The following is a 115,343-nucleotide window of genomic DNA, read 5'->3' on the forward strand; positions in this document are numbered from 1 at the left end:
TTCCGCAGTAGCTCAGTGGTAGAGCTATCGGCTGTTAACCGATCGGTCGTAGGTTCGAGTCCTACCTGCGGAGCCATGGCCCGTTGGTCAAGTGGTTAAGACACCGCCCTTTCACGGCGGTAACACGGGTTCGAATCCCGTACGGGTCATAAAAAAAGAGTCAGCACATTGCTGACTCTTTTTTATTGTGCGTTAATCCTCCTTTATCAACTGATTTTCCTGAAATAAATAAAGGGATTTAGGAAAAGCTATGGTATGTATAAAAAGGAGGAGATAAAAATGACACGAGTGAGAGACTTGATGAGCACTCATATTGTACATTGTACACCGCTAGACAATGTATATGAGGCTGCTGTAAAGATGAAAGAAGAATCGATTGGATTGATTCCGGTTGTTGAAAATGAGCAAGTTGTTGGGCTTGTTACGGACCGAGATTTAGTTGTTCGAGGGATTGCTGAGAAACATCCTGGATCTAATAAAATTACAAATGTAATGACAACAAACATTGTTTCAGTTTCTCCAGATGATTCTATTGAAAAAGCTACAGAGTTAATGGCACAGTATCAAATTAGACGATTACCAGTAGTTGAGGGTGGTCAACTTGTTGGGATGCTAGCGCTAGGTGATTTAGCTATAAGAGAATCTGCAGATGATCAAGCTGGATTTGCTTTAAGTGAAATTTCGGAGCACACGGAATGAAGAGATACTTTAATTAGTGGGATAAGTTACGTATAAAAATCAGATGCATTATTCTAGTATATATGGATTAAACTAATATGTTAGCATGATGTATCTGAGACATTATATAATAAGTATATAGTTAGTAATTTCGACAGTTTTTTTAAATTTGTCATTCTTAATTTTAAATAACAGAAAAAATGATATACTGATAGATATAAGTATTATGAAGAATTTTGAATATAACAATATTCATTGTTAATGATTTAATAATGGAGTATTATTTCCTATGTAGACAAAAGGGAAGGGGAATTATATGAGGGCTGTACAGCGCGATCCAAATTGGAATTTGGTTACAGATACATATATAGAACCAAATAATTTCGCTGAATTATTTTCTTTGCTTGTACCTTGTCATCCAAAAGGTGAAGGGAAAGAACGAACTATATTAGTGTGGAAAGAAAAAGAATTTTATAAAGAAGAAAATTTAGCGGCATTTATCTTGTATGGAATGAATAAAGTAAAGAATTTACCGCAATTTCATAAAGATGAAATTCCAACTTTAGTACGTATTCTTCGCTTATGCCAAGAGATTGGTTGGTATGAAGAAGCAAATACTTTTATGATAACTCAAGGACTTGCTGAGTTTGTTCACACTTCATTGGAATATGAAACGTGGGATCTTTTGACACAAGCGGTTGCTTTAAACTATTTAATTATTAAATATCGTATTGGTGAATTAACTGATGAAGATGTAGAAATTTGGGATAGAGTTAAATTTAATGAGAAATGTATAATGGACTGTAAACATCTATTATCCCATAAAGAAGTATTAGAATTTACATTCTTTTATATGTGTAAGAGAGCTAAATCTCTATCAAAAGAGCAATTAAATAGTGATATGATGAGTCTAGCAATGTATTGTAATACTTTTGTATATGACTTATATACACATGACTTATTACGAAAATATCGTAAGTGTACAGACTTCCTATCATACTATGGACCTAGTCAAGCGGTGTTAGCTTGTCAAAGAGCTGTACTTTCTCAAATTTCAGATCGATTAGACCCACTCAAGACTACTCATGTAGATGATTATCTATATGTAATGAAAGATATGATGGAGCACATGACGATAGGAATAATGGATCGATATGATCATTTCATCGGAAAACTATTATCATATGTGCCATTTTTTGAAATGATTCAAGTTCCACAACATGCGTATTATTGTGAAGAATTATTGTATATTTGTAAGGGCATTGAATATAAAGAAGAAATATTACGCAATTATATATTTATACAATTACATGATTGTTTACCATCATTCTTTAAACTATTTCTTAAAAATAAGCGTTATGCAACGATTCATGATATTCTGTTCTATTGGTGTGATGATGAACAAAGAATGAGCTTAGAGAAAAAATATAATCTTAGTTTTATTTATGAAAAATATGCTTGCGGATAAAGAGCATTTTCTATATAAATTAAAAAGGATCTCAATTGTGAGATCCTTTTTTTATTAGTAAAGCAAGGAGAATGTAATTAAGACGAGAAATAACATTCCATAAAGGAGAAATTGTGCCGTATAGCTTCCTTGTATACCAAAAAAAGTATTTGTTTTTTTATATAAATTCAATATATATTTTAGCGGATTATCTTTGAAAGATTGGTACACAGTGTCTCCTCTTTCTAAGCTTCTTGTTCGTGTTTTTTGTTATTAGGGACATTGATGTATCTAGCTATAAATAATAAAACAGCCATAAAAAATACAGGAAATACGGTAGATAAATAAAAACCATTACTAATAATATTTGCTATTAGGGCACTTAATAGAAAGATGGCATTATATATATGGGCAATTTTTTGTTTTAGTTGTACTTGAAAAGATTCCATCATAATTTCTAAAGCAACAAAAGCAATGATAATAGACAGAAATACAGTATTTGTATTGTAAATGATTAAACAACAGATTAAACCTAAAAAGGCTAAGTATTCAATTAAGAGAGGTATATTGATATTGCGTGGCATACAATTTACCTAACTAAATATGGCAGTGGGTTTACTGCATTTGTTTTTTCAAAATTCCATTCTCCATTGTGTAATTCGAAATGAAGATGTTGCCCGTATGAATGACCTGTGTTTCCCATATGACCTACTAATTGTCCAGCTTGTACTTGATCACCAGCTTGTACAGTGCGATCTTTCATGTGAGCATAGACTGTTGTATATAATTTCCCGTTTATTTGATGGGCGATGAACACAACATTGCCATAGCTAGCTGAATAATATGATTTCACAACTTTACCTGCCGCCGCCGCTTGTATAGAGACGTTACCTGGAGCTGCAATATCTATACCATAATGCATTTGTTCCCAGCGCATATCAAAGGTTGAGCTAATTTTTCCTTGTGTAGGGAATTTGAAAACTGCTGGAATGGAAGTAGGTTGAGCTGTTTGAGATTGTGATTGCGTTTGGTTTTGCACCACATAATGTTTTGCTACGTATCCGTATCCTGTGCCAAAGCGAATTTTATACCAAGTTCCTACAGTTTCTATTACTTGTAATTGTGTACCATTTTGTAATGAACCAAGCAGTGCACTACTTGTACTAGCGTTACTACGTACATTAAGTTTAGGTGTTGCAACTGTGTATTTCGTATTATTTTGAACTGTGATGCCTTTCACTAAAGCCTGTGAACCATTAGAAACGAATGCTTTTTGTACATAACCTGTTTTGCCATTATGTAAAATTTTATACCACTCGCCTTGTTCTTCTTCAATGGTAACGAATTTCCCATTTGGTAATACATCTAAAATTGAAGATTCTAAATTAGGTTCAGAGCGAACGTTTAATGCATTGGCATTAACGATATATTGATTATTAGATTGAAGTTTGTTTTTTAGTAGAATAGAATCTTTTTGTACGTAACCTACTTTATTATTAACAGATACTTTATACCAACCATTAGTTGTTTCAAGTATGTTCACTTTCGTATTAAAGCGAATTGTATCAATTGATGAGCTATTTGCGTTATTTTTTGTATGTAAGGCTACTTGATCGACTTTTACATATCCAGTTTTCACATTAGATAATTGTTCAGCGTTGGCTGTTTGTACATTTGTTTCTCCCATAGAAGGAAGTAAAGAGGCAATTGCGACAGTAGTTGCTGTTAAAGCAGTAGCTTTCATATTCATATAATAGAGACCTCCTCTAGTTGTATAGTTGTAATTTTATTATAGTATAAAGATATAATATAGTGGGTGTATTCACATAAATGTAATATGAAATCAATATAAAAATAAATTTTTTGAGGATAATGATTCCTTTTTATCCAATTAATTAGGATAATAATTTCTAAGATAGAATATAAGTATTATATAGTTTTGTTATTTTGTTGACAATTGAGAAAATTAAAACAGTTGATGATGTCTTATTACGATGTTATACTGACAGTGATAATTTCATAGTTTGCTAGGAGAGCTGGTGTTGCCAGCTGAGAGTAGGCCGTAAGCCTTTGATCCTTTTCATTACCTGATCTAGATTATGCTAGCGTAGGGAAGCAATTCGGACAATAATAATAAGTCCCCGTTTCTTTGCGTATAGAAACGGGGCTTTTTTGTTTGAAAATTTCATATTGAAACCACTAGGGGTGCTTGTTGTGCTGAGAGAGGAATAATCCTTAACCCTTATAACACCTGATCTAGGTAATACTAGCGAAGGGAAGTGGAGCAACGAATAAATTATAATTTTATTTGCTGTAACCACTTCTTATTTAGAAGTGGTTTTTTATTTATATACACATACTGGAAGGGGATAGGGAAATGAAATTTTGCGATAGATTATTAGAAACTGTACAACCAGTTTGGGAGATGAGTCATAATCATCCGTTTGTAGTAGGTATGGGGGATGGAACGTTAGAAAAAGATAAGTTTCAGTATTACATTATTCAAGATTATTTATATTTGTTAGATTATGCAAAGCTATATGCGATTGGTGTTGTAAAAGCAACGAATCCACAAGTAATGGGGAAATTTGCTGAACAAATTGATGGCATATTAAATGGAGAAATGACAATCCATAAACAATATGCAAAAAGACTTGGAATTTCTATAGAGGAGATAGAGTCTGCAAAGCCATCTGCTAAAAATTTAGCTTATACAAATTACATGATGTCTGTATCTCAAAATGGCACACTTGCGGAATTAATAGCAGCACTTCTTCCGTGTATGTGGAGCTACTGGGAAATTGGAAGGCGTTTAAATGATATTCCTGGAGCAAGAGATCATGAGTTCTTTGGTGAGTGGATTCAAGGATATAGTTCTGAAGAATACGGTAACCTTTGTATTTGGTTAATAGATTTATTAAATGAAATGGCAGTTGGAAAGTCTGAAAAAGAGCTAGATCGATTAGAGGAGATTTTCCTATATTCCAGTCGATTTGAATATTTATTCTGGGATATGTCCTACCGTAAGGAGATGTGGGGATTTGAGGAGCAAGAACACACTACAGTTTCATAATGTTTCTTTTCATTATGATGAGAAACCAATCATCAATGAATTAAATGCTTCTATACAAGATAAAGAGTTTGTAAGTATTATCGGACCAAGTGGATGCGGGAAAAGTACTCTATTTCGCCTTATTACAGGTTTAGAAGAAGCAAGTACTGGGCAGATAGAGCTGACAGAAACAAAGAGCCATCCTGTAGGGTATATGCCCCAAAAAGATATGCTCCTGCCGTGGAGAACGATTATTGAGAATGCTGCTCTGCCGCTAGAGTGCCAAGGTGTACAGAAGAAAGAAGCAGAAATAAAGGCAAAGGAACTGCTATATAAATTTGGCTTACAAGGGTATGAGACAAAATATCCGAAAGATTTATCTGGTGGTATGAGGCAACGTGTATCCTTTATTCGAACTTTATTAACAGGCGGGGAGATATTGCTGTTAGATGAACCGTTTAGCGCGCTGGACGCTTTAACGAAGGCATCTTTGCAAGAATGGTTGTTTGAACAATGGAAAGAGTGGAAAAAAACAATTTTATTTATCACTCATGATGTGGAAGAAGCATTGTTTCTTTCTAATCGAATTTTGGTAATAGAGCAGCAACCGATAACTACTTTAATCGAGAGGGTTGTACCGCTTGATTGTAATCGGACAAGAAAAGATTTATATAAGCCTGAAGTGTTAGCGCTTAAAGATGAACTTCTTAGTATGTTACAAAGGCAGGTACTCGTATGATGAACCGGTTGAAGGAGCTATTACCCGCCCTTATACTTTCTAGTATCTTACTTGCCCTTTGGGAAGTAGGTGCAAGAATTGTAGATGAAATGTACATTTTACCGTCACCGTCTGCAATTGTAATGAAGATATGGAAACTAAAAGATATATTATTTACGGTTCATTTGTCAGCAACATTATACGTCGTTTTAATAGGCGTGGCTATTTCTATCGTACTTGGGGTAGGGCTAGCGATGTTAATGAACGCGAGTAATTGGATGGAGAGAGCATTTTATCCATTATTGGTGGCTTCACAAACGATTCCTATTACAGCGCTTGCTCCACTTTTCGTTTTATGGTTTGGATATACGATTTGGAGTAAGGTCGTTGTTACGGTTTTAATTACGTTTTTCCCAATTGCGGTCAATACGTATGATGGACTACGCAGTACGAAAAAAGAATGGGAAGAGCTTTTAGTTACGTACGGGGCAACGAAAAAAGATGTTTTTCTTAAATTAAAGTTACCATCTGCTCTTCCTTATTTTTTCTCAGCTTTAAAAATTGCAGTTCCGCTTAGTGTAATTGGGGCAGCAATTGGTGAATGGCTCGGTGCACAAGCTGGGCTAGGATATTTCAGTAAAAGAATGATGACACAGTTAGACGGAGCAGGTGTATTTGCACCCATTGTATTGTTATCATTATTAGCTATTTTCTTCGTCATACTTATTTCGATATTAGAAAAGAAATTCATTAGTTGGAGGAAGTATTCATGAAATTATTAAAACGCATCTTTGTGTTCACATTATTAGTTGCAATGATTGCTGGATGTTCTAGTAATTCAGCATCAGATAAGAGTAAAAAAGAAAAAGAAATAACGGTCATGCTTGATTGGTACCCAAATGCGGTACATAGCTTTATTTATGCGGCAATTGAAAAAGGCTACTTTAAAGAAGAAGGAGTAAAGGTGAATATTAAATTCCCTTCCAATCCGACTGACCCATTAACTTTAGCAGCTGCAGGGAAAGTAACAGTGGGCCTATATTATCAGCCTGATGTTGTCATGGCAAAAGCAAATGAACAAATTCCAGTGAAATCGATTGGAGCTGTCGTACGTTCACCATTAAATCATGTTGTATCGCTGAAGTCAGCAGGCATTCAATCGCCGAAAGATTTAGAGGGGAAAACAGTTGGATATTCTGGAACACCTTTAAGTGAGATGTATTTAAAAACGATGGTAAAAGAAGCTGGTGGTAATCCAGATACAGTGAAAGTAGTCGATGTTGGCTTTGATTTAGTACCGGCACTAATTACGAAAAAAGTGGATGCGGTAACAGGGGCATACATTAACCATGAAGTACCTGTTATGCGTCATGAAGGTCATGAACCAGCATACTTTAATCCAGCTGATTATGGGGTACCGAATTATCATGAGCTTGTATTTGTAACAGGTGATAAAACGTTGAAAAAAGATAAAGAAGCGTTGCAAGCTTTCTTACGTGGTACGAAAAAAGGTTATGATTTTATGAAGAAAAATCCAGATGAAGCATTAAATATTTTATTAAATCATCAAGAAAAAGAAAACTTCCCACTTGTACCAGAAGTTGAAAAAGAAAGTATGAAAATTTTATTAGAGAAGATGGAAACGAAAGATGAGCCATTCTTATCGGATTCAAAAGAATCATGGGAGAAACAAAATAAATGGCTGAAGGATAAAGGAATGACGAAAGAAATCGTTCCGGCCGATGAATTATTCGAAAACATTTTAAAGTAGGCGAATGAATATGAAAAATGAGCTTCATGTAATCTCAAATGGTCACATGTCATTCGAAGAGTTAGTGAATGTAGCGATGCAAATTGAGAGTGAAATTGATTATTTGCATATTCGTGAGCGTGAGAAAAGTACGAAGGAATTGTATGAAGGTGTGGAAAGCCTTTTGAAGAAAGGCTTTCCGGCATCAAAAATAGTGATAAATGATCGAATTGATATTGCTATTTTATTAAACATTCCGCGCGTACAACTAGGATATCGAAGCGCAAATGTAAGGTCAGTGAAAGAAAAGTTTTCTTATTTGCATGTCGGTTATTCTGTACATTCTTTAGAAGAGGCGATCGAGGCATTTAAGAATGGAGCGGATTCACTCGTCTATGGCCATGTATTTCCGACAGATTGTAAAAAAGGTGTGCCAGCGAGAGGGCTTGAAGAGGTTTCAGACATTGTAAAGTGTTTATCCATACCGATTACAGCAATTGGAGGAATCACCACGGAAAACACCGGGGATGTTCTTACTAACGGTGTCAGTGGTATTGCTGTTATGTCTGGAATTATAAGTAGTAGTAACCCGTATAGCAAAGCGAAATCTTATAAGGAATCAATAAGAAAGTGGGCGGAAAAACATGTGTAAGAAGTATGATGTAGCGATAATTGGCGGTGGTGTAATTGGTAGTTCAGTTGCACATTTTCTAGCAGAAAGAGGACATAAAGTAGCGATTATAGAGAAGCAAAGAATTGCATCTGAAGCCTCGAAAGCAGCCGCTGGTTTACTTGGGGTTCAGGCAGAATGGGATGAATATGACCCACTATTTGAACTTGCTAGAGAAAGCCGTGCTATATTTCCACAACTTGCAGAAGTTTTACGTGAAAAAACAGGCATCGATATTGGGTATGAAGAGAAAGGCATTTACCGTATTGCTCAAAATGAAGAGGAGAAGGAAAGAATTCTTCACATTATGGATTGGCAGCAGAAAACAGGTGAAGATTCTTACTTTCTAACGGGAGATCATTTACGAGAGAAAGAGCCATTTCTTTCTGAGTCAATTATAGGGGCTGTATATTATCCGAAAGATGGTCATGTTATTGCACCGGAGCTTACGAAAGCATTCGCACATTCTGCATCATTTTCGGGTGCTGATATATATGAACAGACAGAAGTGTTTGATATTCGTATTGAAAACAATAAAGTGACTGGGATTGTGACGAGTGAAGGTAATATCACATGCGAGAAAGTTGTTATTGCGGGTGGTTCGTGGAGTACGAAATTACTAGGTCATTTTCACCGCGAATGGGGTACATATCCAGTTAAAGGAGAAGTAGTAGCGGTAAGAAGTAGAAAACCACTTTTAAAGGCACCTATTTTCCAAGAAAGATTTTACATTGCACCAAAGCGAGGCGGACGTTACGTAATTGGAGCAACGATGAAGCCTCATACGTTTAATAAAACTGTGCAACCAGAAAGTATTACTTCTATATTAGAGCGCGCGTATACAATATTGCCAGCTTTAAAAGAAGCAGAGTGGGAAAGCGCATGGGCAGGGTTAAGACCACAATCGAATCACGAAGCCCCTTATATGGGGGAGCATGAAGAAATAAAAGGTTTATATGCTTGTACGGGGCATTATCGAAACGGTATTTTATTAAGTCCTGTTTCTGGTCAGTATATGGCTGATTTAATAGAAGGAAAGCAGGAGAATCACTTGCTTGATTCATTGCTTTCTAAAACAGTTTAGAAAGGGGATGGAAGTTTGAATTTAAAAATTAATGGTAACCAACTTGAAGTGCCAGAGAGTGTAAAAACAGTGGCTGAGCTACTTACACATTTAGAGTTAGATAACAGAATTGTAGTAGTAGAGCGTAATAAAGATATTTTACAAAAAGATGATCATAAAGATACATCTGTTTTTGATGGAGACCAAATTGAGATTGTAACTTTCGTAGGAGGCGGTTGATTATGTTAAACATTGGACCATTTTCATTTCATTCTAGACTTTTATTAGGAACAGGGAAATTCCCTGATTTTGATGTACAGCAAAAGGCAATTGATGTATCTGAGGCTGAGGTTTTAACGTTCGCAGTACGTCGTATGGATATATTTGATGCAAAGCAGCCTAATTTATTAGAGAAACTTGATGTGAAAAAATATAAGTTATTACCGAATACAGCTGGAGCAAAAAATGCTGAAGAAGCTGTTCGTATTGCAAAATTAGCAAAAGCTTCAGGGCTTTGCGACATGATTAAAGTAGAAGTTATTGGTGATGATAGAACCTTATTACCTGATCCAGTAGAAACGTTAAAGGCATCTGAAATGTTACTAGAAGAAGGGTTTATCGTACTTCCGTATACATCTGATGATGTTGTATTAGCACGTAAATTACAAGAACTAGGTGTGCATGCAATTATGCCAGGAGCATCCCCAATCGGTTCAGGGCTTGGTATTGTAAATCCGTTAAATTTAAGCTTCATTATTGAACAAGCGACAGTACCAGTTATCGTTGATGCTGGTATTGGTAGCCCAGCTGATGCAGCATTTGCGATGGAATTAGGAGCGGATGGTGTGTTATTAAATACTGCTGTGTCAGGAGCAAAAGATCCTATTAAAATGGCGCAGGCAATGAAATTAGGTATTGAAGCAGGACGTTTAGGATTTGAGGCAGGTCGTATTGCACGTAAACGTTGTGCAACAGCAAGTAGTCCTTTAGAAGGAATGAGTGTAGTTGAATAATCGATATTCTCGCCAAGAACTATTTTCTCCAATTGGAGAAGACGGGCAACGAAAAATAAGAGAAAAACATGTACTTATTATCGGTGCAGGTGCATTAGGTAGTGCAAATGCAGAGATGTTTGTAAGAGCTGGTGTAGGCGCAGTAACGATTGTTGACCGGGATTATGTCGATTGGAGTAATTTACAAAGGCAGCAATTGTACGCAGAGAGCGATGTGGAAAATAATCTTCCGAAGGCTGTAGCGGCAAAAAAACGCCTAAAAGAGATTAATCGTGAAGTAAGAGTAGAAGCTCTCGTTCAAGACGTAACGGCTGAGGAATTAGAAGAACTCGTTACAAACGTTAATGTAATTATTGATGCAACTGATAATTTCGAAACGCGTTTTATTGTAAATGATATAGCGCAAAAATATTCTATTCCATGGATTTACGGAGCATGTGTAGGGAGTTATGGCCTTTCTTACACAATTCTTCCTAGTAAAACGCCATGTTTATCATGTTTACTACAATCGATTCCGCTTGGCGGAGCGACATGTGATACAGCGGGGATTATATCGCCTGCTGTATCTCTCGTCGTTTCTCATCAAGTAACGGAAGCTCTTAAACTGTTAGTGGAAGATTACGAATCACTTCGAGCTGGACTTGTATCGTTTGATGTATGGAAGAATGAATACTCATGTATGAATGTGCAAAAGCTTCGTAAGCAAAATTGTCCTTCGTGCGGAGAGAATGCATTGTATCCGTATTTAAATAAAGATAATACATCGAAAACAGCAGTGTTATGCGGGAGAAATACAGTTCAAATTAGACCACCTCATAAAAAGGAAATAGATTTTGAACGATATAAAGAGCTGCTGAATGATCGTGTTCATGATTTAAATGTAAATCCATATTTATTATCATTTTCTGTGGAAGAAAAGAGATTAGTTGCTTTTAAAGATGGTCGTGTACTTGTACATGGAACGAAAGATATAAGCGAAGCAAAAACAATTTATCATCGCTATTTTGGATAGAAAAGGATGAGTGGGATGAAAGTAAATAAAGCTTTAACAATTGCAGGATCTGATAGTGGCGGCGGTGCCGGCATTCAAGCTGATTTAAAAACATTCCAAGAGCTTGGTGTGTATGGGATGACGGCTATTACGGCAATTACTGCTCAAAACACGCTTGGCGTTCAAGGGGTATATCCAGTTTCGTTAGAAGGTATTACGGAACAGTTGAATTCAATTGGTACGGATTTAACACCAGATGCTGTGAAACTAGGAATGTTATTTAGCAGTGAAATTATTCAAATTGTAGCAGAACATATTAATAAATTTGGCTGGAATAATATTGTACTAGATCCTGTTATGATTGCTAAGGGCGGTGCATCATTATTACAACAAGAAGCAGTACAAGCATTAAAAGAATATTTATTACCAGTAGCAACGGTTATAACGCCGAATGTTCCCGAAGCAGAAGTGTTAACTGGAATGGAGATTCATAATGTTGAAGATAGTAAGGAAGCTGCGAAAGTACTGCATGAACTAGGTGCGAAATATGTACTTATGAAGGGCGGACATGCAGAATATCAAGGTAATGAAGTAGTTGATTTACTCTTTGATGGTGAGCAGTTTATTGAATTTAGAAGTGAACGGATTCCTTCAAAGCAAACACACGGAAGCGGGTGTACATTTGCTTCAGCGGTTACAGCAGGACTTGCGAAAGGATACTCAATTGAAGAGGCAGTTCAAGAAGCAAAACAATTTATTAGTATAGCAATTGAAGAGCCGCTAAATATTGGGAGTGGTCATGGGCCGACAAATCATTTTGCATATAATTTGAATAAAACGCAAGCATAGATAAGTAAAAAGTCAGTTGTATAGCTGGCTTTTTTTTTGTTTACTTTTTCCAAATATAGGAGTAATATATCAGCCAGAATATATTTTTGTAATACGCTGAGTCCAATTATATGGAGCGGAGGAACCAATTTGTGCAGTGTCACTAGGGGTGAATCTTTCAATTTTGAAAGTAGGGCTACTCTCAAAGTCCGAATCCGACAGCTAACTTCGTAAGCGTCTTGAGAGAGGACGGTGCCATGATGGATACATCACTTCATCGATCTGATTAGTATAGGGGAATATCAATCTATGTTTGAGTTCTTTTATGCTAAGGAGGATGAGGTACATGGAACTAACACTTATTTGTGTTGGAGAAGAAAGTAAGGTAAATAGTTTAATAGATTTAGTAGCATTTCAACATGAGTTAATTATTTTTACAGCAAATGAAGAGATAGCGGCTGAAGTTAGGAATTGTGGATTTGATTGGACGTATAGTTGTAGTAAGCAGCAGGATTTTACTAATATTTGTGAGTGTATTAAAAAGGTGATTTTACTAGGGGATGACCTTCCAATCGTTAGCTTTTTTACAGAACGCATTCGCTTTTCTTTTCAAGCACCTATTACTGTTGTTACAAGGAATAAACGATATCCAGCGAGGCTCTATGAAACAATTGGAGCTACATTTGTCGTGTTTACGAATTGTGATAATATTTCTTTTTTATTTTTTGAATAGGGTGGAGGAAAAGAAGATGAAAGTGTTGTTATTAGGAGATATAGCGAATCGTTGGGCGGTATCAGTAGATCGAGTTCAAGAATTGGTGGTGCTTGATCCTATTTTTCCAAGGCCCTATATTATATTGCCATCGAAAGACGCTTTATATTTAAAAACAGATGTTATTGAATATGAGCAGCTACATGCAGAATTGTCACAAGTTTATATTCGAGGGAGAAATTTACGTGCTTTTTTACGAGGAGAATAAATAGTGAAATAAAAAGAGCGAATGCGAAGTGCAACAAACTATGCACTTTATGTCATTCGCTCTTTTTATTTCGTATTTAAAAGATCATTTCTATGAAAATGAAAGAAAAGACGAGAAAATAGATGAAAGAATATTAATAATACTCAATGTAAGCGTTTAAATAGAATGATATTTTCTTATTTTCAGTAATTTGCCTCTTTACAAGTTAAATATAGAGGAGTATATTTACTCTCATAAATCATTCATAAAATTTCCAAAAAAACCTAAAATCGCTGAGTTCCAGAAATGGAGCGGGGGAACCAATTTTGTGCATCGTCACTTGGGGTGAATCTTTCAGTTTTGAAAGTAGGGCTACTCTTTAGGCCCGAATCCGACAGCTAACCTCGTAAGCGTTTAGAGAGGAGGTTTACTTTGTGTTGTTCATTTCGAACACTAAGTAGAGCTTAGTGTTCTTTTTTTGATAATTAAATGGTAAATTTTTACAAAGGAGAGATTGCTATGTTAGATGTTGTAATGATCGGGATTTTTGTTGTGCTAGTCGCATCAATGGCAAGTCTTGCAAGTTGGTCAGATAAAGTTGTGAAAGAAGGGAAGCAATCATGACGATTGCCTTATCGGTTATTGTTGCAGCAATTACGGTGTACTTAGTGTATGCATTATTAAATCCGGAAAAGTTTTAATTAGGGGGAGTCATTCATTATGATCTGGGTCGCAGTTGTTATTACAATGCTGTTGTTTATTCTTGTGGCAAAGCCAACGGGAATTTATTTAGAGAAAGCCTTTCAAGGTAGTAAAAAGCTAGATAAAGTATTCGGGCCTTTTGAAAAACTTATTTTTAAAATTACGGGTGTAAAAGAATACAATCAAACGTGGAAACAGTACGCACTATCATTAGTTTTATTAAATGGATTTATGATTGTTGTCGTATATTTCATTTTCAGACTACAAGGGGTATTGCCATTAAATCCAGCACACATTGAAGGAATGGAGCCTACGCTCGCTTTTAATACAGCAATTAGTTTTATGGCTGATACAAATTTACAGCATTATAGCGGTGAAAATGGTTTATCTTATTTATCACAATTAATTGGAATTACATTTTTAATGTTTGCAGCACCGGCAACGACGTTAGCACTCGTTATGGCATTTATAAGAGGGCTCGCTGGAAAAGAACTCGGTAACTTTTTCGTTGATTTTACGAGAGCATTAACGAGAGTATTTCTTCCTATCGCATTTATTGCGGCGCTAGTTTTTGTTGCACTTGGTGTACCACAAACGTTAGACAGTGCTGTTACAGCACAAACGATTGATGGGGCAAAGCAAAGTATATTACGTGGGCCTGTTGCATCATTCGTTTCCATTAAGGAACTTGGAAATAACGGCGGTGGATTTTTCGGAGCAAACTCTACGCATCCTTTTGAAAATCCAGGACAAATGAGTAATATTTTGCAAATGATGCTTATGATGTTATTGCCAACAGCACTTCCGTTTACGTACGGACGAATGGTAGGCAATAAAAAACAAGGTCGTATCCTCTTCGTATCACTATTCATGGTGTTTCTACTAGGATTTATAACGATTACGACATCTGAATTACAGGGGAATCCAGCGTTAAATGGATTGGGTATCGAACATGTACAAGGCAGTACAGAAGGAAAAGAAGTACGATTTGGAACGGTATTTTCTTCCCTATACGCAACAGTAACGACAGCTGCCGAAACAGGCGCCGTTAATACGATGCATGATACGTTAACACCAATTGGCGGATTAGTACCACTCGTAAATATGATGTTAAATACAGTATACGGCGGCGTTGGAGCAGGTTTTGTGAACATTATTATGTATGCGATTATCGCAGTCTTTATATCTGGATTGATGGTTGGACGGACACCAGAATTTTTAGGTAAGAAAATTGAAGGGAAGGAAATGAAATTAATTGCGGTAACGATACTATTTCACCCACTACTCATTTTAGGATTTTCAGCACTAGCTCTTTCAACAAGTTTAGGAACGGATGCTATTTCTCATTCTGGTTTCCACGGTTTAACGCAAGTGGTATATGAATACACATCGTCAGCTGCGAATAACGGATCTGGATTTGAAGGATTAGCGGATAATACACCGTTTTGGAATATTACAACTGGTTTAGTTATGTTTTTAGGACGCTATTTCAGTTTAATTACGATGCTAGCTGTTGCAGCTTCATTGAAAGAAAAGACGGTTGTACCAGAAACAGTCGGAACGTTTCGTACGGATAATAGTTTATTTGGCGGCATTTTCATCGGAACAATTGTAATTGTCGGTGCATTAACATTCTTCCCGATGTTAGTACTTGGTCCAATTGCAGAATTTCTTACATTGAAGTAATGGAGGGTAAATGATGAGACCGGTAGTGGTAAAAGAAAAAAGAGTAAATGAGTCACAAATACATGCTGTAGAAGATGAAGTTAGACAAGCGAAAACGATGGATCGTGATATCGTGAAACATGCGATGAAACAATCCTTTGCGAAATTGAATCCGAAAGTCATGATAAAGAATCCGATTATGTTTGTTGTAGAAATTGGATTTATCATTACGTTCATTTTATCTTTTCTTCCAAGTCATTCTAGTAGTGTACCAGGATGGTTTAATATAACAGTTTCTCTCATTCTATTATTTACAGTTTTATTTGCTAACTTTGCAGAAGCGTTAGCGGAAGGGCGGGGGAAAGCGCAAGCCGATTCTTTAAAACAGTCGAAGAAAGATGTGTTTGCAAATGTTGTAAAAGAAAATGGAGACATTGTTCAAGTTTCAGCAACTGATCTGAGAAAAGATGACGTTGTTATTGTAAAACAAGGAGAAATGATTCCAAGTGATGGAGAAGTCATAAAAGGATTAGCGTCAGTTGATGAATCTGCGATTACAGGGGAATCGGCTCCTGTAATAAAAGAAGCGGGCGGTGATTTTTGTTCCGTAACAGGCGGAACGATGGTTGTAAGTGATGAGATTACAATTGTCATTACGAGCAATCCTGGTGAATCATTTATTGATAAAATGATTTCGTTAGTAGAAGGAGCTGCTCGTCAAAAAACGCCCAATGAGATTGCTTTAAATACAGTATTAACGAGCTTAACGCTTATTTTCTTAATCGTCGTTGTGACGTTGCCGATTTTTACAAACTATTTAGGGTTTCAAATTGATACAGCTGTACTTGTAGCGTTGTTAGTTTGTTTAATTCCAACGACAATTGGTGGTTTATTATCAGCAATTGGTATTGCCGGGATGGACCGTGTGACAAAGTTTAATGTGTTAGCGATGTCGGGTAAAGCAGTAGAAGCTGCGGGAGATATTAATACAATCATTTTAGATAAAACAGGTACGATTACTTTCGGGAACCGAATGGCACATACATTGCTTCCTGTAGGGAATGAGACGATTGAGCAAGTAGGAAAATGGGCTGCGATTAGTTCAGTTTTAGATGAAACACCAGAAGGTCGATCAGTTATCGAATATGTAAAAACGAAATCTATATCATATAATCGAGAAATTGCAGAACAAGGTGAATTTGTTCCATTTAAAGCAGAAACGAGAATGAGTGGTGTCGATTTACAGGACGGAACGAAAGTGAGAAAAGGTGCTGTAGGTAGCGTGATTGAATGGGTTAGGTCGCAAGGCGGAACAATTCCGAAAGATGTAAATCAAAAAGCAGATTTCATTTCAAAAGAGGGCGGAACACCACTGGTGGTTGCAGTGGATAATCGTATTTACGGTTTAATTTATTTAAAGGATACAGTAAAACCTGGTATGCGTGAACGTTTTGAACAATTGCGCCAAATGGGGATTAAAACGGTTATGTGTACGGGTGATAACCCATTGACAGCAGCAACGATTGCAAAAGAAGCAGGGGTAGATGAGTTTGTTGCTGAGTGTAAGCCAGAAGATAAAATTGCAGTTATTAAAGCAGAGCAAGATAAAGGGAAACTTGTAGCGATGACAGGTGATGGTACAAATGATGCGCCGGCATTAGCGCAGGCTGACGTTGGATTAGCGATGAATAGTGGGACGACAGCTGCAAAAGAAGCAGCGAATATGATTGATTTAGATTCGAATCCGACAAAAATTATTGAGGTTGTAGGAATCGGTAAGCAATTGTTAATGACGCGTGGTGCGTTAACGACGTTTAGTATTGCGAATGATATTGCAAAATATTTTGCAATCATTCCAGCTATGTTTACACTTGCGATTCCGCAAATGGAAGCATTAAACATTATGAAACTAACATCACCACTGTCGGCGATTTTATCAGCATTAATATTTAACGCTGTTATTATTCCGTTACTTATTCCATTGGCGATGAAAGGTATCGCATATAAACCGATGAGTTCGAATGCACTACTTGGACGTAACCTATTTATTTATGGGCTTGGCGGAGTGGTTGTACCGTTCATTGGAATTAAAGTAATTGATATAATTGTCGGCTTGTTCATATAAGGAAGAGGGGGAAAAAGATGGCGAAGAAACAAAGTATACTATCACCAATCATCCGTATTACTTTTACATTTTTAGTTTTGTGCGGCCTTGTATATCCGCTTATTGTAACTGGTATTGCACAAGCAGTAATGAAGGATAATGCGGATGGAAGTCTAATATATAATGATAAAAATGAAGTGATTGGTTCTACATTAATCGGTCAAAATTTCACAGATCCACGTTATTTTCATGGGCGTGTTTCTAGTATTGAATATAAAGCAGAAGCATCTGGTTCAAATAACTATGCACCGTCTAATCCAGATTTAGAGAAAAGAGTAGAGAAAAGTATTGAAGAGTGGAAGAAACAAAACCGGGCCGTACCAGTTACAGAAGTGCCAATCGATTTAGTGACAAATTCAGGTTCAGGGCTTGATCCTGATATTAGTCCACAGGCAGCTTCCGTACAGGTAGATCGTATCTCGAAATTAACGAAAATTCCGAAAGAAACGCTAGAACAATTGATTAAAGATCAAACGGAAGGTGCGGCACTTGGCTTATTTGGAGAAAATCGCGTGAACGTCTTAAAGTTAAATTTAGAATTACAGAAATTAATGAAATAGTAACAGCGCTACCTCAATCTAACGGATTGAGGTAGTGTTGTTTCGAAAGAAAGGTTGTGAGTGTTTTGTATGCGGATGACTATAAACCAACTTTTCAAAGGCGAACGCCAGAAGAGTATTTAGAATATATTCGTCAGCAAAATCGTGGGAAGTTAAAGCTATATATAGGAGCAGCTCCAGGGGTAGGGAAAAGTTATAAAATGCTATTTGATGCTAGAGAGATGAAAAAGGACGGTACGGATATTGTAATTGGTTTAATTGAAACGCACGGGAGAAAAGAGACGGAAGACGCAATTGCTGATTTAGAAAAAGTTCCTTTAAAAGAAATAGATTATAAAGGGAAAGTATTTTATGAACTCGATGTAGAAGGAATTATAAAACGTGCACCGCAAGTAGTTGTTGTAGATGAACTTGCGCATAGCAATATTCCTGGATCTAAAAATAAGAAACGTTATATGGATGTACAGGAATTGCTAGATGCCGGTATATCCGTATTATCAGCGTTTAACATTCAACATTTAGAAAGTGTTCATGATATTGTAGCTCAAATTACGAATGTCAAAGTGCGAGAACGTATTCCAGATTTTATTTTACAAAAAGCAAATGAAATTCAGCTCGTCGATGCAACGCCGGAAGTATTAAGGAAGAGATTAATAGACGGGAAAATATATAAAGAAGAAAAAATAGAGCAAAGTTTACAAAACTTTTTTACGCTCAATAATTTAGGGGCACTAAGAGAATTATCACTTCGGGAAGTTGCCGATGATATGGACGAGAAAATTAGCCAAACTGTTATAGAACCGATTGGCGTGAAAGAAAAAATTCTTGTTTGTGTACAATACAGTTCAACAGCAGAGAAATTAATAAGACGGGGATGGCGCATGGCTGATCGGCTAAACGCTGAATTGTATGTATTAAATGTAGAAAGAGAAAATATAGATTCTCTTTCAGCAGGGAAAAAGCAAACGATTGAAGAGTGGAAGTCGCTAACGAATCAATTCGATGCAAGTTTTGTATTAGAAGAAGCAAACGGTAGAAAGCCGGCTGATGTTATTATTGAAGTCGCGAAAAGACTACAAGTAACGCAAATTTTACTCGGACAATCGGCAAGAACAAGGTGGGAAGAAATACGAAAAGGTTCTATTGTAAATGAAATTATGAGAGAAACGAAGTATATTGATATTCATATCGTTGCGGATCAAAGAGTTTAGAATAGAGACCATCTATAGGTCTCTATTTTGCTTTTTGTACAGCCTGAAAACGTATCATTTTCAGTGCGCATAAAATAATAAATAGAAATGTAATTGCACCTAGGAAGAAAATCCAAAAGTAAGTTTGATTAAATACAAGAAATCCACCTACAAGTGGCCCTGTGCCCATACCGAGATAGCGGATGAAGTTGTACATACCGATAGCAGTTGCACGGTCTTGCACGAATTCTTCCGTTAATAAAGTAGTGTGAGTTGGCATAGAAAGTCCCATACTAAAACCGTATAAAGATGTAACGATAATGATGAATGGGATATTGATGCTATATGTGAAAGAGAATAAAGTGACACATATAATATTGAAGAAACTAGTGATGAATAAAGCTTGCTTTGTTGTAAGGCGTTTTTGCAAAAGCTTGTAGCAATAACTTCCTAACATAATAGAAAGGGACATTGGTACAAATATAAGGCCAATTGTACTTGCAGTTAAGTGAAATGAATTTGTTAAAATGCTCGGTAAAAAAACGAGGAAGCAAAAGTAAATACAAAATTGAATGAAGCCAATAAGAGTAATAGAAAATCCAGTTTTATTTTTTAAGATAAACCAGCAATTCTTTTTTGCTTGCGGTTGCTTACTTACAGTTGGTTTTGTTTCTGGAAGTAGTGAAATGTTTATGATCAATAAGATGATACCAATTGTAGATAAAAACAGAAATACGGATAAGTGGCCATTTATACTGCCGAGATAACCACCTATGAGAGGGCCAATCGCAGGAGCGAGAGCAAGTAACATTTGATACAGGCTCATCGCTTCTCCGCGTTCTTTTCCTTTGAATAAATCACCGATAATCGTTGCTGCAACTACAGGTATAGCTGCTATTCCTAAAGCTTGAACAGCTCTAAAGAATAGAAATAAGTAAATGTTCGCCGAAAAAGCACATCCGATTGAGCCAATTGTACTAATGATTAAACTAGGGATAAGGACAGATTTCCTTCCTTTTGTATCAATTAAAGGTCCATATATGAGCTGCATAATTGCAAGAACGAATGTGAAAAGGGAAACTGTTAAATTTACAAGATAAAGAGAAGTGTGAAAAGAACCTTGAATCATAGGCAAGATAGGCGTGTAAATATTTTGAGCGAAAGAACCGAGTAAGGCACTCATACAGACAACATATAAAATGAAATGTGGTTTGGATTTGTTCATCGTGTTAACCTCCTTGTAATTTAGTTTCCTAGGAAACTAAATTTATTTTAACATGTTTTTCTCACTTGTAAATATGAAAAAATGATTTTAAAATGGTATATAGTTAAATTGTTTCTTTGGAAACTTAGGGGGCGAAAGGGTTGGATTATACAACGAAACAAATGGAAATACTTTCGGACATTCGTACACTTTTGCATAAAAAAGAAGAACATTTGAAAGGACAAAATGAGAAATTTCTTCGTGAGACAGGTATAAGTGGTATGTCTTTATCTGAGTTACATGTGATTGAGTGTATTGGGAAAAGTGGTCTGATGAATGTAACGGCAATTACGACAGAAATGGGAATGACGAAGGGGGCAATCTCTAAAATTTGTACAAAGTTGTTTCAAAAGCAATTCGTTGAGAAGATGCAAATGTTAGATAATCAAAAAGAAATTTTCTTCCGCTTAACGGAAAGTGGAAATGAAATATATAAAGCTCATGATAAATTGCATAAACAAGCTGAAGAAAAGTGGCTGTTACTTTTAGATGGATATACGAAAGAAGAGCAAGATTTTATTCAAAGGTTTATAAAGGATGTCTCCAAACATTTGGAAATATAATTGGAAGAAAAAACTCCTTTATTTCAAGTCTTTTGAATATAATTTCTAAAAAAACTCATATATAATAGAGAAAGATACTTAACATGGTGAATAATTAAAGAGTCAATATATAAAGAGGAGAGAATAACATGCTTGAAAATACGGGGTTAGTATTAGAAGGCGGCGGTATGCGTGGTGTATATACGGGCGGGATATTAGAATATTTTATGGAACAAGATTTATATTTTCCATATGTAATCGGTGTATCAGCTGGTGCTTGTCATGCAGCGTCGTATCTTTCCAGACAAAAAAATAGAAATAAAACAGTAAATATTGATTATGCATCACACCCGCAATATTTATCGTATAAAAACTTATGGAGAAAACGTCAGTTATTTGATATGGATTTCATTTTTCATGAAATCCCAGAAAAGCATGTGCCGTTTGATTTTGAAACATACTTTAATAGCCCAGAGCGATTCCTTGTAGGAACAACAGATTGTGAAACCGGACAGTCTGTTTATTTTGAAAAAGAAGGAACGAATGATGATGCACTAAATTTATTACAAGCATCTAGTTCATTGCCTTTCATTGCACCTGTAGTAAATTACCGTGGTAAACAGTTATTAGATGGAGGAATCTCTGATCCGATTCCAGTTCGTAAAGCACAGGAAGATGGATTTAAAAAATCAGTCGTTATTTTAACGAGAAATCATGGTTATGCTAAGAAAAAATCAAAGTTTGGATGGGTGGCAGCGAAAGCTTATAAAAAATATCCGAACCTTGTTAATACGATGTTGAATCGTTATGAAGTGTATAATGAAACACTTCACTACATTGAAAAAGAAGAGCAAGCTGGGAACTTATTTGTTATTCGTCCAGAAGTACAGCTTCAAGTAGATCGTATGGAAAAAGATACAGCAAAACTACAAAATTTATATGAACAAGGCTATGAAGATGCAAAGAGACAGTTTGCAGATTTACAGTCGTTTTTACAAAAATAATGATTAGGCTGCGGAGAAGAATTTCTCTGCAGTCTTTTTATATTGCTACTTATACGTTACTTTTTAAAAATGTATGAATGTTTAAGTGTTTAAAGAGTTTGTAAAACATCGAGGTTTCTTATTGAGGAGAATTTATTTGAAGGATATTATGATGATGTAGCGCTACTAAACTATTAAATTTATGAGGTGATTGTTAATGAAAGGAAAAGTTTTTTCAATTACGACTTTAGTATTATTAGCAACATCAATCTCAACAAGTGAATTCTATCCAACTCTAAGCGGTCACAAAAGCGGTAACCTACTATCTTACAGAGCTCAAACTACTACGAATCAAAATGCATCTCGTTGTTCAGTAGCAATTTCTTTTATTAAATCAAATGGAAATAATTCATATATTGAAAGCGCTTCAGACAAATTAGGATCCCATGAATCTGGAAGAGCATTAAACGCAACTGTGAGTAATGGTGCATATAACGCCTTTGGTGCAAAAGGACTATACTCGGAGCATTATGCGAATGAGAATAATGACTATCAAGAAGATACACACAAAGGTACTTTTGATAGTAATGGTAACTTACGATTACAGTGGTAAAAAATATTAAACAGTTGTTTTTATAAATATTTGGATAAGGAGAAGGGGATGTTCAGCATCTCCTTCTTATTTAAAAGGAGCACAGACATGTACCTAGCTTTTAAAAATATAAAAAGTAATAAACTGTTTTTCTTAATTCTTCTTATGTCATTTTTTATTTCTTTTCTTTCTATATCAGTAGCCGCGCTTTTAACAGAGTCTAAACGAAATTTTATAGCTGCCTTTCAAATTGGTTTTCCAGAAAAGAATCAAACGTTAACTGTTCCGATAGCGAATGAAACCGAATTGGAAACGATAATTCCCCTCATACAAGATACTTTTGTGAAAAGTGATATTTACGTAGAAAATTTAAAAGCATTGAATAGTTCAGGGGCAACAAAGATCATAGCTGTGAACTTAAAAGATGATTATTATTGGAAGCCATATATTTCTGAAGGACAATATTTTCATCGTGAAAATGTAAACGATATGGTTGTTGGCGATCAAACGAATGTAGAGGAGTTATATGAATTTGATGATACATATAAAAAAATAGGAACTATATCAAGAAAGGACAGTGACGTCGGTGTAGCAGGCATATACGTTCCACTTCAAAACTTACCCACTATATCTAAAAAAGGTATTATCGCGAGTAAACAATTACAATTAACAGTTGTTAATCCTACATCATCTATTCATAACGAAATAAAAAAGTTTATGGGTAGGAGTAAAGAAGTGCTTTCGGGAGATGTTCAAATACTGAATGAACGAAATCTTCAGGAACTAGATGTGACACATGTAGATCCAGCAAATAAGTATTACTATAAATTCATTCTTGTTGCAATTGTTTCTGGCATTTCTGCGGTTTTATTTTGGATTTATAAAAAAGAAAAAGAGATTTCATTAAAAAAAGCAGTAGGTGCTTCTAATATATCTATTTACTGCGAACTATATATTCAAATTTTGTTTATTTCTCTAGTAGCGATGTTCTTAGTTTTTATTACGTTAGAAATGTTTTCGGGAACAATTCATACTTATTTTCAGACATACTTAGTAAAACCGTTAACACTATATGTATTGATATGCAATGTTGTTTTTATAATTCTTCTTACAATTTGTGTTACTGTAATTCCAATCAAGCACATTATAAATATATATCCCGGAAAACATTTAAGAACGTAGGAGGTCTTCATGTTTTTTATATTTGATTCTATACGGTCTGTGAAAAAACGGTTGTTACCAAGTTTGATTATAGTAATTTCTTTAATTATTGCATTTTCTTCAGCAATAGAATTTGTTAGTAATCTTTCCGGATATCGAAAAATGATGACGATAGCAAATAATTTATCGACTCATAAAAATTTCTATGAACTTTATGCGACGCAAGATATAACATTGTTTAGCGAAGAAAAAGCGAAAAATGATTATCAACATTTCATGCAAGGGTTATCTAATACGATACCAATAACAAATAAAACAAATTATTTGTTCCGTAACTATTCACTTAGTTTAAAAGAAGAAAATGGAACGATAAAGACTCTTATTGTTGATAAAGATATTAATAAGTACTTTCATATACGAATTTCACAAGGAAGATATTTTGAGGAATCGGAATTTCATAAATCAGTATTTGATATTAGACCTGTTATATTAGGTGCTAATTATATAGGTAAGGTATCTATTGGTGATGTTATACCATCTGGAAAAATGAAGCTAAAAGTAATTGGCTTTTTAGAAAAAAATTCACCATTCACATATCCTCGAAGCGGTGAAATATCGGATAATCGTATTACATTATTAGATGACATGGCGATTTTACCAATTGGAACAGAAGAAATAGAGTTCTATAGTGCAGAACTTTTATACAATGGGTTAATTATAGAAACAAATGAGAAGATAAATATAAATGAATTTCAAAAGAAAGTATTAAAGGTAACAGAAGGTAAGGGTTATTCGTATTATGTTACAAATCCGAATAAATTGTTAGAAAATGAAAAACAAGGTATTGATAATATGTCATACCCCTTATTATTAAGCGGTACAGTCTTATTTTTTTCATTTCTATCTATCGTATTAACATCAATGGCAGCACTTTATATGGAGTGTAAAAATATTTCTATTAAATCAGCGTTAGGTGCAAGCACTTTTCAAATATGTCTTCCATTTATTATTGAGTATATGTTGCTATTCGTTTTATCGATATGTTTAGGAATAATGTATTTTCAATGGGAGAATAGCGGAGTAATTGAAATTCAGAAAGGGCTAGAAAATAGTATAGTATCTTTCTTTGGAACGTTAAAAGTCTCTATAGAATCATTGGTTGTTATAGGTGCTTTATCAATTATAATGATCTTCATTATATATGCAATCATTTATTTCACTGTATTAAAAATAAAAAAATATATATGAAAGAGGTGTTATAGATGATTAGGCTTGAAAATGTAGCGAAGTGCTTTGGACATAGTAATTTTAGTGCTTTAAAAGATATTAATCTTACAATAGAACAAGGCGAAATGGTAGCTATTATGGGCCCCTCTGGTTCAGGGAAATCTACTCTTCTTAACATTATTGGCTTAATTGATAGCCCCTCTACTGGAAAGTATTTTTTAGATGGAATGGATACAAGTACATTAAAGGCAAACTATCATAAGTATAGAAATACGGAAGTGGGATTTGTGTTTCAGAACTTTTCGCTATTAGATGATTATACAGTTGTTGAAAATGTAATGCTTCCGCTTGTATATAGAAGAATTTCTCATAAGAAACGTATGCAAATTTCAAAAGAAATGCTGAAAATGGTAGGGATTGAGAGGCATATTAACAAATATCCTTACGAGTTATCAGGTGGAGAACAGCAAAGAACAGCAATAGCAAGGGCTTTAGCACAAGATACTAAAATTATCCTCGCTGATGAACCAACGGGTGCTCTTGATCAAGAAAACGGAAAGAAAATTATGAGCATCTTAAAAGAGATTCATAAACAAGGGAAAACGGTGCTAGTTGTAACACACGATCAAAAGGTAGCTGCATGCTGCCAGAGGACAATACGTTTGCTTGATGGATGTATGGTATAATATGGATAAAAGTATGTGAAGAGGTGATACATATGGAAAATGTATATAAAGGTCTTAGACATACTGGATTTACTATGTTGCTTATTTTTGGTGGTGTATTTTTACTGCGCTGGTTCATTCATGATGAAATGCTACTAGATCAGCTTATTGGGTTGAGTGTAGGGATGGTAATGGTTGTTTCATCCGTTTTGATTCAAAAGTATAGTAAAGAATTACAAGTAAATGAGAAGTGTTAAAAGTAATTCGTATGATTGTTATAAAAGAAAAGTAGAGCATCTAATTTCGATGCTCTACTTTTCTTTTATAAATAAAAAATCCCTCTTTATGAGGGATTTTAATGTGGTAAGAAAATTAATTGATAAGCGAACAAGATTCCGAATACATACACAAGTGGGTGAACAGCACGGAATTTACCTTTTGCCACTTTCATAAGTGGGTATGAAATAAATCCAAGTGCGATACCTGTTGCGATACTTGATGTAAGTGGCATGCTTAAGATTACTAAGAATGCTGGGAATGCTTCATCAAATGCGTCCCAATCGATGTGGCGAACTGATCCCATCATAAGACTACCAACGATAATTAATGATGGGGCAGTAATAGCTGATACACCAGAAACGGCACTTACTAATGGTCCGAAGAATGCTGCTAGTGCGAATAGAACAGCTACTGTAACAGTTGTTAAACCAGTACGACCACCAGCTGCAACACCAGCAGATGATTCAATGTAAGCTGTTGATGGTGTTGTTCCGAACATAGAACCGATTGTTGCTGAGAATGAGTCAGATAGAAGAGCTCGTCCAGCTTTTGGAAGCTTTCCATCTTTCATAAATCCACCTTGTTGAGCAACGCCAAGTAATGTACCTGTTGTATCGAATAATGTAACAAGGAAGAATGAAAATACAACGCCGTATAATCCGTAGTTAATTACATCAGATACAGCAGTAATTGGATTGGAAACGATGATTCCTTCTGGTAATCCAGGCATTGATGTAACGCCGTTTGAGAACGATAATTGTCCTGTGAAGTAAGCGATAATACCAGTTAATAGCATTCCGATAAATAGTGCACCATTTACATTTAAAGACATAAGGACAATTGTAATTCCAAGTCCAGCTAATGCTAGTAGTACTGGAGCAGAGTGAAGATCACCAAGTCCAACTAAGTTTGCTTCATTTTTTGTAACGATACCTGTTAAACGTAAACCGATAAAGGCGATGAAAAGACCGATACCAGCAGTAATTGCATGTTTTAAGTTTTCAGGAATTGCTTCCATTAATTTTGTACGGAAAGATGTGAATGATAACAAAATTAAAATCATACCTGCTACGAATACAGCAGAGAATGCAATTGCGAAAGTCATGCCTTCATGAGCTTTTACAACAGAGTAAGAGAAGTAAGCATTTAATCCCATACCTGGTGCAATTGCGATTGGTAAGTTTGTAAAGATCGCCATAAATAATGTTCCGACAACAGCAGCGATAATTGTTGCTGTAAATGCTTGTTCAAATGGAACTCCTGCATCCCCAAGGATGACAGGGTTTACGACAATGATATATGCCATTGTTAAGAAGGTAATAATACCTGCCATAATTTCAGTTTTAATAGAAGTTTTATGTTTTGAAAGGTTAAACATATAAACATCCTTTCTGTTTACGAATAATTTTCACAACAGTTATATATAATATTCGTTTTTTAACTATTTTGCAATAGTTTTGCATAAAAAGTTTACAACAATTCATATTTTGTGTCTTAAATTCGAATATTAATCGTAAAACGACGTGTGAATTTCAGTTTTTATTGTGCACATATTATAAGGAAAAGGAGTTGAAAGAAGATATGCCGCAGCAAAAAAACTTTGTAACAATGCCAGCGCAACATCAAAATAAACAACCTGGTATTGAATCGTTAATGAACCCTCTACCGCAGTTTGAAGATCCAAACTATAAAGGAAGCGAAAAGTTAAAAGGAAAGAATGTATTAATTACAGGGGGAGATAGTGGAATTGGACGTGCTGTTTCTATCGCTTTTGCGAAAGAGGGAGCGAATATTGCGATTGCGTATTTAGATGAAGATGGAGATGCAAATGAGACGAAGCAACGTGTAGAACAAGAAGGTGTAAAGTGTGTGTTGTTACCAGGTGATTTAAGTGATGAACAGCAGTGTAAAAATATTGTAGAAGAGACCGTCAAGCAACTAGGTAGTGTAAATGTTTTAGTAAATAATGTCGCGCAGCAATATCCGCAGCAAGGGCTAGAATATATTACAGCAGAACAGTTAGAAAAGACTTTTCGTATTAATATTTTTTCTTATTTTCACGTTACGAAAGCAGCACTTTCTCATTTAAATCAAGGGGATGTCATTATAAATACGGCGTCTATTGTTGCGTATGAAGGAAATGAAACTTTAATTGATTACTCGGCAACGAAAGGAGCAATCGTAGCTTTTACAAGGTCACTTTCCCAATCGTTAGTGCAGAAGGGGATTCGTGTAAATGGTGTTGCGCCCGGGCCAATTTGGACACCACTTATTCCATCAAGCTTTGATGAGAAGAAAGTTGCTCAGTTCGGGAGCAATGTTCCGATGCAAAGGCCTGGTCAACCGTATGAATTAGCGCCATCATACGTATACTTAGCGTCTGGCGATTCATCCTATGTTACTGGGCAGATGATACATGTAAATGGAGGCGTTATTGTAAATGGATAGTTTTCATTTATAAGAGCAAAGTATAGTTAATTCCACTTATTATAGTGAGCGCTAGGGGAGAGATATAGATGAAAAAATTATGTTTCGTCATACTATTATTTTTCATCCTACCGGTTAGTACCTTTGCTGATACAGATCATCTAATATTAGTGAATCTTACGACAAACCAATTATCTTTTTTTGAAAATGGAAATTATACAAAAACATTCCCCGTGACAACTGGAAGAGATCGTACCCCTACGCCTGAAGGTAATTTTTGTATTATAACTAAATATAAAAATAAAGAATACCATCGGAAAAAAATAGCTGGTGGTGCACCGAATAATCCTCTTGGTACGCGTTGGTTAGGTTTGGATAAAAAGGAGTACGCGATTCATGGAACAAATCGGGAATGGACGATTGGAAGCCGAGAGTCGAATGGTTGTATTCGCATGCATGACAGGGATATACAATGGTTATATGATAGGGTGCAATTACAGACGAAAGTGATCATTTCTCGCTTTCATACGAGCCCCGAATATGCAGCGAATAAGCTTGGTTACCGCGTTGTGAGCTGGAATGGTCGTAAAGTAGAAGAAGAGCAAATTGGCATGCTTACGTTAGTTGATCGTGCCGATATATATTGGCAAGAACCAAATGGGCAGTTAACGAAAGTGAAAACGGTATTACCAAACGAAAGATATCCAGTGTATTTAAAACGAAAAGATGGAATATATTATATAGGAAACAATTTGTATATAGTGGATGAAACTGGAGAAAAAATTCGTTATGAGCAAATCCCTTCTTCGGTTTTAAGTAATATATATAAACGGAAATATAATGTTCCGTAATGGCTACCGTATTATAGACGGTAGCTTATTTCTACTTCGAGTTTAACTGCAACTATTGTATTTTGCTGAATATAATACAGTACAGATAGGGGGGCGGTTACATTATGAAAAGTGAATTTGCTTTTAAAATTTTCTTAGTAACGACCTGTTTATTTATCGTGTATTTGTATGCGTTTCTCGTCTTTTCTTTTTATGTTCCGTATGTTGATTTGATATTGTTCTTCGGATTTATTTGGGCATTTGTAAAAGCAAGAGAAGGAGAGAAGAGTATATATCGGCGCATTACCTTATGTGGGACAGTTGTTCTCGTTATTTTGTACTTTTTTATGATGCATGATTTTTGGAGAGGAATGTAAAAAAGCATACGAGTAATCGTATGCTTTTTTTGTTTAATATTTTTGCTTAAATGTATGACAACAAGTTTCTACACTCGTTGTTACAGAACTTTCTAGCGTCTCGTTTGTTAAAACCGCGCTTGTATATGAATCATTTGTATTCGAACCAGATTCTTGTGCATCTGGTTGAACAATGATTGCACTTGCTTGACAAAAGTTACCTTGTCCCCAAAATGAACAATTGGAAACAGAGCATTTTACTTCTGGCATAAAACCCCCTCCTTATACATTAGTTTGGGATTTTACGCCCATTTCATGTGTAGAAGGAGTTTCCTTTTCTCGTTATTTTTTCGTTTGCTCAAGCCATTCTTTTAATTTGTCTTTCGGTTGTTCACCACTAATACGGCTTACTTCTTTGCCATCTTTAAAGTGAATGATTGTTGGAGTTCCTTTAATTTTATATTCATCCCAAGGAGCATCTATTTTTTCAATATCCATAACTTTCATATCAACGTTCAAGTCTTTAGCCATTGGTACTACGACAGGAGATAGCTTTTGACAATGAACACAAGATGTTTGATAAAAGTATACTGTTTCTTCTTTTTTCTCTTTTAAATTCTTTTGAAGATCTGAAAGAGAGATTTTGTTTGTATAGTAGTCAGGGCCATTTGTTTTACTATCAGTAGCATTATCAATTTTTTGGCTAGTAGCATTTTTTTCTTCCATTTGTGTGACAGCGAAAATTGCTGCAAACAAGGCGATAATAATACCACCAAATATAAGCATTTTTTTCATTGTTTCATCTCCTTATTTGTTTTTTATTACAATGAAACTACAAACAGCGATTGTAATAAAGCCGATAAGTGCTAAAAACGGGATTGTAATAAAACCAAACCAGTTTATGAATTCTCCGGTGCAAGGTACACGGCCGCAAGCTGCTCCGGCAGCTGAAAATGCTGCGACTTTTTGAATTGCATAGTGATATAAAGAAATACAAGCACCAATACTTGCAATTGGTAAAGAATAACTGGCGATGCGATAATCTTTCTTTGCTACAGCGATGCCAAGCCATAAAACGAATGGGTACATAACAATACGTTGATACCAACAAAGTACACAAGGCTCAAATTTCATGATTTCGGAAAAGTACAGACTTCCTAGTGTAGCGACAAAAGAAGCTCCCCATGCGGTAAGTAAAGCATATTCTTGCTTTTTTTCTCGTCCCATATTTTATACCTCTCTTATAATAGTTACATACTAAATTATAGTATGAAGTGCTACAGAAAAGAAAGAAAAAATATGTTTATCAATAAAAGTTTTATAAGAGGAAACTTTTATTGATATAAACATTTTAAAAAAGCGCTATTCTCATAAAGAGAATAGCGCTATATTTTACATTTGAATTTGCTCTACTTCTTCTATATGTGACTTTTGGGATGCATGGTCAATATATTGAAATAGGAGCTGCAATTGTTTATCAACTTCTGGCATTTCTTTACTGTATTGATAAGCGTGTAAAAAATGTTCAATACGCTTAGAAAATAGTTGATCGTTCGTTTGAACCATAAGAACGAGTAATTTATCCCAATTACAGCAATACGTGTAATAGAGAGCTTTGTCATAGTCGTTATATGTTTGCACTGTGTACCCTCCTTACTGAGGAGTTATATATAGTGTGTGACAAGCAAGGAGAAATACACTTGAAAGAATTTGTTAAGAAAAAAAGTGAATGAAAAGAAAAAACGAGGTGTTTCCTCGTTTTTAAGCTTTTGGCATTGGCGTAGGTGTTGGCTTGCCATAGCCCTCTTTGTATTTATTGTCGATATAATTGCGAATTTCCAGCGTTGATTTTCCTTTTTGTTTCATAGAAGCAGATTCAACTGCGATTTCTAGGCAATTGACACAAGTCGTTGCGTGGGAATCCCAAACAACTTCACCATTCTTTTTAATTTCACGAATAAAGCAGTTTTTATTATTTTTATGTCCTACACTCTCACCACAACCGCAGTAACATGGAATCCAATCTAATAGCTCTGCATTTTGTCCGGCGACAGTGTAGATATCTTTCATTTGTGGATCAAGCTTGTCTAGGAAGGTAGGAAGTGTGTCGACTCCTTTTGTTTTTTCTTGAATATCAGCTTGCTGAGTATGCAATGCGTGGTCATGCTCTTCTTCTGATTCAGATGATTTCTTTTCGTTTGTACTAGTAGCTCCGCAACCAGCAAGAATTAAACTCAGTACTGCAAGTAAAGAAAATACATATTTCTTCATACGCTTGTCCCCTTTACAAATGTATTAATCAAATTGTATCAGAGATTATGGTGTATCGGTTGAAGATTTTTTCGACTGATTTTTGAAGCGCCATCGTAGTGAATGAAATAGAAATAAAATTGGGATATAAGCGTATACAATATATAAACCAGCTTGAGATAGTACCGTATTTAATGTATTGATACTTTCACGGTTTGTGAAGAACAAAGAAGCTATAAAGACCATGAAAATAAAAAGCGGTAATGTAAATTTAAATGAAATATGGAATGAACGCTTCATCGTTTGACATGATGACCAAATGGTTAAGCAAAGATTTGGCAAAATAATTAAAAACCAAACAAAAATAATAATGTATTCAAAGCGTTGAATGAAAGGAACTTTAATAATTTTTAACATTGTTAAGGTAGGCCAAATAGTGTGATTTAATTGCCCCTCGCTGTAATACATAAAGGATACGATGGCTAAAATCACATAAATTAAGGTACTAAAAGCAGTTCCGGCATGGGCCCATTTTTTTAAGGATTTTCCTTTTTCAATAAATGGATAGAAGATTAGGATTGTTTCAAAACCAAGAAATTCTAAAGCAGAGTGTTTTGCTGATATAAGCATGTCAAGAGGTGAATGTGTAAAGATAGGTAAAATATTACGGAAATGTGCATATTTCATTGGATAAATTAAAAAAAATACAACGAAAATAGGAAGCACAATACCCCAAAAGCATATCCCTGTCACAGAGCGGAACCCGCCTTTTATAATATAGTAAGTCACTAATAAAAACATAAGGGTAAGTTTCCATAATTTAATAGTAGGGAAAATCCAAACTTGTATTACTTCCATATATGTACGAAGAACAGTAAGGCAGAATAATAAGCAATAAAGAGTAAAAATTACGGAAAATATAGAACCAATCCATTTTCCAAAGGTCGTTGTATGAATGCTAATTAAATCTCCATCTTTTTCTAACATTTTTAGCATGCAAAAAAGTACAATATGAGTTGCAATCCCCGCAATAATAAGAGAAATCCAGGCATCATAACCAGCATTTTTTAAAATTACACGTTGATATCCGAGAACTCCTATACCGATCTGAAGAGAATGCAATAAAATAAATGCAAAATATGGAGAGACAGTTTTTGTTTTATTTATTGTATTCATTGCTTATTTCACCTCACTATTCCCCGATTCCAGATTGTACAATATTAATATCTAAATTTATATCCACAGCTACATTCGGATACATATTTCTAATTTGATTTATATTCCATTTTCTCGTATGACTTCTAATTTCATCGCGTATTCCTAAAGGATCAATTTTTTTTTCTTGAAATTGTTTTATTAATTTTTCACAGTCTTGTTCAACATTTCGTTCGATTTGTTTTTTTATATAATTGATATTTGTTTTTTTTCTTAAATCAATCCAATTAGGAGAATTTTTAATTAATCCATTTAGTTTTAAATGAATTTTTACTTTTGGTATGTCACCAGTTTGATCTATATCATACTTACTTTCCCCAGCTAAGTTTTGTATGACAACCATGCCTTTATGTTTATCCTTTTTTATCGCAGCTTCGTAACGCCCATTTTTTGTAGGGTTAATAAGCAATTTTGCTAAAACAGAATGTCTTTTATCTGTATACATGACGACTTTATCACCTTTTAAAAAAGCAAGTCCTTTAACAGCGATGGAATGATTATCGCTCATTTTAATATAAGGGACATAAGCATCACATACAGAAGAGTAGTAATTATATAAAAAAATGTTTAATGAGGTTTGTGGAATGTTCTCATTTCGTATATTTTGTTCAAGTAAATCAGCAATATATAATGACCCATTTTTTTTCCCATAATTTAAAAGCTCTTCAGCTGATCCATCTACAATTGCTAGTTGTATATCACGCCCGATATTTGGGTCACGTTGTAAGTTAGTAATAATTTCTCCCATTCCTTGTTCTCCTAGATCTTTTCCAAATAGAACGACACGCATTTGACCTACAACAACATTGTGAGGGGATTTCGCATTTAATCGTGAAGCGATTGTTTCAAGTGAACGGGCAGATGTTGATTGGGTTTCTGGTTTAGCCTTTACACCATGTGTATACTCTGGAAATAAGATCGTTCCTTGGAATCTTTTGTTTTTTGTGATATCAAATCCAGCTACATGAATAATACGCTGCGTATCCACTATATACGTTTGTGTACAACCAGTTTGTAGAACAAGGAAGATAATGATAAGGTGCAATAAAATCTTTTTCATTCATTATCACCATCACGTTTTTGCTTCGATTTGTTTGGATTATAGCGCCATTTTGATATTGGTCTAAGAAAAGAAGGCCTTTGTGCCGTTTGGCTAAATGGTAATCGAAGAAAACCTTCTGCTGTACCTAAACCACGAAATGGATATAAAGGTAATAAATAAGGTGATCCAAGTGATTTTAATTTAATTAAATGAGCTAAAATGAATACAAACCCGACAATAAGACCTAATCCACCAAATGCACCAGCTAAAAGAATAAGCGGAAATCGTAACAACCGAATAGTAGAAGACATTTTTACAGTCGGTGTTGTGAAAGATGCAAGAGCGGATAAAGCAACTGCAATTAATAAAATCGTACTTGTTAAAGCGGCTTCAACAGATGCTTGCCCAATTACAATCCCGCCAACAATACCAATTGTTTGTCCGACTTTTGTCGGTAAACGTGCTCCCGCTTCACGAAGCAATTCGATTGTAATTTCTAAAAAGAGTGCTTCTAGAATTGGAGGGAAAGGTACGTTAGCTCTCGAAAAAATAATAGGTCCTAGTAAATCAGCAGGAATCATTTGATAATGATATGTCAAAGCTGCTGTATAAATAGCGGAGGAAAAAAGAGAAAAGATAGCTCCGAAAAAACGAATGATACGAAAGAAAGAACCAATCATCCAGGGTAAATAATAATCTTCTGGCGAAATAAAAAAATCTAGTAACGTTGTTGGTCCTGATAAAGCATATGGAGAGCCATCTGTTAAAATTAAAACTTCCCCGTTAATTAATGAGAATACAGCTCGATCTAATCGTTCTGTAGGTAATAGAACAGGAAAAGGTGAATTGCTATTATCACTAATAAATTGTTCAATCATAGTCGAATCAAATGGGACATCAAAATCAATGTCTTCTAGTCGTTGTATTGCAGTGTTGATAAATTGTTCATTTGTAACTCCTTCTATATATGCAACTGCTACTTTCGTCTTTGACATAGATCCCACGATAACTTCTTTGAAAATGAGTTGCTCCGTTACAATATTTCGGCGTAATAAGTGTATATTTGTATCAAGGTTTTCAACGAAACCGATTTTAGGTCCGATTACGCTATACTCATTTTCTGTATCGTTATATAATCGTGTTCCTAAAACAGTACTTTCGGCACGAATCAAAGCATATTGATGGGGATTCGAATTGCTTTTTAAGCGTACTAAAATATATCCACCTAATAATTTCTGACGAATATCATCAATAGAAGGAGAGGTAATAATATCTTCAATAGAGACGATATTACATAGGTCAGAGATGTTTTGAATTTGTTCCGATTCCTTTTTTATAGGAGTTAATACGAATTGCTTAATAATAAGTGCTTCCACGACAGATTTATAATAAAACAAGCATAACGTTTCGTCTTCAAGTATGTTATAAGAGACAAAATCGCTAGATTCTTTCATAGTTTGTATAAATTCTGGAATAGAACAAATTGGTTTTGCTGTAGTCTTTTTGGATTTTTTAGATGATAAACCGAACATTTTTTCACCCCTTACCCATATATCATTTACTTGTGTTAGTTTTTGGGAAAGGCGGGAATTTATACTTGAAAATTGAAAGTTCATAAAGAAAAGGAAGAGTATTGAAGATCTCTTCCTTTTTGGCATATTAATTTGTTTTCTTTTCTTTAATAGACTTCACTAATTTAATCATTTCAGCTCGTATATCTTCTTTTTTTACATTTAGTTTTTCTGCAATTTGTTTAATGTCCATTCCGTCTTTTTTCATTTTTAGTACATCATCAAGAGGAGTATTACTTTTTTGAGAGATGATTGTTAATACTGTGAGCTGACGTAATCCGATATTATATTCTTTCATTTTTTGTTTTAGGCCGTCTGGTGTAGATTTTTGCATATTTGCTAATTCTTGCAGTAGTGCTTTTTTCGTTTCTTTATTCATATGATGCTTTTTCAACTTACTTGGATCTACACCGAAATGTTCGGCTGTTTTCTCCCAAGATTTATTTTGTTTATAGTAAGCTAAAACGTCTTTTATTTCTTTTTTACTCATTCTTGCAATGTGAGCAGCTTTCCAAATTTCATGTTTGTTATAGCCTAGTTTTTCGAGCGACTGCATTTCTTCTTCCGAAACTAGTTTATGATGATGGAATGTTACTTCTTTTGGTGTGGCAGCAGAAGCGGGGAAGGTAGATATCCCACATAATAATGCGGCCATAGTCATACTTAATGCAATTTTTTTGTACATTTAAACTCCTCCTAGATGGATAATGTGGAAAACTGTACACATATCATTTCCATAAAATGTGAAATACTTGTGAACAAATCAAGTTTTTTTATTCACAAGTATGAAATGACGTTTTTGGAAGTTTTCCAACATAAAACATTGATTAATAGTAAAAAACTAGGGTATAATCGAAATTGAAAATCAATATCAATAATAAACGTATACATATAGATAAAAATAAGGGAGAGAAAAATATGACTACATATACTTCCATCGCAAATGTGATTAAAGAAAGACGTTCTGTTCGTACATTTACAGACAAAGCAGTAGACAAAGAGTTATTAATTGAACTATTAAACGATGCAACGTGGGCACCAAATCATAAACACCGTGAACCATGGAATTGTAAATTATACATTGGAGAAGGCCGTCAGAAGTTAGTAGACGCAGTATTAAACTCTTTCACAGAAGAAGAAAGAGCGAAACGCGGTAAAATTTTATCAGATCGTTTCTTAAGCACGCCGGCACAAATCGTTGTATATATAAATGAAGATCCTCGTCAAATTCAACGTGACGAAGATTACGCTGCAACATGTGCATTTATGCAAAACTTCCAACTGCTTGCTTGGGAACGCGGTTTAGGTTGCGTTTGGAAATCAGGCGGATTAAACTACAATCCATTATTTATAGAAGGACTTGGTTTAACAAGAGGTCAACGCATCATTGGAATTCTTCACCTTGGCTATTTCGATAAAGCACCAGAAGGAAAAGCTCGTACGCCAATTACGGAGAAGATGGAGATTATTGAAGGTTAAATAAGTAAGGTATTCTTGTGTTAAACAAGGATGCCTTTTTTATTTCAATCATTTTGGCAGGTTTGCTATGAGAAACGTCAAATACATATGTTTATGTGGATGTTAAATAGTCTTGTAGATAGTCAGGGTGTGAAGTTACTAGTTTTAACATAAATTCACTACGTATTTTGAAAGGACTGTCTTTATGTTACAAGCTGAAATTAAAGGGAAGTTTTATAGCAGCAGTGAAGATGTATTGACGTCATCCGTTATTGGAAGTATGCGTTATTTATCTTCACCATCTTTTTTTGTAGAGTTAGTAAATAACAGTTTTAATAGGCACGGAGAAGGTTTACATGTTGATAAGAAAATAAAGAAAATAACCTATTTATTTTGGGAAAGGTTAGAAAATAGCGAGCCAGATGTGTTAGTAATGTTAGAAAATGAAGATGCTACTTACCATATTATATGTATAGAAGCGAAGTTTTTATCAGGTAAGTCTAGTAAAGAAGATGAAACAGTTGATTTGATGGAGAGAAAGAATTTCCAGCGAGATCAATTGGCAAGAGAATTGGAGGATTTACATAGCAACAATTTTTATAAATATGTTTCTATTCCTCTATCAAAAGTAAATGATATATCACTTATTTATCTAACTAACGATACCAGTATGCCGCACGTAGATTTATTGGACAGTTCTGTTCATGTGCGTTTACCGGACGCAGAAAAAAAGATATTTTGGCTTTCGTGGTCTATGATTTATAGTGCGGTTTGTGAATGGATTGAGTATGGAACTATGCAAGATCAATGCATTTTATATGACTTAAAGCTTTTATTAGAGAAAAAGGGATTAAATAATTTTAGCGGATTATCAAAATTAGAAGAAGTCTCGAAAAATTGTTGGGTATATTCAAAGGCAAGCTCACAATACAGGTGGGGTGGTTTATCTGAAGTAGTATGTGACGCTTGGAAATATACACAGAGAGGAAAATGATGAATGAGTATGAAAGACATTATGAAAGTATCGATTCAAAATGTAAGGGAAGTTATTAATAATAGTATTTTGTTACTGCGCGATGTCGATAATATGCTATCTAGGGAAGGATTGACACCGCTGTTTGGAAATACATTAGGGACAGAAACGAGCAAGAACATAGGACAGTCAATGAACCAAAATAACTATACGACATTTTTCCCACAATTTATGTGTAGGGTGTATGTAGATAATATGGCATTACAACAAAATAGAGTTGAAAAAGTAACTATTGTGAATGTGCAATTGTATCACGCAAATTGTCCTTTATTATATCCTACAGTTATAACGGGGATTTTTAAATTGCCGCGTGTTTTTACCGAGCAAGAAATTAAGCAAGAGGTAAAATATTGGTGGTTAAAATATGTTGCATTTGAATATTGTTCTTATGAGGAATTAATATTTGATGGTACATCGATTACTAAAAAACCTTGGGTAGAAGATGATGATGAAACTGAGGTTGTGTTTTGGTGTCATGAATTACATACTTTTGAGAATCAAGGTGATGTGGAGAAGAAAATAGTTGAGCAGATAAGAGAGTATAAGAATTTCCCCACATACACGAATGAGGGATGTTAATCCATTAGCTTAAGTATTATTGAAATAAAAAAAGGTGAATAAATCGAGTAAGTTTGTTTATTTCTCATGAAAGCTTGTTCCTCATCATACACTTTCTTAAGGGAAAGTGTAAGGAGGGAAAATAATGAGAGCAAGTGACGATAAAGCACTGCAATATGCGATTGCGGAAATTACGGAAATTGCGACTGGATTTGGGCTTGATTTTTATCCGATGCGTTATGAAATATGTCCAGCGGAAATTATTTATACATTTGGTGCATATGGGATGCCGACGCGGTTTTCACATTGGAGTTTTGGAAAACAGTTTTTCAGAATGAAATTACAATACGATTTAGGTCTTAGTAAAATATACGAACTCGTTATTAACTCTGATCCATGTTATGCCTTTTTACTAGATACGAACTCGTTAATTCAAAATAAATTAATTGTAGCGCACGTTTTAGCACACTGTGATTTCTTTAAAAATAATATTCGCTTCTCTAATACGAAACGAGATATGGTGGAGAGTATGGCGGCAACGGCTGACCGCGTGAAAGCATATGAGCATAAGTATGGAAAGGCAGAAGTAGAAACATTTTTGGATGCCGTACTTGCTATTCAAGAACATATTGATCCATCGCTTATGCGCCCGAAACTTGCGTGGAGTATTGATGACTTGGAAGAGGAAGAAGTAGAAAAGAAAAAGGCATCACAATACGATGACCTATGGAATTTAGATGATCGCAATAAAAAGAGGGAACGTTCCAATGTACGTAAAAAGAAGAAAATTCCGCCGCAACCAGAGAAAGATTTACTCCTCTTTATTGAAGAATATAGCCGTGAGCTAGAAGATTGGCAGCGAGACATATTGACGATGATGCGTGAGGAAATGCTATATTTCTGGCCGCAGCTTGAAACGAAAATTATGAATGAAGGCTGGGCATCATACTGGCATCAACGTATACTTCGTGAAATGGACTTAACATCTGATGAAGCAATCGAATTTGCGAAATTAAATGCAGGTGTCGTTCAGCCGTCAAAAACGAGCATTAATCCATACTACCTCGGTATTAAAATGTTTGAAGATATTGAAGAACGCTACAACAACCCGACAGAAGAAATGAAACGAAGAGGCGTTAAACCAGGATCTGGTCGTGACAAAATCTTTGAAGTACGCGAAATTGAATGGGATGTATCGTTCTTAAGAAACTACTTAAACAAAGATCTCGTAATGAGAGAAGATATGTACTTATTCCAGCGCCAAGGAAAAGAATATAAAGTAATAGATAAAGAATGGGAACATGTACGTGATCAGCTCGTAAATATGCGTACAAATGGCGGCTTCCCGTACTTAGTAGTAGAAGACGGGGACTACTTAAAGAACGGAGAATTGTACATTAAACATAGTTACGAAGGAATTGAACTCGATTTAAAATACTTAGAAAAAGTACTGCCATATCTTCATCAATTATGGGGAAGAACAGTGCATATGGAGTCGATTGTGGAGAGTAAGGGCGTTGTGTTTTCTTATGATGGGAAGATGGTGCATCGGAAGTATGTGTGAAAAGAAGCCGCTGGGATCAGCGGCTTTTTTATATGGAAAATTAATGAAATTGGTGTGTCTGTATGTAATAATATTATTGCATTCATTATTTATTTGAAGGGGAAATGATTATGAATAAATTTGAATTAGAGGTAAATCAAAGGGGGTATATAATTGGAAAAGAAGTTCTGTTTTATATACTTATATGGAAAATTAATGATACAGAGTATGTGGTTAAAGTATTAGAAAATCATAAAGAAATTGTATCGGTAATTATATATGAAAAATTAGCTCTTGCTAAAAGGAAAGGTGTGGAACTTCTATTAGGTTACAACTCTAACGTCCCGATTGAGGAGGTTGAAATAGTTCACTTTAAAGAGGATCGTCCTAATGGGAAACCATGGCAAAAAGACAGTGAAAAAGTATTAGAGGAATTGTTAAAACAAAATAATAAGAATGAAGAATGTTTAATAGTAAAGGATATGATGAAAATGGTAAAAGATAAAAATACAATTCTATATGGACCACCAGGAACAGGAAAAACATATACAGTTGCAGAGAAGGCGCTTGAAATCATTATGCCACAACAATACAAGAAAATAATGGGGGATCGTACGGCTGTAATGGAGGCGTATAAAAAATTAAGCGAACAAAATCGCATTGCTTTTTGTACATTTCATCAATCTTTTGCGTATGAAGACTTTGTGGAAGGTTTAAGAAGTGATGAGGAAGGAAATTTTATATTACAGGATGGGATTTTTAAAAGAATATGTGAAACAGCGGCGTTAAGAGAAACGAAAGCCGTTTCTTTATACGATTTTGATGAGAATGAAGTTGAGTTTTATAAAATGTCTTTAGGTAGTACGCAAGAGGATGACGGAGAAGATATTTACAATTATTGTATTGAGAATAATTGTGTGGCATTAGGATGGGGAGGAAATATCGATTATAAGGAGTGTCTAGATCGCCAAGAAGTACATGAGAGATTTAGTTCATGTAGTACAGGGGACGATAGGATATTTAACGTTGATGCAATTAATCGTTTTAAAAATTGGATGAAGAAAGACGATATTATTTTCATTTCTGAAGGTAATCATAAAGTTAGGGCTATTGCCAAGGTAACTGGTGATTATAATTATGTTGCAAATTCAGAGATTAGGTATAAACACTTTCGAGAAGTGAAGTGGTTATATTATGGTGAGACAATAGGTGTCGATCAAATTTTAAAAGAAAAAGTATTATCGCAGCAAGCAATATATCAATTTGGGAAAATGGATTTAAATGGAACGCAAATTAAAAGCTTACTCACAAAACAAGTTAATGAAGAAACGGATAATTATGTTCTTATTATAGATGAAATAAATAGAGGAAATATCTCGAAAATATTTGGAGAGCTTATTACTTTAATTGAAGATGACAAAAGAATTGATGCTACAAATGAAATAAAGGTAACTTTACCTTACTCAAAAAAGTCATTTGGTATTCCTAGTAATCTTTATATTATTGGAACGATGAATACTGCGGACCGATCTATTTCGATGATGGATACAGCATTACGTCGAAGATTTCATTTTGAGGAACTGATGCCTCAACCGAATTTGTTACCAGAAAAATTAGGGGATATCGAAGTACAGAAAATGTTAAAAGTATTAAATGAGCGCATTGAGTTTTTAATTGATCGGAATCATACAATCGGACACGCCTATTTTATAAAAGAAAACTTATCTTTTGAAGAATTAGTTGGAATTATGAAGTTCAAAGTAATCCCATTGTTACAAGAATATTTTTATGAAGATTGGGAGAAAGTTGAACTTGTTTTAGGCGGAGCTGGAAAGCTAGGAGATAATTCGTATTTCTTAACAAAAGAAGAAAAAACTGCTCAAGCAATTTTTAAAACTGAATTAGATTACGATCAAACGATAAAGAAATATCAATTGGTAGAAAACCCTAATAAACAAGCTTTTTTAAATATATATGAGGGATAGGATATGAAACATATCACAACATATGAAGTTGCGGGGGAAATTTTAATTAAGGAAGATTGTCCACAATGTTTGACCGAAAAAGAAGCTAGAGAGTTAGAACAGTATATTGGAAGTAGTAAGCTTGATAAGAAGTGTATTAAATGGGGAAGAAACAGTGTAACATTTATTAATTATGTCGGTTATATTCAACTAACAACGGTATCTATTGAAATCCTACCTAAAACGCAAATAAACAGCTCTAATAAAGAAGTTGAAGAATCAAGAAAAATGTTAGTACAAATGTTATATAGGACAGGGAGTCTAAAGATTAATGTTAATGATATGAGTATGAATCAAATGTATAAGCATAATTTATTAGAGATGTTTGGAGCACTATTTGCATTGAAATTAGAAAAAGAATTAATGAAGGGGCTTTATATGCAGTATGTTCAACTAGAGGAGAACTTACATGTAGTAAAAGGGAATATTCTTTTTCAAAAACAAATACAAAATCAAGCAGCTCGTGTTAATCGTGTACATTGTCAATACGAAGAATTTTCTGCCCAAAATCAATTTAATTATATTTTAAAAAGTGCAATTGAGAAATTAATGAGTAATATTAAGCAATTAGAGACTCTAAAGAAATTGAAAAGATGCTCTGTTTATTTTGATGAGCTGACATTTTCAACAATCACCAAAATAGATTTTAGTACAATTTACTTTAATAGGCTAAATAAAAGGTTCGAACCAAGTTTTATTTTAGCGAGAATGATATTAGAAAATATGTTTTCAATTTCGAGTTTCGGAAAAGATAAAAGTTTTTCGATTTTATTTAAAATGGACGAATTGTTTGAGAAGTATATTGCTAATGTATTAGATACATGTATTGAACATAAGGTAATGAGCCAACATAAGAAATATAAACTTATGATTAATGAGTTTAATGATAGAGAAGTATATCCATTAAAACCTGATATTGTTGTTTTGCAGAATGATAGTGAAAAGTTGATTATTGATACAAAATGGAAATTTGTTAATGGTTCTAAAAATCGTCATGGGGTAAAAAGAGAAGATCTATTTCAAATGTATGCATATTTAACGAGATATGAAACAGTTTCGACAGTAATATTGTTGTATCCGCATCAACAAGCTATTGCTAAACCTTCAAGTGAACTTTTAGAATCGTGGTATTTAGAGGAAGTTACAGGAATTTCACAGAAACAAAAAATAAGGGTATATTCTATAAACTTATCGAGTGAAAGAAGAGTAATTCAAGATTTACAAAGAATAATTGAAGAAAATCTTACTGAATTATTATGAGAGTTTCTGGAATTATTGTGAGTGCATCGGAAGTATGTGTGATGAAAAGAACGGACATAGAATGCTATGTTTGTTCTTTTTTATTTGGAAAAAGGTAAAATATGCTATTCTTGAAAAAAGGGAGTTACATATAGAAATGGAGCGATTCAAATGAGCAGAATAGGGGTATGCAAGGTGGATATTACGCCGCCTGTCGGTATTGATTTTGTTGGATACCATAGAGAGACAGGAATAAATAATATTAAAGAGCGTATTTATGGGACAGTTTTTGTATTTGAAAAAGATGAAATGAAAACGGTGTTTATAAGTATTGATAATATTGGAATGTTAGTAGAAGATACGAATATGATTCGTGAGCGAGTAGCTAGTAGGCTTCATGTGCCATTTGAGCGAATAACAGTTGTTTATACACATACACACTCTGGTCCGGAAACTGTTGGTGAGCAACATTTAGTAAGGTCGTATAAAACAATTTTAGTAAATAATGTGGTGCAAGGTGCGGTTACTGCGAATAACAACTTGAAGCGATGTGAAGTTGGCTGGGGTATTACGACAGGTGATATTGGGGTCAACCGAAGAGAGCGAACATCTGATGGAAGAGCGAAGATGGGAACAAATATAGAGGGCGTTGTAGATAAACGAATTGGCTTGTTGGCAATAAGAAATGCTGAAACGAAGGAGCTATCTGGTATTGTAGTATTTTGTACTGCGCATCCGAATGTTTTAAAAGGTGATAGTGATGTATTATCAGCAGATTATCCGGGGATGACGAGAGAGATTCTTGAGAAAATCGTAAATTGTCCTGTTATTATTGTTCAAGGTGCTGCTGGTAATGTAAATGCGAAGTATCGCGGTTCAAGGGAAGCATTAAAGAAAATGGCTTACACACTTAGTGGACATGTATTAACGATGTTGCCAACAGTTACATATAGCCCAATTGTAAATTTAAGAACAGTGTCGAGTAAGATGCAAATGAAATTGAAAGATATTCCTGAAATGAATGAAATACGAAAAATGGCTCAATTGGCGGAGAAGCAGTGGGGTGTAAATACGGATGAATGGCTTACTATCATTTTAGAGAAATATAAGCAAGGTATTCGGCAGTTACGTATGGATTTAGAAGTTCAACTGTTTCAAGTTAATGATGGGATGTTCTCTGGTATACCGATGGAACCTTTTTCAGAGACTGCGTTAGAAATGAAAGAGCGTCTTCAAAATGAAATAGCTTTTCTTGGTGGATATACGAATGGATATATTGGCTATTTACCAACAAAGGAAGAGTATGCATATGGTGGATATGAAGTGGAATTAAGCCCTATTGTGTATGGAATGGTTACAAATTTGTTGATGCCACCGGAGGAGAATACAGCGGAGTTGATTGTGCATAGAGTTATGACATTATATAATGTGTAAAATTATTAATAAAACTGTAGAAAATGAATCCATTTTGAAAAAGAATACTCAAAATGGATTCGTTTTTTTTATGGAGTTTTTAGTTACCAAACAGGTCGTATATTTGATGATAATTTCTCCGTATTTTCTGTAGTAACGAATGTTGTTAAATCCTCTTTCAGCGTTTGCATTCGTTCAGCACCTATGTTTTCAATCCATCGTTGCTCTATTTCAGCTACTATTTCTTCTTTCGCTTTCATTACGGCTAAACCACGTTCGGTTAAAATAATGATTTTGCCTCTTTTATCAGTAGGATGCTTTTTGCGCGTGACATAACCACTGCTTTCAAGAGAATCGATCATTTTGCTTACAGCTTGCTTAGAAATCCCTAAATACTCAGCTAATTCTATGCCTGTTGCTCCATTAGGAAGGATACGTTTGAACATAAAACCGTGTGCTGGCCTAATATCTTCAAATCCCAATTCACTTAATCTGTCATGCAGTTCAGTAATTAATGTACTGAAAGATAATGATAAAAGTGAAGTAAGGTCTAGTTCGTTAAATGTTTGATGATTCATGTATATAACCTCCGTGATTATAGTCAATTAAGTTGACTATATATGAAACCTATTGTACTATACAGGATATAGTCAATCAAATTGACTATATCCTGTATAGTACAAATAATGATTTATATAAATAGAATTAACGGGGGTTTCATATGGCTAATATCGTAAAAATTAGAGGGAGTGTATTTGCACCGTATGCGTTGCTGAAGCCTATTAAGGACGCTGCAACAGGAAGAATTTTTGAATACGCCGGAGATGCACGTGAATTTACACCGTACGCTGTAAATTCAAAGCGTTCAAGATTAGAACAAGAAGTGATTGTTGATTTTTATAAAAGAGAAATTTTTACATATGTAGATGCTTGCATCGTTACTGTGAAAATTACAAATTCAGATGGCTTAATTGAGTATCAAAAAGGAGAAACAAGTACAGAAAACATTGTATGTACTAATATTGTATGGGGCGAAGATGAGGTTTCATTTGAAATGAGAGCAAGTGCAAGTAATCCGTTAAATGCGGCGGCACCTGCAGCAGATTATTTTTTGGTTATAAGAGTTAATACAAGTGGCATTGTGCATATTGAAGGTTTACATGATGGTTTCCCTTGCTATGAATTTTATAAACAAATAGATTTTGGTTCATTTGAAAAAATATATACACATGATTTCAGAGAAACGAATGATACCCCAGCAGCACTAGCTGGAGAAATGGAATATAGCTTTAAAACGAAAATCTAGCTATAAATATAGCATCATTTGTAAGAAGGAAGTAGCCAACGAAAAAGAGAAAGATTTTAATTATATGGCTGAAATGGTGTTTTTTATTAAATAATGCAGTATATAAAATTAGAATTATAGAGGTGTTTCTTATGGCTAATATCGTAAAAGTTAGAGCTAACGTATTTATTCCAATGTCTTGGACAGAGCCGAAGAAGGATATGGAAACAGGAAAAATAATTCAATTCGAAGGTGATTCACGCGAATTTACACCACATGCGGTAAATACTATGCGCTCTAGAGTTGAGCAAGAGGTAGTAGTTGATTTTTATAAAGGAGAAGTGTTTTCATATGCGAACACAGGTATTACGACAGAGAAGGTTACGAATCCAGATGGTTCTGTGAATAAAAGAACAGGAAAAGCGAGTACTGAAAATATTGTGTGCACTAATATCGTATGGAATCCTGATAGTGTGCAATTTAAAATGAGTGCGAGCGCAAGTAATCCGTTAAATATATATGCACCTCCTGTAGATTATGTATTACATGTATGTGTGAACAAGGATGGTAGTATTGATATTCAAGGAGAGCATGATGGATTCCCTTGTTTTGAATTTTATAAGCAAGTAGACTTCGGTTCATTTGAAAAAATATATACACATGATTTTAGAGAAACTGGTGATACAGCTGCAGCACTAGGTGGAGAAATGGATTATAGTTTTAAAAAGAGTTTATAAGAAGTGAGATAATAATGTAGTGTAGTTGAGAAATGCAAAAGGCAATAAAACAAGTGGCTTTTGCATTTTTACTATACGTTAGAAAGTTTCAAAAAACAAAAGGCTTTACAATATACCCTCTAGGGTATATGATATTATACAAAGTTACAAAGTAATGTATAATGTAGTTATAAATACGGAGGTGGTCTATAGTGGAATACAATCAAGATATGAAAAATAGATTGAAACGTATTGAAGGGCAAGTTCGTGGTGTGCTTCGTATGATGGAAGAAGGAAAAGATTGTCGAGAGGTTATTACACAGTTAACGGCATCGCGTTCTGCACTTGATCGTACAATTGGACTTGTTGTGGGAACAAATTTAGAGCAATGTTTACGTGAGCAGTTTGAAAACGGTAATGGTTCAAATGAAGAGTTAATTAAAGAAGCTGTTCAATTACTTGTAAAAAGCCGATAATCTGTCAAACATAAGTGTTGACAGATTTTCAAAAACATTTTAATATACCCCTACAGGTATATGTATATAGATTATGGAGGAATCGACTATGAGTATAAAAGTGGATATGAGTCTAGATTGTAAAGGGTTGGCTTGTCCGATGCCGATTATCAAGACGAAGAAGGCGATGGAAGGTTTGACATCAGGGCAAGTGATTGAAGTTCAGGCAACAGATAAAGGGTCTACTGTAGATATACAAAGTTGGACGAATAAAGTAGGTCATCAATATATCGGGACGAAACACGAAGGTGATCTATTGATGCATTACGTTAGAAAAGCACATGAGCATGAAGTGAATGAAGTAGTGAAATATCCTCAAACAATTACAAATGCGGAATTGCAAAATATATTATCAAGTGGTGAAGAGTGCATTGTGTTAGATGTTCGTGAAGCGGCTGAATTTGCTTTTGGTCATATTCCATCGGCAATTTCAGTTCCACTAGGCGAACTGGGCAGAGCAGAATTAGATCAGAAGAAGCAAATTTATATTGTTTGTCGAACTGGTAACCGTAGTGATGTAGCTTGCCAAATGTTGAAAGAGAAAGGGTATTCAAATGTGAAAAATGTCATTCCAGGTATGTTAGAGTGGCAAGGGAATGTGGAAAAATAAAATTTTTTAAAGGTGAATATACCTATGGGGGTAATTAAATGAGCATTAAACCGTTATATGCAAAAGATGTTGCAGAGAAAGTTTTATTCGGAGAGTTGTTTATTTTGGATGTTCGTAATGAGACGGATTATGAAGATTGGAAAATTGAAGGGAGACAAATTTCTTCTATAAATAAACCGTATTTTGATTTGTTAGATGGCGTAGATCATATTGCAAGTGAATTGCCGAGGGGAAAAGAAATTTTAGTCGTATGTGCGAAAGAAGGTTCTTCACAGTTTGTTGCAGAGCAATTGCTAGATGCTGGATTCCAGAATGTGTTTTATTTAGCTGGCGGTATGAAAGCTTGGAGTGAATATGTGAAGCCGTTAAAAGTAGGAGATATACAAGGCGGAGGAAGTATATATCAATTTAACCGCCTTGGAAAAGGTTGTTTATCTTATATGGTCGTTTCAAACGGTGAGGCAGCGGTTATTGATGCGGTAAGAACAGTTGAAGCATATGAAGAGTTTGCGAAAGAGCATGGCGTTACGATTACAAATGTAATGGATACACATTTACATGCAGACCATATTTCTGGAGGATATAAGTTAGCTGAAAGAGTAGGTGGCACGTATTGGTTACCGCCAAAAGATGCGGAGGAAGTTGTTTTCTCATATAAACCGCTTGTTGAAGGATCTGTTATTACGGTGGGGGGTACCAAAATTGAAATTGATGCATTATACTCACCAGGGCATACGATTGGAAGTACATCATTTATTGTAGATGATTCTTATTTATTATCAGGCGATATTTTATTTGTAGATTCAATCGGGCGTCCAGATCTTGCGGGAAAGGCTGAAGATTGGGTGAGTGATTTACGAGAAACTTTATATAATCGATATCAAGTATTATCTCAACAATTAATCGTGTTACCGGCTCATTATTCAAAAATAAGTGAAATGGATGAGAATGGTGTTGTGAGTGCAAAGTTAAAAGATTTATTTGCGCATAATGCAGGGCTAAATATTGAGGATGAGGGAGAGTTTCGTAAAGTTGTAACAGAGAATTTACCACCTCAGCCGAATGCTTATGAAGAAATTCGTCAAACGAATATGGGTAAAATTCATCCGAGTGTAGATGAAGAGCGTGAAATGGAAATTGGTCCAAATCGTTGTGCAGTTCACGAATAAGAAATAAATAAAAAAATGGAGGAATAGATGATGAATGTAAAACAAGTATTAGATGCGAAAGGTTTAGCATGTCCAATGCCGATTGTAAGAACGAAGAAAGCGATGGATACTTTACAAACTGGAGAAGTGTTAGAAGTACATGTAACGGATAAAGGGTCAGTTAAGGATATTCCGGCGTGGGCAAATAAAGGTGGGCATGACATCGTAAAGCATGAAGAAGAAGCTGATGTGCTGAAGTTTTGGATTAAGAAGGCGTAGCAGTTTTATAAATGTAGAGAGGTTGGTTATATGAATACAATATTAAGTACGCTTTTCATTGTGCTGGCTGTAGTGTTTGTTATTTCGCGTTTTTTACCAGTGAAAGGTGTTCAAAATATAAGTGGAAAAGAATTAAAGAGTATAGCGGGAAAAAAGGGAAAACAATTCATCGATGTTCGCACAATAGGTGAATATAGAGGGAATCATATGAAGGGATTTCAAAATATCCCGTTAAATGAGTTAGCTAGTAAGGCAAATCAGTTAGATAAAAATAAGGAAGTAATCGTTATTTGTCAGAGCGGGATGAGAAGTAAGCAAGCAGCAAAAGTATTAAAGAAATTAGGATTTCAGCACGTTATCAATGTTTCAGGTGGTATGAACGCTTTGTAAGAAAGGAATATCAAGATGAAAGAAATAACAGCGAAAGAAGTAGAGGAAAGATTGTTACGAAATGAAGAGTTATATGTAATTGATGTTCGCGAAGTAGAAGAAGTAGCGGAAGGGAAAATTCCAGGAGTGCTTCCTATTAGGTTAGGTCTACTAGAATTTCGAATGCATGAGTTGGATAAAAAGAAAGAATATATTATCGTTTGTCGATCTGGCGGAAGAAGTGCAAGAGCAGTTCAGTTTTTAGAGAGCTACGGTTTTCAAGCAATCAATATGGTAGGTGGCATGTTAGCGTGGGAAGGTAAAGTCATAGTGAAGTAAGTGATTTCAGCCTTTTTATAAATAATTAAATACCCCTATAGGTAATTGAAGGGAGAACAACATGGAACAACAGAAGAAAACAACAATCGTTTTATTTAGCGGAGATTATGATAAAGCGATGGCTGCTTATATTATTGCAAATGGTGCAGCGGCATATGATCAAGAGGTAACTATTTTTCATACTTTTTGGGGATTAAATGCTTTAAGGAAAGATGAGCATGTGAAGGTAAAGAAAACGTTCATAGAAAAAGTATTTGGAAAAATGATGCCGCGTGGTGCGGATAAGATGGGATTATCAAAAATGAATTTTGCCGGTATGGGACCAAAGATGATTAAAGGTATTATGAAAAAACATAATGCGATGCCTTTACCGGATCTAATGGATTTGGCGAAAGAACAGGGAATTAAACTTGTAGCTTGTCAAATGACGGTAGATTTATTAGGGTTAAAAGAGGAAGAGATTATGGAAGGGGTAGAGTTTGCAGGAGTAGGAGCTTATTTAGCAGATGCTTCGGATGGGAATGTGAACTTATTCATTTAAATCACCTTCTTTTTAGAAGGCGGGGGATATAAGGTGAGTTTAGTCGTATTACTTTTTATAATTGGGTTTATCGGATCGTTTATATCAGGAATGGTTGGAATTGGCGGGGCGATTATTAATTATCCGATGATCCTATACATTCCGGTATTGCTAGGATTTACTGGCTATACGTCACATGAAGTGAGTGGTATTACAGCGGTGCAAGTATTCTTTGCAACTTTTGCAGGAGCATGGGCCTATCGGAAAAGTAATGATATGGATAAAACATTAGTTATGTATATGGGATTTAGTATATTAATAGGAAGTTTCATAGGGAGTTTTGGTGCTAACATATTAGAGGAACATACGGTCAATGTTGTTTATGCAGCTTTAGCAACAATTGCTGCTATTATGATGTTCGTACCGAAACGAAATAATAGTGATGAAGTGAAGTATACTAAATGGTTAGCGAGCTTGTTAGCGTTTATTGTAGGAGGGGCATCAGGCATTATTGGTGCTGGTGGTTCTTTCTTATTAGTTCCGATTATGCTAGTTATTTTAAAATTGCCGATACGTACAACAATAGCAACATCTATCGCTATTACGTTTATTTCCTCAGTAGGGATTACGACTGGAAAAGTGATAACTGGGCAAGTAGTTGTAATTCCAGCTCTTATTATTGCGATTGCAAGTATCTTTGCTGCGCCGCTTGGAGCGCGAGTTGGGAAGAGGATTAATCAAAAAGCATTGCAATATATGTTATCAATTTTGATTGTAGGTACTGCTGTTAAAATGTGGATTGATATGATATCGAAATAAAAGGATGGCGCTGCTTGCAGCCCATCCTTTTATTTATCCCCAAATAACTTTCATTAAGTTTTTATATTCGTCATTTGCTAACCTATATAGCGCTAGCGTATGTTCAAAGACAAGTGCTGGATTAAAGTTTGGTTCTGAGAATGCAAGAGATGTTGAAATATCAATTGCATTTTGCTTGTTTAATGTGAATTTTGCAAATCGATAATATGTGTTTAATTCATTGATAACGTGCAAAATATCATTTGTTGCGGTTGCATCAGGTACGTGAGCAACATTGAAGCAGTATATATCCACAGTAGGATCTTCATTTTGGAAAGCAGCGAGAAGTTGAATTTTTGCGCCAGCTTCTGTTTCTAATCCTACTGAAAAATGAACAGAACCATTATTTTCATCTATATTTTCTTCCATGTATATATCGTTTGACTTTAAGTAGTCTCTAAAATCTGAGATGTTATGTTTTACTGCAGCTTTCATATGTATGAGCCCCCTGATAATTGGAATAGATTGCTACTATTTATTATAATTTAAAAATATTAAAAAAGATAGTTAGAAAGTTCTGATTTTTTAATTATGAATAAAAAAGCAGCTCTCTACCTCCATAGAGAACTGCTTTTTTTTATTCATTGTCGTTAGACGATGTTTCTGTGTCTTCACTGCTATTTTTATTCTTATTTTTAGATTCATTGTTACTTGATTCGCGTTCACTTGAATTTTCAGACTTAGATTCTTTTGTTTTTTCTGTGCTTGTTTTCTTTGAATCAGAGTCTGTTTTTGTATATGCAGGTAATCCAAGGTGAGCACGAAGATCGTTTGTAACTTTTGCTAATTCTTTTTTATCTGGATTGTAGTAATATGTTCGGCCGCCACCAGCAGATTGGCTACATGTATCGTCACCTTTTGCCATATAGCAGTCTTCACCTTGAAGTTGTAATTTCTCAATTTCTGAATCCGATCCATACTTATAGAATGAAAGCATATCATCGAATGTTAAGTTTGTAACGAATTGTCCGTTAATATCATCAATGATGTTACCAACTTTTGTTACAGATCCAACGTTTGTTAGTTTCTTTAAAATTGCTTCAATAACGAGCTGTTGACGTTGCCCACGCATTGCATCACTATCGATGTGGCGCGTTCTAGCAAGAGCAAGAGCTTCTTCACTATTCAGCTTTTGAACACCTTTCTTTAAGTGAATTGCATCAGCAGTATCATTACTATCTTGTTCAGTAAATTCAACCGGTACATCGACTTCAATGCCGCCTAAATCATCGACAATTTTCATAAATGATTTAAAGTTAAACTTTACAAAGTAATCAACAGGAACATTTAGTAATTTTTCAACTGCATCAATACTTGCTTGTGGTCCACCATCTTTTCCGTTTTTAGTAGAACCGTATGCATGAGCGTGTGTAATTTTATCTTTTTTCTTTTCCACTGGAATATAAGCATATGTATCTCGTGGAATACTTAATAGTTTTACAGTTTTGCTATCCTTATTAAACGTTGCGAGTAATAGTGCATCCGTTCTTATAGCTTCACCATATTCTTTCCCACGGACATCGCTTTCATCAACACCCATGATTAAGACAGAGACGTTATTTGTAATAGGTTTTACAGCTTTATCACGTAAATCAGATTTATCACCGCGCGCTAAATCGTGTGCGGCATTTCGAACAGCAGAAGATGCTTTATTTACTAAAAACCAAGTATAACCGCCACCTAGTATAAAAAAGAATAGAATAACGCTTATAATAATTTTTGTTTTTTTCTTACTTTTTTTCGGTTTACTGCGTGTATTTTCTTGCAAAGATGGGTTTTGCTCCATTTCCTGTACTCCTTCATTTGGATTGAAATACGACACTCATATCCACTTATTATAATGAAATTTAGCGAAAAAAAACATTACAAATCATTTACATTTCGTAAAAATTCAATTTATTTATAAAAAGTCAGATTTTCTATATTTTATTTTTAAGATGTAGAATAAGTATAAGTTTTTTTAGTAGAAATGAAAATATGTATTGTGAGAAAGTGATAGAGAAGTAAGATTTGTTGAAATATAGCCAAGAAGAAATGAGCAGGTTTACTTGTTTCTTCTATATAATAAAGAAGAATTTGACGGATAAAGGAGAGAGCATAATGAATCATACATCATTCCGAGCAATCGTTGTGAACGAAATGGAAAGTAAGCAGTTTATAAGAAAAGTTGTAGAGAGAGAAGTAAGTAGTTTACCTGAGGGGGACGTATTAATACAGGTTCATTATTCTTCATTAAATTATAAAGATGCGCTTTCAGCTACTGGTAATAAAGGGGTTACGAGGACGTATCCTCATACGCCGGGAATTGATGCAGCAGGAGAAGTTGTGAGTAGTAAGGATGAAACTATTAAAGTAGGAGATCAAGTCATTGTAACGGGATATGATTTAGGGATGAATACTTCTGGTGGTTTCGGAGAATATATTTGCGTGCCGGCATCTTGGGTCATTCCTTTACCAGAGGGAATGTCATTAAAGGAAAGTATGATGTACGGGACAGCAGGTTTTACAGCTGCTTTATCAGTATATAAGCTTATTGGAGCAGGCATAACGCCTACTATGGGAGATGTTTTAGTAACGGGTGCCACAGGCGGCGTTGGGAGTGTAGCTGTTAGTATTTTAAGTAAGTTAGGATTTAACGTAGTAGGGGCAACAGGGAAAATGGAAGAGGAAGAGATGCTACTACGTCTAGGAGCAAAAAAAGTGATTCATCGTACGGAGTTGAATGATGAATCAGGAAGACCAATGCTAAAAGGGATATACGCAGGGGTTATCGATACTGTAGGTGGACGTATGCTAGAAACAGCTTTAAAAACGGTAAAGTATGGTGGTTGTGTAACGACATGCGGTAATGTGGCAGGGCAGGAATTGCAAACAACGGTATATCCGTTTATTTTGCGAGGCATAAGTCTTTTAGGAATAGATTCTGTGCAATGTCTAGTAGATGTGAGAAGAGATGTGTGGACGCTTTTAGCGAGTGAATGGAAAAATAAAGAGTTACTATCTTATGCAGAAGAATGTACATTAGAAGAGTTAGATGAGAAGTTTACACTTATATTGCAAGGAAAGTTAAAAGGAAGAACGGTTGTAAATATAAAATGAAAAAAGAGACGCTTAAACTAGCGTCTCTTTCCTAATTATAATGATTGTTTTAAATTGACTTTACCTTGTTCACCTAAAACACCATCAGCGATATTTACAGCGTGATCGCCAATACGCTCTAAGTTACTTACCATATCAACGAAGATGATACTTGCATCACCTGAACAGCTACGTTCGTTCAGACGTAATACGTGACGTTTACGAAGAACACGTTCCATTTGGTCGATTTTACGTTCTTTCGCAATAACAGTTTGAGCTAGTTCAGTATCGAAGTTTGTTAAAGCTTCAACTGCGTCTTGTAATGTTGAAATTGTTAACTCAAGCATTTCATTTAGTTCAGCTAGTGCTTCGTCTGATAGAGAAACACGGTTTGAAATTTGGAAATCTACAAGTTCTACAAGGTTTTCTACATGATCACCGACACGTTCAATATCTCCAACAACACCAGCTAAAACGGAATGTTTTTCAGAATCTGAAGGTGAGAGTGGCTTTTCTGATAGTAAAACTAAATACTCGGTAATTTTTTTATCTAAATTGTTAATAGCTCCTTCTAATTGAGTAGCCATGTTTTCGTGCTTTTTATCTTGTGTATTTAAATATTGATTCGCTTCTTTTAATCCGTGTAATGAAAATTCAGCCATACGCACAATCTCTTTTTGAGCTTCAGTTAAAGCGATAGCTGGAGATTGCTCAATAAAGATTGGATTTAAATGTTGCGGTTTGAAGTTAATAGATGAATCTTCACCACGAATGATTTTTGTTACGATCCATGCTAATACTGCAATAAATGGGAACTGAATGATTGTATTCGTTACGTTAAATGTTCCATGTGCGAATGCAATTGTCATTTCTGGATTTAAGTTTAATGACGTTTGGAAATACTGGATTAAACTTGTAAATGGTACTAATAAAATCGTAAATATGATTGTACCGATAATATTAAAGATAACGTGAACTAATGCTGCACGTCTTGCGGCGATTGAAGTACCGATTGCTGCTAATACTGCTGTAATTGTTGTACCGATGTTATCACCGAACAATACAGGAAGAGAAGCTTGTAAATCGATTGCACCTTGACCGAATAGTTCTTGTAAAATACCGATTGTTGCGCTTGAGCTTTGTACAATTAAAGTGAACACTGTACCGACAATAATTCCTAAGATTGGATTGTCACTCATGCTAACCATTAACTCTTGGAATGACTCTAAAGAACGAAGAGGTTTCATACCTGCGCTCATTAATTCTAAACCGAAGAATAACATACCAAAACCGAATACAACTTGACCTACAGAATGTACTTTTTTATTTTTAAAGAAGAATAGTAAAATAGCTCCAACTGCCATAACTGGGAGAGCGTATTCTCCGATTTTAATTCCGATAATAAAGGCAGTAACTGTCGTACCGATGTTCGCACCCATAATAACACCAATTGCTTGTCTTAATGTCATAAATCCGGCACTTACAAGTCCGACTGTTAAAGCGGTTGTTCCTGAACTTGATTGGATTAATACAGTAACTAACATACCTGCTAGTACACCCATCAGTGGGTTTGTTGTAAAGCGATCTAGAATATCGCGAAGACGATCTCCAGCTGCTTGTTGCAGTCCATCGCCCATGTATTTAATACCAAATAAGAAAATACCTAATCCACCAATGAACTGGAAGATCATATCTTGAATATTGTATTCCACGCATTCCACTCCTTAAATTTCATGTACGATGTAATTATTAACTAAACCTTGAGGCACTGTAAACGGTTTATCAGTAAAATTTACACTAAATTTACAAAGGGGTGAAAAGTTTACAAATCTTTAAAGAAATAGCTGGATTTAATTGGTTTTATCCCTATATAAACAGTGTTTTTGTAAAGAAATCACACTTTTTAGAATAGTATTGTTTAGTTGAATATGAAGGAAAGCGTCTGCGAGTTCATCGTATATTTTTTGATGAAAGTTAAAAAAATATGTAGGAAAATGATTGTATTAGTTTTTTCTTATGACTCACTCCGCTTTTGCAAATAAAAAAGCTACTGAAATTATCCAGCAGCTTTTTCTCTGTTTTTATCTCCATGCTTTTGTTTCCTTACATTTGTGATGTAAATGAACAGGAAGGCAATAAGTAGTAGAGAGGAATAGCGATATACAGTTGCGTAGTTTGTAAAATGTGCAATGAATCCAAATATAATTGCGCCAGCACCAATTCCGAGGTCAAATGCTGAGAAGAATGTAGCGGTTGCGACGCCTCGTCGGTGGGGTGCTACTCGGTCGATCATCCATGCTTGCAGTGCAGGTTGAATCGCTCCAAAGCCACTTCCGTAACATGCTGCTGCAATAATTAAACTCGGAATAGTAGTTGTGTACGACAATAAAATAATACCTGTAAACGTAATAATAACTCCTGGAATAATAACAAATGCATGACCTTTCGCATCATATAACTTTCCAGAAAACGGACGAGTGACAGCGATTGCAAGTGCATTAAATAAGAAGAAGAGGCTTATATCAGCAATTCCGACTTCCGTAGCAAATAATGTAATAAAGCTCCCGATTCCTCCGTACATTAATGTAATACATAATATTAATAGTGAAGGAAGTAAAGCTTTGCGCTCAATAAATCCATCGAGAAAAGTACCAGATGTTTGCTGTGGTGGTTGCGGCGATTTTTTGATTTGAAGTAGTTTCGTTAATATTAATGAAACAATTGTACAGGAAAGTGCACATAAAAAAAGAATTGTGAAGTTATATGTTTGCATAAGCCAAAGTCCGATAAGTGGACCGAGCGCCATTGCAATCGTTCCAGAAAGACCGAAATATCCCATGCCTTCACCACGGCGAGCTTGCGGAATTAAATCTGAAACGACAGTTCCATATGTAGTCGTTGTAATACCAAAACCAGCTCCGTGTAAAATTCGAACGGCAAGCAATAGGAAAACGGTTGAAGCGAAAAGATAACTACCCATAGCGAGTAAACAAATAGCAGTACCGATCATTAAAATGATTTTTTTATTAAATTTCTGTAAGGCGTTTCCAGTTAGCGGTCTAACAAAAAGTGCGGCCACGGTAAACATGCCGACAACAAATCCAATATTGGAACTTGTGCCACCAATTTCTTTCACATAAACAGGTAAAGTTGGAATTAACATTTGAAACCCTAAAAACATACATAAGTTTGCTAGAATTAGCGCCATAAACTCTTTCGTCCATAACGGTTCTCGTTTTACGAGTATTGCCTCTCCCATATATTCATCCCCTATATAAAATTTCTCTTTTCTTTCGAGTATATGTATTGGTCAATGTAACAGTCAAGGAAGGTGCCTTGAAAACGTATAACAATTTTCGAGGAAAAAAAACTGACAAATTTGTGTAAAGACTACACAACTATGAAAAAAAGATGTAAAGTATAGATGTATAGACTAGTAGTTGTTATGAATGATAGAAATTGTTTTTTCTTTAAAGAAAGCGGATTCAAAAGGTAGTGGAAGAGAAGGGGATATATGCTTTTTCACTACATACATTTGAAAAGGTTTACAAAACAATGAAGAAAGAGGCGTGTACATATGAGACGATTAGGTATTTCTATTTATCCAGAACATTCAACAGTAGAGAAAGATAAGGAATATTTAACATTAGCAAGTAAATACGGATTTACACGTGTATTCACATGCTTATTGTCTGTAGATGGAGAAAAAGAGAAAATTATAGAAGAGTTTAAAGAAACGATCTCTCATGCAAATGCATTAGGGTTCCAAGTATTAGTTGATATTAGTCCGTCTGTCTTTACACAATTAGGTATTTCGTATAATGATTTATCGTTCTTCCATGAACTCGGTGCGTATGGTATTCGTTTAGATGTCGGTTTCTCTGGTTTAGAAGAATCGATTATGACTTACAATCCATACGGCTTAAAAATTGAAATTAATATGAGTAACGGTACGAAATATGTAGATAACATTATGAGCCATAGGCCAAACCGTGAAAATTTAATTGGTTGCCATAATTTTTATCCGCATCGTTATTCAGGATTATCATACGATCATTTCATTAAATGCTCGAAACAATTTAAAGATTACGGTATGAGAACGGCTGCTTTTATTTCATCATTTGATGCAACATACGGACCTTGGCCAGTAACAGAAGGTTTATGTACGTTAGAGCAGCATCGTGAATTACCGATGACAACACAAGCGAAGCATTTATTTGCGACAGAATTAATTGATGATGTTATTATTGCGAATGCGTATGCATCAGAAGAAGAATTACAAGCACTAGGTGCATTAAATAAAGAGAAACAAACATTTGATATAGGACTATACGATACAACAACAGAACTAGAAAAAATTATCGTATTAGATGAGCCTCATTTTTACCGCGGAGATGTATCTGAATATATGATTCGTTCGACACAAAGTCGTGTGAAATATAAGAAAGAAGAGTTCAAACCGCATAATACACGCGAAATTAAACGTGGTGATCTTTTAATTGATAATGAACAGTATGGTCAATATAAAGGTGAATTGCAAATTGCTTTAAAAGATATGGTGAACACAGGAAAAACAAATGTAGTTGGCCGAATTGTAGAAGAAGAAATTTTCTTATTAGATTATTTACAAGCATGGGATAAATTCGGATTTACATTAAAGAAATAGATAAAATAAAAAAGGAAAAAACTACTGACTTCAGCAGTTTTTTCCTTTTTACCCCGCATTAACAGGCAGTAAGACCCCCACCTCAAAATTTAGCGAAAACAAAGAAGTTAGGTGGAGGATCAACTGCCCGTAAAAGCCCGATTGGTGAGGGCTGATAAACAATGGGGGATGAACAAAACCCCCACTGATTAAAGTTTCACTTTATATAACTGCGAGAGGAAGAGCTATGACAAAGGTGCATCAGCGATTAGTTTCTATTTTAGAGGAGTTTTTAGAAGAGAAATCGATGTTAAATCGAGCTTTTTTAGCGAGCCGTTTACATGTATCAACGAAGACGATTCAAAAAGATATAAAATTATTAAATGATATATTGGAAGAAAACGGAGCGAAAATTGAATCGCAAAGAGGGACTGGATACGAACTAGAAATTATACAAGCGAAGAAGTTTGAAGAGTTTTGCGTGAGTTTATTTCAAAAACAGACGGAAAAGATCCCAACTTCTTATGAAGAAAGGATAGCTTACATTCTGCAACGTATTGTAACGACTGAGGGATATGTGAAGCTTTCACAGTTAGCAGAGGAGATTTATGTAAGTAAATCGACTGTAAATTTAATTATGAAAGATGTTACAGATATATGTGGTCGCTATAAATTACAAATTGAAAAGAGACCGTATTATGGTGTACGTATTGTGGGTGAGGAGTTTCATATTCGTTCTTGTTTATCACAATATGGTTTACCGCGTTATGACCATACGCCGTTTCATGAGCAATTTGAACAGAGGGATACATATTTATCGTTACCTCATATACCGCTTATCCGTTCGGTTATATTAAAGTATATTGAAGGAGGAACGATATATTTATCAGATATTGAAATTGATAATTTAGTCATTCATATTGCAATCGCATTAAAGCGTTGTGAAGATCAACATTATATGAAAGGGCTAAATAAGGAGCAAGCTGAACTTATCATAAAGAAAGAATATACAATTGCGAAAGAGATTGTAGGGGATTTAGAGAAAGAGTTGCATCTTTCATTTCCAGAGGAAGAAGTTTTATATGTGACAATGCACTTATTAAGTACTGCTGTTACCGCGAAGGATCGTTATGAAAATGTGGAAGAATTATTAGGGAAAGATTTATATGCATTCATGCAACATATTCTTTTTAAAGTAGCGGAAGAACGGAATCTTATTTTTTATTATGATGAAGAATTATTATTTGGATTGGGTGTTCATTTAAAAACGTTATTAAACCGTTTGAAGTATAAGTTAAATACGAGAAATCCTCTTTTGACAGAAGTGAAAAAGAATTATCCGTATGCTTTTGAAATTGCGGTTCTTGTTGGGGATATAATTGGTGAATATACGGGAGAATCGATTCCGGAAAGTGAAATAGGTTATATTGCGATTCACTTTGGCGGAGCGATGAGTCGTTTACAGGAACAGAACCAAAAGAAAAGATGTTTATTAGTTTGTGCGACCGGTCAAGGAAGCGCCCAGCTATTGAAATATAAAATTTTATCACAGTTCCGAGATAAATTAGAGATTGTGGGAATTACAGGTTATTATCAATTGAAAGTGGAAGACCTTTATAAAGATAAAATAGATTGTATTATTAGTACGATTCATATACCGAGTGGTTTGCCTGTTCCAGTTATAAAAGTGAATTCAATATTTGATGATAAAGAGATTAAGTCAATCGGTCAGCAGTTGTTTACGCATGTGAATACTAGTGTGCAGCAGTATATAAAGGAAGATTTAATCTTTTTAAATCATAGCGCTTCTACGAAAGAAGAGGTTATCCAATTTTTATGTGAGAAAGCTGCTGAGAAAAAATATGTACCAGAAAACTTTTATGATTCTGTTATAGAAAGAGAGAATACATCACCTACAGCAGTTGGAAATTTAGTTGCGATTCCTCATCCAATGCAGTTATTAAGTGAGAAAACATTTTTGATGTTTTGTACACTTGATAAAGCGGTTGACTGGGGAGATAAGAAAGTACAAGTTATTATTTTATTTAGTGTAAAGCGCAATAATAATGAAGATTTACAAAAACTGTATGATTTTTTATATGATATTATGTCTAGTCAAAATACGATAGAGAAATTAGCTCAGGCTAAAGTGATTGAAGATTTTCAAGAGATATTACTATCGTTATAAGAAAAGTATGTAAAAACTTCCGTTACACAACGGAAGTTTTTTATGTTTAATTGTATGCGTTTTCATAATAAGATAACAATATAGAAAAAAGATAGCTTGGGGGAATTTAAAATGACTGATATGCAAACTCCATTTGCGTTAATTTTACATGGTGGAAACGCGAGAAGCGCGGCACTTGAAGCAATTGCTTTTGCAAGACAAGGAGACTTTGAGAATGCGAGTGAAAAGATGACACTTGCTAGTGAAGAAATTTCAGCAGCTCATCGTATTCAAACGGACTTAATTCAAGAAGAAGCAAGAGGAAATCATGCAGAAATCAGTTTACTGTTAGTGCATGCACAAGATCATTTAATGAATGCAATTACAGTGAAAGAACTTGCTGAAGAATTTATCACTCTTCATAAACGAGTAGAAGAGAAAGTGACTGTATAAGATGTATATTTTATTATGTTGTGCAGCAGGCATGTCAACGAGTATGGTTGTAAGAAAAATGCAAGAAGAGGCAAAGAAACAAGGGAAGGATTATAAAATTAAAGCAGTTGATTCAGAACTTGTGAAACTGGAGATAAAAAATGCTGATGTAGTTTTAATCGGACCACAGGTGAAGTATTTGTTTCCAGCAGTACAGTTTCTTGCGAACTCATACGATATACCGGTTGCAATTATAGAGCAACGAGATTATGGCATGTGTGACGGTTTGAAAGTACTGAAACAAGCAGAACAATTAGTTTTAGCATAATTATATTTTTTTAAATATAAACATTATAATGTTATAACTATGTTTCATTCTTTCGTAGTAAAGAAAAAGAGGAGGGGTATTAATGAATGGTTTTATGAGTTTTATGGAACAAAAGATTATGCCAACAACGCAAAAGATTGCAGGACAACGACATTTATTAGCAATTCGAAACGGAGTTATTTCTACATTGCCGTTAACGATTGTCGGATCATTTTTCGTTATCTTTTTAAATTTACCAATTGATGCGTATATGGAGTGGATTGCACCGTTTCGCCATATTTTAGATATTCCATTCCGATTTACAGTAGGTTTAATGGCGTTATACGCAGCATTTGGGGTAGGAGCTTCACTCGCGAACTTTTATCAGCTCAATCAGTTAAGTGCAGGGTTATTATCTGTACTCGCCTTTTTACTAGCATCGGTTGAACCAATTCAAATTACGAAAGCTGTACCAGGTGTTATTGATGCAGGTAGATATATCTCAGTAGGAACATTAAGTGCAACGTCTTTATTCGGCGCAATTGTTACAGCGTTAATTGCAGTAGAAATTTATCATTTTATGATTAAGCATAATATCTCGATTAAATTACCAGACAGTGTACCACCAGCAGTTTCAAATTCGTTTGCAGCATTAATTCCAACTTTAGTCGTTATTCTTTTATTCTGGGGTATTCGTTACGGTTTAAAATTTGATGTAAATACAACAATCACATATTTAATCGCACCACTAAAATCAGTATTAGTAGGAAATAATCTATTCGGCGGTTTATTAACAGTATTCTTAATCGTGTTCTTCTGGTCATTTGGTATACATGGCCCTGCGATTTTAGGACCAATCATTCGTCCGATGTGGGATTCAGCAATTCTTGAAAATATGGAAGTATTCACAGCTACAGGGAATGCACATCAATTACCAAACTTATTTACAGAGCAATTTATTCAATGGTTCGTATGGATCGGTGGATCAGGATCAACGTTAGCTTTAGTAATTATGTTTATGTTCTCTAAATCTAAGTTCCTAAAAGAGTTAGGTAGATTATCATTCGTGCCAGGCTTATTCAATATTAACGAACCGATTATTTTCGGGGCACCAATTGTAATGAACCCAATTTTAATTATTCCATTCGTTATTACACCTTTAGTGACAACGACAGTATCATATTTCGCAGTTGTTTCAGGGATGATTCCGCTGATGATGGCGAAATTGCCATTTACGATGTTAGCACCAATTGCAGCGGTTATTAGTACGGACTGGACAATTATGGCTGGTGTACTTGTACTTGTTAACTTTGTTATCTCATTCGTTATTTACTATCCGTTCTTCAAAATGTATGAGAAACAACAAGTAGCAGGAGAGGAGAAAGAAAAATGCTCGGAGCAATTATCATCTTAATTACATTCGTAGCGGGGCAGTGTATTGCGCATTATTCAAAATGGGTACAAAGTAAATCTTTATTAGTTTTACTACTCGTATCAATTTTATTTATCGGTTGTTCAATGGGTGCTTATGTAATGTTAGGATTACAATCACCATACGTAATTATTGTACCAACGATTTTATGTGCAACATGTTTATCTGCAAAATATAGATTTACGAGCATGGCATTAATACAACGTGTGAAGGAGATGCAAAAGCATGGAGCGTAAATTAGGAATTTCACTTTATCCAGAGCATTCAACGAAAGAACAAGATATGGCATACATTTCGGCAGCGGCACGCCACGGTTTTTCAAGAATATTCACATGTCTATTGTCTGTGAATCGTCCGAAAGAAGAAATTGTAGCTGAATTTAAAGAAATTATTAATCATGCAAAAGATCATAATATGGAGGTTATTTTAGATGTAGCTCCGGCGGTATTTGATCAACTTGGTATTAGCTATAGCGATCTATCATTCTTTGCAGAGTTAGGTGCAGACGGTATTCGTCTAGACTTAGGTTTTGACGGTTTAACAGAAGCGAAAATGACGAATAATCCGTACGGCTTAAAAATTGAACTGAACGTAAGTAATGATATTGCATACTTAGAAAATATCCTTTCGCATCAGGCGAATAAACCAGCTTTAATTGGTTGCCATAACTTTTATCCGCAAAAATTCACTGGTCTTCCGTATGATTATTTCATTCGCTGTAGTGAACGCTTTAAAAAACACGGTATTCGCACGGCAGCATTTATTACGTCACATGCAGCTAACATCGGTCCATGGGATATTAATGACGGATTATGTACGCTAGAAGAGCATCGTAACTTACCAATTGAAGTACAAGCGAAACACTTATGGGCAACAGGGCTTATCGATGATGTTATTATCGGAAATGCTTATGCGAGTGAAGAAGAGTTAGAGAAACTAGGAAACTTAAATCGTTACTTGTTACAGCTAAAGGTACACTTTGTAGAAGAAGCAACTGAAGTAGAGAAGAGAGCGACGCTGCAAGAATTACATGTAAGACGCGGAGACATAACAGAATATATGGTACGTTCTACAGAAGTGCGTAAAAAGTACAAAGACTATGACTTCCCAGTGCGCGAAAGTGTATTACAGGAAAGAGGGCAAGTTGTAATTGGTAACAACTCATTCGGAAAGTATAAAGGTGAACTGCAAATCATTCTAAAAGAAATGCCGATAGATGAACGGAAAAATATTGTCGGTACAATTGCAGAAGAAGAGTTATTCTTACTAGATTATGTAGGAGCTTGGACGCAGTTTACTTGTGTGGAATAGGGAAGGGCAGGAGAGGATGCTATGGCATCCTCTTTTTTCTGTTGAAATAGTAATCTCTCGTATATAGAATGCAAAGAGATAGATTTAATTTAGACGGGAGAGAAGGAGATGGAAGGGTATATAGATGATTTATTAAGGCGGATAGCTGATGAAGAGACAGATATATGGCATCGTGCGTATGATGAAGCAAAAGCGTTAAATGACTTATTAATTTTTCCTTATTTACAGGGGAAGTTAAGCAAAGCAAAAAAGGTATCTATGAAGAAAGATATTTATTATTTAATGACGAAACTTGCTATTAATACGAAAGAAATTTGTATTGCAGATTATCTTATAGATTGTTTGGAATATGAAGACAGTCCGACTTTGTTAAGTGAATTGCTTAGTAATATTTATACATTACCAGTAGTAAGTAGTACAAATAAAATTATTCCTTATATTTATCATAAAAACGATAGTGTTCGTTTTTGGGCAGTTTCTTCCTTAAAGTTAGATAAATCCTTAGAAGCAGAAGGTGCTTTACTAAAGTTACTGGATACTGAAAAAAATAAAGATGAGATTACAAATATTTGCTATACATTGCTTGAGATTGGAACAAATCAATCGATTCTTCCGTTAACACAGCTTTTATATAGGGATAGTGCTTATGTTCGTTCAATCGTTATTGAGGTGTTAGCAAAAATAGGGGGATCGGACTTACAAATAGTTTATATAGAAGCTTTACAGGATACAAATGTAATGGTGAAATATGAAGCTGTTCGAGCTATTTATGCATATGGAGATGAAATGGCGATTAAACCAATTTGCGAACGTGTAACGAAAGTTGTTTCTAGAAGACGTAAAAATGAAGTAGAGCCTACTGACGAATCAGAGATTGTCATTGCTCTTTGTTTTTTATATAAGTTTGTTGATCATGAAGAAGTTTTAAAGACATTTGATAAAGTGTACAAAAAACGTGGAAATTTGTTTATGGCGGAGAGGAAGTGGCTTCGAGACAATATTGCTTACTTTCAAGAGAAAGAAATATTGTAAGAATCATAAAAAAAGAGTCAGCCTCAATGAGACTGACTCTTTTTTATATGGTAACTAGTTTAATACTTTAACTGTAACTGTTTTACGTCCCCAGTTACTTGATGTACCTTTATCAGGCATTAAAACGTCGATTTTATTTCCTTTAATAGCTCCACCAGTATCACCAGCGATTGCTACTCCGTAACCTTCAACCCATACTTTTGAACCTAATGGAATAACACTTGGGTCAACTGCAATAAGTTTCATGTTTGGATTAGCTGTTAAGTTGTGACCTAAAGCTGATTTTACTTGGTCGCCTGCTTTATAACCATTTTCAAGTGGATCTGCTGTGTAAGCTGTTGCTACAACGCGTAGTTCACGAGAAGATGATGGTGCACTAGTTTCAGTTTCTTTTGCAACAGGTTGTTGTGTAGCTGGTTTTTGAGCTTTAGCTGCTTCACGAGCTTTAGCTGCCTCTTGAGCTTTAGCCGCTGCTTGAGCTTCAGCTGCTTCTTGAGCTTTAGCTGCCTCTTGAGCCTTAGCTGCTTCACGAGCTTTAGCTGCCTCTTGAGCTTTAGCCGCTGCTTGAGCTTCAGCTACTTCTTGAGCTTTAGCTGCTTCACGAGCTTTAGCTGCTTCCTCCGCCTTAGCTTCTGCTTGAGCTTCAGCTGCTGCCTGAGCCTTAGCTTCTGCCCCGGCTTTAGCTGCTTCACGAGCTTTAGCTGCTTCCTCGGCTTTAGCCGCTGCTTGAGCTTCAGCTGCTTCACGAGCTTTAGTTGCTTCCTCCGCCTTAGCTTTAGCTTGCGTTTCAGCTACTTCACGAGCTTTAGTTGCTTCCACTGCTTTAGCTGTATCTTGAACTTTAGTTATTTTTTCAACTTTAACTGCTGGTTGAACTTTAACTGGAGCTTTTCCTGTTAAGTAAGGAACATGAACATAAGCTGTTTTTCCGTTATATTCAAATTGAATCCAGTCATTTTGTACTTGGTGTGCTGTTTCGATTACATCATCTTGTTTTAATTTACCAAGAATTTCTGAGTCTGTGTTTGCACCAGCACGTACGTTTAATACGTTTGCTGTTACGTAGTAAGTGTCTTTTGTATAGTCAGCGCTAATGAAAGCTTCTTTACCGCTATTCAATTTCACTTTTGACCATCCGTTTTCTGTATGTAAAACATTTACTTTATATCCATCTAATAATTTTCCTACAACTTTTGATTCAGTAGTTGGGTTTTCTCGTACATTTAGTACATCAGTCGTTACGATTGTTTCTGCTTTAGCAGATGTTGTGAAAATCCCAAGACCAAAAACCGCTGCTGTTGCTATACCCATAAATTTTTTCATAATAGCCTCCATTGCATTTGTTTTCGTTGACCTCATTATAGCAACCATTATTTTCTTATTTGCGGAAAACATAAAATTACAAAGGTTTCGTAACGGGTCATTAATATTCTGTAATAATTCCAGTAATATCCTAAAAGCGCTTTCTTATAGTTTGTAGGGGAGGTTAGAGCATGTAATACATAAAAAGAGGAGTATTTCAATTTCTAATCTGTTAATTATGTTTCCGTATTATTACGTAATTGTTTCGTAACCATTACAAAAATGGCGTATTTTGCTGCTGGGACAGAAAAGTAGTTATGTAAAAATAACTATTTTGGTAGTGGAGAAATATAAATGAGGTAAAAATCAATGAAATATCGCCATAATTGTTACAAAATAAGTCGAGGTATGGAAAAAATTACGCCTTGATTTTAGTTTGTCACATATTATTTTTGCAATAATAGGATTCTATAATAGCTTTAGTACTTTACAATAGCTAAAGGTATGTATAACGTAAAACATATATAATAGAAGAAACACGATTTAATAGATAAATAAAAAACGTAGGAGTGTAAATTCCTACGTTTTTGTTTATTCATATCGTAAACATTCAATTGGGTCCAGTTTGGCAGCTTTGTTAGCTGGTAGTAGACCGAATATAATACCGATTAACATGGAGATACCTACTGCAAGAAGTCCAAGTTCTTTTGAGACAACGAGTGGCCATCCGGCAAAGATGGAGACGATCCAAGCGAAGAAGATACCGAGCATGAATCCGATGAAACCACCGAGTCCTGTTAAAATACAAGATTCAATTAAGAATTGTGTTAATACTTTACCACGCGTTGCGCCAAGAGCTTTACGAATACCGATCTCACGTGTACGCTCTGTTACAGATACAAGCATAATGTTCATTACACCGATACCACCAACAAGTAAGGAGATAGCGGCAATACCACCGAATACCATTTTCATCATACCGATTGATTCATCTAATTGCTTCGTAAATTCACCTAAGTCTTGTGCTTTGAATTTATTTTCAAATTTAGGAGCTTTCATTTCGTTTAAAACGGAAACGGCTTGTTTTTCTACACTTTTACGTTCTGTTGGTGAGGTCATTGTTAATTTTACAGAGTCATACTCAGTTACTCCTGAAATGACAGGCGCGTTTTCAAGTGACGTATAGCCTTCAGGCATAGGCATTCCGAATTCATTTTTCGTTTCGTAAACACCGACTACCTTATACGGCTTTCCTTTTATATCAGTGTATAAGTTTGATTCCCAACCATTAAATAATTTATTGAAAGCTTCTTCATTTAATATAACAGCAGGGATTGCTTGTTTTAATTCGCTGTCGTTTAATTCGCGACCGTGAACTAATTTTATTTTCGAATCTGTCATGAAGTCGCCTGTTCCACCTATTAAATCAAGAGAGACATCTTTTGAACCAGAAGCTGCTTTTACTTTCATACGTACATCTGGATACACATCCTTAACGCCTGGAACAGTTTGAAGACGTTTTAGCATATCAGCTGTAATTTTGGCAATATCTGTTCCATAGTCAGAGTTGTCGTAGTAAATCGTTATTTCATTATCTTTTCCTTGGCCTAATTCTTTTTTAAACTTTGCGTTTGTACCATCACCCATTGAAATGATAGTAATAATGGCACTAATACCGATAATAATTCCTAGCATCGTTAAGATAGAACGCATTTTATGGGCAAAGATAGAGGAAAGGGCCATGCGTATATTTTCACTCGTGTTCAAAATTAACCTCTCCAATCTTGGACGATATTTCCGTCACGAATTACAATTTGACGTGCTGCAGCTTCCCCAATTTCACGATCGTGGGTAATCATAATGATTGTTGAGCCTTGTTTGTTTAATTCGTAAAAGAGGTCCATAATTTGTGTACTTGTTTTCGTATCAAGTGCTCCAGTCGGTTCATCGGCTAAAATGAACTTTGGATTATTTACGATTGCGCGTGCGACTGCGACACGTTGTTTTTGTCCACCTGATAATTCGTTCGGTAAGTGAGTAGCGCGATCAGCTAAACCTACTTTTGTTAAAGCGGCTAATGAGCGCTCACGTCTTTCTTTTTTATCAACTCCAGCGTAAATAAGAGGTAGCTCTACATTTTGAAGTGCTGTAAGTCTCGGTAATAACATGAAGTTTTGGAATACGAATCCAATCTCTTTATTACGAACGCGCGCAAGTTCTGTTTCAGACATGTTTGAAATATTTTGACCAGCTAGTTCATACGCACCTGTCGTTGGTTTATCTAAGCAACCGATAATGTTCATTAATGTTGATTTACCAGAACCAGATGGTCCCATAATAGAAGTGAATTCTCCCTGATTCAGTGTTATGTCAATGCCGTGTAATATTTGTACGGATTCTGCACCATTTTGGAAAGATTTCGTGATGCCTTTTAAGTTAATCATTCAACGACAACCTCCATACCATCTTTTAAGTCTTTTTCAGGTTTAGAGATAATTTGTTCTCCTTTTTTCACTCCAGCAACTTTTGCTTCGCTATCAGTCTCGAATTCAACAGTAACCGCTTGTTCTTTCGCTTTACCGTCTTTTACAACGAAGACAACATTTTTGTCACCTTTTTTTACGATGCTGCTTTTCGGAACAATTGTACCAGTTGCTTCGCCAGATTTACTTGTTACGTAAACGTGGAAGCCGTTTTGTAATTCTTCACTGTTGTCTAATGTAACAGTAAATTGATAGTTAGAAACAGTTTTGTTTTCGTCCATGCTCTTTAATGGTGTAGAACCGATTTCTGTTACTTTTCCTGTCCAAGTCTTACCAGCGACCGTTTTTGAGGAAACAGTTACTTCTTGCCCAACTTTCATACTAGCAAGCTCATATTCAGAAAGTTGACCTTTTACTTTAAATGGACCAGCATGACGAAGTGTAATGCCACTCATACCTGTTTTTTCATCAGCAGTTTTTACGATATCATCAATTACGCCATCAGTAGGGCTCGTTACAGAAAGTGTGTTTACTTTCTCTTTTGCTGCTTTAATCATTTCATCAGATTTTTCAACTTCAAACTTTTTCATTTCAAGTTGTGATTCTAATTGTTGTACTTCGATTTCTGATGCTTTTAATGCTTCAGCAGGAAGGCCCGCATTTTTCTCTTTTTGTAATTTTTGTTTCGCTGCATCAATTTGTTTTTGGAACAATGTTACTTCTTTTTGTGCGATTTTCTTTTGCATTTCTGCTTCTGTTACACCTTGTTTCGCAGTAGGGTCATTATATTTAAAAAGGAGTTGCCCTTTTTTTACTTCATCACCTTTTTTTATAGCTAATTCATACGTACCTTTTGTTGGATCAAATGAAATTGTTTCGATGCCGTTTGGAATGACTTCACCGCCAAATTTTTGCGCGTTTTCAATTTGTTTTTCTGTTACTTTATATCCGCTATATGCCATTGCTACTTCTGAACCACCGCCACCAGCAAATGCAAAATATGATCCAGCTGCAATACCGATTGCTACTACACTAGTAATTAACACTTTATTTTTCTTCTTCATCTATTTATCACCTTTTCGTTCGTTTTAGTATCTACATTCAGTATAAAAGAGGTGAAGAATCTGACAAATCGTTTTAGCTTACAATAACCTTACAGTTTTGTAAGGTATGAATATGTAAATGTAAGGTAGAGTTTGTCCAAGTGTGAGCAAATGAATTGACTCGTTGTTTCTTTCTTACAATAATATTGTATGAAGGAGAGGAGGAGGCAAGATGGAAGCTTATTTTAGTGCGCATCCATTAAAACCGTTTATTCCCTACTCAAGGCAACATGCCATTATATTATTTATTATGTTGGTGGGAATCGTTTTTTTATATCAATACCAAGATGTATTGCGTCAAAATGAGTGGAATATAACGGTTCGATATGCGATTGCATTTTTATTTATAGGGAGTGAAATTGGACTGCATATGTGGGAGTGGAAAGCAGGGATTTTTGAACTAGGCACTTCATTACCATTTGAGTTATGCACGATTAGTTTATTGTTAGCATCGATTATGGTTGTAACGAAAAGTTACCGCATATATGAGATTGTATTTTTTACAGGAATTATCGGTGCGTCACAAGCTATTTTAACGCCGAACGTGCAATATGCTTTTCCGCATTTTCGCTTTATAGAATTCTTCGCTGCACATGTATTACTCATTTGGGCACCACTCTTTATGACGTGGGTAGAAGGATATAGACCGACCTTGCAATCAATTAAGCGTACGATGATATTTTTAAACATAATAATTCCAATCGTTTCTTTTGTGAACTACAAAACAGGTGGCAATTATATGTTTTTAGCTCGTAAGCCAGAAACTGCTTCATTACTCGATATGTTAGGGCCGCACCCTTACTATATTATTTCATTAGAAATAGCTGCGCTTATTGGATGTTTCATTTTGTATATGCCGTTTGCGAAAAGAGAAGGGCATGCGCATAAAGAATCACTAGGGTCATGACCTAGTGATTTTTTTATATAAATATTTACAATTCAGAAAATTAAGAATAAAATTAGAGGGTAAATTATATAAAGAGAGAAGGGAAAACGTGGTCAAAAAAGTTTTTCTGAATGGGATGGAAGTGACGGTTCAATTTATTATTTCGATTTTGGGTATTATTTGTCTAGGGGCATTGCCGAAATTATTTTACGGATTTGAGTTGCATGCATCACAGTACATACAGAGTTTAAAAGAAGTGTTTGTAAACTTAATGGATATTTCCAATTTGCAATATGTGAGAGGTAAATTTTTATTTCCGCAGTTGTTCGTCCATTATAAAGAAACGATTATTATTTTTTTAGCTGCTTTTTTCATTTCATTATTTGTAGCATTTTGTATTGTTTATGTAATTATGAGTAGTTCACCACGTATACAACATCGAATTAAATCATTTCTTATCTTCCTAGAATCCATTCCAGATATCCTTCTTATTTTAGTATCACAAATTTTAGTTGTATGGTTTTTTAAACAAACAGGTTTTTTACCTTTTCAAATTGCTTCAATTGGAGGCGAGTCGATTAGGGGGTTGCCAATATTTTGTTTGAGTATACCGACTACGATTCTGTTTGTAAAAATGTTAGTGCTTCGTTTTGAAAATGAACTAGAAAAAGATTATGTACTATTTGCTAAGGCGAAAGGGCTGGGGCGCTTTCATATTTTAAATCGTCATATTTTACGAAATGTGTTGCTTAGTACATTATTCTTTGCGAAAACGAATATCTTTTTTATGTTATCTAATTTATATATTATAGAATGGATTTTTAATACGGGTGGTATTTTTATGTTTTTGAAATCGTATTTCGGTATTAGAGTTGAGGTTTTCATCGTTAGTGTGCTTCTTATATATATTCCGATTTTTATTTTATTTAAATTGTTTCATTATCTCATTCCGGCTGCGATGAAGGAGAGATTATAATATGTGGACGTATATAAAACGCGATAAAAGATTTTGGATAAGCATTGGGTTTCTTCTCCTATTAGTTCTTTTGAGCATCGGAAATACGTTATGGAATGATGGACATATTAGACAAGTTACATTGCAATATGATGCGGATGAAAATCCACAAGTGCCACCGTTTCCACCTTCATTACAATTTTTACTCGGGACAGACCGGAAAGGGTATGACCTGTTACATTTAGTCATTGAGGGCGCGAAGTGGACGATTGGTATATCTATTTTAATTGCGGCACTTAGAATGGTAATAGGTGTGTTTTTCGGTGTCGTACTCGGAACGTATATAAAAAGAGGATTTTCAAAAATTGAGGCTTTCTTTGATAGTTTTACAGTTATTCCGACAGTTATGATTGCGTATTTTTTTCTTCAATCTGCAAATACATTTGGAAGCGGAGAGGAGACAACAACCTTTTTTGAAAGGGCTTCGTTTCAAGTGGTATTACTTGTACTGCTTGTAATGCCAGTTATTGCACTGTATGTTGCGAAGGAAGTTCGTAAATTGCGAACGGAAGAATTTGTTGATGCCGCACGCATATTAGGTGGATCGAGAAGACATATTGTTATAAAACATCTTTTTCCGCACCTCTATATGACGTTTATACTCGTATTTCTTCAGCAGTTTACGCAGACTCTTACTATTTTACTGCACTTAGGATTACTTGAAGTGTTCTTTGGTGGGACTGTAATGTTTGGTGGACAAATAAAAGAGGTGGAATCTTATACGCATGAATGGTCAGGTTTAATTGGAGTATACTTTAGGTCATTAACAGTGAATCCGTGGATTCCGCTTGTTCCGATTACATTTTTTGGACTTACTATTTTTTCAGGAAATATGATTGTAAAAAGTATAGAAGAGGCGATGATGAAAGTAAGGTTAGGAGGAGAGATAAAGAAGACGGATGTAGAAGAGGATCAATCTGCTGTGCAGTCAAAAGAAGAGTTATTTACTTTTAAACATACGATGTGAAAAGAAGCAAGCATGTATTTCATGCTTGCTTCTTTTCTTTATTTTGTAGAAACTTCACCTTCAGCTTCTGTTTGCGGAATATAGTATCCGATTATACCACCGATGATTGCTGGAATAATCCAGCCGATTCCTAAGTTATAAAACGGAATAGTGTGTACGATATTAGTGATAAAACCTGGTATCAATTCCACATTATCAAGTGCATGAATACAGCTAATAATGAATGCTGCGATCATTGCTCCGATGTAGACAGAAGGTTTACGTTTCGTATATTTATCAATAAATGATACGAAAATTAAAATGATTGTAATTGGATACAAAATGATTAATACAGGTAATGTAATTTTAATTAATAAACTTAAACCTAAGTTTGAAATCACGAAGCTAAAGATACAAACGTATAGTACGAGTTTCTTATATGAAACATTTGTTAGTACTGTTGCGAAATAGTTGGCGAATGCACTTACAACACCAATTGCTGTCGTTAAACAAGCGAAGATAATGGCGATACTTAATAAAACATTACCGCTTGTCCCAAAGAATTGATACATAACAGTAGCTAATAGTTGACCACCGTTTTCGAATTGTCCTAGATTGCCGTTTGAAGCGCCGATATAACCGAGTAAGAAATAAACAATTGTTAAGAATAGAGCTGCAATGCTCCCGCAAATAATTGTATATTTTGCAATCGATTTCTTCTCTTGTATACCATTTTGGCGAATTGCATTTACAACAATTGTTGATAATACAAGTGCTCCAATTGCATCTAACGTTAAAAATCCTTCAAGAAATCCTTTGAAAAATGGAATTTCTTTATAGTCACCAATAGGTTCTGCAAACGTTCCTGGTGAAAGAATCGCTTTTGTTGCCATAATTGCAATAATTCCAAGTAAAATTGGCGTTAATATTTTTCCGATATGATCTACTAATTTTGATGGATTTAATGATAAGAAGTAGACGACTGTAAAGAAAATCGCACTAAAGATTAACATAGAGTACCATTGGTCCGGGAAAAGTGGTGCAATCCCAATTTCGTAAGATACAGATCCAGTTCGTGGAATAACAAATAGTGGGCCGATTGAAAGATAAATAATGATAGCGAATATTGCTGCAAATTTTGGATGAACACGGCTTGCTAAAGTGTTAAAACTACCACCGGCAAGGGCAACAGCGACGATAGCTAGTAAAGATAAACCGACGTCTGTAATAATAAATCCTGTAATGGAGACCCACATATTTTCTCCGGAAGAAAGACCGAGAAGGGGCGGGAAAATCATATTACCAGCACCGAAGAAAACTGCGAATAGTAATAAACTAATCGAAAGTATTTGCGCTGGTTTTAAAGTTGTACGCATATAAAGAAAATCCTCCTAATGAGTATTTTTGTCGAAAATTCAAATAATTTGTCGAGTAACTGTTACTATTTTAAAGGTCTGATGACTAGAAAGCAATAGGGAATTTTGAAAAAATTAAAAAATAATGCATTAAATCGAATAAATATACTATTTGTATGTTTAATAAGAAGGATTTAACTTTTAACGTAAAAAAACACATACCGCTAGGATACGTGTTTTAAAAAAATATTTTTTTATCACGTTCTTCTTTTAAAATTTCTACCGCTTCTCGGAAACGTTGTGAATGGACAATTTCTCGTTCACGTAAGAAGCGTAGGCTGTCATTTATATCTGGATCATCTGATAAGTTAATAAGCCATTGATATGTTGCGCGTGCTTTTTCTTCAGCCGCAATATCCTCATATAGATCGGCAATTGGATCACCTTTAGCTTGTATATAGGTTGCAGTAAATGGAACACCAGCAGCGTTATGGTAGTGAAGTGCACTATCATGATCAGCGTAATGAGGGTCAAGACCAGCAGCTTTCATTTGTTCAGGAGTCGCATCTTTCGTCAGCTTATAAACCATCGTAGCAATCATTTCAAGATGTGCAAATTCTTCTGTACCAATATCAGTAAGGAGACCAATGACTTTATCAGGAATTGTATAACGTTGATTTAAGTAACGGAGTGCAGCAGCTAATTCTCCATCTGCACCGCCATATTGCTCAATTAATAATTTTGCAAGTGCTGGATTGCAAGTTCCCACTTTAACGGGGTATTGTAATTTCTTTTCATAAATCCACATAGTTTCTCTCCTTTATATTTGCCATGGCCAAGGACCTTTGCTCCATTCCCAAGGGGCATTCGAATAACTGTTTCCAAACTGTTGGAGTGGTCCGTATTTTTCTTCCATCTTTTGTTTTAATACTCTTCGTTTATAGGAAAAGTCATTAAATTGATTAATTGCAGCGGTGTCATCTGGATGTGTATCTAAATAAAGAGTGAGTTCAACTAGTACAAAGTCCAGTTCTTGAAGCTCCAGTAAAAGTTGATAGTATTCTTCTGGTAGCGATTGATTCACGTCAGTAGTCACCGCCCTTTTTTATAAGGATTTTCATAATAGTCATAAAAAACAGGCCATAAAGTCCCTTTTTGTAACGCTTCTTTTGGTGTGAATTGTGGTAAGTTTGGCGGTTGAAAGCCTAAAAATAAATTAGGAGGAGTAGAATAATATTTTTTTCCGATAGGAGGACAAGGATCGAGAGGGCTATGATAGGGCACGAATGATCTCATATATTTATTCACGAATAAACCTCCTTACATGTTCATTACTACGTATTGTATTCAGACATAATGAGCATTTATGACACATATAAAAAAGTAATAGGTACGGGGGGAATGAATGTGGAGACTGTGAAACAATTCATTGTATTGGAAGTAAAGAACTTAAAGGAAACTCTGTATTTTTATGAAGGGATTTTAGGGATAACACCTAGTTCAGAAAGGCCGCAATTAGATATTACAGGGGTTTGGTATGATACCGATTCAACGAGAATTAGTTTTGTGATGAATCGTAGTTTGGGCGGGCGTGAGAAGAGTGTTACGGACTCAGTTGATGTTCTAACGTTTTCAATTTCTAACATAGAGAATGTAAAGAAGAGGTTAGTATTTTATAAAATCGCATATACAGAAAAAGAAAGTGAGAAAAGTATTGTAGTACAAGACCCGGATGGATATAAACTTCAAGTGGTAGAGAAGGGTGAATAGACGGAGGGGATTTAGTGGAGAGAAATTATGAAGAAAGTGCGTTGTTTGAGCATCAATTTTGGCTAAAGGTACTTACTGATCATGCACAATTTTTACTGGATGCATTAGCTCCGAAGGAAAAAGAGGATATAAAGAAAGCTACTTACTTTGTTGAAACATTTACGGATTTGTTAAATAAAGTTCGGAATGTAAATCTGATGGCATTCTCAAAAGAGGCTGAACAAGCTGCTAAGGAAATTCGGATGTTTAAATTAAATATTATACAGAAGCAGTTGGAGGGGAAGATTACTATTCATTTTACGCCAACTTTTATTAATCATATGGTAAACGAAGTGGAAGAGTATATAACGGTTTTAGAGTTTTTGAAGAAGGGGGAAGTTCCGCCTGTTTTTCATGAATTGCATTATCATCTCGTTTGGTTGACGGATGCGGCTGGTCATGCGGGTTCTATTTCTGGTGGGCTAGATCTTGTTGAAAAAAGATTGAAAGAGAAAAGCGAAGAATTTACGAAGCATTTTGAACAATTTTACTTAAAGGCAGTTGAGATGACTGGGTATTTACGAACGGAGCTTCATCATTTTCCAGCATTAAAGAAATTTACAAAAGATGTTTCACTTGAATTGAAATTATTTTCGCGTTTTTTACATGAAGTGGAAGAGCTCGAGTTATCGAATGAAGTATTAAGTGTATTATCAGCTAGAATGGCAGATCATATGGCAAGAGAGGAATGTTACTACTTATTAAAACTAGCTCAATCGTCTGGACTTGAAATGCCGAAATGTAATCCGCTTTAAAGAAAAAAGAGGCCAATTTTATTTGGCCTCTTTTTCTGTTTTATTGTCTCTTTTTATTTTTGCTTGTTCAATACTTGCCTGTAATGTCTCCATAATATTAATGATGTTCGGAGCTGGAGAGATTGTTTCAGTTTTTTCCTGTTGTTCAATTTTATTCTCGATTAATTCGGTAAGGGCTTCTTTATATTCATCTGTATACATTTCTTGTTCAAAAGGATTTGTAAGATGGTGGATTAAATTAATTGCTGCGGTGAGTTCTTGTTTTTGTATAGGATAATTTTCGTTACTTGGTAAGTTAGGTGTATTTGCTATATCGCGAATTTCATTAGGGTAGTGGATGGTTTGTAACATTAGTCCATCTTCAAAGTTACGGATAATGGCTAAATGTTGTTTTTTTCTAATAGAAATATGAATAAGCCCAAGTTTATTTGTACGTTCAAGAGCTTCTTTTAATAATAAATAGGATTTTTCATGTCCTGGGGTAGGGCCTATGAAATAAGAACGGTCATAAAGAACAGAATCGATTTCGTTATTTTGGATAAAAGATATAATACGAATAGATCGTGGTTCGTGAGCTTTTTGCAACGCAGCTAATTCTTTTTCATCCATAATAATGTATTTATGAGGTGCATATTCATAGGCTTTTACAATATCTGTATCATCAATTTCTTCATCCGTACAATCAGGAGCAAATTTTTTATATTTAATAGGTGTTAAACATTCTTTATGGAGGCTTAAAAATTTTATATCGCTTTCTTCTACGGCACTGTATAGTTTAATTCCTATATTTAATAGTCCAAGTGAAAGTGCACCTTTCCAGACGGTATGCAAATGAAACATCTCCTTTCGTTCAAAAATGATTATGTATATTATGAGATAGTAAGAAATTTCCTATACGTTTTTTGTTTTTTACGGAAGGGATTGGGATATAAAGTGAAACTTTAATCAGTGGGGGTTTTCTTCATCCCCCACTGATTATCAGCCCTCACCAATCGGACTTTTATGGGCAGTTGATCCCCAACCTAACTTCTTTGCTTTTGCTAAATTTTGAGGTGGGGGTCTTACTGCCCGTTAAAGCGGGATAAAATATATTGACAAGCCCTCTGAAATATTTTAATGTGAGTGTATAAAATTGTGTATATAAAGGGGAGTAACTTATTACAATAAAGTCGTCATTACAGGGAGAAACCCTCGGCTTTATTGGCAACGTTTCGTTGTTAGTGAGACCTTTACCAGCAATGGTAAAGGCCCCTTATTGTCTTTTTTAGGACCCTTACCATATTTGGTAGGGGCCTTTTTGTATACAAAGAGAGGAGAAATAAAAATGAAAAAACTTATTAGTAGATTAAGAGTTGTATTTCATGTTCGCCGATTTGTTCCATTCCTATTTGACTTTTTTACTTCAAAAGAGGTTTCAATAAAGAAGAAAATTTTATCTGTTGCTTTTTTAGTTGGGTATGTTGCGATGCCGCTTGATTTAATTCCAGATTTCCTGCCGTTTATCGGTATTTTAGATGATATTGGAATTGTGGTATTTATTTTGAACCGAATTGTAAAGATGGCCCCAGTGCAATTGCAAGAAAAGCATAATGTAAATATCGGATAGGAGTTAAAAATATGGAGCAAATTATTTTAGATATAATCGAGTTTTTAAAGCAGTTTTCTTATTTTGGAGTTGTGTTAGCATTAACGTTTGAGTTTATTCCAGCAGAAGTAGTGTTGCCAATGGTTGGATATTGGGTATACGAGGGTGATATGAATTTCTGGTTAGCTGTATTAGCTGGGACACTGGGGGGAACGACAGGGCCGTTAACGTTATACGCACTCGGTTATTACGGTGGTCGTCCTCTATTAATAAAATACGGAAAATACTTCTTTATTAAAGAAGAGCAAATTCAAAAAGCCGATGATTTCTTTGAGAAATATGGACCAGTTGTAGCATTTGTTGGACGTTTTGTACCAGGAGTTAGAACGCTTATCTCTGTTCCATGTGGTATGGCGAAAATGAATATATGGAAATTTAGCATATATACATTTGTAGCAATGTTCCCGTTAACGACTTTATATGTCTATTTTGGAATGAAATTAGGTCCGCATTGGGAGAAGGCTGCGGATGTTGTTGGACAATATATGTTACCGATATTACTAGTCGTAGTTATTGTTGTAAGTGGTATATTAATCTATAAATTTATGAAAAAAAGAAATAGAACGGAATCTATCTAGTCATGCGTACAGGAGTTGTCTTATTTTTTGAAAATAGATGAATAGTACAGGCAAAAGACTCTGAAGGACATACACATATAGGGAATATAAAAGAGAGAGGGGAAACAACTATGTCTTGTGAGTGCTCAGGGTCAGCATTAACTTGTTGTCCAGATAAAAATTATGTACAAGATAAAGTGTGTAGTCCGTGGTCTGCTACTGTAGTTGCAACAGCAATTGATAACGTTCTTTATACAAATAATATTAACCAAAATGTAGTTGGTACTGGTTTTGTTAAATATGATGTTGGTCCAGGTCCAATTACTGTAGAAGCTCTTGATTCTGCTGGGGCTACAATTGATACACAAACATTAAACCCAGGAACGAGTATCGCTTTTACGTATCGCCGCTTTGATAGTATACAAGTTGTGTTACCTGCAACACCTGCTGGAACGTATCAGGGAGAATTTTGTATTACAACACGTTATCCACTTTCATAGCAGAATAGGAGAGGATCGAAATGGGAATGAGAAGTTCCAGTTTGTCTTGTTGTTCTAATAAAACGCTTGTGCAAGATCAAGTATGTACAGACTGGTCTATTACAGGTGCTGGTACTCAAATTGTATATACGAATAATATTACACAAGAAGTATATGGTTCAGGATACGTGAAATATGATGTAGGGGCTGCTCCGATTACAGTTGACTTTTTAGTAGGTGCAACAGTAGTTGACACAATTACTGTACAACCACAAAGTAGTGGTACTTTCACTGTCCGATATTTTACGGCTGTTCGAATTACTACGACAGGAACAACTGTTAATCAAGGAGAGTTTTGTATTACTGTACGTTATCAGATTTCATAAAAAAGCATACCATAAATGGTATGCTTTTTTTAATTGAGAAGGTAATGAAATTGGTATTCTATAAGCAACATGTAAATTGGCAACAGTACTTGCCTTCTAAATATAGTGAAGGATTACTTTGTATATTAATAATACTGACTGATTGCAAGTCTTTTCCTGTGTAAGATATCGTATTGCCGGGAAACACAGTAAAAATATTGGTTACTGCTCCAACGATTTGAATTGTAATTGCTTCTGTGCTGCTAGTACTATTGTAAACCGAGACAGTACCTGATATAAGTAGTATCCCATCACTTTGCCACAGTATCATTGATTGTAGTGCATTTTTGGTAGAGGGAATGGTGTTGTTAGTTATGAGGAAATTCCCTGCAAATTCATTTGTTACTCGCTCACAACTTGGATTTGGAGGAGGGGGCGGTGGACAAGGGTCTGGACAAATGATAGATAAAGGAGCGAAACAGCCAATGTTTTTTTTATTCTTCAATACAACCCCTCCTTTTTAAGTTGTCTTTTACTACTATTAAATGTAGAAGCATGGCCGATGTGTTAAGAAAAGAAGAAAATTTTAAAAATTAAGATTGTCTAATAGGCTTAAACCTTAACTTATCATTATTGTTATAGAAAAGATTATATGTGAATAGCCATAGGAAAAGAATGATCAGACTCTTTTAGACAAAAGGTGCTTGTATACAAGTACGAGGAATGTTGGACTTAATCTCTAATTAACTGTATATTTACAAAAATCAAATAAAATTCATTTGTTATTTAAACGACATTAACATGTTTTAGATAAAATAGGCCTTGTAATGAATCAATTATTATGAGGAGGATTCACGTGGAAAGAACAGCTTTACGAAAAGTAAAAGGTCTTATTGGATTATTAATGGTTTTTGTATTAGCATTCGTATCATTTCCGTGGAGTACATCAGTCAAAGCGGAAGAGAAGAAGCAAGAAAAGGCACCAAGTGAAAAGAAGATAGTTTTTCCGGTCGTAAGTGATGTACATATTAAAAATAGTGGAACGGATGATACGTTTCGCTGGAAAAGAGCGATTGAACAGTTCAATACGCTTGCACCAAAGCAAGATGCGTTTGTAATTGTGGGAGATTTTACTGACTCAGGATCGGTACAACAATATGATCGTTTCATGCAAGTGTATAACGAAAATGCAAATAAAGATGCAGTACGAATGAACTCACTAGGAAACCATGATTATTGGAACGGTTTATCTGTAGAGGGAGCGCAGAAGCGTTTCTTAGAAAAAACAGGAATGGAATCAATTTATTATCATAAAGTGGTGAAAGGGTATCATTTCCTTGTTATGTCTCCAGAGGATGGAACAACTCATGGATATTATTCGGACAAGCAAATTAATTGGTTAAAAGAAGAGATGGCAAAGGCGCAAAAAGATGATTCGGAAAAACCAATTTTCGTATTTTTACATCAACATATTAAAGATACAGTATACGGTAGTCAAGAATGGGGAACAAAAGATAGTGCGAAAATTAATGAGATATTAAAACAATACCCACAAGTCATTACATTTTCTGGTCATTCGCACTATCCGTTAGATGATCCAAGATCGATTCATCAAAAAGATTTTACATCAGTTGGCACATCTTCAGTAAGTTATATGGAGGTTGAAGGTGGTAAAGTACAAGGAAATATCCCACCAGGAGCAAGTACTTTAAGTCAAGGTTTATTAGTAGAAGTAGATGATAAAGAAGTAACGATTAATCGCCGTGATTTCCACACAAATTCTTGGACAGGCGAGCCTTGGAAAATTAAATTACCATCAAAGAAAGACACATTTACACATGTAGAAGATCGAGATAAAGAAAAGCCATACTTTGCTAAGGATGCAAAGCTTGCGATATCAAATGTAACAGAAAATGCAGCAACAGTAACATTCATGCAAGCATTGGACAACCTTCTTGTTCATTCTTATCGTGTACAAGCTAGAGATAAGCAAACTGGAGAAATAAAAAATAAATTGTTAGCATTCTCAGAGTTTTATCGTGACCCAGTGCCGAAAGAACTAACATTTACACTGGCAGGATTAGATGGTGGGAAAACATATACACTTGAAGTCGTTGCGATTGATTCATTCGGCAATGAAAGTGTACAGCCGTTAACAGCAGAAATTACTACGAAAAAAGATAATATTGACCCGAATGTAAAAGTACCAAAGGCAGATGTCTTTGATGTGAATTTCTTAGATGGTACATTTAAAGATAACTCATCGTTTGGAACGAAAGGCGATGTAAAAGGGAATGTATCTATTGCATACGATAAAGCTTTAAAAACAAATGTAATGAAATTGAATGGACAAGCAAATACATTTGGATACCTTCCGTTTTCAGCAACACAAAAAGAAAAAGTGGCAAATACGTTTACGTTAGAAACTGTATTTTCAATGAATCAAATTCGTGGACAAGGTATTTTGCAAAATACCGAGAGTGGCGGAATTGGTTTTGAGTCTACAGGAAGTGGCTATGTAGAATTATGGGCTCATATTGGTGGAAGTTATAAACGTGTTGGTGTTCAGTTAGAGGCAAATAAAACGTACCATTTAACAGGAACGTATAACGGAAGTGAAGTAGCAATTTATGTAGATGGTAAAAAAGTAAATAGCCAACCAGCTACAGGGAAAGTATACCACCCGAACGTACCATTTGTACTTGGGGCAGACCCTGATAGCAACGGGAATGGCGGTATCCCGTTAAATGGACAAATTGCGCTTGCGAAATTATATAGTAAAGCGTTAAGTTCTTCAGAAGTAGTAGCAGCGTATAATGAGTTTTCTAATCGTACAAAGTTAGAAGAAGTAAATGCGTTATATGAAGAGCTTGGAAAAGTAAAAGAAGTGTTAGCTGGTACGTATGAGTTTGGTGATAAGCCAGGTCAATATTCAAAAGAAGCATTTCAAGCACTAGAGAAAAGCTATAGTGCTGCAAAGCAAGTGTTTGAAAATGTAGGAAGTACTGGAGAGCAAATCGTTCAAACGTATAACGAATTAAAAACAGCTAATGTAACATTTGTACAATCTAAAGTAGTAGAGCAACCGAAAACACCGAAAGAAAAATTACAAATTAATATTGAATCTGCAAAAGTAGTAGTGAAAAAAGCGCAAGCTGCAAACGTAACGGACGGTTCAGTGAAAGCACTGAGTCAAAAAATTACAGTGGCAGAAGCTGTAGTGAAAGATGTAAAAGTAAAAGATGCACAGGTAGAAACGATGAATCGTACGATGGAATATGCGATTTCACTCGTTGAAAAAAGCATAAACAAATAAGAGAGAAGAGAAAGAAGCTTATCATGATAGGCTTCTTTTTTGTTATACTAAAAGTAGCATAGAATGAAGGAGCGAATAATTTGGAAGAGAAAAAGCTAAAAAGAATTCTTGAATATGTATGGATCGCGGTTGTGCTCCTTGTAGGATATTATTTCTTAAAAGAAAAAAGTATATGGGTTCTATTTTTAATGACGTTTTTATTAGCGGGTTTAGGCACGTTATTTATTAATTTCTTCTTTGATAGTTTAAATGCATGGAAGAAGAAAAAGAAGGGAACGAAGTAAAGGAGGGAATATATGCAAAAGTGGAAGCTCATATATCAGGTGATTATTTTCTTAGTGCTTGTAGGTATTGGAATTGTTAAATACGCAACGCCAATAGGAAATTGGGCATCGTTTACAGCTTGCATCGGCATATTTTCCATTTTACAATCGTTAACGAAAAAATATAATAATACAGAAAGATAGCTCGCCGTTTTATCGGCGAGCTATTTTGTTATGCTTTTTTCTCTTCATCATTTGTTTTTTTAGTAGCTAAATGACTATGTTTTCTAGAGTAGAAGAAATAGAAACATAAGCCAACTATAAGCCAAACTATAAAGCTAATCCATGTCGTTTTAGACAAATTAATCATTAAATATAAACAGCAAAGAATCGCGACAACAGGTAATACAGGTACGAATGGTGTGCGGAATCCGCGTTTTAAGTCAGGATGTGTTTTTCGTAAAATAAGTACCGCGCAGCAAACGAATGTAAATGCTGTTAACGTACCGATGTTTACTAAATTCGCTAGTAAATGTAAGTCCAAAAGTCCTGCTAATAAAGCGGCAACAACACCAGTGATCCACGTGTTTAATAAAGGGATTTTTACTCTATTATTCACACGTGCTAGCGCTTTTGGAAGTAAACCGTCGCGGCTCATCGCATAAGAAACGCGAACTTGTCCATACATAACGACTAAGAGAACGGTTGTCATACCAGTCATCGCTCCAACAGCGAGTAGTCCTGCAATTGCATCTTCGCCAACGAAATGTAAGGCAAACGCAACTGGATCAGAAACATCTAATTGTGTATATGGAACCATACCTGTTAAAACGAAAGATACAATCATGTATAAAACAGTACAAATAAGAAGGGAACCGATAATGCCAATTGGTAAATCGCGCTGTGGTTTTTTCGTTTCTTCCGCAGCGGTTGCGATTGCATCAAAGCCTAAGAAGGCGAAGAATACAGTGGCAGCTCCAGTAATGATACCGTCGTATCCGAACGGAATGAACGGCGTCCAATTTTCAGGTTTTACATATTTTGCGCCTGCTACGATAAAGGCGATAATAACAGCTAACTTGATAAGAACCATAATATTATTAATGCGTGCGCTTTCGCGTATACCGAAACTTAAAAGTCCTGTAATGAGTAGTAAAATACAAACAGCCGGTAAATCGATAAGGCCGCCTTTTCCTACGCCAGGGGCCGAGGAGATTATGGCGGGCAGATGGATGTTAAATCCTTGTAGTAAAGATTGCAAATAACCAGACCAACCGACAGCTACTGCCGCGACTGCAAGTAAATATTCGAGCATTAAACACCAGCCGACGATGAAGGCGACGACTTCTCCGACTGTCATGTATGCGTAAGTATACACACTTCCTGAGACAGGAATAGAAGAAGCAAATTCCGCATAACAAAAGGCTACACATGCACAAGTAAATGCAGCAATAAGGAATGATAGCATAATACCAGGACCAGAATGTTTCGCTGCGACAATACCTGTTAATACAAAAATCCCTGTTCCAATTACGGCGCCAATTCCTAAGAATGTTAAATCGAGTGCCGTTAATGTCCTTTCTAGCTGCCGTGGTGATTCAGTACTAAGCGCTTTTTTTCGTAATAATGACTTCACTTTGGACTCTCCCCCCGTTTTTTCATTGCCATAACTGCGAATATAGTAGGAGCCCACTAGAAAAGAGTATGTCAGTAAATGGAGGTACAGTTATGGTATATAGTTTTTAAAATTGCTGGATTAATCTTATTATAATTCAGAATATTTTGTCAAATAAAAATGTGACAAATAAAATGCGAATGAATAGGAGAAACTACTTGCAGGAATGGACGAGGGTTACCAATCTACTTTGGATGGAGAAAACCCACTGATTAAAGTTAAAGTAGGAGCAGATGCGATGTTATTTTATTTTGAACTTGTCGTCATTTTACTTTGTACGAAATTAGCTGGTGATATTAGCGTTAGGCTTGGCCAGCCTTCTGTACTTGGTAAATTAATTGTTGGTATTATTATCGGTCCGGCTGTACTCGGTATTATTAATAGTTCTGAATTGATCGATGAACTGAGTGAAATTGGTGTTTTACTACTTATGTTTATGGCAGGACTTGAAACAGATTTAGAAGAGTTAAATCGGAATTTGAAATCTGCATTCGCAGTAGCGATGGGAGGAATTATTTTCCCATTCCTTGGGGGGTATTTAGCAGGACTTGCGTTTGGAATGTTACAGTCGCATGCGATCTTTTTAGGGTTATTACTTTGTGCCACTTCAGTTAGTATTTCTGTTCAAACATTAAGAGATTTAGGGAAAATGAACACGAGAGAAAGTACGACGATTCTAGGGGCAGCTGTATTTGATGATGTAATTGTTGTTATTTTATTAGCATTTGTGATGAGTTTTTTAGGTACACAAGATGTAAATGTAACGCTTGTCATTGCAAAGAAAATTATCTTTTTTGTAAGTATCGTTTTCATTTCTTGGAAAGTGGTTCCGTGGATTATGAAAATGCTTGTGCCACTTCGCGTAACAGAAGCGTTAATTAGTGCGGCTCTTATTATTTGTTTCTCATTTTCGTATTACAGTGAAATGATGGGGATTGCAGGTATTATTGGGGCATTTGCAGCTGGAATTGCCATTTCTCAAACAGAGTATAAGCACGAAGTAGAGCATAAAATTGAACCAATTGCTTATGCGATATTTGTACCGGTGTTCTTCGTAAGTATCGGAATGGAAATTACATTTCAAGGTATTGGAAGCCAGCTTTGGTTCATTATCATCATGACGCTTATTGCGATTTTTACAAAGTTAATCGGATCAGGTTTAGGAGCAAGACTAACAGGATTCAACCTTCAATCTTCTATTAGTATTGGTGCGGGGATGGTATCGCGCGGAGAAGTGGCGCTTATCATCGCAGCGAATGGACTTGCAGCGAATTTATTAGCGAAAGAAAATTTCACAGCAATTGTTATTGTTGTTATATTAACGACGATTATTACGCCGCCGCTTTTGAAGAAATATTTTGTATAGAGAGGAAGAGCTTATCTCATGTAGGTAAGCTCTTTTTTTATTGGAAAAAAGCAATAGTCATATAGCGTGAATAGGTTGTAATTATGGTAAAATCTACGTATATGATAAGTCGAGGAGAGAAAATGTGTGAGGATTACGAAGGGGAAGGTTATCGGTATAATCATACTTATTACGCTATGTATACCATTTACTGCATGGAAAGAGTCAAAAGTGAAAGACTTTCCTGTTTCTATTTTTTCTTCCTATGTAGAAGACGAAAACCCGAAAGACTATAAGTACACTGCCTTTGTACCTGACTTTGCAATTTGGATACGTGGATGGGAAAAACAGCGATCTGAAGGTGAAATTACATCATATAAAAAAGGGGATCGAACTGTAATTGTTCACCATCCACCTGGTAGTGATGATTTTTATTTATATGATACAAATGAGATTAAAGAATATACGCAACCGTAAGAAGTGGAGGGTAAATAGTGAAAACTTCAACGTTACTATTTAAAATTGAAAGTAATATGGATCAATTTTCACCAGCTGAAAAGAAGGTTGCCATGTACATAATGGAGAATGCAGAGATTGTTCCGAACTTAACGACGAAAGAAGTGTCAACGAATGCGGGTGCAAGTGAAGCAAGTGTTGTTCGCTTTTGTAAATCGATTGGGATTGGGAGTTTTAAAGCATTTAAGATAGCGCTCGTTCGTGAATTAACGATTGCTGATTATAATATTAACGATTTTTCAGTGATGAATACGGAAGATGGACCGTACGACTTGTTTAATAAAGTTACATATGTGAATAAAGCTGCAATTGAGGCGAGTGTTACGGCGATAGATAAAAAAGAACTTGAGAAAGCTGCAGATTGTATTGTAAATGCTGATAAAATTATCTTTTACGGAGTAGGCGGATCAGCTACTCCAGCGATGGACGGGGCTTATAAATTTACAAGGCTCGGATTTACAGCGATGATGCTATCTGATTTTCATATGATGTTGCCGCTTGTGACGAATTTAAAAGAGGGCGATATATTTGTTGCGATTTCAACATCTGGTCGTACGAAAGATGTACTTGAAATGGCGCAATATGCGAAGAGACAAGGCGCAACAGTTATTGCGATTACAAAGCTTGATCAATCATCACCGTTATATAAAGAGGCGGATATTCGTCTTTGTATGCCAGATGTAGAACAAGATCATCGCATTGCAAGTATTGCTTCGAGAATGACACAACTCAATATGATTGATGCTTTATATGTGATTACCTTTAATCGTATCGGTAATAAAGTTTTGGATCAATTTATGGAGACAAGAGAAGAAGCCTTGCGATTACGGAAGTTAAAATGAGAAGATGGGGAAACCCATCTTTTTTTGCATACGGACGGACATAAATTCGTCATGAAAAGAAATTAAATTTCATAAAATAATAAAGTAATATTGATTTTAAATTTCTCAAAGTTATAATGAAAGTATGAAATTAAATTTCAAAGTAGGTGATAAATATGTTAGAGAATTTATCGACAGAACATCGCAATAAGAAGACGATGAATTTAGATGAGATGAACATAAAAGAAGTTCTGCAAAGTATGAATGAAGAAGATCGAACTGTTGCATTAGCAGTTGAAAAAGAGATAGAACAAATTGAAAAGGTTGTACGGGCTGTTATTCAATCTTTTGAAGAAGAGGGCCGATTAATTTACATTGGGGCTGGTACGAGTGGCCGTTTAGGTATTTTGGACGCGGTGGAATGTCCGCCAACATTTGGCACAGATGATAAAATGGTGCAAGGATTTATAGCAGGTGGATTGAAAGCGTTTACTAAAGCGATAGAGGGTGCCGAAGACCGCGAAGGGTTAGCAGAAGAAGATTTAAAAAGTATTGGATTAAACGAGAAAGATACAGTGATTGGAATTGCGGCAAGTGGTCGAACTCCTTATGTAATTGGCGGCTTGAAGTACGCGAATAGCGTAGGAGCGAGTACAGCTAGTATCTCTTGTAATAAAAATGCTGAAATAAGTAAATATGCAAAACTAAACGTGGAAGTAGAAACGGGCGCAGAAATTTTAACAGGCTCAACGCGGTTGAAGGCTGGTACAGCGCAAAAATTAGTACTGAATATGATTTCAACAGCTTCTATGATTGGTGTTGGGAAAGTATATAAAAACTTAATGGTAGATGTTCAATCTACAAATGAAAAGTTAGTAGAACGATCCAAACGAATTATTGTGGAAGCAACAGGGGTGAGTTATGAAGTAGCAGCAGAGTGTTATGAAAAAGCAGAACGTAATGTGAAAGCTGCGATTGTTATGGTGTTACTACAGTGTGAGTATGGGGAAGCACTGGAGAAATTAAAAGAAGCGAAAGGGTTTGTGAAGAAGGCACTATAAAATAATAGGGAGGGGGATTCTATTATGAAGAAAGAAGAGAGAATGGCCAAAGAAATTTCAGAGCAACTTGGGGGAGTAAAGAATATTCGCGGCATTGCGCATTGTATGACGAGACTACGATTAACGCTTCATGATGAAAGTAAAGTGAATATAGACCTTTTGAAAAAGGTTGAAGGGGTTATGGGCGTTATTGAAGATGAGACGCTTCAAGTTGTTGTTGGGCCAGGGACAGTAAATAAAGTAGCAGCTGAAATGGAAGGTTTAACGGGACTACGAATTGGTGAGGTAGCAGATCATCATCTTGAAGACCTTGGGCAAGAAATGAAGTCAGAGATTAAGAAGAAAAATAATACACCAGTGAAAAACTTTTTAAGAAAAATAGGAAGTATTTTCATTCCATTAATTCCGGGTCTTGTTGCGTCAGGAATTATAAACGGGGTCGCTAACTTTGCGAAGAACGCAGGTGCTGATCCGAATGCAACGTGGCTACAAATGTTACTACTCATTGGTGGCGGTATCTTTACATTTTTAGGGATTTTAGTCGGCTGGAATACAGCGAAAGAATTTGGCGGGACACCAGTTCTTGGGGCAATTGCTGGTATTTTAATTTTTAACCCAGCGATGGCGAACGTAAAATTATTCGGTGAAGCGCTCGTACCCGGACGGGGCGGATTATTTGCAGTAATTTTTGCAGCGTGGCTTATGGTTGTAGTAGAAAGACAAGTTCGAAAAGCAGTGCCAAATGCAGTTGATATTATTGTAACGCCGCTTATTACTGTGTTAGTCGTAAGTATCGTAACGATGTTAGCTATTCAGCCGGTAGCAGGTTTCTTATCTGAAGGAATTACAAGTGGAATTAATGGGATTTTAAGTATTGGCGGAGCGTTTGCTGGGGCAGTACTTGCTGGAACATTTTTACCGCTCGTTATGGTCGGATTACATCACGGTTTAACACCGATTCATATGGAGTTTATTAATCAAACGCACGTAACGCCTTTATTACCGGTACTAGCAATGGCTGGAGCTGGGCAAGTAGGAGCAGCGATTGCAATTTTTGTAAAAACAAAAAACAAACGACTTCGTAACGTAATTAAAGGTGCATTACCAGTTGGCTTTTTAGGAATTGGCGAACCGTTATTATACGGGGTTACATTACCACTTGGGAAACCGTTTCTTACAGCTTGTTTAGGAGCAGCAGTTGGCGGCGCATTCCAAGCAGTGATGAAAACAGCCGCACTCGGAATTGGCGTATCAGGATTATCATTAATTCCGTTAATTGCTGATAATAAATATTTATTATATTTCCTTGGATTAGTTGTGGCATATACTTTTGGATTCATCTTTACGTACTTCTTCGGATTTAAAGAAGAAATGGCAGAAAATATATAGAGAAAGGGATTCCTTTCTCTTTTTCTATTCATAGAAAGGGAGATTCATATGATAGGAGTTTCAATTTATCTTGCAAAAGAACGAGTAAAGAAACAAGAAGAGTGGCTAAAAGTAGCGAAGGAAAACGGGTTTTCATCTATTTTTACATCATTGCACATTCCAGAAGATGATCCAAATACGTATAAAGAGTTAATTCAAATACTTGGGAAGCAAGCTCTCGAAAATGAAATGGAATTAATGGTCGATGTTTCTCCAAAATCGTTACACCATTTAGGTATGACGTACGAAAATGTCGAAGAGTTAGTAGACTGGGGCATTACTGGTTTACGAATGGACTATGGCATCACGCCGAAAGAAATTGCGCGCGTATCTCATAAAATGAAAGTAGCTTTAAATGCGAGTACGATTACGGATTCATTTTGGAAAGAGTTAATCACTGAAAAGATACGGGTAGAGAATGTAGAAGCGTGGCATAATTTTTATCCGCGCCCAGAAACAGGACTAGCAAAGTCATTCTTACAAAAACAAAACGAATACTTACATGAGTGCGGCATAAAAACGATGGCATTTATTCCGGGAGATGGTGAAAAACGTGGTCCGCTATATGAAGGCTTACCAACGTTAGAAAAGCACCGCAATATGCGCCCGCTTGAAGCGTACTTAGAACTTGTACAAGATTGTGGTGTTGATAAGGTGCTAATCGGAGATATAAGCGGAAGTGTAGAAAGTGTACAAGAGATAGCAAGTGCGAGTAGAGGGATTATTCCGCTGCGATATGAGCCATTGATAGAGAAAAGTGAAGTGTTAAGAATGGTAAAACAAGTGCATACAAATAGACTAGATCCAGCCCGTGATGTCATTCGTTCTGTAGAATCACGAGAAGAAAATAAAGTTGTGTTACAGCCGATGCATAACATTTCAAGAAAGAAAGGCAGCATTACAATTGATAATGAATTGTACGGTAGATATGCAGGGGAGATGCAGGTTGCCAAACATGATTTGCCTCAAGATGAGAAAGTGAATGTTGTTGGAATGGTTGTAGAAGAGGACTTGTCTTTATTGCCGTATGTTGGCGCTGGAAAAATGTTTCAACTTTTTTGTGCAATAGAGTAAAAGCTTGAATTAGCGCTATTTTGTAAGAAAACATTATCCGTAAAAGGGGTAATGTTTTTTGTTTTCTTTAAAAAAGTATTTGACGAATGAAATGAAATAACGTATTGTTTTGACTTGTAAATAAAAGTTCACCATAACAAAACAAAAAGGAGAGTTCAAAATGAACCAATATATTGGGAATTTAATTATTCGCATCGTGTTAGGAGTGACATTCTTTGCGCACGGTTTAGCGAAGTTTCAATCAGGTATTGATAACGTAGCAGGATGGTTTACAAGCATCGGCTTACCAGGTGGTCTTGCATACGGCGTAGCAACCGTAGAATTAGTTGGTGGTATATTATTAATTATCGGTTTAGGCGTAAAATATGTAGGATTGTTATTTGCTCTTATTTTAGCTGGAGCTATCGTAAAGGTAAATGGAGCAGCAGGTTTATTAGGAGATGGAAAGAATCCAGGATATGAATTAGATCTTGCATTACTAGCAATGGGTGCGTATTTATTCGTTGTAAAAGCAGAAGGATATGTAGATCGCTTCTTAAAAGAGAAAGTAATGAAAACGAAGTAAACTTATTTATAAATTGTTGACTTGAATCATTATTGTAACTATAATGATTACAACGCGAGAGTTAAGAATAAAACAATTTAAATATCTTTTTACACAAGATGTAACTTATTATGTTACATCTTGTGTAAAAAATAAATAAAATGGGAGGAAGTAACATGCCTAAATCAAATTTAGAAATGATTCGAAGTACATATGAAGGATCAGCCTCTTCGAATGCAAAACATTTAATAGAAGCCCTCTCTGAAAAAGTAGAATGGACAGAGGCAGAAGGATTCCCATACGGGGGAACTTATATAGGTATAGAAGCAATAATGAAAAATGTATTTAGCCGATTAGAATCAGAATGGGATGATTATAAAGCGAGAGTAAATATGTACCATGAAGCAAACGGAAAAGATGTAATTATTGCTGAAGGTGTTTATTCAGGGGTTTATAAAGAAACGGGAAAATCATTTGAAGCAGATTTTGTTCATGTATGGCAGCTGGAAAACGGAAAAATCGTAAAATTCAAGCAATATGTGGATAGTTATATTGTACAAGAAGCAATGAAGGTTTAAAATGAAATAAGGAAACAAATGGAATCGACTGTGCGCAGGCGATTCCATTTGTTTATGTGATTATTAGGGGAATGGGGAGTACACAATATGAAAAAATGGATAATAGGGGTAATTACAATGATTGTAATTGCTATAGGAGCTGTATTCGGTGTTACTAAACTTCTTAATTATATAGAGGAAGAGGAGAAGAGTCTTAAAACACAAAAAGTAATGAGCCAACAGGACAAGAAAGTTGAGGAAGAGAAGCCACAATTTAGTGAAGATGAAATTATTTCTACCATGCATAGGATGGTACATCAAAAAGTGAAATCCTCTGAAAAATGGGGATTTATTGAAATGACAAATAAGGAAATTGTTAGTGCCAAGAAGGCAGTAGAAAGCAGTACAAATTTTAAACATAAATCAAAGCTACTTGCCACTTTAGAGCGCTGGGAAAAAGGGGACTTTTCACAAACGGTTGAGGAGCATAACTTTTTGTGGGAAATTCAAGGTGGTGATACTGGAAAGGCAACAGAACGATTATCGCCAGAAGAAGAAAAGCAGTATGTGAAAGAAATGAAAGGTAAATAAAAACATCGCCACTTTGGTGGCGATATTTTTTGGTTAAGAATGTTTTCGCATTAAAGCTCTAGTTGGCTGAACAGTAACTGTTTTGAAATGAGAAAATAAATAACATCCTGTCACAACGATCATTGTCCCGAAAATTTGTATCCACGTTAGTTCTTCACCGAGGAAAAGGAATGCTAAAATAGCTGTGAAAATCGGATTGAAGTTTAGAAAAATTCCTGATGTAGTCGCTCCTAATTTTTGTACGCCAATATTCCAAAATACCATACAAAGAACGGTAGAAATAAGCCCTGTATATAAAAGGGATGTGATGAAAGAAGTGTTTATATTTGTAACAGTGAAGCTCCCTAGGTTAAATGGTAGTAATAAAATAACACCGAAAATACCAGAGTAAAGCGTCGCCATGAGCGGTGTAGTTGTTTTTGTTGCCCATTTACTACAAACAGAATAGATTCCCCAAATACAAACTGCCGCAATCATCCATAAATCTCCGCTATTAAAATGTAATGAAAATAAAAGTGAAAAATCACCTTTTAATAGGACAAGAATAACCCCAAAGAATGAAAGAATCATGGATAGAATTTGAAGTGTGTTTACTTTTTCTTTTAGAAATAATACTGAAAATAGTGCAATTGAAATTGCATTTAATGTAGAAATAAGCCCTACATTCGTTGCGGATGTTTTTTCTAGTGCTAAAAATTGAAAAATGTTAAAAAGAGCGACCCCTGAAATTCCCATTAGTATTAACGGAAGTATTGCAGCGCGAGGCGGAATGATTTTCTTTTCTTTAAACCATACCATCGGTAATAAACAAACGATCGCAATCATCCATCTTAAACTTGTAAGAGTCATCGGAGATGCGTGATCAACGAGCGATTTTCCAACGACGAAATTTCCTCCCCATAATAAGCTCGTTAGTAATAGTAAAAAGACATAAAAATAAGGCATATTAAAATCCCCTTTGTTGTAATCAATGTGAATTGTAAATAATTTTAGCATTTTTCTTCGTTGTGTAATATATTCTTTTGTATAATTGTTAAAAGTCGATAAAATGTTTTGTGTGTAATATCTTTAGTAGAAAAATGTTCAGTTTTATATAGGTTATAAGGTGTTTTTTCGAATAATCATCGGTAATAAAAAGGGGGAATTTTGATGGAGTCGTCTGTTATTAAAGTGTTAGATGATTTGGACGTACAAATTTTAGATATATTGCAGAAGGAATCACATGTAAGTAATGCAGAACTTGCGCGACGCGTTAATTTATCACCAGCTGCGATGCATGCAAGAATAAAAAGATTAGATGGAGAAGGTTTCATTGATAAGCAAGTAGCCATTTTAAATCAAGAAAAGCTTGGTTTTGATTTGTTATGTTTCATTTTTATGAGTACGAATATTCATCAATCAGATAAGCTTGAAGTGTTGGAAAAAGAATTAGAAGCGATGCCTGAAGTGTTAGAGTGTCACTGTTTAACAGGAGAGTATGATTATTTATTAAAGGTTGCAAATCGTGATCGTAAAGAGCTGGAGCAGTTTATTAGAAAGCTGAATAAGCTTGGTATTACAAGGATACAGACGAGTTTAGCACTTCGTGAAATTAAATATTCGACAGTATTACCGATACGAAATGAGGAACCGAGCATCGATTAGATTGCTTGGTTTTTTGTTTGTATAAAGTGATTGACGAGGAGAGAGGAGAGATGTATTATTATATAAAATTATGAATTAAAATACGATTTGAGTTATAAATATTAATATCGGGGGCAAGGGGATAGAATATGAAAATCTTTAATGCGGTTACGAGTGATGTGAAAGAAATTTATAGTCTCATTGAAACTTATGCAAAAGAGGGAGTGGTTTTACCGCGTTCTCTTTTATCTCTCTATCAATATTTACAATGTTTATATGTTGTGAAAGAAAGCGATGAGATTGTTGGGGTTGCTGGTTTACATGTGTTAGGGGAGGACCTTGCAGAAGTCCGTTCTTTAGTCGTTTCGCATACATATGCAGGGAAAGGAATCGGGCGTATGTTAGTGAACCATGTAATAAATGAGGCAGCGAAAATAAAAGTGAGCAGAGTCATTTCTTTAACATATGAAACGGGATTTTTTCAAAAGTGCGGGTTTGATTTTGTGAATAGAGAGGCGCTACCAGAGAAGGTATGGATTGATTGTAGACATTGTCCAAAGGTTGATTATTGTGATGAGGTGGCGATGATTCGATATGTTGGATGAAATTTTCAGAGAGAAAAAAGTCCCACTATTATTTACGTAATAGTGGGACTTTATATTTTAGGGGGAATTAAGAACTCGAATTCGTTTTTCTTACTGCAAAATTAAAAATGGGATTTTTAAGCTCATAGTTATAAGTAGAACCATCGACAAGCCCTACAACTTTATCACTATCGTAAAGATCAAGCATAAATTGTGCCATTTGTTTTGCAGTGTGGAATTTCGGTACAACATTATTGTATTCGAACTCATCAATATCAAATGAACGTTTTGCAAATTCTGTTTCAGTTGCAGCAGGTGCTAAAACTTTGGCTTGCAGTTTTGCACCTTGTTCTTTCAATTCGTGAGATAAACCCTCTGTAAATGCACTTACGTAGAATTTCGTAGCACAATACGTAACAGCATCAGCAACAATTGTGTATCCACCGCCTGATGAAACGTTAATAAGTTGTGTGCCATCAACCATGGAATAATCTCGAACGAAAAGAGAAGAGAGTATTGTTAGTGCTTCTATATTTACATGTAACATCGTTTCAATTTTATTTAAATTTTGTTCAGCAATTGAGGCGAAATTACCAAATCCTGCGTTGTTAATCCACGTTTCAATTTGAACGGCTTGTAGGCTTTCATAAAGCTTATAAACATTTTCCGTGATAGATAAATCAGTTCTTCGAATAACAACATCCAATTCTGGATTCATTTCGTTAATTTTAAATTTTAATCCGTCTAATTCTTCTTGTCTTCGAGCGACAAGTATTAAGTTCTTTCCGCGAGTTGCAAAGGCTAAAGCCGATTCATAGCCAATTCCAGAACTAGCGCCAGTAATAACAGTGTATTTCATATGAAATCCCCCTAAGTTCAAATAAATATATTATGGTTAGATTTTATTTGTTAGAGTATACTCTAAGTCAAATGTTTTTTATGAATTTGATAAGGCTATAAAATATATGAGGATCAGCACGTGGAGGGAGTTAGAGTATGTACACAATTAGCGAGGTGGCTAAATTAATAGGAGTGAGTACACATACACTACGTTATTATGAAAAGGAAAATATATTAATTGCAAATCGCGATACAAATGGGAATCGAATGTATGAAGAGTCACATATAAAGTGGTTGCAGTTTGTCATGAAATTAAAACAAACGCAAATGCCGATAGCGAAAATAAGAGAATATGCTAGGTTATATGTAGAAGGAGAGCGTACAACCGAAGCTCGTTTACAGCTCCTAGAAGATCATAGAAAATCTATTCAGATTCAAAGAGAAAACTTAGTCATTACAGAAAAGATGCTTGAGAATAAAATTATTGCATACAAAGCCTCTTTGGAAAATAAATAGAAAATATATATATGATAAAAATGGATTTAATCTCACAGTGTGTTGGCAAATAAAAAAGAGCAGTTAGCAAACGCTAACTGCTCTATTAAAGGGATCTCTCCAAGGGGGAGTGGAGAAAATATTATGTTACTAGCAGTATTAACAGATTATTAGGAAATATACAAATTGGATGAAATAAATTTTAAATAAACTTTCGGCATTGACAGCTTTTAAAATATTCATGTACAATATTCATGAATGACATTCAGTCATTTTCGGTGAGTGGATACAATTAGCTTGGAAATGGAACAAATATAATGGTAAATGAGGATGATAGTTGTTTTATATATATTAGTGGTGAAAGAGAATATTTTTTTAAAACAAAAATGACTGATAGTCAGTCATAAGAGGTGAGAGGTATGAAAAATAGAGCTTGGTTATATGTCATATTAACATGTATCTTTGAAATTTTTTGGGTATTTGGTTTTAATACGGCCGATACTTGGTGGCATTGGATTATTATTTTAGGAGTTATCGCTGTTGATTTTCACTTTCTTTCTAAAGCGTGTGAGCATCTTGCGACAGGGACTGTATATGCCATTTTCGCTGGAGCTGGTACGGTAGGTACTTTCTTAATGGATGTATTCCTTTTCGGCGGAAGTTTCAGTGTAGGGAAATTATTCTTTATCGCAATGGTTGTAGCTGGCGTTATCGGTTTAAAGCTAGCTGATAATAAAGAAGAAATTGTGGAAGGAGCTGCTTAAAGATGGGTTGGTTTTTCGTATTTTGTGCTGCAATTAGTGAAATAGTCGGTGTGATCGGTCTAAAAATGTATAGTAAAGATAAAACGTTAGCAAATGGTGCGCTTTATATAGGCGGGTTTGCTACATCCTTTGCATTCTTGTATACATCTTTCTTATTTTTACAAGTAAGTGTCGCGTATGCGGTTTGGATTGGTATTGGAACAGCAGGTGCCGTTTTATTAAACATGTTCCTGTTTGGTGAGTCGAAAAGTAAAGCACGTATCATTAGTGTGGCTCTTATTGTATGCGGAGTGACAGGATTAAAGGCTCTTTCGTAAAAATATGCTGTATCTCCTAACAAGTCGTTAGGAGATTTTTATTATAAAAAGTGCACGATAATTGACAGTACAGCTAGTTATTTTATAAAATGAGTGACAGTCATTCAATACGTGTTTGAAAGGGTTTAGATGATGAATAAAAAAGAGAAAATTGTCTATGCAGCTATTGAAGTGTTTCAGGAAAAGGGCGTTGAAAAAACGAAGATTTCTGATATCGTGAAATTAGCTGGCATTGCACAAGGAACTTTCTATTTATATTTTCCTTCTAAGTTATCTGTTATGCCTGCAATAGCAGAAGTGATGGTTGAAAAGATGATACTTGCAGTGAAAGAAAAAGTGCAAAACGATGCGCCTTTCTCAAGTAAAGTGGCGCAAGTAATAGATGCGGTGTTTCACTTTATAGCGGAATATCGTGAAATACAAGCTTTAATGTATGCGGGTCTTGCATCTACAGAACATATAAAAGAATGGGAAGCTGTGTATGAGCCTCTTTATATGTGGCTAAGTGAATTTTTAAATGAGGCGAAAGAAGCTGGTGAAATTCGTGATTCGGTTCACGCAGAGCGAACAGCGAAGTTATTTATCGCTCTAGTTGAATCAGCAGCGGAACAAGTTTATTTATATGATCATAAAGATGAAGAGCAAGTCGAGCTACAAAAGGCAGAAGTACTAGATTTTTTAACACATGCACTACATATAAAGAAATAGTAAGATGAACCTGTCTGAAAAGGTAGGTTCATTTTTGAGGGAAACTGAATGATAGTCATTCACCTAATGCTTATGTATGTGTGGAAGGATAGTGTGAAATTCTAATGAGTGGAGGCATCTCTACTCATGATTAGCCCACAAATAGCAGGATAAAGAAAAAGCTTCTTGGGCATTATTTTTTTTGAGGAACTTACGGGAAGAGGTGTTAAAAAGTGAAGAAACCGATAAAAGAACAAAAGATGGTATTGGTCATTCTTTTGAGTAATATATTTATCGCTTTTTTAGGGATTGGATTAATCATTCCGGTTATGCCGTCCTTTATGAATGACATGAGTTTAACAGGAAAGACGATGGGTTATCTCGTTGCAGTGTTTGCAATGGCTCAGCTCATTACGTCACCTATTACAGGCCGGTGGGTTGACCTTTACGGTAGGAAGAAAATGATCATCATTGGATTATTTATTTTTGGTGTTTCAGAACTTCTTTTCGGATTAGGAAAAGATGTGTGGATGCTTTATGTAGCACGGGTGTTAGGCGGAATTAGTGCTGCGTTTATTATGCCTGGTGTTACGGCATATGTTGCGGATATTACCTCTATGCAAGAACGTCCAAAGGCGATGGGATATTTATCTGCCGCAATTAGTACTGGATTTATTATAGGGCCTGGAATTGGCGGATTTATTGCAGAATACGGAATACGTGTGCCGTTTTTCGTTGCAGCAGCAATTGCTTTTATAGCATGTGTAATTTCGATCTTTATTTTGAAAGAGCCGTTAACGAAGGAAGAGCTTGCAGAGATTTCTGCTAATACGAAAGAATCGAGTTTTATTGGTGATTTAAAGAAATCATTACATCCAATGTATGCAATTGCATTTATTATCGTATTTGTACTCGCATTCGGATTATCAGCGTATGAAACTGTGTTTAGTCTGTTTTCTGATCATAAGTTTGGATTTACACCGAAAGATATTGCAGCAATTATTACGATTAGCTCCATCTTTGGGGTAGTTGTGCAAGTATTTATGTTTGGCAAATTGGTCGACATGTTCGGTGAAAAAGTGTTAATTCAAATATGTTTAATTGTAGGTGCAGTATTAGCATTCGTCTCAACTGTAGTCTTTAATTATTGGATTGTACTTCTCGTTACTTGCTTCATTTTCTTAGCATTTGATTTACTTCGTCCAGCTTTAACGACGTTTTTATCAAAAGCAGCCGGAAAAGAGCAAGGATTCGTTGCTGGTATGAACTCGACTTATACGAGTTTAGGAAATATCGCAGGACCAGCGATGGGCGGAATATTATTTGATATGAATATTCATTATCCATATGCATTTTCAGGAGTTGTTTTAATAGTTGGTCTCGCTATTACATTTATGTGGAGAGAGAAACAGTTGGCTGAAAGTTTTGCTAAGTAATAAAACCCCTTATGAAGGTAAGGGGTTTTTGTTTTATCCTGCTATTTGTGGGAGCCGGGCTGCCCGTAAAAGCTTGATTGGTGCGGGTGAATAATTAGTGGGGATGAACAAAACTCCCACTAATTAAGTTTCATTTTATGAAATACGTTGAAAATCTTTACTTATACAGGACTGTTTTAGTTTTTTTGATTTGATTAAATGTTTAATATCAGAGATGTTATCGTATGAAAGCTGAGTGTGATAATAGTTAATGTACTCAAGTAATGCAAAAATATAAATAAATAGAGTGAATGATACTCCGCCTAAAGGTAAGTGGGGAAACCAAATTATAAAATCAATAGTAAACGTAATAAATCCTGCGATAATGAATGCTATATTTATCTTTTTAAGTAGTTTTAAATATCGAATTATCCTAAAAGGTGTAACAGATGTTTTCTCTTTTTTTAGTCGTTTCCACTTTACGTACCAGTAAAGTGTTCCTTGTAATAAGATAAACTCCAAAAGAAGAAATGAGACCCAAAAAGAATATAGGGAATATAAATGTAACGTAGGATAAGCATAATTAAGTAAGTAACTTGTGAAAATAAAAGTAATGACTGAAAATAACTCACCTGTGTATAGATAGGAAAGTCTTTTTTCTAGGGTGCGTTTCATGGTTCGTCTCCTTTTATAATGACTCATATTTTAATACATGGATGGCTGTATCCATAACTTCGCAAAATTTGCCCAGCCGAATGAATCAATTGTTACGTTCTTTAAAGAAGAAGGATACGTTTTTCTTTTTAAAACGTGATAGTTAAATAAAATGATGTGTTCTGCTTGTAAAAATTCTTCAATTTCATACATGAGCTCATAGCGTTTCTCTTTATTTTCTTCTAATAAAAATGTATCAAGTAAACAATTAATTTGTTTTTCATAGTGCGGGTCCATGAACCGACTTACGAAGCAGCTTTTATTTTTAAATACATTTAAGAATGCAAGTTCATGATCGGCAGCAAACACTTCTCCCATGAAAATAATATCGGCATGTTGATCGATAGAACGGTTCATATAATCTGAAACGGGAAAGGGGTGAAGCTCTACTTGTATACCTAAACTTTCACATCGTTCTTTTAGGAAATATGCATCATTTGCACTATCTTTAAATGCGAAGAAGTAAATATGTATCGTTTCTCCATTATAGGTGCTCTTTTTTAAATACTCTTTCGCTTTTTCTAAAGAGTAAGATCTTTTAGAAGCTTGGCGACTTCTTTCAGGGAAAAAGCTTGATGCAGCAATTGTCCGTCTACCCTCTATGCTACGAAGTATCGTTTCAACGTCATATAGTTCTCTCCAAGCTTTTCTAAAGTACATGTCGTGATGAGGACCGGTTTTTGTAAAGTTGAAGCCAGCATAAATACAACCTATTTCTTCTATTTGTATATCATGCCTTTCATTTTCCTCTTCATTTGGTAGTTCATAATCAGCATCTATTTGCACATGATCAGGAATACCCCAAAATTCAATACGGTCTAATAACGCACGTTCTTTAAAATAATGGGTGAACGCTTCAAGTACGATATTATCTTCAGAGTAATGAGCAAGTTTGAAAGGTCCAGTACCTATATAATGATGATCTTGAATACTAGCATCACGCGGCAAAATTGCTAGTTGTATGGAACTTACATAGTGTAAGAAAAATAGATTTGGTTTTGCTAAATGGAATCGAATTTGCAGCGGTGATGGTGTTTCAATTTGAACAATTTCTTCTGTTAACCATTCGAAAGGAGAGTGAACTTGCTTTAATCGTTCAAATGAAAATTGTACATCTTTAGAAGTTAAAATTGTTTCGTTATGAAAATATATATTCTTTCGTAAATAAAAGGTCCACGTAAGCCCGTCTTCACTTAATTCCCACGTATGTGCAATGTGTGGTTCCATTTTTTCAGTAACATCGTTATAAACGACTAACGTGTCAAAAATTTGACTCGTAAGATGGCTCTCTGTAGTTACAGCGACAAAGGCCGGATCTAATGGGAAGATTTTTCTCGATATAGGAATCTTTAATATGTCATACATATCATTTGAAGGTTCGTATCCAAAATGATGATGTAGTTTATTCTCTATCTTTTTTTGAAGTGCAAGAGGGAGCGGTTCTTTTAAAAGAAGAAAAACATCCTTTAATTTTTCTTGCGCTAACAGTTCATCTGTATAGCATTCAATCGCTTCTACGAAATTATGTATAAATAGGATTTCTGTTTTATTCCCGCGGCCACGCCCTGGGGTCCAATGAATTAATTGTTCCTCACTCATTTTCTTTAATAAAATCTTTACGTTTTTTGTACTGCAATATAAAACATCCGCTAATTCTTGTAAGCTATTTCGTATATGTTGTTGATCCTGTGCATGTAGTCTTAGTCGAATGTAATAGTCCATAATTTTCATATATACACTTCCTTCTATCGTAAAAGGGGAAACTCTTTAGAATATTCTAACCTTTTTCTTCCTTTTTTTCAAAGTAAAATAAGTAAGCATAAGGAGGGGGAAACAATGGGTTTTTGGAGTATGCATCGAAATATAAAGATTAGAATTATAACTTCGTTTTTAACACGTACTGTGTCCACGATGATTTTTCCATTTATGGCGATTTATTTTTCAATAAAATTAGGTAGTGCAATTGCTGGTGCGTTACTACTTATTAATGTAATAGCTTCGTTAGTAATTGGTTTATACGGTGGATATGTTGGAGATCGACTTGGTCGTAAAAAAGTAATGATTATCGGTCAGAGTATACAAGTCATTTCCATTGCTTGTATGGGAGTTGCCAATTCAGATTATGTAGATTCATCGTGGCTAACATTTGTGTTTATGCTAGTGAATAGTTTAGGGTCTGGACTTATGAATCCTGCGACAGAGGCAATGTTAATTGATGTGAGTACACCTGAAAATCGAAAAGTGATGTACAGCATTAACTATTGGGCAATTAATTTATCCATTGCGATTGGAGCCATATTTGGCGGATTACTATTTGAGAACTATAGATTGCAATTGTTTATCGGATTAACAGTGATTGCGGTTATTACTTTATACGTGATGGCTGTATATATGGAAGAAGTGTATGTAGCACGGAAAGCGGTGGAGAAGAAAAATGTATTAAAAGATATGGCGGATAGTTATAAAGTTGTAATGAAAGATAGAGCGTTTTTAATTTTTTGTGCAGCAAGTATATGTACATTATCTTTAGAGTTTCAAGTTAATAATTATTTAGGAGTACGTTTGCAGCAGGAATTTGAAACGGTGCACTTTTTCTTTGGGAATGGTGTTACGTTTGATTTAACAGGTATTCGAATGATGAGCTGGATTTCAGCAGAGAATACAATTTTAGTTGTGTTATGTTCGGCGCTTCTTATTAAAATGCTGAAACGCTTTAACGATTTGAAAATCTTATATGTAGGCTTATTCATTTATACAATTGGATTTACAATACTCGGAACGAGCAATAGCTTATGGATCTTATTAATTGCAGGGCTGTTCCAAACTGTGGGAGAGATGATGTATGTGCCAGTACGTCAATCTATAATGGCAGATATGGTGCCAAATGAGGCAAGAGGTTCATACATGGCAATTAACGGAATGGTCTTTCAAGTGGCAAAAATGAACGGGGCATTAGGTGTTATGCTAGGTTCATTTCTTGCATCTTGGGGCATGAGTACTCTGTACTTTATCGTGGGTATGAGCAGTATTTTATTATTTATGAAGGCGATAGGGAAAGAGAAGTATGAGGATGAGAGAAATGTTTCTCAAATTGGATGAAATTATATAAAAGCGAACCAGCTATACTGGGACTCGCTTTTTATATAATTTTTAAAACGGATCAACTTCAGCTAAGTTTGGAGTGGTGCTAGGCTGTAGCAAAAGATTTTTTAACGTTCCTACTTCAGAAAGAGCTACTAATATGTAGCCACTAATTAGTACAATAAGTCCAATAACGCGTAACGTTTGTAAGCTCACTTCACGATTATTCGTTTCTGTAGGATTTGGGGGCGTTGAAGGTGGATTGTTATTCATAATTAAGGCTCCCATCTTTTGTATTTATATATGTGTCAAATCATGATTTAACTTATGGATAGGAATTGTATAGTCATTTTCACTATATGAGAAATTCCTATGAAAAGGTGATTAGAAATTTTGGGACGAGAAAAGAGTGTAAACCAAAAGGTCATTAAAACTGCACTTTTGGATTACACCCTTTTTTATTTATCTCGCTATTTGTGGAGGTCGGATTGCCTGTAAACGACCAGTTGGTGAGGGCTAATAATCACTGGGGGACGAACAAAACCCCACTGATTAAATTCTTTCATATAAATAAAAGGGGATTAATCAAAGTAACTATCCTAATATGCGCAATGATTCTTCAGTAAACGCTGGGATATCCTCCGGTTGTCTACTTGTTACTAGCTGACTTTGGCATACGACAACCTCTTTGTCATGAAAATGTCCACCAGCATTTTTTAAGTCAACCTCAATGGATTTATATCCAGTCACATCGCGTCCTTCAAGTGTTTGTGCAGTGATGAGTAATTGAGGGCCGTGACAAATAGCAAAAACAGGTTTTTGCGTATCCATAAATGCTTTGCTAAAGCGAACAAAACGTTCATCTGCACGAAGTATATCTGGGGAAAATCCGCCTGGTATGAAGAGGGCATCAAAGTCCTCTGGAGAAACATCATCGATACCTTTATCAATTACAACTTCACTTTTTCCTTGTTTACCATGTACTGTTTTACCTTTTTCCATTTCAATAGTTGTTAATTCATATCCTTTTTGTTTAAAAGCATCTGCTGGCTCTGTGTATTCTGTATCCTCGAAATAATCCGTTATTAAAATAGCAATTTTTTTACTCATTCTAATCCGCTCCTTACATTATATTATCGGTTTCAGAATCATTCTTGAGCAATGTCTTTTATAAAGTGAAACTTTAATTCATATTTTTCATTCCCTCCAGTTCCTTTGCCCTGTTACTTTAATACATACCCTTTTTATTAGGACATAAACATGTATTATCATTTTTGTATGTAAAATCATAAAATATCGGTTGTGCCGGTGATTCTTGTTTGAGGAAGAAAAATAAAAAAAGCCAAGGAGAAGATTTATTTTCTCTTTGGCTTTTAAGATAATTTTTTTCGTTAAAACGAAGAAACGCGTTGCTTCGTTTTTGGTACAATAATAAATTTGATCCAGAGTAACCCGACAATCATAATGATAAGGCTATGTAAAAATTGACCTGTAGCAATGAGAATAACAGTTGAAAATACAATGAGCTGAATGCTTAGTAATATAAAGATTAAGTGAAGAAATTGGTTCATTCGTTTTTCAGTATCAATTGGATATAATGCTACGATAATATTTCCCGAAAAATATTTCCACAGGGAGCGAAGCTGCATAGAAATCATATATAGGACGATGTATGCGATAGCGCCTTTTACGTATATATTTGGTATAAAATATAAGGCGAATGCACCAATTACTCCTAAGCGAATATATATACCGAAATAATCATTCCCGCGTAAAAATGCGAGTGTATGTAAATAGAAGAAAGTTGCTTGCTTTTTATGTAATAAAGGTTCAATCCAATTTGTAAGCCATTTTCTTTTATTTACTTGCTTATTCAGTTGCGGAACATCGGTGAAAATGCTAGCAAATTGATAAAAACGAACGTTCATTTTTTCTTCTTGCTCAATTATGTAATCCCACGGTATTCGTTTTGTAGGCTGTTTTTTCGTATATAGAAGCAGGAAAGTAAGTAGTAAGAGTAATCCGCCTAATATGAGAACATTTGCTGAGTAAAACAGCATATAAGTAATTAGTGCGTTACAAGTAATACGAATAATGAACCATATGCTTTGTTCATGACTATCACGCCACATCCAATGTATGTACAAGTTCCAAGCTTTCGTAATCATTAAAACGGTAAAGATTGTACATAAGAAAGGTACCGTTACTTGTAAGGATTGCATGGCAAGTGGAACGAGAATCAGGAACGTAAATAATAATGGAAAAAGCTGAATGATGTAATTATATAGAAGAGATTTTTTGAAATAAGATGTTAATTTCTCTTCTAGTGCTAGTAAATAGACAGCATCAGGTTTCTGAATAAATGTACGGATGGGGCATCTCGTTATAATGAATGTAAGTACAATCGTGATGAGTAGTAAAGATATTCCTTTAGAAGGAGATGCTTTTAGAAACTGAGCATAGTAGTATGCGCCAACGCATGAAATAAAGATAAAGCTATATAGTAAACCGTTAATCATACGTGCAAAGTATGTAATGATATTTTGTATATGTTGTTGGAAGCGACTGCTCCACAGTGATTCGATTGACATGTTTTTCACCTCTTTGTTCTATTATATATGTTTTACAAAAGAAAAAACGAGCAAATTGCGTTATGCAACTTGCTCGTTTTTCTTTTCGTTATTTTTTTTCTGATCACGATTCATTAATGGATAGAAGGCAAAGCCGATTACGAATAAACCAATTCCGAGAAGGAACGTTTTTATATCGGATGCACCCGTTTTAATAACCCATAGTGCGTAGCAAAGTGCGATCACTGCGACTATACCATCTGTAATTCTTGCCCGCATTTCATTTTTATATGTTTCACCAGTTGCGACTAGTTTTAACTGGAAGATTGGTGAAACGAGATATGGAATGAGGTAGGCCAGTGTTGATACGGTAATAACGAATGTATAAGCTTCCGCAATTGTTCCTGATAATGTTGAGAATAAGAACACTTGCGACATAATGTTTGTTAATCGTAATGAGTAAATTGGACTTCCTTTTTTATTTGTTTTCGTGAAGAAGGAAGGGAAGAAACCTTCTTTTGCTGCTTGATATGGTACTTCTGAGCTTAATAAAATCCAGCCTAAGATAGAACCGAATAGGGAAGTAAGAGCAAGTAATGCCATCAGTTTCCCGCCGCCATGACCCATTGCAGCATTTAGTGCGTCTGCTAATGGACGTTCAGAAGCTTGTAATTTATCAACGTGAAGTACACCCATTGTTAAAATTGTAATTCCTAAGTAAATCGCAACTGTAATAAGTAACCCCGCAACTGTTGCACGTTTTACTGTTTTTGGAGAAACAGCACGGTTTGATAAAAGGACTGCTGATTCAATTCCGATAAATGCCCAAAGCGTTGTAAGAGCAGCTAAATTTACTTGTGAAAGAAGGCCGTGTGATACACCGGATTTATCGATCATCGGTGTGTACCATTGTCCAAACTTAGAAGCTTCGAATGCAAATAACGTAACGACGATGAATAAAAGGAATCCAGTTACTTTCGTTGTTGTTGCTAAGAAGTTTAGCTTTCCAGCTCCGCTTACACCGTTTGTTAATATAATGTGAGTTCCCCAAAGTAAGATGGAACAAATCGTAAATGTAATTAGTTTTCCGACTTCTATGTTAAAAGAACCGATTGAAAATAGTAGTCGTGTATCTTTCATAATCGGGAAGAAGAGTGATAAATATCCCGCGAAAGATGTAATGATGGCAACGTTACTTGCCCAGTTTGCAACCCAATATCCCCATACCATACTGAAACCAGCCATTTTTTTCTTTTTTGGTGTTGAGAATAAAGCATATGCATGACTTTGTGGTCCTGTCGTTAAATCAGGACGACGAATTGCTAAATTACCGAAAACAAGAGCTAGCATTAAAACACCAAACCCTGTTGTTAACCAAGCTAAAGTGACACCGAGAGGGCTTGCTGTTTGTGCCAACGTACTTGGCACCATGAAAATCCCAGCGCCAACCATGTTACCGACAACGAAAGCTGTTAGTACCCAAAAGCCCCATTTTTTTTGTTGCATAGAAAATACCTCCAAAGTTAGTATAACCAAGTCAAGCGAGGAGATATGTATGTCTTCTTAGTAGAGAAGAGAAGTCCCAAACAAAACAAAAAAAGCACGTAATTTGCCGCTACATGCTTTCTATCTTATAAGAAACCCACGACATACCTCTCGATAGCTCTCCACAAACGAAACGTTTGTGACAGTTCTGCACTTATTAAATGCAGACCCAGCAAGTGTGCATGGTGGACACGACTTACTTCGGCAATCATTCCTTTCTCATTTCTTCATCAATGCCACTACATCTCCTGAAATGATACTCTTAATGACTGCAACCTCTACCTCACCGAGATACGAATGAGGATTTAAATATTAAATTAACGTCTTTAAGAGTAACAAATGAATTTTTATACGTCAATGGATATATTAATAATCAGATTATAGAGAAGAGTTTGTTATTAAAAGGGAGAGGGATTATTATGTAATATTGAATTTTCATAATATAATAAATGTTATTTACGCTAGAAGATTGAGAAGGGGATGAAGTATATGTCTGTATGTAATGAAAATTCCGTAATAGGTGTACTAGATTCAGGGGTTGGGGGATTAACAGTTGCGAGTGAGATTATTCGTCAATTGCCTAAAGAGAGCATTTATTATATTGGTGATAATGAGCGTTGTCCGTATGGGCCAAGAAGTGTAGAAGAGGTACAATCTTTCATATTTGAAATGGTTGAGTTCCTCAAACAGTTTCCATTAAAAGCTCTAGTGGTAGCATGTAATACTGGTGCAGCTGCTGCATTGACTGATTTGCAAGAAGCACTTTCTATTCCAGTTATTGGCGTTATACATCCGGGAGCAAGAGCTGCAATTAAAGTGACGAAGAAAGGCAAAATCGGGGTAATTGGAACTGTAGGTACGATAAAATCTAATATGTACGAAAAAGCATTACACGAGCTTGATACATATTTGGAAGTGCATAGTCATGCGTGCCCGACTTTAGCTACAGTTGTAGAAAATCAATTAGAAGATATAGCATATGTAACGCAGCAAGTGAAACAAGCTTTACTGCCATTAACGAAAGAAGATATAGATACGCTAATTCTTGGGTGTACGCATTATCCACTTTTAGAGTCCTATATAAAAAAGGAATTAGGAGAAGATGTAACGATTATTAGCTCGGCAGAAGAAACAGCGATAGAGTTAAGCACAATTTTACAGCACAAAGGAATTCTGTCTGACAAACTTAATCCAAAACATCGATTTTTTACAACAGGCTCTGTTGCATCATTTGAACATATTGCTGAGCGATGGCTAGGGTATCAAATTTCTGTAGAATGTGTACATTTGCCCATGAAAAATGCGAGTATGTATAATTAGGTCTTATTAAATTACTTTTTTAATAAACCAGGTTTGTTTCATAAGAAGGAAAGAATAAGCTTTTCATTGAAATGATTAAGGTCATTTTAATGAAAGGAGAGGTTTGATTGTGGAATTATCAAGATCTCAATTATTTGCTTTACAGTATATTTCAAAATATGCAGAGAACGAAAAATGTGAGGCGAAAGCAACAATTAATCATATATTGAAAATGTCTAATATTACAGATGAAATGTTTGAAGAAGCTGTCGTTCATTTAAAATCAAATGCGAGGATTGCTTTACACTTTCATCCAGATAGATTAGATTCGAATATGAAAAATATTGCTGAAGCACTGTTTGAGCAAGGAATATATAAAAGTCAGTTTGAAACATTGCTATCTAATGGAAGTGTGTCTGCTTATCCGGGTGGTGAACGTGACCTTTGGGAACAGAGAATATTTGGAGGCGCATATCAATTGGAAGGCGTAACGAATAATGAACGGCCCAAATATGGGGCGCTAAATTTAATGTTACATCCAGATGGGCCTGCCCCGCGCTTTGGATCATGTTATTTTCTCTTATCTCCAAAAGTTTCTTATCGCTCTACATATACGTATTTAGATTCGCATCAAGATCCAAAAGAAAAGGGTACTTATGAAGAGTTTGATATGATTTTAGCTGCTCTTTTGGAAGAGATATTTGTAAGAGATTTTGCAATTGGTGAAGGGAATTTGACTCCAACAAGATTCATTCATCATTTACTGGCTAATCAGGAAAGGTCGTTTATAGATTTAGTAAACAAAGAGTCAGCTCGTAATCTTAATCATTATATTGAAGCACAGATTCATGGAGATATTTCTCTTAAAGAAGATGTGGAAGTGCTTGTTGTAGATCCTTCATTTAAGGGGACGAATGTAGGTAGAACTTTAGAAGAAATTTGTCTGAAGTATTCTATTGATTTGTATTGGCACAAGGGTTTTGTACTGATGGTAGATGAAGTTCCAATGGATTTCAGAGGTTCAAAAATGCCATCTTTGGCAAGACGCATTGCACGAAATAATTGTATTGATGCACATATAATTGGTTCTGCTGTAGTGGATTTGAAAAGGAATCCACTATCTTGGAGTGATCGCGGAACATATGAAGAGGTGCTTCAGGAATTAAAATTATTATGGCATGTTTTAGTTCGATTTGGAAAACCAAATCGGAATGTGAAATAAACATGCTATTATTTTTGGAAGCATGTATAGAAAAAAGAAGCTGATCTAAAACTAGATCAGCTTCTTCTACATATAAGATTAAACTAAGTTTAATACAGTTACTTTTTCACGTGTCATAGACTCAAGGCTCTTACGAATACCTTGTGCGCCCATACCTGAACCTTTTACACCGATGAATGGGAAGTGGTCAGGGCCGCGCTCTGTGCGTCCGTTAATTTGAACAGAACCAGTTTCGATTTTGTTAGCAATTGCAAATGCTTTGTTAATGTCTTTTGTGAAGACACTTGCTTGTAAGCCGAACTCTGATTTGTTAGCAATTTCAATTGCTTGCTCATCTGAAGAAACACGGATGATTGGAAGGATTGGGCCAAATGGCTCTTCCCAAGCAACTTTCATTTCTTCTGTTACGTGGTCGATTAATGTTGGGTAAATTAAGTTACGCTCACGTTTGTTACCGATAACGATTGTTGCACCTTTTTCAACAGCGTCGTCAACTAAACCTTGAACGAAGTCAGCAGACTTGTCGTCGATTAATGGAACGATTGTGCTGTCTTGTTCTGGAGATCCAACTGATAGTTCAGCTACTTGCGCTTTTAATAAGCTAACAAGCTCGTCTGCTACGTTTTCGTGTACAAGTACACGTTTAATAGCTGTACAACGTTGACCAGAGTAAGAGAATGCACCGCTTACGATATGGTTTGCAGCATCTTGTAAGTCAGCATCTTCACGAACGATACCAGGATCTTTACCACCAAGTTCTAATACAAGTGGAATCATTGCAGCTTTTTTCGCTAAATGTTTACCTGTGTTTGTACCACCTGTGAACGATACCATATTGATGCCTTCGTGTTCTACTAAGTAGTCACCAATTACAGAACCGCGTCCTGTCGCTACGTTTACAAGTCCTTTTGGAAGGCCAGCTTTATGAAGTGCTTCAACCATTTTAATACCACTAATTGCACCTTGAGTTGCTGGTTTGAAAATAACAGCGTTACCCATAATTAATGCTGGTGCAAGTTTTGCAGCAGATAAGTTTACTGGGTAGTTAAACGGTGCGATTGCTAATACAACACCAAGTGGTGCGCGTTGGATGATCGCAAGTTTAGATTTCGTTCCGCCAGGGAAGCTATCGCCCATCATGCTTTCTCCGTGCATATGAAGAGCTTCTTCAATTGTGTAACGAATGAAATCAGCTGTACGAACAACTTCTTTCTTCGCATCTTTATAACCTTTACCGACTTCTTTCATAATGATATCGGCAATTTCATCTTGCATATTTACGAGCTCATCAGCCCATTTATATAAATATTTTGCGCGATCTTGTAGAGAAGCTTCTGCCCATGATTTTTGAGCTTCTTTTGCAGATGCAATTGCTTCATCTACTTCTCCGCGAGTAATTGCTTGTACTTGTCCAATTACTTCGTGTAAGTATGGAGATGGAATTTCGATTGTTTCTCCTGAAGAGCTTTCTCTCCATTCTCCGTCTAAATAAAATTTGTACGTATTGCTAGTTGTCATGATTAGTCCTCCTAAAATAGCAACTTGTAAGAGTGAGTATAAGGTGATTGTAGGGTGTTTGATAACATTTTTCAAATGAAATGTTTGTGAAAACGATTTCTTATTCTTTTTTTATTTTGTATGCCCTTTCTTACAGAAGATTCTCTTATTTCAAGATGGTGTAGCGTATGTTTTTATTCGATGTGTAAAAAAATAATTGACAGAATACTCAATAAAGTTGTAAGATTATAAATGGAAAATAAATGAAGGGGGTGTGCGTAATGATTGTAATCGTAAATGTAATGGGCTTAGCTCTGTTAAATGGCAGACAACATTCATATCATTACGCAACCCGTGCGGATATATAGGGCATCTTTGTCTTATAAAAAGCGTACGTTGCGTATATCGTAACGTACGCTTTTATGCATTTTTGTGCATATCGTCAAGCGGCGGTATGCTTTTTTTTGTTTATTTTCCCTTATATAGTTTCGATAAAAAACTTTGGAAGGTGGAAAAATGTGATGAGATTGTATGGGTTACGAAATGTAAATGTGATGGGTCTGGATAGCGGGTAAAGAAATGGGAGTGAAACGAGAACGAGAAGGGAGAGGTTACATTGTTATCAGTATTACTAAAGTTAAAATGGTTTTTTAAAGAGCATTGGAAGAGATATAGTATCGCCATTGGAGCTCTTTTAATTGTAAATATAGTTGAAGTCATTCCCCCGAAAGTGTTAGGGGTTACGATTGATAACATAAAAACAGGAACGTTATCGAATGAAGCTATTATGCAATCTATTCTTATTTTAATAGGGGTTACGATCGTTGGATATGGGCTTACTTTCGTTTGGCAACATCAGTTGTTTGGAGGAGCATTTGTACTGGAGAAGACGATGCGCTCTAAATTTATGGGGCATTTACTTAAAATGACACCGACGTTTTATCAAAAAAATCGTACTGGTGATTTAATGGCGAGAGCGACAAATGATTTAAAAGCAATCGCTATGACAGCTGGTTTTGGTATATTAACGCTCGTGGATTCGAGTTTATATATGCTTACGATTGTCTTTATGATGGGATTTACAATTAGTTGGGAGCTTACATTTGCGGCACTTATACCGCTTCCGATTATGGCGTATGCGATGAATATATATGGAAAGAAATTGCATGAGAGATTTACAGTTGCGCAAGATGCGTTCGGAGATATGAATGATAAAGTACTTGAATCAATCGCTGGCGTGCGCGTTATTCGTGCATACGTACAAGAGAACGCAGATCAGGAAAGATTTCATCATTTAGGAGATGACGTCTACGAAAAAAATATGAAAGTAGCTAGAATTGATGCATTATTCCAGCCGACTGTGAAAATGCTCGTTGGCCTTAGTTATTTAATTGGTTTAGTGTATGGCGCGTATCTTGTATTTCAATCAAAGGTGACACTTGGTGAACTCGTTTCGTTTAACGTGTATTTAGGGATGATGATTTGGCCAATGTTTGCAATTGGCGAACTAATCAATGTTATGCAAAGAGGAAATGCGTCACTCGACCGTGTGAATGAAACGTTAGCGTATGAACCAGATGTAAAGGATCCGAAAAATCCAAAGCTTGTACAAGAGCCGGATTATATTCAGTTTGATGATGTTACCTTTTCATATCCTTCATCAACTGAAACAAATTTAAAGAAGGTTTCATTTACATTAAAACAAGGTGAAACGCTTGGGGTTGTTGGGAAAACAGGAAGCGGAAAAACGACGCTTGTACGTCAGCTTCTTCGTCAATATCCACTTGGAGATGGGGACATTGCAGTCTCTGATGTGACGTTAGATAAAATAACGAATGAAAATGTACTCGGGTGGATTGGGTATGTACCTCAGGAACATATTTTGTTTTCAAAAACAGCGAGGGAAAATATTTTATTCGGGAACCGAGAAGCGACGGAAGAAGAACTTGAGAAAGCGATTGAAATTGCGGCGTTTACAAAGGATTTAGAGTTCTTGCCAGAAGGGTTAGAAACACTCGTTGGAGAGAAAGGTGTTTCTTTATCAGGAGGGCAAAAACAAAGGATTTCGATTGCGCGAGCTGTTATTCAAAATCCAGAAATTTTAATTTTGGACGATTCTTTATCAGCTGTTGATGCTCGTACGGAAGCAGCGATTATTGAAAATATAAGAACAGAAAGAAGCGGAAAGACGACAATTATTACGACGCATCGTTTATCAGCCGTACAACATGCGGATTGGATTCTCGTTATGGATGAAGGTGAAGTAATGGAAGAGGGTACGCATGATCAGCTTATTAAGCGCGGAGGCTGGTATGCTGAGCAGTTCGAAAGACAACAAGGAGAAAGTGAAAGTGCGGATAGTGGGGTGAAAATATGAGCGTTTCAAAACGATTGTTTCAATACGCGATGAAAGTGAAGGGGACAATTTTTGCGGCGATGCTAATGTTATTTATTTTCGTTATCGCGGAGCTTGCCGGTCCTTTCGTCGCAAAAACGATGATTGACGATCACATCGTTGGGATAGAGAAACCTTGGTATGAAACAGAAAAGAGTGAAGAGGCTGTTTCGTATAATGGCACCTTTTATAAGCGAAGTGATCGCTTCCAGGAAGGTGAGAAAAAAGGAAAAGAAGTA

126 protein-coding genes, 2 tRNA genes, 1 pseudogene and 5 riboswitches (1 of these 134 running past the window's edge) are annotated in these 115,343 nt (G+C 35.4%); of the genes and pseudogenes, 91 read left to right on the forward strand and 38 right to left on the reverse strand.

Annotated features, from left to right (window positions below; translation table 11 throughout):
- Position 1 precedes the first annotated feature (1 nt).
- The 4 genes from FS742_RS13625 to FS742_RS13640 all read left to right on the forward strand — a co-directional run bounded on the left by FS742_RS13625 (position 2) and on the right by FS742_RS13640 (position 2,146).
- A tRNA-Asn gene (locus tag FS742_RS13625) sits at positions 2 to 76 on the forward strand.
- Between the two features lies 1 nt (position 77).
- Positions 78 to 149, forward strand: a tRNA-Glu gene (locus tag FS742_RS13630).
- Between the two features lie 130 nt (positions 150 to 279).
- Positions 280 to 699, forward strand: a complete 420-nt coding sequence (locus tag FS742_RS13635; protein ID WP_144612932.1) for a CBS domain-containing protein — start codon at positions 280 to 282, stop codon at positions 697 to 699.
- 295 nt (positions 700 to 994) lie between these two features.
- Positions 995 to 2,146, forward strand: a complete 1,152-nt coding sequence (locus FS742_RS13640; protein WP_144612934.1) for a DUF3965 domain-containing protein — start codon at positions 995 to 997, stop codon at positions 2,144 to 2,146.
- Positions 2,147 to 2,370: 224 nt separating this feature from the next.
- Here the strand turns inward: FS742_RS13640 and FS742_RS13645 are convergent, their stop codons facing one another.
- Together FS742_RS13645 and FS742_RS13650 are read right to left on the reverse strand one after the other, a co-directional pair.
- The gene (locus tag FS742_RS13645) at positions 2,371 to 2,709 is read right to left on the reverse strand and encodes a hypothetical protein (protein ID WP_144612936.1); all 339 of its coding nucleotides are present in this window, start codon (positions 2,707 to 2,709) and stop codon (positions 2,371 to 2,373) included.
- 5 nt (positions 2,710 to 2,714) lie between these two features.
- A complete protein-coding gene (locus FS742_RS13650; protein WP_144612938.1) occupies positions 2,715 to 3,875 on the reverse strand; it encodes an SH3 domain-containing protein in 1,161 nt (386 codons plus the stop codon).
- Between the two features lie 269 nt (positions 3,876 to 4,144).
- Positions 4,145 to 4,256: riboswitch (TPP riboswitch) on the forward strand.
- A 60-nt stretch (positions 4,257 to 4,316) separates the two neighbouring features.
- A riboswitch (TPP riboswitch) is annotated at positions 4,317 to 4,420 on the forward strand.
- Between the two features lie 82 nt (positions 4,421 to 4,502).
- On the opposite strand from FS742_RS13650, the gene tenA reads away from it, so the two are divergent.
- From tenA to kdpDN, 18 genes are all read left to right on the forward strand, one after another.
- Positions 4,503 to 5,198, forward strand: coding sequence for a thiaminase II (tenA, locus tag FS742_RS13655; RefSeq protein WP_144612940.1), 696 nt, complete (start codon positions 4,503 to 4,505; stop codon positions 5,196 to 5,198).
- Entirely contained in the window at positions 5,167 to 5,916 is a 750-nt protein-coding gene (locus FS742_RS13660; protein WP_144612942.1) for an ABC transporter ATP-binding protein, read from the forward strand. Before tenA ends, FS742_RS13660 begins: the two co-directional genes overlap by 32 nt.
- Positions 5,916 to 6,668 (forward strand): ABC transporter permease, encoded by a 753-nt coding sequence (locus FS742_RS13665; protein WP_144613883.1) that lies wholly within the window; start codon positions 5,916 to 5,918, stop codon positions 6,666 to 6,668. Before FS742_RS13660 ends, FS742_RS13665 begins: the two co-directional genes overlap by 1 nt.
- A complete protein-coding gene (locus FS742_RS13670) occupies positions 6,665 to 7,666 on the forward strand; it encodes an ABC transporter substrate-binding protein (RefSeq protein WP_000771335.1) in 1,002 nt (333 codons plus the stop codon). The genes FS742_RS13665 and FS742_RS13670 overlap by 4 nt, the downstream gene beginning before the upstream one ends.
- Positions 7,667 to 7,676: 10 nt before the next feature.
- Entirely contained in the window at positions 7,677 to 8,297 is a 621-nt protein-coding gene (gene tenI / locus FS742_RS13675; protein ID WP_144612944.1) for a thiazole tautomerase TenI, read from the forward strand.
- Positions 8,290 to 9,399: a glycine oxidase ThiO gene (gene thiO, locus FS742_RS13680; RefSeq protein ID WP_144612946.1), complete on the forward strand. Its 1,110-nt coding sequence runs from the start codon at positions 8,290 to 8,292 to the stop codon at positions 9,397 to 9,399. Before tenI ends, thiO begins: the two co-directional genes overlap by 8 nt.
- Before the next feature lie 15 nt (positions 9,400 to 9,414).
- The gene (gene thiS, locus FS742_RS13685; protein ID WP_144612948.1) at positions 9,415 to 9,618 is read left to right on the forward strand and encodes a sulfur carrier protein ThiS; all 204 of its coding nucleotides are present in this window, start codon (positions 9,415 to 9,417) and stop codon (positions 9,616 to 9,618) included.
- A gap of 2 nt (positions 9,619 to 9,620) precedes the next feature.
- Complete coding sequence (gene thiG / locus FS742_RS13690) at positions 9,621 to 10,391, forward strand: thiazole synthase (protein ID WP_144612949.1); 771 nt, start codon at positions 9,621 to 9,623, stop codon at positions 10,389 to 10,391.
- Positions 10,384 to 11,403, forward strand: coding sequence for a thiazole biosynthesis adenylyltransferase ThiF (locus FS742_RS13695; protein WP_144612951.1), 1,020 nt, complete (start codon positions 10,384 to 10,386; stop codon positions 11,401 to 11,403). The genes thiG and FS742_RS13695 overlap by 8 nt, the downstream gene beginning before the upstream one ends.
- A gap of 6 nt (positions 11,404 to 11,409) precedes the next feature.
- Positions 11,410 to 12,231, forward strand: a complete 822-nt coding sequence (gene thiD / locus FS742_RS13700) for a bifunctional hydroxymethylpyrimidine kinase/phosphomethylpyrimidine kinase (protein ID WP_144612953.1) — start codon at positions 11,410 to 11,412, stop codon at positions 12,229 to 12,231.
- A gap of 84 nt (positions 12,232 to 12,315) precedes the next feature.
- A riboswitch (cyclic di-AMP (ydaO/yuaA leader) is annotated at positions 12,316 to 12,463 on the forward strand.
- A 93-nt stretch (positions 12,464 to 12,556) separates the two neighbouring features.
- Positions 12,557 to 12,943, forward strand: coding sequence for a hypothetical protein (locus tag FS742_RS13705; RefSeq protein WP_144612955.1), 387 nt, complete (start codon positions 12,557 to 12,559; stop codon positions 12,941 to 12,943).
- A gap of 16 nt (positions 12,944 to 12,959) precedes the next feature.
- Positions 12,960 to 13,190, forward strand: a complete 231-nt coding sequence (locus FS742_RS13710; RefSeq protein ID WP_048526269.1) for a hypothetical protein — start codon at positions 12,960 to 12,962, stop codon at positions 13,188 to 13,190.
- A gap of 260 nt (positions 13,191 to 13,450) precedes the next feature.
- Positions 13,451 to 13,596, forward strand: a riboswitch (cyclic di-AMP (ydaO/yuaA leader).
- Between the two features lie 92 nt (positions 13,597 to 13,688).
- Positions 13,689 to 13,793, forward strand: coding sequence for a SipW-dependent-type signal peptide-containing protein (locus FS742_RS13715; protein ID WP_000887889.1), 105 nt, complete (start codon positions 13,689 to 13,691; stop codon positions 13,791 to 13,793).
- Complete coding sequence (gene kdpF / locus FS742_RS13720; protein ID WP_000150656.1) at positions 13,790 to 13,870, forward strand: K(+)-transporting ATPase subunit F; 81 nt, start codon at positions 13,790 to 13,792, stop codon at positions 13,868 to 13,870. The genes FS742_RS13715 and kdpF overlap by 4 nt, the downstream gene beginning before the upstream one ends.
- Before the next feature lie 19 nt (positions 13,871 to 13,889).
- Positions 13,890 to 15,557 carry a potassium-transporting ATPase subunit KdpA gene (gene kdpA, locus FS742_RS13725; RefSeq protein WP_144612957.1) on the forward strand — a complete coding sequence of 556 codons (1,668 nt, stop codon included), beginning with the start codon at positions 13,890 to 13,892 and terminating at the stop codon, positions 15,555 to 15,557.
- A 13-nt stretch (positions 15,558 to 15,570) separates the two neighbouring features.
- Positions 15,571 to 17,661 (forward strand): potassium-transporting ATPase subunit KdpB, encoded by a 2,091-nt coding sequence (gene kdpB, locus FS742_RS13730; protein WP_144612959.1) that lies wholly within the window; start codon positions 15,571 to 15,573, stop codon positions 17,659 to 17,661.
- 17 nt (positions 17,662 to 17,678) lie between these two features.
- Positions 17,679 to 18,260, forward strand: coding sequence for a K(+)-transporting ATPase subunit C (gene kdpC, locus FS742_RS13735; RefSeq protein ID WP_144612961.1), 582 nt, complete (start codon positions 17,679 to 17,681; stop codon positions 18,258 to 18,260).
- A gap of 56 nt (positions 18,261 to 18,316) precedes the next feature.
- Positions 18,317 to 19,471 (forward strand): KdpD-like non-kinase potassium sensor, encoded by a 1,155-nt coding sequence (gene kdpDN, locus FS742_RS13740; RefSeq protein WP_144612962.1) that lies wholly within the window; start codon positions 18,317 to 18,319, stop codon positions 19,469 to 19,471.
- A 22-nt stretch (positions 19,472 to 19,493) separates the two neighbouring features.
- Here the strand turns inward: kdpDN and FS742_RS13745 are convergent, their stop codons facing one another.
- A complete protein-coding gene (locus FS742_RS13745; RefSeq protein WP_144612965.1) occupies positions 19,494 to 20,675 on the reverse strand; it encodes an MFS transporter in 1,182 nt (393 codons plus the stop codon).
- A gap of 140 nt (positions 20,676 to 20,815) precedes the next feature.
- Between FS742_RS13745 and FS742_RS13750 the strand changes: the two genes are divergently transcribed.
- The 7 genes and pseudogenes from FS742_RS13750 to FS742_RS13780 all read left to right on the forward strand — a co-directional run bounded on the left by FS742_RS13750 (position 20,816) and on the right by FS742_RS13780 (position 26,141).
- Complete coding sequence (locus FS742_RS13750; RefSeq protein ID WP_144612967.1) at positions 20,816 to 21,277, forward strand: MarR family transcriptional regulator; 462 nt, start codon at positions 20,816 to 20,818, stop codon at positions 21,275 to 21,277.
- 128 nt (positions 21,278 to 21,405) lie between these two features.
- The gene (locus tag FS742_RS13755) at positions 21,406 to 22,260 is read left to right on the forward strand and encodes a patatin-like phospholipase family protein (protein WP_144612969.1); all 855 of its coding nucleotides are present in this window, start codon (positions 21,406 to 21,408) and stop codon (positions 22,258 to 22,260) included.
- A 196-nt stretch (positions 22,261 to 22,456) separates the two neighbouring features.
- Positions 22,457 to 22,852, forward strand: coding sequence for a hypothetical protein (locus FS742_RS13760; protein ID WP_144612970.1), 396 nt, complete (start codon positions 22,457 to 22,459; stop codon positions 22,850 to 22,852).
- A gap of 87 nt (positions 22,853 to 22,939) precedes the next feature.
- Positions 22,940 to 24,013: an ABC transporter permease gene (locus FS742_RS13765; protein WP_000280233.1), complete on the forward strand. Its 1,074-nt coding sequence runs from the start codon at positions 22,940 to 22,942 to the stop codon at positions 24,011 to 24,013.
- 9 nt (positions 24,014 to 24,022) lie between these two features.
- A pseudogene (locus FS742_RS13770) lies at positions 24,023 to 25,254 on the forward strand (ABC transporter permease).
- On the forward strand, positions 25,255 to 25,905 hold the full coding sequence (locus FS742_RS13775; protein WP_144612974.1) for an ABC transporter ATP-binding protein: 651 nt from the start codon (positions 25,255 to 25,257) through the stop codon (positions 25,903 to 25,905).
- 32 nt (positions 25,906 to 25,937) lie between these two features.
- Entirely contained in the window at positions 25,938 to 26,141 is a 204-nt protein-coding gene (locus FS742_RS13780) for a hypothetical protein (protein ID WP_144612976.1), read from the forward strand.
- A 98-nt stretch (positions 26,142 to 26,239) separates the two neighbouring features.
- Here the strand turns inward: FS742_RS13780 and FS742_RS13785 are convergent, their stop codons facing one another.
- Positions 26,240 to 27,541 (reverse strand): NCS2 family permease, encoded by a 1,302-nt coding sequence (locus FS742_RS13785; RefSeq protein WP_144612977.1) that lies wholly within the window; start codon positions 27,539 to 27,541, stop codon positions 26,240 to 26,242.
- A gap of 203 nt (positions 27,542 to 27,744) precedes the next feature.
- On the opposite strand from FS742_RS13785, the gene FS742_RS13790 reads away from it, so the two are divergent.
- The 3 genes from FS742_RS13790 to FS742_RS13800 all read left to right on the forward strand — a co-directional run bounded on the left by FS742_RS13790 (position 27,745) and on the right by FS742_RS13800 (position 29,797).
- A complete protein-coding gene (locus tag FS742_RS13790; RefSeq protein ID WP_144612979.1) occupies positions 27,745 to 28,611 on the forward strand; it encodes an SDR family oxidoreductase in 867 nt (288 codons plus the stop codon).
- A 68-nt stretch (positions 28,612 to 28,679) separates the two neighbouring features.
- Positions 28,680 to 29,441 carry a L,D-transpeptidase gene (locus FS742_RS13795; RefSeq protein ID WP_144612981.1) on the forward strand — a complete coding sequence of 254 codons (762 nt, stop codon included), beginning with the start codon at positions 28,680 to 28,682 and terminating at the stop codon, positions 29,439 to 29,441.
- Positions 29,442 to 29,545: 104 nt separating this feature from the next.
- Positions 29,546 to 29,797 (forward strand): hypothetical protein, encoded by a 252-nt coding sequence (locus FS742_RS13800; RefSeq protein ID WP_000834191.1) that lies wholly within the window; start codon positions 29,546 to 29,548, stop codon positions 29,795 to 29,797.
- Positions 29,798 to 29,830: 33 nt separating this feature from the next.
- Here FS742_RS13800 and FS742_RS13805 read toward each other — a convergent pair whose 3' ends face one another.
- The 9 genes from FS742_RS13805 to FS742_RS13845 form a co-directional block, all read right to left on the reverse strand.
- Positions 29,831 to 30,046 (reverse strand): DUF1540 domain-containing protein, encoded by a 216-nt coding sequence (locus FS742_RS13805; RefSeq protein WP_144612983.1) that lies wholly within the window; start codon positions 30,044 to 30,046, stop codon positions 29,831 to 29,833.
- Positions 30,047 to 30,118: 72 nt separating this feature from the next.
- On the reverse strand, positions 30,119 to 30,571 hold the full coding sequence (locus FS742_RS13810) for a thioredoxin family protein (RefSeq protein ID WP_000738441.1): 453 nt from the start codon (positions 30,569 to 30,571) through the stop codon (positions 30,119 to 30,121).
- 12 nt (positions 30,572 to 30,583) lie between these two features.
- A complete protein-coding gene (locus FS742_RS13815) occupies positions 30,584 to 31,003 on the reverse strand; it encodes a disulfide formation protein C (RefSeq protein ID WP_000532273.1) in 420 nt (139 codons plus the stop codon).
- A 165-nt stretch (positions 31,004 to 31,168) separates the two neighbouring features.
- The gene (locus tag FS742_RS13820) at positions 31,169 to 31,417 is read right to left on the reverse strand and encodes a YhdB family protein (RefSeq protein ID WP_001195460.1); all 249 of its coding nucleotides are present in this window, start codon (positions 31,415 to 31,417) and stop codon (positions 31,169 to 31,171) included.
- Positions 31,418 to 31,537: 120 nt separating this feature from the next.
- On the reverse strand, positions 31,538 to 32,047 hold the full coding sequence (locus FS742_RS13825; RefSeq protein ID WP_144612984.1) for a PCYCGC domain-containing protein: 510 nt from the start codon (positions 32,045 to 32,047) through the stop codon (positions 31,538 to 31,540).
- A 45-nt stretch (positions 32,048 to 32,092) separates the two neighbouring features.
- Entirely contained in the window at positions 32,093 to 33,202 is a 1,110-nt protein-coding gene (locus tag FS742_RS13830; RefSeq protein WP_098147987.1) for a GerAB/ArcD/ProY family transporter, read from the reverse strand.
- A gap of 16 nt (positions 33,203 to 33,218) precedes the next feature.
- Positions 33,219 to 34,301 carry a Ger(x)C family spore germination protein gene (locus FS742_RS13835; RefSeq protein WP_144612986.1) on the reverse strand — a complete coding sequence of 361 codons (1,083 nt, stop codon included), beginning with the start codon at positions 34,299 to 34,301 and terminating at the stop codon, positions 33,219 to 33,221.
- Positions 34,298 to 35,815 carry a spore germination protein gene (locus tag FS742_RS13840; protein WP_144612988.1) on the reverse strand — a complete coding sequence of 506 codons (1,518 nt, stop codon included), beginning with the start codon at positions 35,813 to 35,815 and terminating at the stop codon, positions 34,298 to 34,300. Before FS742_RS13840 ends, FS742_RS13835 begins: the two co-directional genes overlap by 4 nt.
- A gap of 127 nt (positions 35,816 to 35,942) precedes the next feature.
- Positions 35,943 to 36,539 carry a hypothetical protein gene (locus FS742_RS13845; protein WP_144612990.1) on the reverse strand — a complete coding sequence of 199 codons (597 nt, stop codon included), beginning with the start codon at positions 36,537 to 36,539 and terminating at the stop codon, positions 35,943 to 35,945.
- A gap of 233 nt (positions 36,540 to 36,772) precedes the next feature.
- Here FS742_RS13845 and FS742_RS13850 point away from each other — a divergent pair, with 233 nt between their 5' ends.
- The 7 genes from FS742_RS13850 to FS742_RS13880 all read left to right on the forward strand — a co-directional run bounded on the left by FS742_RS13850 (position 36,773) and on the right by FS742_RS13880 (position 45,143).
- Positions 36,773 to 37,333, forward strand: a complete 561-nt coding sequence (locus FS742_RS13850; RefSeq protein ID WP_144612991.1) for a nitroreductase family protein — start codon at positions 36,773 to 36,775, stop codon at positions 37,331 to 37,333.
- Positions 37,334 to 37,517: 184 nt separating this feature from the next.
- Positions 37,518 to 38,306: a hypothetical protein gene (locus FS742_RS13855; protein WP_144612993.1), complete on the forward strand. Its 789-nt coding sequence runs from the start codon at positions 37,518 to 37,520 to the stop codon at positions 38,304 to 38,306.
- A 9-nt stretch (positions 38,307 to 38,315) separates the two neighbouring features.
- Positions 38,316 to 38,924, forward strand: coding sequence for a hypothetical protein (locus FS742_RS13860; protein WP_260869666.1), 609 nt, complete (start codon positions 38,316 to 38,318; stop codon positions 38,922 to 38,924).
- A 124-nt stretch (positions 38,925 to 39,048) separates the two neighbouring features.
- Entirely contained in the window at positions 39,049 to 40,467 is a 1,419-nt protein-coding gene (gene spoVR / locus FS742_RS13865) for a stage V sporulation protein SpoVR (RefSeq protein ID WP_144612996.1), read from the forward strand.
- A 110-nt stretch (positions 40,468 to 40,577) separates the two neighbouring features.
- A complete protein-coding gene (locus FS742_RS13870) occupies positions 40,578 to 42,431 on the forward strand; it encodes an AAA family ATPase (protein ID WP_144612998.1) in 1,854 nt (617 codons plus the stop codon).
- A 3-nt stretch (positions 42,432 to 42,434) separates the two neighbouring features.
- Positions 42,435 to 43,730 carry an McrC family protein gene (locus tag FS742_RS13875; protein WP_144613000.1) on the forward strand — a complete coding sequence of 432 codons (1,296 nt, stop codon included), beginning with the start codon at positions 42,435 to 42,437 and terminating at the stop codon, positions 43,728 to 43,730.
- 150 nt (positions 43,731 to 43,880) lie between these two features.
- Positions 43,881 to 45,143 carry a neutral/alkaline non-lysosomal ceramidase N-terminal domain-containing protein gene (locus FS742_RS13880; protein ID WP_144613002.1) on the forward strand — a complete coding sequence of 421 codons (1,263 nt, stop codon included), beginning with the start codon at positions 43,881 to 43,883 and terminating at the stop codon, positions 45,141 to 45,143.
- 83 nt (positions 45,144 to 45,226) lie between these two features.
- On the opposite strand, the gene FS742_RS13885 is transcribed toward FS742_RS13880, so the two are convergent.
- Positions 45,227 to 45,700 (reverse strand): MarR family winged helix-turn-helix transcriptional regulator, encoded by a 474-nt coding sequence (locus FS742_RS13885; RefSeq protein WP_144613004.1) that lies wholly within the window; start codon positions 45,698 to 45,700, stop codon positions 45,227 to 45,229.
- A gap of 143 nt (positions 45,701 to 45,843) precedes the next feature.
- Between FS742_RS13885 and FS742_RS13890 the strand changes: the two genes are divergently transcribed.
- The 10 genes from FS742_RS13890 (at position 45,844) to FS742_RS13935 (ending at position 51,722) form a co-directional block, all read left to right on the forward strand.
- A complete protein-coding gene (locus FS742_RS13890) occupies positions 45,844 to 46,428 on the forward strand; it encodes a DUF3238 domain-containing protein (protein WP_144613006.1) in 585 nt (194 codons plus the stop codon).
- 131 nt (positions 46,429 to 46,559) lie between these two features.
- Positions 46,560 to 47,144 (forward strand): DUF3238 domain-containing protein, encoded by a 585-nt coding sequence (locus tag FS742_RS13895; protein WP_144613007.1) that lies wholly within the window; start codon positions 46,560 to 46,562, stop codon positions 47,142 to 47,144.
- 191 nt (positions 47,145 to 47,335) lie between these two features.
- Positions 47,336 to 47,599 (forward strand): metal-sensitive transcriptional regulator, encoded by a 264-nt coding sequence (locus tag FS742_RS13900; RefSeq protein ID WP_144613009.1) that lies wholly within the window; start codon positions 47,336 to 47,338, stop codon positions 47,597 to 47,599.
- A 73-nt stretch (positions 47,600 to 47,672) separates the two neighbouring features.
- The gene (locus tag FS742_RS13905; protein ID WP_144613011.1) at positions 47,673 to 48,248 is read left to right on the forward strand and encodes a sulfurtransferase TusA family protein; all 576 of its coding nucleotides are present in this window, start codon (positions 47,673 to 47,675) and stop codon (positions 48,246 to 48,248) included.
- A gap of 38 nt (positions 48,249 to 48,286) precedes the next feature.
- Entirely contained in the window at positions 48,287 to 49,417 is a 1,131-nt protein-coding gene (locus FS742_RS13910) for an MBL fold metallo-hydrolase (RefSeq protein WP_144613013.1), read from the forward strand.
- Between the two features lie 27 nt (positions 49,418 to 49,444).
- Positions 49,445 to 49,675, forward strand: coding sequence for a sulfurtransferase TusA family protein (locus tag FS742_RS13915; protein ID WP_048526303.1), 231 nt, complete (start codon positions 49,445 to 49,447; stop codon positions 49,673 to 49,675).
- A 30-nt stretch (positions 49,676 to 49,705) separates the two neighbouring features.
- A complete protein-coding gene (locus tag FS742_RS13920; RefSeq protein ID WP_144613015.1) occupies positions 49,706 to 50,065 on the forward strand; it encodes a rhodanese-like domain-containing protein in 360 nt (119 codons plus the stop codon).
- 15 nt (positions 50,066 to 50,080) lie between these two features.
- Positions 50,081 to 50,383 carry a rhodanese-like domain-containing protein gene (locus tag FS742_RS13925; RefSeq protein WP_144613017.1) on the forward strand — a complete coding sequence of 101 codons (303 nt, stop codon included), beginning with the start codon at positions 50,081 to 50,083 and terminating at the stop codon, positions 50,381 to 50,383.
- Positions 50,384 to 50,444: 61 nt separating this feature from the next.
- Entirely contained in the window at positions 50,445 to 50,924 is a 480-nt protein-coding gene (locus FS742_RS13930) for a DsrE/DsrF/DrsH-like family protein (protein ID WP_000437730.1), read from the forward strand.
- Between the two features lie 33 nt (positions 50,925 to 50,957).
- A complete protein-coding gene (locus FS742_RS13935; RefSeq protein ID WP_144613019.1) occupies positions 50,958 to 51,722 on the forward strand; it encodes a sulfite exporter TauE/SafE family protein in 765 nt (254 codons plus the stop codon).
- A 33-nt stretch (positions 51,723 to 51,755) separates the two neighbouring features.
- On the opposite strand, the gene FS742_RS13940 is transcribed toward FS742_RS13935, so the two are convergent.
- Positions 51,756 to 52,196 (reverse strand): hypothetical protein, encoded by a 441-nt coding sequence (locus tag FS742_RS13940; protein ID WP_144613021.1) that lies wholly within the window; start codon positions 52,194 to 52,196, stop codon positions 51,756 to 51,758.
- Between the two features lie 142 nt (positions 52,197 to 52,338).
- Entirely contained in the window at positions 52,339 to 53,547 is a 1,209-nt protein-coding gene (locus FS742_RS13945; protein WP_144613023.1) for an LCP family protein, read from the reverse strand.
- A 314-nt stretch (positions 53,548 to 53,861) separates the two neighbouring features.
- Here FS742_RS13945 and FS742_RS13950 point away from each other — a divergent pair, with 314 nt between their 5' ends.
- Positions 53,862 to 54,860 carry a YhdH/YhfP family quinone oxidoreductase gene (locus FS742_RS13950; protein ID WP_144613025.1) on the forward strand — a complete coding sequence of 333 codons (999 nt, stop codon included), beginning with the start codon at positions 53,862 to 53,864 and terminating at the stop codon, positions 54,858 to 54,860.
- A gap of 35 nt (positions 54,861 to 54,895) precedes the next feature.
- Here FS742_RS13950 and FS742_RS13955 read toward each other — a convergent pair whose 3' ends face one another.
- Both FS742_RS13955 and FS742_RS13960 read right to left on the reverse strand, forming a co-directional pair.
- Complete coding sequence (locus FS742_RS13955) at positions 54,896 to 56,551, reverse strand: Na/Pi cotransporter family protein (RefSeq protein ID WP_144613027.1); 1,656 nt, start codon at positions 56,549 to 56,551, stop codon at positions 54,896 to 54,898.
- A gap of 344 nt (positions 56,552 to 56,895) precedes the next feature.
- Complete coding sequence (locus FS742_RS13960; protein WP_144613029.1) at positions 56,896 to 58,098, reverse strand: MFS transporter; 1,203 nt, start codon at positions 58,096 to 58,098, stop codon at positions 56,896 to 56,898.
- Positions 58,099 to 58,416: 318 nt separating this feature from the next.
- Between FS742_RS13960 and FS742_RS13970 the strand changes: the two genes are divergently transcribed.
- The 8 genes from FS742_RS13970 (at position 58,417) to FS742_RS14005 (ending at position 66,165) form a co-directional block, all read left to right on the forward strand.
- Complete coding sequence (locus FS742_RS13970; protein ID WP_048562483.1) at positions 58,417 to 59,505, forward strand: DUF871 domain-containing protein; 1,089 nt, start codon at positions 58,417 to 58,419, stop codon at positions 59,503 to 59,505.
- Positions 59,506 to 59,731: 226 nt separating this feature from the next.
- Entirely contained in the window at positions 59,732 to 61,672 is a 1,941-nt protein-coding gene (locus FS742_RS13975) for a BglG family transcription antiterminator (protein WP_144613033.1), read from the forward strand.
- A gap of 111 nt (positions 61,673 to 61,783) precedes the next feature.
- Positions 61,784 to 62,104, forward strand: a complete 321-nt coding sequence (locus FS742_RS13980; RefSeq protein ID WP_000131328.1) for a PTS lactose/cellobiose transporter subunit IIA — start codon at positions 61,784 to 61,786, stop codon at positions 62,102 to 62,104.
- 1 nt (position 62,105) lies between these two features.
- Positions 62,106 to 62,411, forward strand: a complete 306-nt coding sequence (locus FS742_RS13985; RefSeq protein ID WP_061680155.1) for a PTS sugar transporter subunit IIB — start codon at positions 62,106 to 62,108, stop codon at positions 62,409 to 62,411.
- A gap of 82 nt (positions 62,412 to 62,493) precedes the next feature.
- Complete coding sequence (locus tag FS742_RS13990) at positions 62,494 to 63,804, forward strand: PTS sugar transporter subunit IIC (RefSeq protein WP_001013061.1); 1,311 nt, start codon at positions 62,494 to 62,496, stop codon at positions 63,802 to 63,804.
- Entirely contained in the window at positions 63,780 to 64,058 is a 279-nt protein-coding gene (locus tag FS742_RS13995; protein ID WP_000900031.1) for a hypothetical protein, read from the forward strand. Before FS742_RS13990 ends, FS742_RS13995 begins: the two co-directional genes overlap by 25 nt.
- The gene (locus FS742_RS14000; protein ID WP_144613035.1) at positions 64,048 to 65,133 is read left to right on the forward strand and encodes a DUF871 domain-containing protein; all 1,086 of its coding nucleotides are present in this window, start codon (positions 64,048 to 64,050) and stop codon (positions 65,131 to 65,133) included. Before FS742_RS13995 ends, FS742_RS14000 begins: the two co-directional genes overlap by 11 nt.
- A gap of 108 nt (positions 65,134 to 65,241) precedes the next feature.
- A complete protein-coding gene (locus FS742_RS14005; RefSeq protein ID WP_144613036.1) occupies positions 65,242 to 66,165 on the forward strand; it encodes a HEAT repeat domain-containing protein in 924 nt (307 codons plus the stop codon).
- A gap of 54 nt (positions 66,166 to 66,219) precedes the next feature.
- Here FS742_RS14005 and entC read toward each other — a convergent pair whose 3' ends face one another.
- The 4 genes from entC to FS742_RS14030 form a co-directional block, all read right to left on the reverse strand.
- Complete coding sequence (entC, locus tag FS742_RS14015; RefSeq protein WP_144613038.1) at positions 66,220 to 67,611, reverse strand: cell wall-binding protein EntC; 1,392 nt, start codon at positions 67,609 to 67,611, stop codon at positions 66,220 to 66,222.
- Positions 67,612 to 68,058: 447 nt separating this feature from the next.
- Positions 68,059 to 69,210: an ABC transporter permease gene (locus tag FS742_RS14020; protein ID WP_472924381.1), complete on the reverse strand. Its 1,152-nt coding sequence runs from the start codon at positions 69,208 to 69,210 to the stop codon at positions 68,059 to 68,061.
- A gap of 26 nt (positions 69,211 to 69,236) precedes the next feature.
- On the reverse strand, positions 69,237 to 69,911 hold the full coding sequence (locus FS742_RS14025) for an ABC transporter ATP-binding protein (RefSeq protein ID WP_000609095.1): 675 nt from the start codon (positions 69,909 to 69,911) through the stop codon (positions 69,237 to 69,239).
- Positions 69,908 to 71,014 (reverse strand): efflux RND transporter periplasmic adaptor subunit, encoded by a 1,107-nt coding sequence (locus FS742_RS14030; protein WP_098872163.1) that lies wholly within the window; start codon positions 71,012 to 71,014, stop codon positions 69,908 to 69,910. The genes FS742_RS14025 and FS742_RS14030 overlap by 4 nt, the downstream gene beginning before the upstream one ends.
- A gap of 211 nt (positions 71,015 to 71,225) precedes the next feature.
- Here FS742_RS14030 and FS742_RS14035 point away from each other — a divergent pair, with 211 nt between their 5' ends.
- The 3 genes from FS742_RS14035 (at position 71,226) to FS742_RS14045 (ending at position 73,921) form a co-directional block, all read left to right on the forward strand.
- On the forward strand, positions 71,226 to 71,960 hold the full coding sequence (locus tag FS742_RS14035) for a YwaF family protein (RefSeq protein ID WP_144613042.1): 735 nt from the start codon (positions 71,226 to 71,228) through the stop codon (positions 71,958 to 71,960).
- An 88-nt stretch (positions 71,961 to 72,048) separates the two neighbouring features.
- Positions 72,049 to 72,915: an ABC transporter permease subunit gene (locus FS742_RS14040; RefSeq protein WP_144613044.1), complete on the forward strand. Its 867-nt coding sequence runs from the start codon at positions 72,049 to 72,051 to the stop codon at positions 72,913 to 72,915.
- A gap of 1 nt (position 72,916) precedes the next feature.
- On the forward strand, positions 72,917 to 73,921 hold the full coding sequence (locus FS742_RS14045; protein ID WP_000269960.1) for an ABC transporter permease: 1,005 nt from the start codon (positions 72,917 to 72,919) through the stop codon (positions 73,919 to 73,921).
- Between the two features lie 38 nt (positions 73,922 to 73,959).
- On the opposite strand, the gene brnQ2 is transcribed toward FS742_RS14045, so the two are convergent.
- The 4 genes from brnQ2 to FS742_RS14065 form a co-directional block, all read right to left on the reverse strand.
- Positions 73,960 to 75,276 (reverse strand): branched-chain amino acid transport system II carrier protein BrnQ2, encoded by a 1,317-nt coding sequence (brnQ2, locus tag FS742_RS14050; RefSeq protein ID WP_098872161.1) that lies wholly within the window; start codon positions 75,274 to 75,276, stop codon positions 73,960 to 73,962.
- A gap of 217 nt (positions 75,277 to 75,493) precedes the next feature.
- On the reverse strand, positions 75,494 to 76,063 hold the full coding sequence (cotJC, locus tag FS742_RS14055) for a spore coat protein CotJC (RefSeq protein WP_000265273.1): 570 nt from the start codon (positions 76,061 to 76,063) through the stop codon (positions 75,494 to 75,496).
- Between the two features lie 12 nt (positions 76,064 to 76,075).
- Positions 76,076 to 76,339, reverse strand: coding sequence for a spore coat protein CotJB (locus FS742_RS14060; protein WP_001076510.1), 264 nt, complete (start codon positions 76,337 to 76,339; stop codon positions 76,076 to 76,078).
- An 8-nt stretch (positions 76,340 to 76,347) separates the two neighbouring features.
- Positions 76,348 to 76,563, reverse strand: coding sequence for a spore coat associated protein CotJA (locus FS742_RS14065; RefSeq protein ID WP_001046257.1), 216 nt, complete (start codon positions 76,561 to 76,563; stop codon positions 76,348 to 76,350).
- A gap of 48 nt (positions 76,564 to 76,611) precedes the next feature.
- Here FS742_RS14065 and FS742_RS14070 point away from each other — a divergent pair, with 48 nt between their 5' ends.
- Complete coding sequence (locus FS742_RS14070; protein WP_098258427.1) at positions 76,612 to 77,025, forward strand: VOC family protein; 414 nt, start codon at positions 76,612 to 76,614, stop codon at positions 77,023 to 77,025.
- Positions 77,026 to 77,039: 14 nt separating this feature from the next.
- The gene (locus tag FS742_RS14075; RefSeq protein ID WP_144613046.1) at positions 77,040 to 77,819 is read left to right on the forward strand and encodes a DUF2935 domain-containing protein; all 780 of its coding nucleotides are present in this window, start codon (positions 77,040 to 77,042) and stop codon (positions 77,817 to 77,819) included.
- An 18-nt stretch (positions 77,820 to 77,837) separates the two neighbouring features.
- Here the strand turns inward: FS742_RS14075 and ku are convergent, their stop codons facing one another.
- Positions 77,838 to 78,650, reverse strand: a complete 813-nt coding sequence (gene ku, locus FS742_RS14080) for a non-homologous end joining protein Ku (RefSeq protein WP_000557762.1) — start codon at positions 78,648 to 78,650, stop codon at positions 77,838 to 77,840.
- A gap of 493 nt (positions 78,651 to 79,143) precedes the next feature.
- Between ku and FS742_RS14090 the strand changes: the two genes are divergently transcribed.
- The 4 genes from FS742_RS14090 (at position 79,144) to FS742_RS14105 (ending at position 80,886) form a co-directional block, all read left to right on the forward strand.
- The gene (locus FS742_RS14090) at positions 79,144 to 79,425 is read left to right on the forward strand and encodes a YkvA family protein (protein ID WP_144613050.1); all 282 of its coding nucleotides are present in this window, start codon (positions 79,144 to 79,146) and stop codon (positions 79,423 to 79,425) included.
- Between the two features lie 11 nt (positions 79,426 to 79,436).
- Positions 79,437 to 80,042 (forward strand): DedA family protein, encoded by a 606-nt coding sequence (locus FS742_RS14095; RefSeq protein ID WP_144613052.1) that lies wholly within the window; start codon positions 79,437 to 79,439, stop codon positions 80,040 to 80,042.
- Between the two features lie 110 nt (positions 80,043 to 80,152).
- Positions 80,153 to 80,521, forward strand: a complete 369-nt coding sequence (locus FS742_RS14100; RefSeq protein ID WP_061675607.1) for a DUF3992 domain-containing protein — start codon at positions 80,153 to 80,155, stop codon at positions 80,519 to 80,521.
- A 20-nt stretch (positions 80,522 to 80,541) separates the two neighbouring features.
- Positions 80,542 to 80,886: a DUF3992 domain-containing protein gene (locus tag FS742_RS14105; protein WP_144613054.1), complete on the forward strand. Its 345-nt coding sequence runs from the start codon at positions 80,542 to 80,544 to the stop codon at positions 80,884 to 80,886.
- Positions 80,887 to 80,944: 58 nt separating this feature from the next.
- Here FS742_RS14105 and FS742_RS14110 read toward each other — a convergent pair whose 3' ends face one another.
- On the reverse strand, positions 80,945 to 81,370 hold the full coding sequence (locus FS742_RS14110; protein ID WP_144613056.1) for an S-Ena type endospore appendage: 426 nt from the start codon (positions 81,368 to 81,370) through the stop codon (positions 80,945 to 80,947).
- 351 nt (positions 81,371 to 81,721) lie between these two features.
- Between FS742_RS14110 and FS742_RS14115 the strand changes: the two genes are divergently transcribed.
- The 3 genes from FS742_RS14115 (at position 81,722) to FS742_RS27580 (ending at position 84,648) form a co-directional block, all read left to right on the forward strand.
- Complete coding sequence (locus FS742_RS14115) at positions 81,722 to 84,181, forward strand: LamG-like jellyroll fold domain-containing protein (RefSeq protein WP_144613058.1); 2,460 nt, start codon at positions 81,722 to 81,724, stop codon at positions 84,179 to 84,181.
- Between the two features lie 80 nt (positions 84,182 to 84,261).
- Positions 84,262 to 84,465, forward strand: coding sequence for a hypothetical protein (locus FS742_RS14120; protein WP_000391504.1), 204 nt, complete (start codon positions 84,262 to 84,264; stop codon positions 84,463 to 84,465).
- 12 nt (positions 84,466 to 84,477) lie between these two features.
- Positions 84,478 to 84,648 carry a hypothetical protein gene (locus FS742_RS27580; protein WP_186327174.1) on the forward strand — a complete coding sequence of 57 codons (171 nt, stop codon included), beginning with the start codon at positions 84,478 to 84,480 and terminating at the stop codon, positions 84,646 to 84,648.
- 28 nt (positions 84,649 to 84,676) lie between these two features.
- On the opposite strand, the gene FS742_RS14125 is transcribed toward FS742_RS27580, so the two are convergent.
- On the reverse strand, positions 84,677 to 86,080 hold the full coding sequence (locus tag FS742_RS14125; protein WP_144613061.1) for a branched-chain amino acid transporter BcaP: 1,404 nt from the start codon (positions 86,078 to 86,080) through the stop codon (positions 84,677 to 84,679).
- Between the two features lie 205 nt (positions 86,081 to 86,285).
- Here FS742_RS14125 and FS742_RS14130 point away from each other — a divergent pair, with 205 nt between their 5' ends.
- From FS742_RS14130 to FS742_RS14170, 9 genes are all read left to right on the forward strand, one after another.
- The gene (locus tag FS742_RS14130) at positions 86,286 to 87,485 is read left to right on the forward strand and encodes a cation:proton antiporter (RefSeq protein WP_144613063.1); all 1,200 of its coding nucleotides are present in this window, start codon (positions 86,286 to 86,288) and stop codon (positions 87,483 to 87,485) included.
- A 126-nt stretch (positions 87,486 to 87,611) separates the two neighbouring features.
- Positions 87,612 to 87,941: an outer surface protein gene (locus FS742_RS14135; protein ID WP_144613065.1), complete on the forward strand. Its 330-nt coding sequence runs from the start codon at positions 87,612 to 87,614 to the stop codon at positions 87,939 to 87,941.
- 17 nt (positions 87,942 to 87,958) lie between these two features.
- Complete coding sequence (locus FS742_RS14140; protein ID WP_144613067.1) at positions 87,959 to 88,822, forward strand: MurR/RpiR family transcriptional regulator; 864 nt, start codon at positions 87,959 to 87,961, stop codon at positions 88,820 to 88,822.
- A gap of 155 nt (positions 88,823 to 88,977) precedes the next feature.
- A complete protein-coding gene (gene murQ / locus FS742_RS14145) occupies positions 88,978 to 89,862 on the forward strand; it encodes an N-acetylmuramic acid 6-phosphate etherase (protein WP_144613069.1) in 885 nt (294 codons plus the stop codon).
- A 24-nt stretch (positions 89,863 to 89,886) separates the two neighbouring features.
- Positions 89,887 to 91,251 carry a PTS transporter subunit EIIC gene (locus FS742_RS14150; RefSeq protein ID WP_144613071.1) on the forward strand — a complete coding sequence of 455 codons (1,365 nt, stop codon included), beginning with the start codon at positions 89,887 to 89,889 and terminating at the stop codon, positions 91,249 to 91,251.
- Between the two features lie 48 nt (positions 91,252 to 91,299).
- Complete coding sequence (locus FS742_RS14155; protein WP_144613073.1) at positions 91,300 to 92,364, forward strand: DUF871 domain-containing protein; 1,065 nt, start codon at positions 91,300 to 91,302, stop codon at positions 92,362 to 92,364.
- A gap of 160 nt (positions 92,365 to 92,524) precedes the next feature.
- Positions 92,525 to 92,929 (forward strand): DoxX family protein, encoded by a 405-nt coding sequence (locus FS742_RS14160; protein WP_001077744.1) that lies wholly within the window; start codon positions 92,525 to 92,527, stop codon positions 92,927 to 92,929.
- A gap of 155 nt (positions 92,930 to 93,084) precedes the next feature.
- Positions 93,085 to 93,486, forward strand: a complete 402-nt coding sequence (locus FS742_RS14165; RefSeq protein WP_144613075.1) for a nuclear transport factor 2 family protein — start codon at positions 93,085 to 93,087, stop codon at positions 93,484 to 93,486.
- An 87-nt stretch (positions 93,487 to 93,573) separates the two neighbouring features.
- Entirely contained in the window at positions 93,574 to 94,056 is a 483-nt protein-coding gene (locus FS742_RS14170; RefSeq protein WP_144613077.1) for a PRK06770 family protein, read from the forward strand.
- A gap of 33 nt (positions 94,057 to 94,089) precedes the next feature.
- On the opposite strand, the gene FS742_RS14175 is transcribed toward FS742_RS14170, so the two are convergent.
- Positions 94,090 to 95,001: a DMT family transporter gene (locus FS742_RS14175; protein WP_144613079.1), complete on the reverse strand. Its 912-nt coding sequence runs from the start codon at positions 94,999 to 95,001 to the stop codon at positions 94,090 to 94,092.
- A gap of 204 nt (positions 95,002 to 95,205) precedes the next feature.
- On the opposite strand from FS742_RS14175, the gene FS742_RS14180 reads away from it, so the two are divergent.
- Both FS742_RS14180 and FS742_RS14185 read left to right on the forward strand, forming a co-directional pair.
- Complete coding sequence (locus FS742_RS14180) at positions 95,206 to 95,700, forward strand: Lrp/AsnC family transcriptional regulator (RefSeq protein WP_144613081.1); 495 nt, start codon at positions 95,206 to 95,208, stop codon at positions 95,698 to 95,700.
- A gap of 128 nt (positions 95,701 to 95,828) precedes the next feature.
- Positions 95,829 to 96,284, forward strand: a complete 456-nt coding sequence (locus tag FS742_RS14185; RefSeq protein ID WP_144613083.1) for an N-acetyltransferase — start codon at positions 95,829 to 95,831, stop codon at positions 96,282 to 96,284.
- A 67-nt stretch (positions 96,285 to 96,351) separates the two neighbouring features.
- On the opposite strand, the gene FS742_RS14190 is transcribed toward FS742_RS14185, so the two are convergent.
- Positions 96,352 to 97,122: an SDR family NAD(P)-dependent oxidoreductase gene (locus tag FS742_RS14190; protein ID WP_144613085.1), complete on the reverse strand. Its 771-nt coding sequence runs from the start codon at positions 97,120 to 97,122 to the stop codon at positions 96,352 to 96,354.
- A 137-nt stretch (positions 97,123 to 97,259) separates the two neighbouring features.
- On the opposite strand from FS742_RS14190, the gene FS742_RS14195 reads away from it, so the two are divergent.
- The 5 genes from FS742_RS14195 to FS742_RS14215 all read left to right on the forward strand — a co-directional run bounded on the left by FS742_RS14195 (position 97,260) and on the right by FS742_RS14215 (position 100,802).
- A complete protein-coding gene (locus FS742_RS14195; protein WP_144613087.1) occupies positions 97,260 to 97,619 on the forward strand; it encodes a MerR family transcriptional regulator in 360 nt (119 codons plus the stop codon).
- A gap of 398 nt (positions 97,620 to 98,017) precedes the next feature.
- The gene (locus FS742_RS14200) at positions 98,018 to 98,362 is read left to right on the forward strand and encodes a DMT family transporter (protein WP_098288602.1); all 345 of its coding nucleotides are present in this window, start codon (positions 98,018 to 98,020) and stop codon (positions 98,360 to 98,362) included.
- A gap of 2 nt (positions 98,363 to 98,364) precedes the next feature.
- Positions 98,365 to 98,679: a DMT family transporter gene (locus FS742_RS14205; protein WP_000539674.1), complete on the forward strand. Its 315-nt coding sequence runs from the start codon at positions 98,365 to 98,367 to the stop codon at positions 98,677 to 98,679.
- Between the two features lie 129 nt (positions 98,680 to 98,808).
- Complete coding sequence (locus tag FS742_RS14210) at positions 98,809 to 99,387, forward strand: TetR/AcrR family transcriptional regulator (protein ID WP_144613088.1); 579 nt, start codon at positions 98,809 to 98,811, stop codon at positions 99,385 to 99,387.
- A 212-nt stretch (positions 99,388 to 99,599) separates the two neighbouring features.
- Positions 99,600 to 100,802 (forward strand): MFS transporter, encoded by a 1,203-nt coding sequence (locus FS742_RS14215; RefSeq protein WP_144613090.1) that lies wholly within the window; start codon positions 99,600 to 99,602, stop codon positions 100,800 to 100,802.
- A gap of 135 nt (positions 100,803 to 100,937) precedes the next feature.
- On the opposite strand, the gene FS742_RS14220 is transcribed toward FS742_RS14215, so the two are convergent.
- Complete coding sequence (locus FS742_RS14220; protein WP_144613092.1) at positions 100,938 to 101,456, reverse strand: general stress protein; 519 nt, start codon at positions 101,454 to 101,456, stop codon at positions 100,938 to 100,940.
- A gap of 30 nt (positions 101,457 to 101,486) precedes the next feature.
- The gene (locus FS742_RS14225) at positions 101,487 to 103,226 is read right to left on the reverse strand and encodes an SgrR family transcriptional regulator (RefSeq protein WP_144613094.1); all 1,740 of its coding nucleotides are present in this window, start codon (positions 103,224 to 103,226) and stop codon (positions 101,487 to 101,489) included.
- A 105-nt stretch (positions 103,227 to 103,331) separates the two neighbouring features.
- Between FS742_RS14225 and FS742_RS14230 the strand changes: the two genes are divergently transcribed.
- Complete coding sequence (locus FS742_RS14230; protein WP_144613096.1) at positions 103,332 to 104,594, forward strand: MDR family MFS transporter; 1,263 nt, start codon at positions 103,332 to 103,334, stop codon at positions 104,592 to 104,594.
- 51 nt (positions 104,595 to 104,645) lie between these two features.
- Here the strand turns inward: FS742_RS14230 and FS742_RS14235 are convergent, their stop codons facing one another.
- From FS742_RS14235 to FS742_RS14250, 4 genes are all read right to left on the reverse strand, one after another.
- Positions 104,646 to 104,849: a hypothetical protein gene (locus tag FS742_RS14235; RefSeq protein WP_016089175.1), complete on the reverse strand. Its 204-nt coding sequence runs from the start codon at positions 104,847 to 104,849 to the stop codon at positions 104,646 to 104,648.
- Positions 104,850 to 105,170: 321 nt separating this feature from the next.
- Complete coding sequence (locus FS742_RS14240; protein ID WP_144613098.1) at positions 105,171 to 105,686, reverse strand: type 1 glutamine amidotransferase domain-containing protein; 516 nt, start codon at positions 105,684 to 105,686, stop codon at positions 105,171 to 105,173.
- Between the two features lie 281 nt (positions 105,687 to 105,967).
- Positions 105,968 to 107,167, reverse strand: a complete 1,200-nt coding sequence (locus FS742_RS14245) for an ABC transporter permease (protein WP_144613100.1) — start codon at positions 107,165 to 107,167, stop codon at positions 105,968 to 105,970.
- A gap of 60 nt (positions 107,168 to 107,227) precedes the next feature.
- Complete coding sequence (locus tag FS742_RS14250) at positions 107,228 to 108,652, reverse strand: amino acid permease (RefSeq protein WP_016082719.1); 1,425 nt, start codon at positions 108,650 to 108,652, stop codon at positions 107,228 to 107,230.
- Positions 108,653 to 108,798: 146 nt separating this feature from the next.
- Positions 108,799 to 108,980, reverse strand: a riboswitch (Lysine riboswitch).
- 200 nt (positions 108,981 to 109,180) lie between these two features.
- Between FS742_RS14250 and racE the strand changes: the two genes are divergently transcribed.
- Both racE and FS742_RS14260 read left to right on the forward strand, forming a co-directional pair.
- Complete coding sequence (gene racE / locus FS742_RS14255; protein WP_000109695.1) at positions 109,181 to 110,011, forward strand: glutamate racemase; 831 nt, start codon at positions 109,181 to 109,183, stop codon at positions 110,009 to 110,011.
- Positions 110,012 to 110,120: 109 nt separating this feature from the next.
- The gene (locus tag FS742_RS14260; RefSeq protein WP_144613102.1) at positions 110,121 to 111,212 is read left to right on the forward strand and encodes a DUF3626 domain-containing protein; all 1,092 of its coding nucleotides are present in this window, start codon (positions 110,121 to 110,123) and stop codon (positions 111,210 to 111,212) included.
- Between the two features lie 78 nt (positions 111,213 to 111,290).
- Here FS742_RS14260 and gapN read toward each other — a convergent pair whose 3' ends face one another.
- A complete protein-coding gene (gene gapN, locus FS742_RS14265; protein WP_087985762.1) occupies positions 111,291 to 112,730 on the reverse strand; it encodes an NADP-dependent glyceraldehyde-3-phosphate dehydrogenase in 1,440 nt (479 codons plus the stop codon).
- A gap of 595 nt (positions 112,731 to 113,325) precedes the next feature.
- On the opposite strand from gapN, the gene FS742_RS14275 reads away from it, so the two are divergent.
- The gene (locus FS742_RS14275; RefSeq protein ID WP_144613104.1) at positions 113,326 to 115,086 is read left to right on the forward strand and encodes an ABC transporter ATP-binding protein; all 1,761 of its coding nucleotides are present in this window, start codon (positions 113,326 to 113,328) and stop codon (positions 115,084 to 115,086) included.
- Positions 115,083 to 115,343, forward strand: partial view of an ABC transporter ATP-binding protein gene (locus FS742_RS14280; protein ID WP_144613106.1) — the beginning only. It continues 1,740 nt past the right edge of the window; the window shows 261 of its 2,001 coding nt (coding positions 1-261); the start codon lies at positions 115,083 to 115,085; the stop codon falls past the right edge of the window. The genes FS742_RS14275 and FS742_RS14280 overlap by 4 nt, the downstream gene beginning before the upstream one ends.

The sequence above is a fragment of the Bacillus cereus genome, assembly GCF_007678085.1.
Classification (GTDB): domain Bacteria; phylum Bacillota; class Bacilli; order Bacillales; family Bacillaceae_G; genus Bacillus_A; species Bacillus_A cereus_BE.

Coding starts and splice junctions, on each gene's coding strand:
- FS742_RS14165 (WP_144613075.1), top strand. CDS start 93,085: ATGCCTAAATCAAATTTAGAAATGATTCGAAGTACATATGAAGGATCA.
- FS742_RS13845 (WP_144612990.1), bottom strand. CDS start 36,539: ATGTACAAAAAAATTGCATTAAGTATGACTATGGCCGCATTATTATGT.
- FS742_RS14160 (WP_001077744.1), top strand. CDS start 92,525: ATGAACCAATATATTGGGAATTTAATTATTCGCATCGTGTTAGGAGTG.
- thiD (WP_144612953.1), top strand. CDS start 11,410: ATGAGTGGGATGAAAGTAAATAAAGCTTTAACAATTGCAGGATCTGAT.
- FS742_RS13870 (WP_144612998.1), top strand. CDS start 40,578: ATGAATAAATTTGAATTAGAGGTAAATCAAAGGGGGTATATAATTGGA.
- FS742_RS14105 (WP_144613054.1), top strand. CDS start 80,542: ATGGGAATGAGAAGTTCCAGTTTGTCTTGTTGTTCTAATAAAACGCTT.
- FS742_RS14180 (WP_144613081.1), top strand. CDS start 95,206: ATGGAGTCGTCTGTTATTAAAGTGTTAGATGATTTGGACGTACAAATT.
- FS742_RS14130 (WP_144613063.1), top strand. CDS start 86,286: ATGGACGAGGGTTACCAATCTACTTTGGATGGAGAAAACCCACTGATT.
- FS742_RS14030 (WP_098872163.1), bottom strand. CDS start 71,014: ATGAAGAAGAAAAATAAAGTGTTAATTACTAGTGTAGTAGCAATCGGT.
- FS742_RS14000 (WP_144613035.1), top strand. CDS start 64,048: ATGGAGCGTAAATTAGGAATTTCACTTTATCCAGAGCATTCAACGAAA.
- FS742_RS13905 (WP_144613011.1), top strand. CDS start 47,673: ATGGAGGAATCGACTATGAGTATAAAAGTGGATATGAGTCTAGATTGT.
- FS742_RS13960 (WP_144613029.1), bottom strand. CDS start 58,098: ATGGGAGAGGCAATACTCGTAAAACGAGAACCGTTATGGACGAAAGAG.
- FS742_RS13985 (WP_061680155.1), top strand. CDS start 62,106: ATGTATATTTTATTATGTTGTGCAGCAGGCATGTCAACGAGTATGGTT.
- FS742_RS13835 (WP_144612986.1), bottom strand. CDS start 34,301: ATGAAAAAGATTTTATTGCACCTTATCATTATCTTCCTTGTTCTACAA.
- FS742_RS14045 (WP_000269960.1), top strand. CDS start 72,917: ATGTGGACGTATATAAAACGCGATAAAAGATTTTGGATAAGCATTGGG.
- FS742_RS13950 (WP_144613025.1), top strand. CDS start 53,862: ATGAATCATACATCATTCCGAGCAATCGTTGTGAACGAAATGGAAAGT.
- FS742_RS13640 (WP_144612934.1), top strand. CDS start 995: ATGAGGGCTGTACAGCGCGATCCAAATTGGAATTTGGTTACAGATACA.
- FS742_RS14210 (WP_144613088.1), top strand. CDS start 98,809: ATGATGAATAAAAAAGAGAAAATTGTCTATGCAGCTATTGAAGTGTTT.
- FS742_RS14100 (WP_061675607.1), top strand. CDS start 80,153: ATGTCTTGTGAGTGCTCAGGGTCAGCATTAACTTGTTGTCCAGATAAA.
- FS742_RS13875 (WP_144613000.1), top strand. CDS start 42,435: ATGAAACATATCACAACATATGAAGTTGCGGGGGAAATTTTAATTAAG.
- FS742_RS27580 (WP_186327174.1), top strand. CDS start 84,478: ATGCAAAAGTGGAAGCTCATATATCAGGTGATTATTTTCTTAGTGCTT.
- FS742_RS13940 (WP_144613021.1), bottom strand. CDS start 52,196: ATGAAAGCTGCAGTAAAACATAACATCTCAGATTTTAGAGACTACTTA.
- FS742_RS13645 (WP_144612936.1), bottom strand. CDS start 2,709: ATGCCACGCAATATCAATATACCTCTCTTAATTGAATACTTAGCCTTT.
- kdpF (WP_000150656.1), top strand. CDS start 13,790: ATGACGATTGCCTTATCGGTTATTGTTGCAGCAATTACGGTGTACTTA.
- FS742_RS13805 (WP_144612983.1), bottom strand. CDS start 30,046: ATGCCAGAAGTAAAATGCTCTGTTTCCAATTGTTCATTTTGGGGACAA.
- FS742_RS13800 (WP_000834191.1), top strand. CDS start 29,546: ATGAAAAGTGAATTTGCTTTTAAAATTTTCTTAGTAACGACCTGTTTA.
- FS742_RS13990 (WP_001013061.1), top strand. CDS start 62,494: ATGAATGGTTTTATGAGTTTTATGGAACAAAAGATTATGCCAACAACG.
- FS742_RS13790 (WP_144612979.1), top strand. CDS start 27,745: ATGCCGCAGCAAAAAAACTTTGTAACAATGCCAGCGCAACATCAAAAT.
- kdpA (WP_144612957.1), top strand. CDS start 13,890: ATGATCTGGGTCGCAGTTGTTATTACAATGCTGTTGTTTATTCTTGTG.
- FS742_RS13795 (WP_144612981.1), top strand. CDS start 28,680: ATGAAAAAATTATGTTTCGTCATACTATTATTTTTCATCCTACCGGTT.
- FS742_RS13885 (WP_144613004.1), bottom strand. CDS start 45,700: ATGAATCATCAAACATTTAACGAACTAGACCTTACTTCACTTTTATCA.
- FS742_RS13840 (WP_144612988.1), bottom strand. CDS start 35,815: ATGTTCGGTTTATCATCTAAAAAATCCAAAAAGACTACAGCAAAACCA.
- FS742_RS14225 (WP_144613094.1), bottom strand. CDS start 103,226: ATGAAAATTATGGACTATTACATTCGACTAAGACTACATGCACAGGAT.
- FS742_RS13710 (WP_048526269.1), top strand. CDS start 12,960: ATGAAAGTGTTGTTATTAGGAGATATAGCGAATCGTTGGGCGGTATCA.
- FS742_RS14090 (WP_144613050.1), top strand. CDS start 79,144: ATGAAAAAACTTATTAGTAGATTAAGAGTTGTATTTCATGTTCGCCGA.
- FS742_RS14205 (WP_000539674.1), top strand. CDS start 98,365: ATGGGTTGGTTTTTCGTATTTTGTGCTGCAATTAGTGAAATAGTCGGT.
- FS742_RS14230 (WP_144613096.1), top strand. CDS start 103,332: ATGGGTTTTTGGAGTATGCATCGAAATATAAAGATTAGAATTATAACT.
- FS742_RS14150 (WP_144613071.1), top strand. CDS start 89,887: ATGAAGAAAGAAGAGAGAATGGCCAAAGAAATTTCAGAGCAACTTGGG.
- FS742_RS13995 (WP_000900031.1), top strand. CDS start 63,780: ATGCTCGGAGCAATTATCATCTTAATTACATTCGTAGCGGGGCAGTGT.
- FS742_RS13760 (WP_144612970.1), top strand. CDS start 22,457: ATGAAAGGAAAAGTTTTTTCAATTACGACTTTAGTATTATTAGCAACA.
- kdpC (WP_144612961.1), top strand. CDS start 17,679: ATGGCGAAGAAACAAAGTATACTATCACCAATCATCCGTATTACTTTT.
- FS742_RS13855 (WP_144612993.1), top strand. CDS start 37,518: ATGTTACAAGCTGAAATTAAAGGGAAGTTTTATAGCAGCAGTGAAGAT.
- murQ (WP_144613069.1), top strand. CDS start 88,978: ATGTTAGAGAATTTATCGACAGAACATCGCAATAAGAAGACGATGAAT.
- FS742_RS14095 (WP_144613052.1), top strand. CDS start 79,437: ATGGAGCAAATTATTTTAGATATAATCGAGTTTTTAAAGCAGTTTTCT.
- FS742_RS14190 (WP_144613085.1), bottom strand. CDS start 97,122: ATGAAATACACTGTTATTACTGGCGCTAGTTCTGGAATTGGCTATGAA.
- FS742_RS13810 (WP_000738441.1), bottom strand. CDS start 30,571: ATGAAAAAAATGCTTATATTTGGTGGTATTATTATCGCCTTGTTTGCA.
- FS742_RS13705 (WP_144612955.1), top strand. CDS start 12,557: ATGGAACTAACACTTATTTGTGTTGGAGAAGAAAGTAAGGTAAATAGT.
- FS742_RS13775 (WP_144612974.1), top strand. CDS start 25,255: ATGATTAGGCTTGAAAATGTAGCGAAGTGCTTTGGACATAGTAATTTT.
- FS742_RS13635 (WP_144612932.1), top strand. CDS start 280: ATGACACGAGTGAGAGACTTGATGAGCACTCATATTGTACATTGTACA.
- FS742_RS14185 (WP_144613083.1), top strand. CDS start 95,829: ATGAAAATCTTTAATGCGGTTACGAGTGATGTGAAAGAAATTTATAGT.
- kdpB (WP_144612959.1), top strand. CDS start 15,571: ATGAGACCGGTAGTGGTAAAAGAAAAAAGAGTAAATGAGTCACAAATA.
- FS742_RS14250 (WP_016082719.1), bottom strand. CDS start 108,652: ATGCAACAAAAAAAATGGGGCTTTTGGGTACTAACAGCTTTCGTTGTC.
- FS742_RS13850 (WP_144612991.1), top strand. CDS start 36,773: ATGACTACATATACTTCCATCGCAAATGTGATTAAAGAAAGACGTTCT.
- FS742_RS14195 (WP_144613087.1), top strand. CDS start 97,260: ATGTACACAATTAGCGAGGTGGCTAAATTAATAGGAGTGAGTACACAT.
- FS742_RS14235 (WP_016089175.1), bottom strand. CDS start 104,849: ATGAATAACAATCCACCTTCAACGCCCCCAAATCCTACAGAAACGAAT.
- FS742_RS13895 (WP_144613007.1), top strand. CDS start 46,560: ATGGCTAATATCGTAAAAGTTAGAGCTAACGTATTTATTCCAATGTCT.
- FS742_RS14175 (WP_144613079.1), bottom strand. CDS start 95,001: ATGCCTTATTTTTATGTCTTTTTACTATTACTAACGAGCTTATTATGG.
- FS742_RS13785 (WP_144612977.1), bottom strand. CDS start 27,541: ATGTTTAACCTTTCAAAACATAAAACTTCTATTAAAACTGAAATTATG.
- FS742_RS13945 (WP_144613023.1), bottom strand. CDS start 53,547: ATGGAGCAAAACCCATCTTTGCAAGAAAATACACGCAGTAAACCGAAA.
- FS742_RS13745 (WP_144612965.1), bottom strand. CDS start 20,675: ATGAACAAATCCAAACCACATTTCATTTTATATGTTGTCTGTATGAGT.
- FS742_RS13930 (WP_000437730.1), top strand. CDS start 50,445: ATGGAACAACAGAAGAAAACAACAATCGTTTTATTTAGCGGAGATTAT.
- FS742_RS13755 (WP_144612969.1), top strand. CDS start 21,406: ATGCTTGAAAATACGGGGTTAGTATTAGAAGGCGGCGGTATGCGTGGT.
- FS742_RS13910 (WP_144613013.1), top strand. CDS start 48,287: ATGAGCATTAAACCGTTATATGCAAAAGATGTTGCAGAGAAAGTTTTA.
- FS742_RS13815 (WP_000532273.1), bottom strand. CDS start 31,003: ATGGGACGAGAAAAAAAGCAAGAATATGCTTTACTTACCGCATGGGGA.
- FS742_RS14005 (WP_144613036.1), top strand. CDS start 65,242: ATGGAAGGGTATATAGATGATTTATTAAGGCGGATAGCTGATGAAGAG.
- FS742_RS13970 (WP_048562483.1), top strand. CDS start 58,417: ATGAGACGATTAGGTATTTCTATTTATCCAGAACATTCAACAGTAGAG.
- tenA (WP_144612940.1), top strand. CDS start 4,503: ATGAAATTTTGCGATAGATTATTAGAAACTGTACAACCAGTTTGGGAG.
- FS742_RS14020 (WP_472924381.1), bottom strand. CDS start 69,210: ATGGCCCTTTCCTCTATCTTTGCCCATAAAATGCGTTCTATCTTAACG.
- FS742_RS14025 (WP_000609095.1), bottom strand. CDS start 69,911: ATGATTAACTTAAAAGGCATCACGAAATCTTTCCAAAATGGTGCAGAA.
- FS742_RS13670 (WP_000771335.1), top strand. CDS start 6,665: ATGAAATTATTAAAACGCATCTTTGTGTTCACATTATTAGTTGCAATG.
- FS742_RS13975 (WP_144613033.1), top strand. CDS start 59,732: ATGACAAAGGTGCATCAGCGATTAGTTTCTATTTTAGAGGAGTTTTTA.
- FS742_RS14155 (WP_144613073.1), top strand. CDS start 91,300: ATGATAGGAGTTTCAATTTATCTTGCAAAAGAACGAGTAAAGAAACAA.
- FS742_RS13890 (WP_144613006.1), top strand. CDS start 45,844: ATGGCTAATATCGTAAAAATTAGAGGGAGTGTATTTGCACCGTATGCG.
- FS742_RS13715 (WP_000887889.1), top strand. CDS start 13,689: ATGTTAGATGTTGTAATGATCGGGATTTTTGTTGTGCTAGTCGCATCA.
- FS742_RS13860 (WP_260869666.1), top strand. CDS start 38,316: ATGAAAGACATTATGAAAGTATCGATTCAAAATGTAAGGGAAGTTATT.
- thiG (WP_144612949.1), top strand. CDS start 9,621: ATGTTAAACATTGGACCATTTTCATTTCATTCTAGACTTTTATTAGGA.
- cotJC (WP_000265273.1), bottom strand. CDS start 76,063: ATGTGGATTTATGAAAAGAAATTACAATACCCCGTTAAAGTGGGAACT.
- FS742_RS14220 (WP_144613092.1), bottom strand. CDS start 101,456: ATGAAACGCACCCTAGAAAAAAGACTTTCCTATCTATACACAGGTGAG.
- tenI (WP_144612944.1), top strand. CDS start 7,677: ATGAAAAATGAGCTTCATGTAATCTCAAATGGTCACATGTCATTCGAA.
- FS742_RS13650 (WP_144612938.1), bottom strand. CDS start 3,875: ATGAATATGAAAGCTACTGCTTTAACAGCAACTACTGTCGCAATTGCC.
- FS742_RS14170 (WP_144613077.1), top strand. CDS start 93,574: ATGAAAAAATGGATAATAGGGGTAATTACAATGATTGTAATTGCTATA.
- FS742_RS13880 (WP_144613002.1), top strand. CDS start 43,881: ATGAGCAGAATAGGGGTATGCAAGGTGGATATTACGCCGCCTGTCGGT.
- thiO (WP_144612946.1), top strand. CDS start 8,290: ATGTGTAAGAAGTATGATGTAGCGATAATTGGCGGTGGTGTAATTGGT.
- FS742_RS14245 (WP_144613100.1), bottom strand. CDS start 107,167: ATGTCAATCGAATCACTGTGGAGCAGTCGCTTCCAACAACATATACAA.
- FS742_RS13980 (WP_000131328.1), top strand. CDS start 61,784: ATGACTGATATGCAAACTCCATTTGCGTTAATTTTACATGGTGGAAAC.
- FS742_RS13925 (WP_144613017.1), top strand. CDS start 50,081: ATGAAAGAAATAACAGCGAAAGAAGTAGAGGAAAGATTGTTACGAAAT.
- spoVR (WP_144612996.1), top strand. CDS start 39,049: ATGAGAGCAAGTGACGATAAAGCACTGCAATATGCGATTGCGGAAATT.
- FS742_RS13920 (WP_144613015.1), top strand. CDS start 49,706: ATGAATACAATATTAAGTACGCTTTTCATTGTGCTGGCTGTAGTGTTT.
- brnQ2 (WP_098872161.1), bottom strand. CDS start 75,276: ATGCGTACAACTTTAAAACCAGCGCAAATACTTTCGATTAGTTTATTA.
- FS742_RS13825 (WP_144612984.1), bottom strand. CDS start 32,047: ATGAAGAAATATGTATTTTCTTTACTTGCAGTACTGAGTTTAATTCTT.
- FS742_RS13830 (WP_098147987.1), bottom strand. CDS start 33,202: ATGAATACAATAAATAAAACAAAAACTGTCTCTCCATATTTTGCATTT.
- FS742_RS13765 (WP_000280233.1), top strand. CDS start 22,940: ATGTACCTAGCTTTTAAAAATATAAAAAGTAATAAACTGTTTTTCTTA.
- FS742_RS14035 (WP_144613042.1), top strand. CDS start 71,226: ATGGAAGCTTATTTTAGTGCGCATCCATTAAAACCGTTTATTCCCTAC.
- racE (WP_000109695.1), top strand. CDS start 109,181: ATGTCTGTATGTAATGAAAATTCCGTAATAGGTGTACTAGATTCAGGG.
- FS742_RS13780 (WP_144612976.1), top strand. CDS start 25,938: ATGGAAAATGTATATAAAGGTCTTAGACATACTGGATTTACTATGTTG.
- FS742_RS14200 (WP_098288602.1), top strand. CDS start 98,018: ATGAAAAATAGAGCTTGGTTATATGTCATATTAACATGTATCTTTGAA.
- FS742_RS14240 (WP_144613098.1), bottom strand. CDS start 105,686: ATGAGTAAAAAAATTGCTATTTTAATAACGGATTATTTCGAGGATACA.
- FS742_RS13915 (WP_048526303.1), top strand. CDS start 49,445: ATGATGAATGTAAAACAAGTATTAGATGCGAAAGGTTTAGCATGTCCA.
- gapN (WP_087985762.1), bottom strand. CDS start 112,730: ATGACAACTAGCAATACGTACAAATTTTATTTAGACGGAGAATGGAGA.
- FS742_RS13665 (WP_144613883.1), top strand. CDS start 5,916: ATGAACCGGTTGAAGGAGCTATTACCCGCCCTTATACTTTCTAGTATC.
- FS742_RS14070 (WP_098258427.1), top strand. CDS start 76,612: ATGAGCATTTATGACACATATAAAAAAGTAATAGGTACGGGGGGAATG.